This window comes from Amycolatopsis sp. NPDC059027 (assembly GCF_042739735.1).
Taxonomy (GTDB): domain Bacteria; phylum Actinomycetota; class Actinomycetes; order Mycobacteriales; family Pseudonocardiaceae; genus Amycolatopsis.
In genome coordinates this window covers 1-102,524 of record NZ_JBHYIK010000006.1, presented here as the reverse complement: position 1 = coordinate 102,524, position 102,524 = coordinate 1, and the positions used below count along the sequence as shown (strand labels likewise).

Sequence of the window (102,524 nt, the reverse complement as noted above, 5' to 3'; positions counted from 1 at the left end):
GCCGGGGGGCGCGTCTCGGGGGCCCGGCGCACCGCCGGAAGCGGGCGCCGCCGCCCCCGCCCCGCCCGCGACGCCGTCGACTCGCGCGGAGACGGGCTAGGGTCGAGCCGTGGTGATTACCGATCCGGACACCTACGTCAAAGGTGTGCCCCATGAGCTGCTCGCCCGGCTGCGCCGCGAATCGCCGGTGGTGTGGCTGGACGGGTTCTGGGCGGTGCTGCGGCACGCGGACGTCCGGCGGGTGCTGCGCGATCCGGCGGTGTTCTCCTCGCAACTCGGCGGCACGCAGATCCGTGACCCCGCGACGCCGGAGGATCTGAAGTACGTCCGCCGGATGATGCTCAACATGGACCCGCCGGAGCACGCGCGGCTGCGCGGGCTGCTGACGAAGGCGTTCACGCCGCGTGCCGTCGCCAAGCTGACCGACCGGATCCACGGGTGGGCCCGCGACCTCGTCGGCGCGGTCGCCGACGCGGGCGAGTGCGACTTCGCCAAGGTCGCCGCGGACCTGCCGCTGCTCACCCTCGCCGAGGTGTTCGGCGTGCCCGAGCAGGACCGGCGGCTGATGTACGACTGGAGCAACCGCGTGATCGGCTACCAGGACGCCGAATACGCGGTCAGCGCGACCGTGCGCGCCGACGAGGTCACAGAACTCGCGCGGACGGCTCTCGCCGTCCGGCCGGCGCCGGGGCCTGATGGCGTGATGCCCGACCCGCGCACCCGCGAGGGCATGCCGGACCTCTACGCCTACGCGACCGCGCTCGGCGAGTACAAGCGCGAAAATCCCGGCGACGACGTGATGAGCAACCTCATGCGGCACGTCGACGACGAGGGCGGCCGGGTCTCGATCGCCGAATTCGAAAACCTGTTCTGGCTGTTTTCCGTGGCAGGAAACGAAACCCTGCGCAACGGCCTGCCCGGCGGAATGCTCGCGCTGCTGTCCCACCGTTCGCAGTACCGCGCCTTGCTGGCCGACCGCTCGCTGCTGCCCGGCGCCGTGGAAGAGATGTTACGTTGGTGGACGCCCGTTATGCACTTTCGCCGCACCGCGACCCAGGACATCCGGCTGTCCGATGTGGACATTCGCGCCGGGGACAAGGTCGTGGTCTGGTTCTCCTCGGCGAACCGGGACGAGGCGCTGTTCCCCGATCCCGATCGCTTCGACATCACGCGCGCCCCGAATGATCACCTCACCTTCGGGCACGGACCGCATTTCTGCCTCGGCGCTCAGCTGGCGCGGGTCCAGATGCGGGCGATGTTCGAGGCGGTACTGGATCTGCTCGGCGAGGTCGAACTGGCGGGTGAGCCGGTGCGGTTGCGGTCGAACTTCCAGAACGGCCTGAAGAGCCTGCCGATCCGCTGGCGCCGCTAGCCGTCGGCTCGCCGGTCCAGCAGAACTCGGACCACAGCGGGGAACAGCCGGTGCACGGCCGGATCGTGATCGAGCGGGACGACGATCGGCCGGTAACCGCGCGCGGCCAGCGCGTCGACGAGGAACGGCACGTCGGACACGCTCGCCGTAGGGCCGCAGTGCGCGAGCAGGCCTTCGGCCACGGCCGACGTCCACTCGCGCCCGGCCGCCGCACCGACCGCTTCCGGCGCGGGAGCGGCGGCCAGCGCGGGGAACACCCGGTCCGCGCGGACCAGTACGGCGTCGCCGCTTTTCAAGGCATGGCCCCAAACGTAAGCGTCGTCGGCACGCAGTTCCCGTAACGCGGTGTCCGGGTCGGCATCGGCGGGCAACAGCGGGGCACCGGTATGATCCAGCAGCCGTCGCGGATCGACCATCGAGGTCCCGTAGCGCGCCAGCCGCGGCAAAACGGTACGGCGCGGTCCGTCGAGTTCGTCCAGCACACCGAAGCGAGGATCCACGAGCCGCGCGATCCGGGCGGTGAACTCCTCCTCCGGCGGCGGCTCGGCCGACGCCAGTCGCGCGACACGGGCCAGGAATTCGTCCGCGCTCTCGGCGAGGGCCGGTCGGGTGAACGGGTGTGCGAGCACGGCGTGCCGGGTTTCGTCGAGTGTGTCCAGCCGGATCCGGAGAAGCCCGGGCGACGGTTCACCTCCGCCGGTGCGATGACGGAGCACGGCCAGCATCGCCCGGCTGGTCAGGACGGCCGTCGTCGCGGCGTCCAGCTCTCCCGGCGGGTCGTCCGGCACTCCGCCGGTGATCGCGGTGTGGCGGCGCCAGGCGCCCGCGAGGGAAACCGCCGGCGAGCTGGGTACCGTCAGCCACGCCTCGTCCCGGTGCACCGCGAGCTGCACCAGCGGGACGCCCGCCTCGGCACACAGCCGTTCCAGCCGCGTGGCCTCGGCGAGCCGCGGTAGTTCGGGAACGTGGACCACGAACTCGGTGCCGCGCAACGCTTCCGCCAGCGCCGCCTCGTCCGCGGTGCCGACCGGGCGTACCGTGCGCAGGCCGGACCGCCGCGCCGCGTGGACGATCGCCGCGCACAGCGGGCCCCCGCCCGCGACGGTCAACGGCCCGTCCTGGTACCGCGCGGGTACCCGCGCGGGCGTGCTCAGGTAGTAGCCGAGGAACGAGACGATCCGCTCGCACACCGGTTCGCGGCTGATCTCCTGGACCGCGCCCGCCTCGACCAGTGTCCGCACCAGCTCGGCGAGGTACTCGCGACGCGGCGGCGTCAGCGGCGCGGCCAGGTCGGCGAAGGTACGGCTGCCGTCGAGCAGCGGCACGAGCCAGGCGAGCCACTCCCCCGCCTCCGCACCGTCGAGCCGGATGCCCCCGCCGCGGACGAGCACGTAGACGCCGTGCCCGGTCACCACGCGATGGGCGTCGTGGCGGAAGACCAGCCTCGGCGCCGCGTCGAATCCGAGCTCCGGCAGGCACATCTGAAGTCCGTCCCCTGTCGGGCGTCACCGTCTCGCTGCCCGAACACCGCTGGCCGGGCACGGACCGCGGCGGACGGAGGGCTGAGTGGACGTTAGCGGCTACCCCCGGAACGCACAACGGGCGGCACCCGGGTCCGCGGGTTCCCGCAGTCCCCGCGCGGACACCCCGTCGGCGTCCACTGTGGACTCTACGGTTCCTCCTCACGAGTGAGGGCCTCGCCGCGCCATCCCGCACGACAACACCGATATCGGTCACCTGAGTGGGTGACGCGCTGTCACACTAATGGCGCAACGGAACGCCTCGCGCGCGTATCGCTAAGCTCGGACACCCACAACATATGTCGAGGTGCTTCTTCGTGACACGACAGGACTGGGTACCGCAAGGCGTGGACATCACCGTGCCGAGCGTCGCGCGCCTGTACGACTACATCCTGGGCGGCGGGCACAACTTCGCGGTGGATCGCGCGATGGGAGAGCAGATCGAACGCGTCATGCCCGGCGCGCGCGAAGCGGCGCGAATCAACCGCGCGTTCCTCGGCCGCGTCGTGCGGTTCATGGTGGGTCAAGGCATCCGTCAGTTCCTCGACATCGGTTCCGGCATCCCGACCGTGGCCAATGTGCACGAAGTCGCCCGGGCGGCGGATCCGGAGTGCAGGGTGGTGTACGTCGATCGTGACGCGGTGGCCGTCGCGCACAGCGAGCTGATCCTCTCCGACGACGACCACGCCGCCGTCGTCCGCGCCGACATGCGCGAGCCGGAGGCGATCTTCACCAGTTCGCCGGTCCGGGAGCTACTGGACCTCGACGAGCCGGTCGGGTTGCTGATGCTGCTGATGCTGCACTGGATTCCGGACGACGCGGATCCACTCGGCCTGATGAGGCGGTACCACGACGCGCTGGCGAGCGGCAGCCACCTCGCGATCACCCACGTCAGCCACGACAACGAGGAAACCGGGCTCACCGAGGTCACCGACGTCATCAAGCGGAGCAAGAGCCCCGACCAGGTCAACGCGCGCCCGCGCGGCCGGATCGCCGAGCTGTTCGACGGATTCGACCTCGTCGAGCCGGGGCTCGTCGGCTGTGGTGAATGGCGTCCGAACGGACCCGCCGACATTTCCGGACAGCCCGCGATGAACACGCTGCTCTACGCCGGTGTTGGCGTCAAACCGTGAATTGATGCGGACAGTCACCGGCAATACGCTGAGTTTCCCCGAACGTGGCCCGTGGTCACCCCAGGGAACCTGTGCGGACGCACTTCGGGTAGCTAAACTTCCGCTCGGCCGGAAACCACAACAGGGTGAACCATGATGTCGGATCCAAGCCACCACCGCCCTTCCCCACCGCCGGACGACCGCCGTGACCGCGCACTCCTGGCGAGAAAATGGGCCTATCTGCTCAGCGGTGTCGTCGTCGTGCCGTTGAGCGCGGAGGACCTCGGCCGCGAACTGGGCGGGCGGCTCGACAGGCTGTGCACGGCGTTACGGGCGGAACCGTTCGCCACTGAGCCGTTCGAGCGAGCAGGCGAACAGCTGGTCGCGCTGGGCTACCTCGGCGAGCCGGGACTGCGCTGCACCATGGACGTGCTCGGGAAGGGTTTCCTGGCGCTGCCGGAGTTCGAGGCCACGGAGCGGTTCGCCGAGCGGATCGTGCTCGGGCTGGGCGCGCTCGCCTGCGGATTCCTCGCCGGGAGCCAGCGCGCCGTCCTCGAACAGCAGGAGACCATGCACCTGACGCTGCTCAAGGCGGTCCGCGACGCGAAGTGGAATCTCCGGGAGAGCGAAGCGCGCTTCGACGAGGTCGTCACCTCGTCGGCGAGCGGCGTCATGATCGTCGATCTCGACGGGCGGCTGTCCCGCGCCAACGCCGCGATCGGCGAGATGCTCGGCTACACCCAGGCGGAACTGACCGGCGCCGCGCTGCTCGACTTCGTGCACCCGGATTCCACGGAGGTCCTGCGCGAGGCGATCCGGTCACTGCGCGAAGGCGAACGGGACCGGATCCGCCAGTCGCAGCGCCTGCTGCGCAAGGACGGCGACGTCGCCCGCATCTCGCTGACCGTGTCGCTCCTGCGCGGCACCGACAACCAGCCCAGCCATTTCGTCACCGTGGTCGAGGACGGCACCGAGCTGATGCTGCTGCAGAGCGAGCTGAGCCGGCAGGCCCTGCACGACGTGCTGACCGGCCTGCCCAACCGGCAGTACTTCACCTCGAATCTCGAAAACGCGCTGCGGCGGGCGGATCCCGCCTACGGCACCACGCTGTTCCAGCTGCGCCCCGACGCGTTCGACATGGTGTGCAACAGCCTCGGCCGCCAGTCCGGCGAACGTCTGCTCGTCCACGTCGCGCAGCGGCTGAAGACCGTGCTGGCCCGCGAGAAGACCATGATCGCCCGGTTCGACGGCGACGAGTTCGCCGTCCTGATCGAGAACTCGGCGACCACTCCCGGCGTCGCCGCCCTCGTGGCCGCGATCAAGGACGAGCTCGCCGAACCGGCCTATGTGGACGGTCGCGGGCTCGCCGTGTCGGTGAGCGTCGGCGTGGTGCACCGGCCGCCGTCCACCATCGATCCGGCGGAACTGCTGCGCGCCGCCGATCTGACGCTGCGCCGCGCGGCGGCGGGACGCCGTGGCCAGTGGGAGCTGTACGACCCGGAACGGGACGCCGCCGAGCGCGACGAGCGGACGCTCGCCGTGAGCATGCCGGGCGCGTGGGAACACGGCGAGATCAGCGTGTGGTACCGGCCGGTGGCACGGCTGGCCGACGGCGGCACCGCGGGCGTCGAGGCACTGCTCCGCTGGGCGCCTCCCGAGCTCGACCCGTTGCCGCACAAGCGATGCGTCCGGCTGGCCGAGGAGACCGGGCTGAGCCTGCCGCTGGGCGATTGGCTTCTGCGGACCTCGGGCGGGCAGATCGCGTGGTGGCGGCAGCGGAGCGGGTTCGAGCACCCGTTGCTGCTCGGTCTCACCGCCCATCAGGCCTGCGACGGCGATCTGGTGTCCCGCGTGAACCAGGTGCTCACCGACGTCGGCCTGCGCCCGGAGCAGCTGCTGCTCGGCATGCCCGCCGGAGTGCTGCCGATCGACGAAGCCGTCGACAATCTCACCGTGCTGGCCGATCTCGGCGTCCGGATGCTGCTCGACGACTTCGACCTCGGGCCGGCGGGCCTGACCGCCGTCGAAGATCTTCCCCTGGCGGCCGTCCGGGTCCGGTCCTGCCTCACCACCCGGCTCGCCGCGGGTCCGCCCGCCACGGCCGCGCTCGTTCCGCTGGTCCGGCAGGCGGGCGCCACCGTCATCGTCGACGGGATCGCCGACGACGACCAGGCCCGATGGTGGCACGCGGCGGGCGCCGACCTCGCCACCGGCGACTTCTTCGGGGTCGCCGGACAGGCGGAAGAAACCGTCACCCACTTCAACTGAGCGTCCTCTCGTGCCATCGTGGGAGATCACCCATGATTGGTCTGGACCTTCGGTCCGTTGGCGAGAGGAGCCGGACGATGCGCGGTACCACGGTGTTGCCGGGGGCGTCCTGTCACGCGTCGAACGAGGGGGAACTGCCGATGCACCGGCTCGAGGTGCCGACGCCGAACGCGCTGCCGTTCGCCATCGGCACGTTCGAGACCATGGGCCCGAACTCCCGCGCGTCCTTCCCGCACCGCCACACGTTCCACGAGATCGTCCACGTCACCGGCGGCACGGGAACGCACGTCGTCGACCTCGCGCGATGGGAGCTGCGCCCGCCGCATCTGTGCGTGCTCGGGCCCGGCCAGGTGCACCACTGGGAGAACGCGCGCGGGCTGACCGGGATCGTCGTGCTGTTCACCGACGACTTCCTGCTGGATCACCCCGGGGACCGGGATGTGCTGCGGCAGTTGAGCGAACGGCCGTGGCTGACCCTCGACGAGGCCACGAACGCCGCCACGGCCCGGCTGCTCACCGAGATCCACGACGAATACCGGCACGCCGCGCCGGGTGCCGAGTCGGTGCTGCGTTCGCTGCTCCACATCCTCGTCGTGCGCGCTTCCCGGCTGCCCGAGAGCATCGGCACCGCGACACCGGCCCGCGCCGGCGCGGTGGTGGAGGAGTTCGTCCGGCTCACCGGCCGGACCGATCTCGCGCTCTGGTCCGTCCGCGCGTATGCCGAGCGCGTCGGGGTCACTCCCGGTTACCTCACCGAGGCGGTGAAGGCGGCGACGGGCCGGACGCCGTCGCAGCTCATCCGGGAAACCCGCGCCCGTGAGGCGAAACGGCTCCTGGCCAGGACGGATCTGACCGTGCGGCAGGTGGCCGGCCGGGTCGGTTTCGTGGACCCGGCGTACTTCTGCCGCTTCTTCCGCAGGGAGACGGGGATGAGCCCGGGCGATTTCCGCCGCGACGGCGACGTCCGGTTGCTCCCCGTGCCTTCATCGTGACCCCGTGAAATCACCACGACCAGCGGCGCCAGTCCATCGTCCACGCCGAACCGCCGACGTACGTTCATGGTTAATCTCCCACGCCCCCACAAGGAGCAGCCATGGACGGCGAGCACAACACGGCCGACGGACACCCGCACGACGACTCCGGTGACGAAGCCCAGCGGCAGTACAGCCGCAAAACGGTGCTGCGCGCGGCCCTCGCCGCGGGAGTCGCGGTCCCCGCCGCACTGATCGGCGCGCCCGCGCTGGCGCGCACCGCCAAAGCGTCCGGTGGCCCGCTCGAGCCGACGCCGTCCTGCCACGACGGCGACGAGCCCACCATCCCGCAGACCGAAGGTCCTTACTTCAAGCCGAACTCGCCGGAACGGACCTCGATACGAGAGCCCGGCTACCCCGGCACCAACCTGACCGTGTCCGGCTACGTGTTCGGCCTGGCCTGCCAGCCGCTGAACCGGGTGCTGCTGGACTTCTGGCAGGCCGACGACGACGGCGCGTACGACAACACCACGTATCGCTTCCGCGGGCACCAGTTCACCAACGCCCAGGGCCAGTTCTCCCTGACCACGATCGTGCCCGGCCTCTACCCCGGCCGTACCCGGCACATCCACGTCAAGCTGCAGGCACCGGGACGTCCGGTCCTCACCACGCAGCTCTACTTCCCCGGTGAACCCCGCAACAACACCGACACGATCTTCGACCCGCGCCTGCTGATGACGGTGCGCGACGCCCCTGGCGGCCGGGAGGCCTCGTACGACTTCGTCCTGCGCGTGCCGGGCAACAAGCCGACGACGACCCCGACCCAGCCGACCACCCCGACCACTCCGCCGGGCGGCACCACCTGGGCCGCGGGCACCTCGTACACCGCGGGCACCCGCGTCACCTACAACGGCCAGACCTATGTGTGCCTGCAGGGGCACACGGCCCAGCCCGGCTGGGAACCGCCGACGACGCCTTCGCTGTGGCAGACGGCGTAACCCGCATTCGCCCGGCCATCCGCTGACGCACACCGCACCCCGGATCGGGGTGCGGTGTGCGTTCTGTATGGGCTCCGTGTGGTGTCCCGCGACAGGATGACGCACCTGTCCCGTGAACGGGAATTTTCCCACCGTGCGAAAGGTTTTCGGTCCCCATCATGCGTCGCGTCCTCCTCCCCGGTCTGCTCGCCGTCCTGCTGTTCTCCGGGGCGTGTGCCACCTCCGCCCCCACCCCCGTCACCGCCGGCGGGAAGACGCCGGCCACCGGCGAAGCGTCGGGCGACCCGAAACCGGCCGCCCAGTCCGAGAAGAAGATCGGCAAGACCATCACGGTCACCGACGACGAGGACAGCGCGCTCGTCACCCTTGTCTCCGTCGCCACGGTCAAGGAGGGCACCACCCCCGGTATCCGGCCCCGCAGCGGCACCTTCGTCGTCTTCGACCTGAAGATCGAAGGCAAGACCGGCAAGTTCAGCACCAACTCGCTGTACGTGTGGATGAAGACCGCGGCCGGCAAGACGGTCAAGGCGACCGACGGCATGGCCCCGGCGACCGGCGCCGACCCGGAACTGCCGCTGAAGGACCTCGGCCCCGGCGAACGAGCGAGCGGGAAAGCCTTGGTCGACGCCACCCTGGAACCCGGCGCCCAGCTGCTCTGGGTGAACGCCATGGACAAACCTCTCGCCTCGTGGGACCTCTGACCGCCGCGGAATCCGCGCCTTGTCCGCGTCACGGCGGTTGGCTATGGTGGAACGGCGGCCGGAAAATCACCGGCGCGCTGGGGAAGAAGTCACTGGGGTATTCACGGTAGTCCGTCTCGATTCCGCGTATCCACCCGCTTTGTGAACCGTCGCCGACGACCGTCCACAAAGGATACTCGACGACGGTCGCCGGGCAGGGGGGATTCGCCGATGGGGCTCATGGACGTTCTGGGCAGGACGGCCCGCCGATCCGACAGCACGCTGCGCTACGGCGAGGGCGCCGAGCACGTCGTCGAGCTGTGGTGGCCCGATCCCGGTCCCACCGTGGCGACTGTGGTCGTCATCCACGGCGGTTTCTGGGCCGCGGAATACGATCGCACGCACATCCGTCCACTGTGCGCCGAACTGGCGCGGCACGGTTATCTCACCGCCGCGCTGGAATACCACCGCGCCGGTCAGGATCGCGGCGGCTGGCCGGGGACGTTCACCGACATCGCCGACGGGCTCGACGCGCTGCCCCGGCTCACCGGCGGTCTCGTCGAGGAAACGCGCACCGTGCTGCTCGGCCATTCCGCGGGCGGACATCTCGCGCTGTGGGCGGCGCTACGGCACCGGCTGCCGTCCGGCAGTCCCGGCGCCGGCGGGAAACCCTTGCGCGCCAAGGGAGTGGTCTCGCTCGCCGGGGTGTGCGACCTCGCGATGGCGCATCGGCTCGACCTGGACGACGGCGCCGTGCGACGGCTGCTCGGCGGGGAATCGGCGGACCTTCCCCGCCGGTACCACGCGGCGGATCCGGCCCGCCTGCTTCCCCTCGGCACGCGCTGCGTCCTGCTCCACGGTGACCAGGACGACCGCGTCCCGATCGAAGTCAGCGAGCGCTTCCACCGGCTGGCCATCGAGCACGGCGACGACGTCACGATGAACCGGCTCGCCGGTACCGACCACTTCGCGCTGATCGACCCGCACGCCCCGGAGTTCCAGTCGGTCCTCGACGCCGTCGGGACCGTCCTGGAACACCGGTAGCGGCCCGTTCAGGCGCCGTGCTCCGTCGCGAGCCGGTGCCGGACTTCCCACAGGAACGGGAAAAAACGCGAAGACAGCCGCCCCTGCAGGTACCGTGCCGAGGCACCGCCGGTGCCCCGGGTGTCGTACCCGATGATCCGCTCCACCAGGACCAGATGCTCGTGCCGCCAGCCCGCCCACAGCCGGTCGTAGTCGAGTAACGCCTCCCCCAGCAGGAAGAGCGCGCCCTGCGCGTCCGGGCGGGAGTACACCGCCCGCCAGTCCGCCGCCCCGCCCGCGATCTCGGCGAGACCAGGAGTGGCCAGCGCCTCGACGATCTCGGCGGGGAGGCTGCCGCCGTGCGCGGCCCGCAGGACGTTCAGGTAGCCGGAGTCCCGCAGTCCACTGAGGACCTCGATCACCCGGAACTGGACGGACTGGAAACCGCTCGCGGTACCGAGGAAACCCCGGAACTCCAAGAACGCCTGGGGATCCAGATGTCCCAGCGTGCCCAGCTGCGCCGTCTGCGCGGCGAGGATCGCGTTGATCCGGCCGAGCCTGGCCACCGCCCTTGTCCACTCGGCCCTGCCGAGTTCGGCCCTGACCCTGCCGAGCTCGTGGATGACCACCTTGAACCAGAGCTCCATCGCCTGGTGGGTGACGATGAAATGGAGCTCGTCGGGATGCTCCGGCACGCTGCGCGGTCGCTGCAGCCGCAGCAGCCCGTCGACGGCGAGGTAGCCGCCGTAGGTCGGCTCGGGCCGGTTCCGCTCCTGCTCGTCCGTCCTCAGTGGACTGTGGGTCGGCCGCATCGAACTTCTCCCCCTCATGGACCTCAGTACTTCCGGAACAACCCGAGCCGCCGCTCACCGATGCGGGCCCGCAGTTCGTGGTCCTCCACGCCGAGGCCGTCGCCGGGCGCCAGGCAGCGGATACCGACCTTGCCGACGTGCTTGCCGAGCTGGACGGCCCTGGTCGCCTCGCCGGCCTCGGTGAGCGGATAGGTCACCGACAGCGTCGGCACGATCATTCCCAGGCGCAGCAACCGGTTGGCCTCGTGCGCTTCGGCCATGTTCGCGCCGTGGCTGCCGACGATGCGCTTGACCTTCATCCACAGGTAGCGGTTGTCGTAGTCGTGCTGGTACCCGCTGCTGGAACCGCAGGTCACGACGCTGCCACCCCGCCGCGCGAGATAGACCGACGCCCCGAACGTCTCCTGGCCGGTGTGCTCGAACACGATGTGCGGGTCCTCCCCGACGAGCCGCCGGATCGCCTCGCCCATCCGCCGCAGCACCTTCGGGCTCTTCAGCCCGCCCGGCGCGTCCATGAACTCCTGCCGGTTGATCACCGCTTCGCAGCCCATCTCGCGCAGCAACGCGGCGCGCTCGTCGGACCCGGCCATCGCGACCGGGATCCCGCCGCCGTTCTTGACCATCTGCACCGCGTAGCCGCCCAGCCCGCCCGCGGCGCCCCAGATGAGCACGATGTCGCCCTGCTTCATCCGCGCGCCGTTGGGGCTGACCAGCATCCGGTACACCGTCATCCCGCACAGCATGTTGGCCGCGGACTCCTCCCACGTCAGGTGGGCGGGCTTGCGCAGGAGCTGGTTCGCCTTCACCACGGCGAAATCGGCCATCCCGCCGAAGTTCGTCTCGTAGCCCCAGGCGAGGATGTCGTCGGCGAGCATCCCGTCACCGGCGCCGGAGGTGACCTGGCCGCTGCTGTAGGTGGGCGACACGACCACGCGGTCGCCCGGAACCCAGTTCTCCACGGCCGAACCCGCCCGCACGACGACGCCCGAGGCGTCGGACCCGATCACCTGCTCGGGACGGTCGTGCCGGGCCGCGCGCGGACCCTGCCTGCCGAAGCGTTCGAGGAAGGCGAAGGTCGGGACCGGCCGGAACGTGGCCGACCAGACGGTGTTGAAGTTGACCGCCGAGGCCATCACCGCGACCAGCACCTCGTCGGGCGCCAGCTCGGGCATCGCCACCTCGCCGACGTGGATGGAGCGGCGGACGTCGGGCTCGGCCTCGTCGTCGCCGAACATGCCGACGTCCTGTTTCCGGATATACGCCGCCCGATAACGCTCCGGGAGCGGAAGACCGGCGAGACGCTCGCCGGGCGCGTCGGCCAGCACGGCCTCGATGAGTTCGGACATGGGGCATCCTCCTGGGAGTTTCGGTCAGCGGCTTTCGTCCATGGCGCGGATCAGGCTCGCCGGCCGCAGATCGGTCCAGTGCCGCTCGACGTAGTCCAGGCAGGCCGCACGGGTGTCGTCGCCGTGCGCCACCGTCCACCCGGCGGGCACGTCGGCGAAGGCGGGCCACAGCGAGTGCTGCCCCTCGTCGTTGACCAGCACCTTGAAGGTGCCGTCGGCGTCGTCGAACGGATTCGTCATGAGTTCCCTTCCCGTCGGTTCCGCGCCACGGCGCGCAGTTTCCGTTCCAGCACCGGGCCGATGACCGCCAGCGAGTCCGGCAGTGTCATGCCGATGTGGTCACAGGGCACCGGATGTACCTCGGCCGCCCGCTTCAGGTATTCGGCCCAGGCGTCGGCGGTGAGCACGTCCGGCTCGTCCTCGGCGACGAACAGCAGGGTGTCGACCGCGATCGGTTCGTGCCGGAGCCTGCCGATGATGTCGGCGTTGTTCCGCATCACCCGCATCAGCGCGGTGACGTGGTCCTCCTCCAGGCTCGCCAGCACGATGTTCCGCTCACGGGCGATCTCCTGGAACCGTTCGTGGGTCAGGGTTTCCCCGGCGAGCCCCTCGGCGCCGATCCCGAACGCGGCGAGCATCCGGGTGTAGGCGCCGGTGCGGTCCATGTCGCGGGCCACCGCGAGCTCCTCCGGCGTCCACGGTTTGGCAGGGCTCGCGTCGAGCAGCACGAGCAGCGCGACCTCCTCGCCGCGGCGTTGCAGCTCCGCGGCGATGGCGTGCGCCACCATCCCGCCGAACGACCAGCCCAGCAGGTGGTACGGGCCTTCCGGCTGGACGCGGGTGAGCTCGGCGATGTAGTCCCGCGCGACCTCCTCGACCGAACGCGGCAGCGCGGCCTCGTCGGCGAGGCCGCGTGACTGCAGCCCGTACACCGGGAACTCGGGGCTCAGATACCGCAGCAGCCCGGAATAGGTCCAGCTCAGCCCGCTGATCGGATGCACGCAGAACAGCGGCGGCCGGGTGCCGCCCCGCCGCAGCGGCAGGACGACGTCGAACGCGGTGTCCTCGCCGCCGCCCTGGATCCGCTGCGCCAGACTGTCCACTGTGGCCGCTTCGAAGAGCGCGCGGACCGGGAGGTCCGCCCCGAGCACCGCCTTGATCCGGCTGACCAGCCTGGTCGCGAGCAGCGAATGCCCGCCGAGGTCGAAGAAGCTCTCGTCGACACCGACGGTGGCCCGGCCGAGCATCTCCGCGAACAGTCCACAGAGGACTTCTTCGACGGGGGTCCTCGGCGCGCTGCCCGCGGTCGCGGGCAGCTGGTCCGGCAGGGCGTCCCGGTCCACCTTGCCGTTGGCGGTCAGCGGGATCTCGTCGATGGCGAGGATCGCCGACGGCACCAGGTAGGCGGGCAGGCGTTCGGCGAGCCGGTCGCGAAGGCCGGTCAGCAGCCTGCCGGTGGAGCGCGACCCGACGGGGTTGCTGGCCAGTGCCGTCAGCGGACGCCCTGCCGGTGCGCGGTGGACGCCGGTCAGCGGCCCGTCCTGATCGCCGGGGAGCACGATCGCCTCGTACGTGCCGGGGTCGTCGGGCGACCAGGTCGTCACGACGCGGTAGCCGCTCCGCTCACCCCAGGCGTGCAGTTCTTCCGGGTCGGCGCCGTGGCCGTTCTTCAGCCGCAGGCGGATTTCGTCGAGGGACAGGTGCCGGGTCAGTGCCCTGGCTGCGGCCAGTTCCCCGGTCAACCGGGGATTCGGGATGCCGACCAGCCGCACCGGCACTTCGACGTCGGACAGTTCGTCCAAGCCCGTGAACTCCAGCTCCGGCAGCTCCGCCACCGACAGCACATCGGCCGGATCGCGATGAATAACCACCTCGTATCGGTGCCGGGTCAGCTCGTTGTGCGCTGAACCGCGCTTGAGGCGGATATCGACACCCGCAGAATTCTCCTTGGCCCACAACGAGAAGAAACCCGGATCGAGCACGAGTTCCTTCTCCAGCAGCACAGCCTGGTCAACGGAGGCGCGCAACCGCTCGACGGAGTCCGCCCGCCCGGCCTGCACCGCCGTATGCAACGCCCGCACCGTCCGCTGATGCCGGACATCACCCACGAAAATCCGGCCGCCCGGTGCCAGCAATTGCAATGCCCCGTCCAGAACCCGCTTCAGGTAGGCGCCATCCGGGAAATACTGGACGATCGAGTTCAGCACCACCACATCGAAAAACCCCGTCGGCAACCCCGAAACATCATCCGCGGGCTGACACCGCAACTCCACATTCCCAGCGTCGACCTGCTGCCGGAGCCGCTCGATCACCGGAGCCGAGAAGTCCGTCGCCCAGTACTCGTCCACCTGCTCCAGCAGCGGCCCGAGCAACAGGCCGGAGCCGACGCCGATCTCCAGAATCCGGCGGGGCGCGGATTCACCGATCCGTTCGACGGCGGCGGCGCGCCAGGACTCCATCTCGTCCAGTGGAATCGGCTCGCCCGTGTAAGAACTGTTCCACCCCGTGAAGTCCGAACCCAGCTCCGTGCCGTGCTCGGCCCCGTACATCGTGTCGTAGACATCGCGCCACTCATCGACCTGCGCGTCTCCGGCGTCCGTGTCGGTTTTGGCTTCCGGGACGACATAGGCGACCAGCCGCTCGGACCTGGCGAGGACGAAGGCCCGCGAGACTTCGGGCTGATCGAGCAGCGCGGCCTCGACCTCTCCGGGCTCCACCCGGAAACCGCGCACCTTGACCTGGTCGTCCGCCCGGCCGACGAATTCCAGCTCGCCACGCCGGTTCCACCGCACCACGTCCCCGGTGCGGTACATCCGCGTGCCGGGCACGCCGAACGGATCGGGCAGGAACCGCACGGCGGTCTGCCCCGGACGGCCGAGGTAACCGCGGGCCACCCCGTCGCCGCTCACGTACAACTCACCGGCGACACCGGGCGGTACGAGACTCAGACGCTCGTCGAGGACGTAGACGCGCATGGCCTCCATCGGGACCCCGATCGGGACCGTCCCTTGTGGAGGGTTGTCCCGCGTCATCACGTGCCGCGTCGCGAACGTGGTCGTCTCCGTCGGACCGTAACCGTCGACGACCGTGAGCCCCGGGTGGGCGTCGAGCAGCTCGCGAACCGCGTCGGGCGACACGACGTCACCCCCGGCCCACACCTGCTCCAGGGCGGCGAAACAGGCCCGATGCTGCTCCACCATCAGGCTGAACAGCCCGGCGGTGAGCCACAACCCGGTGACACCGCCGTCGGTGATGGTCCGCGCCAGCACCGCGGCGTCGAATTCTCCCGACGGCGCGAGGACCAGCGTTCCGCCGTGTGCCAGCGGAACCCACAACTCGTACGTCGACGCGTCGAACACCTGCGGTGAATGCACCAGAACCCGCCGATGCGCCCCACCCCAGCAGCCGTCCAGAACGAGACCCGCGACATCGGCGTGAGTCACCGCCACGCCCTTCGGCACACCGGTGGACCCCGACGTGAACATCACATACGCCAGGTTCCGGGGATCGACGGCGATGCCCGGGTCACTGGCCGGAAGGCCGGTCACGTCGGGCAGTTCGCGCAACGTCAGCACTGGGGCCACGTCGTCGATCAGGTCGCTGATCCGCTCCGCGGGATACGACGGATCGACCGGCACGTAAGCACCACCGGATTTCACCACCGCGAGGATCGCGACGACCAGGTCAACCGACCGCTCCAGCACCAACGCGACCCGGGACTCCGGACCAACACCCCGGCCAACCAGCCAATGCGCCAACCGATTCGCCCGAACATCCACATCCCGATAGGACAGCGCAACCCCACCGGACACGACGGCGACCGCGTCCGGAGCACACTCGACACGCGCACGGAACAACTCCGGCAGGGTGGCACCGATCGGTTCCGGGGCGGGCGGGAGCAGCCGCACCCGTTCCGCCGGGAAGAGGATTTCGGCTTGGCTGATCGGTTTCTCCGGGTTCGCGGCGAGAGAGCGGAGCAGACCGACGAAGCGGCGTGACAGCTCTTCGACGGTTTCCCGGTCGAAAAGTTCCGTCGCGTATTCGACCATCCCCGTGATACCCGCGGGCGCACCGGATTCGTCGAATTTTTCGGTGAGGCTGAAGAAGAGGTCGAACCGGGAGGTGTAGGTGGGAGCCAGCTCCAGATCTGCCTGGAGGCCCGGGAAGTCGAAGCGGGCTTCTTCGTTGTTCTGCAGGGCGAGCGCGATCTGGAACAACGGATGATGCGCCGACGAACGACGAGGATTCAACCGCTCCACCAACAACTCGAACGGCACATCCTGATGCTCATACGCACCCAAACTCACCTCACGAACCCGACCCACCAACTCCACAAAAGACGGATCCCCCGACACATCCGAACGCAACACCCACGTATTCACAAAAAAACCCACCAAATCATCCAACCCACCATCAGTCCGCCCCGCAATCGGCGAACCAACAGCAACATCACCCCCACCACCCAACCGCGACACCAACACCGCCAACCCAGCCTGCAACACCATGAACAACGACGCACCCACACCCCGAGCCACCACCCCCAAACCACCCACCACACCCACATCCACCCCAAACCACACCGTGTCGCCCTCATACGAGGCGACGGCAGGGCGCGGCCGGTCCAGCGGCACGGTGGATTCGTCGGGCAGTCCGTCGAGCCGGTCCGTCCAGTACGCGACCTGCCGGTTGAACAGGCTGTCCACATCGGACTCATCGCCGAGCAGGGAACGCTGCCACAGCGTGTAGTCCGCGTACTGCACGGGCAGCGGCGCCCACCCGGGCACCACGCCGTCGCGGCGAGCGGTGTAGGCCGTCACGAGGTCCCGGGCCAGCGGGCCCATCGACCAGCCGTCACCGGCGATGTGATGCACCAGCACCAGCAGCACCGACGTCGACTCATCGACCTCGAACAACGTCGTCCGGATCGGGATCTCCCCCGCCAGATCGAACTCGTACCGCGCCGCCACGCTCAGCGTCTCCGTGAGCTCGGTCTCGGTGGTCCGGTCGAGCCGCAGGGACGGCCTGTCCTCGGTGACGAGCTGGCGTGGCTTGCCGTCGATCTCGGGGAACACGGTCCGCAGCGACTCGTGCCGTCCGACGACGTCACCGAGTGCCGCCTCCAGTGCCTCGCGGTCCAGCTCGCCGGTGAGCCGCAGGGCGAGCGCGATGTTGTAGGTCGCCGACGGCCCCTCCAGCTTGTGCAGGAACCACAACCGCTGCTGCGCGAACGACAGCGGCAGCACCTCGGGACGTTCCCGCGGTACCAGCGCGGGCCGCTCCGATCCGCCGTGCACCCGCTCGGCGAGCAGTGCCACGGTGTCCGCCTCGAAGAGCGCGCGCACCGGCAGGTCCACCCCGAACACCGCCCGGATCCGGCTGATCAGCCTGGTCGCGAGCAGCGAATGCCCGCCGAGGTCGAAGAAGCCGTCGTCGACACCGACCGTCGGTCGTCCGAGGATCTCCGCGAACAGTCCACACAGGACTTCCTCCTGCGGGGTGCGCGGGGCGCGGCCGGTGACGTGGTGCCTGCCGGGTTCAGGGAGGGCCGCCCGGTCCACCTTGCCGTTGCCGGTCAGCGGGATCTCGTCGATCGCGAGGATGGTGGCCGGGACGAGGTAGTCCGGCAACCGTTCGGCGAGCCGGTCCCGCAGCCGGGCCAGCAGGTGGCCGGTGGTCCGGGAGCCGAGCGGGTTGTTCACCAGCGCGGAGCGGGGCCGTCCGCCGTCGGGGTACCGGTACACGCCGGTCAGACGGTCGTCGTTCCCGGCGGGGAGGAGGACAGCCTCGTAGGCGGCGGAATCGTGCGGTGACCAGGTCGTCACGACGCGGTAGCCGCTCCGCTCGCCCCAGGCGTGCAGTGCTTCCGGGTCCAGCCCCGTCCTGGCGCGCAGGCGGGCCCGGACATCGTCGAGGGGCGCGTGCCGGGTCAGCGCCCTGGCTGCGGCCAGTTCCCCGGTCAACCGGGGATTCGGGATACCGACGACCCGCACCGGAACCTCGACGTCACCCAGTTCGTCCAAGCTCGTGAACTCCAGCTCCGGCAACTCCGCCACCGGCACCACATCGGCCGGATCGCGATGAACAACCACCTCATACCGATGCCGGGTCAACTCGTTGTGCGCCGCACCCCGCTTGAGCCGGATATCGACACCCGCAGAATTCTCCTTGGCCCACAACGAGAAGAACCCCGGATCGAGGACAAGCTCCTTCTCCAGCAACACAGCCTGCTCAACAGACGCGCGCAACCGCTCCACCGACTCCGCCCGGCCCGCCTGCACCACCGTATGCAGAGCACGCACCGTCCGCTGATACCGGACGTCACCCACGAAAATCCGGCCACCCGGCGCCAGCAACCGCAACGCCCCATCCAGAACACGCTTCAAGTAGGCACCGTCCGGGAAATACTGAACAATCGAGTTCAGCACCACCACATCGAAAAACCCGGCCGGCAACCCCGAAACATCATCCGCGGGCTGACACCGCAACTCCACATTCCCAGCGTCGACCTGCTGCCGGAGCCGCTCGATCACCGGCGCCGAAAAGTCCGTCGCCCAATAGGACTCGACATCATCCAGCAACGGCCCCAGCAGCAAACCAGAGCCGACACCGATCTCCAGAATCCGGCGGGGCGACGACTCCCGGATCCGCTCGACCGCGGCCGCCCGCCAGGACTCCATCTCGTCCAGTGGAATCGGCTCACCCGTGTAAGAACTGTTCCACCCCGTGAAGTCCGAACCCAGCTCCGCGACCCGCTCGGCCCCGTACATCGTGTCGTAGACATCGCGCCACTCATCAACCTGCGCGTCTCCCTCGCCCGTGTCGGTCTCGACTTCAGGGACGACGTAGGCAACGAGCCGGTCTTCCCGCGCGACGACCACGGCCTGCGCGACCTCGGGCTGATCGAACAACGCGGCCTCGACCTCTCCGGGCTCCACCCGGAAACCGCGCACCTTGACCTGATCATCGGCCCGGCCGACGAACTCCAGCTCGCCACGCCGATTCCACCGCACCACGTCCCCTGTGCGATACATCCGCGCACCAGGGACGCCGAACGGATCGGCCACGAACCGATCCGCCGTCAGGCCGGGGCGGCCGAGATAACCCCGTGCTACCCCGGCTCCGGAGACGTACAGCTCGCCGGGGACGCCCGGGGCCGTCAGGCGCAGGCGCTCGTCGAGGACGTAGACGCGCATGGCCTCCATCGGGGCCCCGATCGGGACCGTCCCTTGTGGAGGGTTGTCCCGGGTCATCACGTGCCGGGTCGCGAACGTGGTCGTCTCCGTCGGACCGTAGCCGTCCACCACGGAAATCCCGGGATACGTGTCGAACAACCGGCGGACCGCTTCGGGCGACACGACGTCGCCGCCGGTCCACACCTGCTCCACCGCCGCGAAACAGCTCGGGTGGTGCTCGGTCATCAGGGTGAAAAGCCCGGCCGTGAGCCACAACCCGGTGACGCCGTGCTCGACCACCGTCCGTTCCAGCACCGCCGCGTCGAATTCACCCGGAGGCGCGAGCACCAGCGCTCCACCGTGCACCAGCGGAACCCATAACTCGTACGTCGACGCGTCGAACACCTGCGGCGAATGCACCAGAACCCGCCGATGCGCCCCACCCCAGCACCCGTCCGACACCAGCCCCGCGACGTCCGCCTGGGTCACCGCCACGCCCTTCGGCACACCCGTCGACCCCGACGTGAACATCACATACGCCAGATTTTCCGGCAGTACCCGGACGTCCGGATCGCTGCCGGGGAAGCCGGACACGTCCGGCAGTTCGCGCAGTACCAACACCGGATCGGCGTCATCGAGCAGGGCGCTGATCCGCTCCGCGGGGTACGCCGGATCGACCGGCACATACGCACCACCCGCCTTCACCACCGCCAAAACCGCGACAACCAGATCAACCGACCGCTCCAGCACCAACGCGACCCGGCACTCCGGACCGACACCCCGGCCAATCAGCCAATGCGCCAACCGATTCGCCCGAACATCCAAATCCCGATAAGACAGCTCAACCCCACCAGCCACCACAGCAACCGCGTCCGGAGCACACCCGGCACGCGCACGAAACAACTCCGGCAGCGTGCGAACGGGAGCGGGCAGCACCGGGGTGGCGGTGAGACGCGCACTTTCCCCCGGCGTCAGGATTTCGACGTCGTTGATCGAGCGGTCCGGGTTTTCGGCCAAGGCCCGCAATACCCGGAGCCAGCGTTCGACGAAATCCTCGACGGTCTCCCGGTCGAACAGTTCGGTCGCGTACTCGACGGCGCCCGCGAGGCCGCCGTCCGGCGTTTCGGTCAGGTTCAGGAACAGGTCGAACCGCGCGGTACCCGGCAACGCCGTCTCCGGCCGGACGTCCAGTCCCTGCAGCGTGAACCGCGGTTCTTCGTTGTTCTGCAGGGCGAGCGCGATCTGGAACAACGGATGATGCGCCGACGAACGACGAGGATTCAACCGCTCCACCAACAACTCGAACGGCACATCCTGATGCTCATACGCACCCAAACTCACCTCACGAACCCGACCCACCAACTCCACAAAAGACGGATCCCCCGACACATCCGAACGCAACACCCACGTATTCACAAAAAAACCCACCAAATCATCCAACCCGCCATCAGTCCGCCCCGCAATCGGCGAACCAACAGCAACATCACCCCCACCACCCAACCGCGACACCAACACCGCCAACCCAGCCTGCAACACCATGAACAACGACGCACCCACACCCCGAGCCACCACCCCCAAACCACCCACCACACCCACATCCACCCCAAACCACACGACATCCCCGGAATACGAGGCCACCGCGGGCCGGGGACGGTCCAGCGGAATCGTCACCTCCTCCGGCAGACCGGCCAGTCGCTCGGTCCAGTAGGTGACCTGCTTGGCGAACAAACTGTCCACATCGGACTCGTCACCCAGCAGAGACCGCTGCCACAGCGTGTAATCCGCATACTGCACCGGTAGCGGCGCCCAGCTGGGAGCGGTCTTCACGCACCGCGCGGTGTAGGCGTTCACGAGATCCCGGGCCAGCGGGCCCAACGACCAGCCGTCACCGGCGATGTGATGCACCAGCACCAGCAACACCGACGTCGACTCATCCACCTCGAACAACGTCGTCCGGATCGGGATCTCCCCCGCCAGATCGAACTCGTACCGCGCCGCCACGGCCAGCGCCCCGGCGAGGTCGTCCTCGCCGACCCGCTCGGTCCGCAGCGACAGCCCGGTGTCCAGGATCCGCTGCCACGGACGCCCGTCCCGCTCGGGGAACACGGTCCGCAGCGATTCGTGGCGCGCGACGACGTCGTTGAGCGCCGCTTCGAGCGCGTCCCGGTCCAGCTCCCCGCTCAGGCGCAGCGCCAGCGGGATGTTGTAGGTCGGCGACGGCCCCTCGAACTTGTGCAGGAACCACAACCGCTGCTGCGCGAACGACAGCGGCAGCACCTCGGGCCGCTCCTGCCGCACCAATGCCGGGCGGGCGGCGTCCCCCGTCGACAGCCGTTCGGCGAGCCCAGCCGGTGTCGGCGTCTCGAACAGCGCCCGCACCGGCAGTTCGACCGCCAGCGCGCCGCGGATGCGGCTGATCAGCCGGGTCGCGAGCAGCGAATGCCCGCCCAGGTCGAAGAAGTCGTCGTCGACGCCCGCCGACGGCACGCCGAGCACCTCGGCGAACAACCCGGCCAGGATCTCCTCGTGCGGCGTCGACGGCGCCCGCCCCGCGGCCACCGGCGCTTCCGGCGACGGCAGCGCCGCGCGGTCCAGTTTCCCGTTGGCGGTCAGCGGAATCGCCGGGACGCGCAGCACCACCGACGGCACCAGGTGTTCCGGGAGCCGCTCCCGCGCGTACCGCCGCAGCGCGCCGACCTCCGATTCGCCGGAGACGACGTAGGCGGCCAACCGGTTGTCGGCCGCGATCACCACTGCCTGCGAGACGGCAGGATGCGTGCGCAGCACGGCTTCCACCTCGCCCGGTTCGATCCGGAAGCCGCGCACCTTGACCTGGTCGTCGGCCCGGCCGACGTACTCGAGCCCGCCGTGCCGGTCGCGCCGCACGACGTCACCCGTGCGGTACATCCGGGAACCCGGCGCCCCGAACGGATCCGCCACGAACCGGCTCGCCGTCAGGCCGGGACGGCCGAGATAGCCCCTGGCTACACCGGCCCCCGCCACGTACAGCTCGCCGGCGACACCGGGCGGTACCGGGCGCAGGCCCGCGTCGAGCACGTAGGCCGCCAGATCCGGCAGCGGCTCCCCGATCCTGCTGGCCGTCGCCGCCGCGGCCGAACCGCGGTCCAGCTCCAGGTAGCTGACGTGCACGGTGGTTTCGGTGATCCCGTACATGTTGACCAGCAACGGGGCCCGGTCCGGATGCCGCTCGTACCAGGCGGCGAGCCGGGACAGGTCCAGCGCCTCCCCGCCGAACACGATGGTCCGCAGGGACGACGGCAGCGGAGTCTCGCGCTCGGCCTCGGCCAGCTGGGAGAACGCCGACGGCGTCTGGTTGAGCACCGTTACCCGCTCGCGGGCCAGCAACCGCACGAACCGCTCCGGTGACCGGCTGACCTCGTGGGACACCACGACCACGGACCCGCCCCAGGCCAGCGCGCCCCACAGTTCCCACACGGAGAAGTCGAACGACGCCGAGTGGAACAACGTCCAGACGTCCTCGCGGCCGAACCGGAACCACAGCTGGGTGACCTCCAGCAACCGTGCGACATTGCGGTGCGGTACCACCACGCCTTTGGGCGCGCCGGTCGATCCCGACGTGTAGATCACGTACGCGGCTTGACCGGGGTCGCCCGGCACACCCGGGTCCGTGCCGGGATACGCCTCCAGTGCCGCCCGCACCTCCGGCGCGTCGAGCACGACGGCCCCGGGCACCGCCGTCGCCGAGATCGCCAGCACCCGGCTCGGGGCGGCGTCGTCGAGCAGGTACGTGATGCGCGCGGCGGGGTAGTCCGGGTCGACCGGGACATACGCGGCCCCGGCCTTGAGGACGCCCAGGATCGCGGCGACCAGTTCGGCCGACCGCGGCAGCAGCAGGGCCACCCGGTCTTCGCGACCGATCCCGCCGTCGAGCAGCAACCGGGCCACGCGGTTGGCCCGCGCGTTCAGCTCCGCGTACGTCCACCGGGTGTCCCCGGACACGATCGCGACGGCGTCCGGCCGCTCCCGCACGTGTTCCTCGAACAGTTCCGGCAGCAGGCGTCCGGCGGTGCCGGGCCCGGGCGGGGCGAGCAGGGCCGCCCGTTCCCGCGGGGCGAGGATGTCCGCGTCGCCGATCGCCGCGGCGGGGTCGGCGGCGACCGCGCGCAGCAACCGCTCCCAGCGGGCTACCAGCGTCGAGACCGTCTCGGCGTCGAAGATGTCGGTGGCGTACTCGACCAGGACCGACACCCCGTCGGGCTCGCCGTCCGCGCCGGTTTCCTCCGTGACGCTGAAGAACAGGTCGAACCGCGACGTCCGGGTCGACGCGACGTCGAGGCTCGCGGTGAGACCCGGCGGCCCGAACCGGCCGCGCTCGTTGTTCTGCAGCGCCAGCGCCACCTGGAACAGCGGGTGATGCGCGGTGGAGCGCTGCGGGTTGAGCAGCTCCACCAGGTACTCGAACGGGACGTCCTGGTGCGCGTAGGCCGCCAGGCTCGTCTCGCGGATCCTGGCCAGCAGCTCGGTGAACGACGGATCGCCCGAGGTGTCCGCGCGCAGTACCAGGGTGTTGACGAAGAAGCCGATCAGGTCGTCGAGCGCGTCGTCGGTCCGGCCGGCGACCGGCGCGCCGAGCGGGATGTCCGTCCCCGCGCCGAGCCGGGTGAACAGGGCGGCCAGCGCGGCCTGCAACACCATGAACACCGTCGCGTCACCCGAGCGCGCGAGGTCGACGAGCCGCCCGTGCAACCCGGCGTCGAGGGTGAACCGGGCCAGGTCGCCGGCATAGGACGACACCGCGGGCCGCGGCCGGTCGAGCGGGAGGTCGAGCTGTTCGGGGATCCCCGCCAGCCGATCCGTCCAGTACCCGACCTGATCGGCCAGCAGACTTCCGCGCTCGTCGAGCAGGTTCCGCTGCCACAGCGTGTAATCCGCGTACTGCACCGGCAAGGGTGTCCATTGTGGACGTTCGTCGGCTCGGCGGGCGGTGTACGCGGTGGTGAGGTCCCGCGCGAGCGGGCCGACGGACCAGCCGTCGCCCGCGATGTGGTGCAGCACCACGACCAGCACCGACCGGTCCGCGCCGAGTACGCAGAGCCGCGCCCGGAGCGGGATGTCGGTGGCCAGGTCGAACCCGCGGGTGGCCGCCCGCGCCACCGCGTCCTCGACGGTGTCTTCGGTGACTTCGACGACATCGAAATCGAGGGACACGCTTGCGGCGTCGAGGATCTCCTGGTGTGGTTCGCCGTCCACGTCCGGGAAGACCGTGCGCAGGCTTTCGTGCCGTCCGACGACGTCCTCCAGCGCCTGGCGGAGCACCCCGGCGTCCACTTCGCCGGTCAGCCGGAGCACGAGCGGGATGTTGTAGGTGGCGGACGGACCTTCCAGCGCGTAGAGGAACCAGAGCCGCTGCTGTGCGAACGACAGCGGCACGACCTCCGGCCGCGGCACCGGCACCAGCGCCGCGCGGTCGCGGCCCGGATCGCCGAACCGCCCGGCCAGCCCGGCCACGCTGGGCGTTTCGAACAGCGCGCGCACCGGGATCTCGGTGTCGAGCACGCTCCTGATCCGGCTCACCAGCCGGGTCGCGAGCAGGGAATGCCCGCCCAGATCGAAGAAACCGTCGTCGACGTTCACCGACGCGAGGCCGAGGAGCTCGGCGAACAGCCCGCACAACAGCTCTTCGCGCGCGGTGCCCGGCGGACGCTCCCCCACCGGAGCGTGTTCGGGGTCGGGAAGGCGGGTCGCGGCTGTCGTCACCACGGCGTCCGGCGTCAGGTAAGCGGGCAGCTCCGCGCGAAGCGCCTCGAGCGCGGCGTCACCTTCGACGACGACATAAGCCGCCATCCGCCCGTTTTCCCTTGGCACCACTACGGCCTGGGTGACGCCGGGGCGGCGGCGCACCCACTCGGCGGCCACGTCGAGCCGCTCCCGGCTGTCCCAGTCGCCGGTTCCGGCCTGCCGCACGACCGTCCGCCGGGGCCTGGGCACCAGACCCCGCAGCACCACCGGGAGCTCGCCGGACGCGGCACGGTCCCGCAGCGCGGCGAGGTCCACGTCGACCGGCGCGACCACCGTCTCGGCCACGCCCAGCGCGCGGTCGAACAACGCCAGCCCGTGCTCCTCGGTCATCGCGGTGATGCCGGACCTGTTCAGCTGCACCAGATCCGCCTCGGTGAGACCGCCGGCGGCCACCGTGCGCCAGAGCCCCCAGGCGAGGGAGACCGCGGGCAGGCCGAGTGCGCGGCGATGCGCCGCCAGCGCGTCGAGGAAGGTGTTCGCCGCCGCGTAACCCGCCTGGCCCGCGTTGCCGATGATCCCGGAGAACGAGGAGAAGAGCACGAACGCCGCGAGGTCCCGGTCCGCGGTGAGTTCGTGCAGCTGCCAGCCCGCGTCGACCTTGGGGCCGAACACGCCCGCGAGCCGGTCCGGCGTGATGTCGGCCAACGGCGCGTCGTCGATGAGGCCGGCCGTGTGGACGACGGCGGTCAGGTCGGGAATCGACGCCAGCACGCCGGCCAGCGCGGCCCGGTCGGACACGTCGCACGCGACGACCCGCACCCGCGCTCCCAGCGCGGCGAGTTCGTCTCGCAGCGTTTCCGCGCCCGCGGCCGCGAGGCCCCGCCTGCTCACCAGGACCAGGCCGCGCACCCCGTGCCGCTCCACGAGCCGGCGTGCCACCAGCGAGCCGAGCGCCCCGGTGCCGCCGGTGACCAGAACCGTTCCCGCCGAAGGGAAAGCGACGTCGTGCGCCTCGGCCGCCTTGGTCACGCGCGGGACGTACCGCCGCCCGGCACGGACGGCGAGCTGCGGCTCGTCCCGGTCCAGCGCGACCGCGACCGCCCGGCGGACGTCGTCGGCTCCGGCCCGCCGGTCGACGTCGACCAGCAGGAACCGGCCCGGATACTCCGAGGCCGCCGAGCGCACCAGCCCCCACAGCGGGGACATCGCGAGATCACCCACGACGCCGTCTCCGGCGGCGACGGCTTCCCGCGTCACCACGACGAGCCGTCCACGCTCGACGGCAAGGGTTTCCTGGGCCAGCCGCAGCACCCGCCGCGACACGTCATGTGCCTGACCGGTCACGTCGCCGTCCGGGTCGCCGAAGCACGGCAGGACCGTGACCGGCGAGTGCTCGTCCGAGCCGAGGCCCCACGGGTCGTCGCCGGGAACCCGCCACCGGCCGGGCTCGGGAGCCTCGCCGGACAACGGCATCCAGCCGGGCCGGTACAGCGAACCGCTGGCCGCGGGAAGCGCCGCGGGGCGCGGGACGACGGAGTCCACGGTCAGCACCGGGGTGCCGGACTCGTCGGTGACCAGCAGCGCCCCCGCTCCATCCACAGTGGACACATCGGTGGTGTGGACACGGACGACGGCGGCGCCCGCCGCGCGCAGGTCCACGCCGGTGAACGTGACGTGCCCGCCGAAACGCCGTAGCACGGGACCGAGCAGTGCCGGGTGGATGCCGAACGCGTCCGCGGACCGGTCCCCGGCCAGCTCGACGGCCTCCCCCTCGCCGTCCGGCTCGGGCACCCCGGCCCGGCCGGTGCCCGCGCTCAGCACACCGGAAGCGTGCCGGACCCAGTCCTCGCCGCGCCGGGCGTGCACGGCGATATTCCAACGGCCTTCGCCGTCCGGGTCCACCGCGATGTGCAGTTCGACCGGACCGCCCGCCTCGACGGCCAGTGGTGTCTCGACGGTCAGCTCGTCGATCCGGTCGCAACCCGCCCGGTCGCCGGCGGCGATCGCCAGCTCCAGCAGGACCGCCCCGCCGTCACAGCCTGCCAGCCAGGGCTGCTCGCCCGGCGAGAGCCGCCCGGTCATCGTCCAGCCTTCGCCGTCCGGGCGCGGGATGACGGTGTCCAGCAGCGGATGGCCGTCGGCGTACCGTCCGGTGGCCTTCGGCGCGGGCCGCGTCCAGAACGACCGGTGCTGGAAGGCGTAGGTCGGCAGGTCCACCGCACGCGCCCCCGGCACCAGCGCGGACCAGCCGACGGCGCCGCCCGCGACGTGCAGGCCCGCGGCGGCCGACAGGAACTGCCGCAGTGAACCGTGCCCCCGGCGCAGCGTGCCGGTGACGGTGGCCTCGGCACCCGCGGACGCGGCGATGTCGCGGACGGCGTTGCCCAGCACCAGATGCGCGGACGGCTCGACGAACACGTCGTAGCCGGCGCCGAGCAGCAGCCGGACGGCCGGATCGAACCGGACCGGCTGACGCATGTTGCGGTACCAGTACTCGGCGTCGAGCGCGGTGCCGTCCACGGCGGCCACGTCCACAGTGGAATAGAACGGGATTTCCGCCGGGCGCGGGGTGATGCCCGCCAGCGCCTCCATCAGCGGTTCGTACAACACCTCCACGCGCGGCGAGTGCGAAGCGTACGCGGCGGAGAAGGTACGGAAGTCGATCCCGTCGCGGGTGCACCGCGCGGCGAGTTCCTCCAGCGCCGGGACGTCACCGGTGATGACCGTCGAGTCCGGCCCGTTCACCACCGCGACCCACAGCCGGTCCGGCCACTGCCGGAGCATGGCCTCGACGCGGTCGGCGGGCAGCGGCAGCCAGAGCCCGCCGCCCGCGCCCGCCAGCCGCGAGGCGATCTTGCTGCGCAGCGCGACCACCTTCGCGCCGTCCTCGAGGCTGAGCGCGCCCGCGACGCACGCGGCGGCGATCTCGCCCTGGGAATGCCCGAGCACCGCGGCGGGCCGTACCCCGGCCGACATCCACAGCTCGGCGAGCCCGAGCATGACCGCCCACAGCACGGGCTGGACGACGTCCACCCGCTCCAGCGATTCGCCGTCGCCCGCCAGCACGTCGGTCAGCGACCAGTCCACATAGGACTCCAGCGCGGCGGCGCACTCCTCGATCCGCGCGGCGAACACCGGCGACGACGCGAGCAGTTCCTTCGCCATGCCCGCCCATTGCGCGCCCTGGCCGGGGAAGACGAAAACGGTCTTGCCGACGTCACGGGCGAGGCCTGTCACCACGTTCGCGCCCGCCTCGCCCCCGGCCAGCGAACGCAGCCCGGCGAGCAGTTCCCCGGTGTCCGCGCCGAGCACGACCGCACGGTGCTCGAACGACGACCGGTGCTCCGCGAGCGAGAAGGCCACGTCCCGCGCCGGCTGCGCCGCCACCGGCTCCGCGAGCCGATCCGCCTGTGCCCGCAAGGCTTCCGGCGTCTTCGCCGACACCGGCCACGCGAGCGCCACCGGCGGCGCGGCAGGCGCAACGGGCGCGGGCGCCTCGGCGGGAACCTCCTCCAGGATCACGTGGGCGTTGGTGCCGCTGATGCCGAAGGACGACACCGCGGCACGGCGCGGCCGGTCGGCCGCCGCCCACGCGCGGCCGGACTCCAGTACCCGCACACCGCCGGAGTCCCAGTCGACGTAGTCCGAGGGCGCGTCGACGTGCAGGGTCTTCGGCAGCCACCGGTTCCGCAGCGCCAGCACCATCTTGAGCACCCCGGCCACGCCGGCGGCGGCCTGGGTGTGCCCGAGGTTGGACTTGACCGACCCGAGCCACAACGGGTTTTCCGGCACCCGTTCCCGGCCGTACGTCGCCAGCAGCGCTTGCACCTCGATCGGGTCGCCCAGCCGGGTTCCGGTGCCGTGGCCCTCGACGACGTCGACGTCGCCGGTGCCCAGTTCCGCGTCGGCCAGCGCGGCGCGGATCACCCGCTCCTGCGCGGGACCGTGCGGCGCGGCGAGGCCGTTGCTGGCGCCGTCGGAGTTGATCGCGGTGCCCCGGATCACCGCCAGCACCGGGTGCCCGGCGGCGCGTGCCCGGGAAAGCGTTTCCAGCACCAGCATCCCGGCGCCCTCGGCGAATCCCGCGCCGTCCGCGGCGGCGGCGTAGGCCTTGCACCGGCCGTCGGCGGAGAGCACCTGCTGGCGGGACATCTCGATCAGGTTGTTCGGTGTCGACATGACCGTCGACCCGCCCGCGAGCGCGATCGAGCACTCGCCCCGGCGCAGCGCGCGGACCGCGAGGTGCAGGGCCACCAGCGAGGAGGAACACGCCGTGTCGACGGTGAGCGCGGGGCCCTCCAGCCCGAGCAGGTAGGACAGCCTGCCGGACACGACGCTCAGCGCGTTCCCGGTCAGCACCTGGCCTTCCAGCTCTTCCGGGATCTCGCGCGGCGCGTAGTCGCCGACGCTCGCACCGACGAACACCCCGGCGGGCGTGCCCCGCAGGTCGCCGGGCCGGATGCCCGCCGTTTCCAGTGCCTCCCAAGCGGTTTCCAGCACGAGCCGCTGCTGCGGGTCCATCGCCGCGGCCTCCAGCGGGCTGATCCCGAAGAACGCCGCGTCGAATTCGCCCGCGGCGTCGAGGAACCCGCCGCCCCGCGCGTGGCACCGGCCCGGCTCGTACGGGTCGGGGTGGTAGAGCTCGTCGAGATCCCAGCCACGCCCGGCGGGCATGCCGGTGATCACGTCCCGTTCCCCGGCGACGACCTCCCAGAGGTCCCGTGTGTTCGCGACGCCACCGGGATACCGGCAGCCGGTACCGACGATCGCGATCGGCTCGCGGGTCCCGGCGGTCAGCTCCCGGTTGCGCACGCGAAGTCGTTCGTTCTCCTTCAGCGCGGCCCGGAGGCCCTCGACCAGCTGGTCGGCAGACGCGGTCATGGGCGGCAAGCTCCTCAGTCGGAAAGTTCGGTGTCCAGCGCCATGCGCACCAGGCTCATGGCGTCCATCCCGTCGAGCGGGTCCCCGTCCCCTGCCGCGAGGGCTGGGGCGGGTTCCGGGGCGGCCAGCCGCCGCAGGTACCGCACCACCGCGGCCGGGGAAGGGTGGTCGAAAACGAGCGTGGCGGGCAGCGGGAACCCGGTCGCGGCGGTCAGCCTGCCCCGCAGCTGGACCGCGGCGAGCGAACCGAATCCGAGGTCCTTGAACGCCGCGTCGAGCGGGACACGGGCGGGCTCCTCGTGGCCGAGCACGACGGCGGTCTGCGCACGCACCATCCTGGTCAGCTCCCGCTCCAGCTCCTCGGCGGACAGGGAGGCCGGATCCACCGCCCACGCGGTGTCCACAGTGGACTCGACAGCGGGGCCGCCCGCGAGACCCCGCAACGGCGCGGGCAGCCCGTCCCCCGCCCGCAGGCGGCCGGGGTCGAGTGCGATCGGGGCCAGGACGGCCTCGCCCGAGGCCACCGCCGAGTCGAACAACGCGAGCGCGCGGGCCGGGGGCAGCGGGCTGATGCCCCAGCGGCCGAGCCGCTCCAGGTCGGCGCCGCCCAGATGCCCGGTCATCGCGCTTTCCGCGGCCCACAGGCCCCAGGCCAGCGACGTCGCGGGCAGGCCGAGGGCGCGGCGGTGCCAGGCCAGCGCGTCGAGGAACGCGTTGCCCGCCGCGTAGTTCGCCATGCCTTCGTGACCGAGCAGGCCCGCGGTCGAGGAGAACAGCACGAACGCGGCGAGGTCGAGCCCCGCGGTCAGTTCGTGCAGGTTCCAGGCGCCGTCGACCTTCGGGGCGAGCACCGGGCCCAGCCGGCCGGGTGCCAGGTCCGGCACCAGCGCGTTGTCCAGTACCCCCGCGGCGTGGACGACCGCGCTCAGCGGCCGGTCCGGCGGAATGGTGTCGAGGACCGCCGCCAGCCGGGCGCGGTCCGCGACGTCGCAGGCCTCGACGCGCACATCGGCGCCGAGCGCGGCGAGTTCGGCGCACAACGCGGCGGCGCCCTCGGCGTTCGCGCCCCGCCTGCCCGTCAGCAGCAGCCGCCGGACACCGTGTTCGGTGACGAGGTGACGAGCCAGCGTCGCGCCGAGCACGCCGGTACCGCCGGTGACGAGCACGGTGCCGGTCCCGAAGGACGGACGGCCGTTGTCGCCGGCCTCCGCTTCCGCCAGGCGGGGCACGAGAATCCGGCCGTCGCGCAGGGCGAGCTGCGGTTCGCCGGTGCCCAGCGCGCGGCCCAGCTCCGCGGACGTCACCTCGCTGTCGGCGTCGACGAGGACGAACCGGCCGGGGAACTCCGACTGGGCCGACCGCAACAGGCCCCAGACCGGTGCCTGCGCCGGATCGACGTCCTCGTCCGCGGTGGCGACGGCACCCCGGGTGACGACGACGAGGGGGCCCGGCCGGTCCCCGGCAAGCCGTTCCCGGACGAGTTCCAGCACCCGGCGGGCTTCCGCGTGCGCGGACTCGACCACCGCCGCGCCACCCTCGGCTACGCGGACCACGGAACCGGCCGCTCCGGACGCCGCCGGGGCGGGTACCTCGGCCCAGCCGAGCCGGAACAGCGATCCCGGGGCCCGCACCGGGCCCTCGCGCCAGAACCGGCGGCGCTGGAAGGCGTAGGTGGGCAGCTCCACCCGGCGCCCGCCGGGGAACACGGTCGCCGGGTCGAGCGCGGCGCCGCCGAGCAGCAGATGCCCGAGCGCCTCGGTCACCGCGGGCCGGTCGCGCCGCAGGACCGGCACGCACGCCAGGTCCGGCAGCATCGAGGTCAGCGTGCCGTCCGGGCCGAGTTCGAGGAACGTCGTGACGCCCCGCTCGCCGAGCGTCGCGACCGCGTCGGCGAAACGCACCGGCAGGCGGAGCTGATCGGCCCAGTAGTCCGGTGAGGACAGCTGCCCGGGTGTCGCCTCCCGCCCGGTCACCGTCGACACGATCGGGATTTCGGGCTCGTGGAAGGACATTCCCTCGAGGACGGCCAGCAGGCCGTCGCGCGCACTGTCCATATGGGACGAATGGAAGGCGTGGCTGACCCGGAGCCGCTTGAAGTCCCGGCCCTGCGCGGCGAAGTACCCGCCCAGCAGGCCGATCGCGTCCGCGTCGCCCGACACGACCACCGACGCGGGCCCGTTCACCGCCGCCAGGCACACCCGGCCGGGGACCACCGCGCCGATGACGGCCAGCACCTCGTCCTCGTCCGCGCGGACGGCGGCCATCGCGCCGCCGGACGGCGCCGCCTGCATCAGCCTGCCCCGCGCCGCGACCAGCGCGCAGGCGTCCGGCAGGGTGAACACCCCCGCCACGTGCGCGGCGGTGATCTCGCCGATCGAATGTCCCGCCAGCACGTCCGGCCTCGCGCCGTGGTGTTCGAGCAGCCGGAACAGCGCCGTCTCCAGCGCGAACAGCGCGGGCTGGGCGAACTCGGTGCGGTCGAGCAGCTCGGCGCCCGCCCCGAAGACCACCTCGCGCAGCGGTTTCGGCAGCTGCCCGTCCAGCTGCGCGCACACCTCGTCGAAGGCCGCCGCGAACACCGGGGAACCCGCCGCGAGCGCCCGGCCCATGTCCGGGTACTGCGCGCCCTGCCCGGCGAACAGGAACGCGCGGCCACCGTCCGCGCGCCGCCGCGGAGGTTCGTCGCCGGATTCCACAGCAGCGAGCGCCGCGAGCAGCTCGTCACGGTCCGCGCCCGTGACGACGGCCCGGCAGGCGAGCCGGGCCCTGGTCGTCGCGAGGGACAGCCCGACGTCGGCGGCACTCACGTCCGGGTTCCCCGCGACGAACTCGCGCAGCCGTTTCGCCTGCGCCCGCAGGGCTTCCGGCGTCGCGGCCGAAACCAGCCAGGGCACGGGACCCGCCTCACCGTTCGCCCGCCGCTCTTCGCCGTCGCCCTCTTCGAGGATCAGATGCGCGTTGGTCCCGCTGATCCCGAACGAGGAGACACCCGCGCGGCGCGGACGCCCGGACTCCCAGTCACGGGCCTCGGTCAGCAGGCGCAGCCCGCCGGATGTCCAGTCCACATGGGACGAAGGCGCGTCGATGTGCAGGCTCGCCGGGAGCTTCCGGTGCCGGAGCGCCTGGACCATCTTGATCACCCCGGCCACGCCCGCCGCGGCCTGGGCATGGCCGAGGTTGGACTTCAGCGACCCGAGCCACACCGGTTCCTCCCCGCGATGGGCCTGTCCGTAGGTCGCCAGCAGCGCCCTCGCCTCGACCGGGTCGCCGAGCGCGGTTCCGGTGCCATGCCCTTCGACGGCGCCGACCTCGGCGGCGGTGAGCCCGGCGTCGGCCAGCGCGCCGGTGATCACCCGCTGCTGGGCGAGCCCGCTGGGCGCGGTGAGGCCGTTGCTCGCGCCGTCGGAGTTGATCGCGGAGCCACGGATCACGGCGAGCACCCGGTGCCCGTGCCTTCGCGCGTCCGACAGCCGTTCGACCAGCAGCATCCCGGTGCCTTCGGCCCAGCTGGTGCCGTCCGCGGCCGCGGCGTAGGCCTTCGACCGGCCGTCCGGGGCCAGCCCGCGCTGCCTGCTGAACTCGACGAAGATCCCCGGCGTCGGCATCAGCGTCACCCCGCCCGCGAGCGCCAGATCGCAGTCCCCCGCCCGGAGCGCGCGCACGGCGAGGTGCGTCGCCACCAGCGACGAGGAACAGGCGGTGTCGACGGTGAGCGCGGGACCTTCGAGCCCGAAGGTGTAGGCCAGCCTGCCGGACAGGACACCGGCGGCGGTGCCGGTCAGCAGGTAGCCCGAATCGTCCTCCCCGCCTTCGTGCAGCCGCGGCCCGTAGTCCCCGGCCCCGCCACCGACGAACACCCCGACCGGCGCGCCGCGCAGCGCGTGCGGGTCGACACCGGCGTGTTCGAAGGCCTCCCATGCGGTTTCCAGCAGCACGCGCTGCTGGGGGTCCATCGCGAGCGCCTCGCGCGGGGCGATGCCGAAGAACTCCGGGTCGAACCCGGCGACGTCGTCGAGGAACCCGCCGGACCGCGTGTGGCTGCTGCCGGGCCGGTCGGGATCGGGATCGTGCAGCGCGGCGAGATCCCAGCCGCGGTCCCCGGGGAACGGGCCGATCACGTCGTCGCCCCGCGACACCAGGTCCCACAGCCGGTCCGGCGAGTCGGCCCCGCCCGGCAGGCGGCAGGCCATCCCGACGATCGCGACGGCCTCGCCGTCGGCGGGCCCGGTGCGCGCGGCCGCCACACGGGGCGGTTCGCCGAGTGACGCGGCGAGGAGTTCCGGGGTCGGATGGTCGAACACGGCCGCGGGCGACAGCGGTCTGCCGAGGGTGCCGCTCAGCCGGTTCGCGAGGTCGGCGACCGCGACCGAGTCGAAGCCGAGCGCCTTGAACGTCAGCGCCGGATCGACCGCCGCCGGGCCGGGATGGCCGAGCACGGCCGCCGCCGTGGCGCGGACCAGGCCCAGCGCGTCCGTACCGGGCGACGGCGACGGCGACGGCGCGGACGGCGCCGCGTCGGCGCCGAGCCAGTGCCGGCGGCGTTGGAAGGCATAGGCGGGCAAGGGAATCCGGCGGGCGCCGGCGAAATCCAGTCCGGCGGACCAGTCGACGTCGACCCCGCGGACGTGGAGTTCGGCGAGCGACGTCAGCAGCCTCCGCCGCCCACCCTCACCGCGCCGCAGGGTGCCGGCGACCGTGACCGGGGCGTCCCCGTGCGCCCCCTGGAGCGCCGTGGTCAGCACCGGATGCGCGCTGACCTCCACGAACGTGCGGAACCCGTGTGCGGCCAGCAGTTCGGTCGCCGGGCGCAGCAGCACCGGCCGCCGGAGGTTCCGGAACCAGTACTCCGCGTCCAGTCCCGCCGTGTCGAGCACCGTGCCGGTGACCGTGGAGTAGAACGGGATCTCCGACGACCGCGGCCGTACGTCGGCGAGTTCGCGCAGCAACGCCTCACGCAGGTCGTCGACGGCTTCGGTGTGCGACGCGTACCCGACCGGGATCAGCCGGGCACGGACACCGCGCTCGGTGCACGCCGCGACGAATCCGCGCACGTCACCGGGCGGGCCCGCGACCACGGTCGAGGACGGACCGTTCTCGGCGGCCACGGTGAGCGAACCGCCGATGGCGGCCCGTACCTCGGCCGCGGGCAGCTCGATCCCGGCCATCGCGCCGGTGCCGTCGATCGCGGTCAGCGCCCGCGACCGCAGGGCGACGATCTTCGCGGAGTCCTCCAGTGACAAGGCGCCCGCCACGTACGCCGCGGCGATTTCGCCCTGGGAGTGGCCGGCCACCGCCTCGGGACGCACCCCGAACGCGCGCCACTGTGCCGCCAGCCCGATCATCATCGCCCACAACGCGGGCTGGACGACCTCGACGCGGTCGAGCACGCTTTCGCCGTCCCGCAGCACCTCGACGAGCGACCAGTCCACATAGGACTCCAGGGCCGCGGCGCAGCGGGCGATCTCCGCGGCGAACACCGGCGAGGTGTCCAGCAGCCCGGCGGCCATCCCGGCCCACTGCGAGCCCTGGCCGGGGAAGACGAACGCGATCCGCCCGGCGTCCCCCGCCACCCCGCCGGCCACCGCGGGATGCGGCTCGCCCCGCTCGACGGCGTCGAGCGCGTCTTCGAACCCGGCCCGGTCCCCGGCGATCAGCACCGCGCGCACGGGCAACGGGGTACGGGTGGTGGCCAGCGAGAAAGCGACGTCACGCGGGTCCTCGCGCACGACCTCGCGCAGCCGGCCCGCCTGGGCTCGCAGCGCCCCGGCGGAGGCAGCGGACACCACCCAGGGCAGCACTCCGGCGGGTTCGCGCGCCGGGCTCACCGGTGCCGGAACGGGCGCCGCGTCGGACAGGACGACGTGACAGTTCGTGCCGCCGACGCCGAAGGAGCTGACCCCGGCGACGCGCTCGCCGTCGGTACCGTCCCATCCGGCCGTCTCGGTGCAGACCCGCAGGTTCAGCTCGTCGAGCGGGATCGCCGGGTTCGGGGTGGTGAAGTGGAGGCTGGGCACCAGCAGCCGGTTCTTCAGGCACAGCACGGTCTTCAGCAGCCCGGCGATCCCGGCCGCGGCCTCCAGGTGCCCGAGGTTGGTCTTGACGGAACCGACCCGCAGCGGCGGGCACCGGCGGCCGCGCACCCCGCCGAGCGCCGCGGCCTCGATCGGGTCGCCGACCCTCGTCCCGGTGCCGTGCAGTTCCACGTACCCCGCGAGGGCCGGGTCCAGTCCCGCCCGCTCGTACGCGAGCCGCAGGACCTCCTGCTGTGCCGCGCCGTCCGGCACGGCGAAGGCGTCGCCGCCGCCGTCGTTGTTGACCGCGCTGCCGCGCAGCAGGCAGTGGATCGGGTCGCCGTCGGCGAGCGCCCGCGAGCGCGGCTTGAGCAGCACCAGCCCGCCGCCCTCGCCCCGGACGAAGCCGTCGGCCGCCGCGTCGAAGGTGCGGCACCGGCCGCTGGGCGACAACGCGCCGAACCGGGCGGCGGCGAACGCGTTCTCCGGCAGGAGGTTCAGCTGGACCCCGCCGGCGAGCGCGAGCGCGCACTCCCCGCGCCGGAGGCTCTCGGCGGCCAGGTGGACGGCGACCAGCGAGGAGGACTGCCCGGCGTCCACGGCGTAGCTGGGGCCGGACAGGCCGAGGAAGTACGACAGCCGGTTGGCGATCGCGCCACGCTGGGTGCCGGTGAAGGTGTGCGCCGTCCTGGCCGCGGCGCCGAGCCGGTCGAGCAGCACGGCGTAGTCGCCGGAGGCGGCGCCGACGAAGACTCCGGTGCGCTCCCGCCGCGCGGCGGGACCGAGGCCCGCGTCCTCCAGCGCCTCCCAGCCCAGTTCGAGCGCGAGCCGCTGCTGCGGGTCCATCGCGGCGGCCTCCCGGGGGGAGATGCCGAAGAACCCGGCGTCGAACTCGTCGACCCGGTCGAGAAATGCGCCGTACCGGACCGCGCTCGCCTGTTCGGCGGTCAATCCGGCACCGGCGAGCGAACTCTCGGGAAACCGTTCCCCCGGCACTTCGGAAACCGCGTCCGCACCCGCGCGGAGCAAACGCCAGAATTCCGCCGGTCCGCGTGCGCCGGGAAATCGGCAGGAAATGCCGACAACGGCGATCGGATCGTCGTCGTCACCACTCGTCGACATCGGGATCAGCAACTCGCGAAACGCATTGATGACATTCCTTTCCCCCACGAGGTATGACAAAAAATGTCACACCGCGAACGGCGCGCCAGAGGAAGGACAACTTGTCACCAAACCCCCCAGCGATGCCACGACCCGGCACCGCCCGAGTGCCGCCCCACCTACGGCCTCAGCCGCACCATACCAGCCTCGTTGCCGGACAAGCAAACCCCGCCCACATGCGGGAAATTATCCACCCCCAGCACGATCACCCGACGATAGGCACCGGATGTGGATCAAGACAAGCCGCCCGGCCGGATTTCATCCGGACAGCCCAGCGACCGCTCCGGCACACACCGGACTTACCCGCCCGGCGGGCGGAAGACTTGACCGGGTAATGAATTAAGCGCTTTCCGAAACTCGACGACCCGCCGCGTCTTCGCTACACTCGCCGCCGTGTCAAATCCTTGATCGGAGGCGGTCGTGCGCGGGAAAGACCGCAATTACACACTGGATACCATTCCAGGCTCCTGGGGCGGCCTCGGGCATATCGTCCGGCTGTGGCGGGATCCGCTGGGCTTTCTGGAAAGCCTGCCGAAATACGGCGATCTCGTGCGGCTACGGCTGGGCACGGTGCGGGTGTGGATGCTGTGCGACCCCGAGCTGACCCACCACGTGCTGCAGGACGGCCGCACGTTCGACAAGGGCGGCACCTTCGACGAGGCGACCCGGCTGATCGTCCAGGACGGGCTGGTGGTCGCCCCGCACGAGCCGCACAAACGGCAGCGCAGGCTCGTCCAGCCGGTGTTCCACCATCAGCGCCTCGACCAGTACGCCGCGCTGATGGACACCGAGATCCGCGCGGTGTCGGAGTCCTGGTCCGAAGACCGGGTCCTCGACGGCGTCGGCGAGATGCAGCGGCTGGCGATGCGGGTCACCGCGCGCACGATGTTCAGCTCCTCGCTCGGCGAACGGACGGTCGCCCAGGTCCGCGAGGACCTCACGAACATCATGGACGGCGCACGGCACAAGCTGTTCGCGCGCATGTCCGGGCTCGGCTGGGTCCCGACCGCGGCCGGGCGGCGCTTCGACGCCTCGATCGCGCGGATGAACCGGACCGTCACCGACCTGATCGCCGACTACCGCCGCAGCGGCCGCGACCACGGCGACATGCTGTCCATGCTGCTGGAGAGCACCGACGAACACGGCGACGCGCTCACCGACGAGGAGGTGCACGCCCAGGTGCTGACGGTGTTCATGGCGGGCACCGAGACCACGGCCAGCCTGCTGGCCTGGGCGCTGCACCTGGTCTCGGGCGACGAGGACCTGCAGGACCGCATCCGCGAGGAGGCGCGTGCGCTGCCCGGCGAGAACATCGGCCTCGCCGACGTCGGCAAGCTCGCCCTGACCCGCCGCGTGCTCACCGAGGCCCTGCGCATGTACCCGCCGGTGTGGATCTTCCACCGGCGGCTGCGCACCGAGTCCAAGGTGCTTGGCCAGCGGCTTCCCGAAGGGTCGAACCTCTTCTACAGCCCGTACGTCATCCACCACCGGCCCGACCTCTACCCCGAACCGCACGAGTTCCGGCCGGACCGCTGGCTGCCCGGCGCGTCCGACCATCTGCCCAAGGGCGGCTACGTGCCCTTCGGCGGCGGCAGCCGCAAGTGCATCGGCGACGAGTTCGCGCACACCGAGTCGGCCATCGCGCTGGCCCGCATCCTCGGCACCTGGCGGCTGCGCCCCGAGCCCGGCGCCGTGGTGCGGCCCGCGGTCAAGGCGTCCCTGCGCCCGGACGCGGTCCGGCTGCGGCTGGGCCGCCACGCGCGCCAAGAGACATGAACCCCGCGCGGGAACCGGAGACGGAGAGCACCATGACCACCACGCCGGAGTCCACCTTTTCCTTGCTGGGGCCGGAATTTCAAGCCGACCCGTACGCCACGACGGCGCGGCTGCGCGAGGCGGGGCCCGCGGTGAAGGGCACCTTTCTCGACGGCGAGCCGTGCTGGATGTTCGTCCGGGACGCCGAGGTCCGCACCATCCTCGACGACCCGCGGTTCGTGGTGAACCCGGCGTCGGTGCCCGGCGGCGCGGTCCCCGACCGCCGTGTCGAGGGCATGGTGGCGATCGGCATCGACGAGGAGATCGTCCGCCCGTACCTGAGCGCCAGCATGGCCGAGCTCGACTCGCCGGGCCATCCCCGGCTGCGGAAGCTGGCGTCGCGTGCGTTCACCGCGCGGCGCATCGCGGAACTGCGGCCCCGGATCGAGAAAGCCACCGAGGAACTGCTCGACGCGCTCCCGGAACACGCCGAGAACGGCGTAGTCGACCTCATCGAGCACTTCGCGCACCCGCTGCCGCTGACGGTGATCTGCGACCTGATCGGCGTCCCGGAGGCCGACCGTCCACTGTGGCTCGAATGGAGCCACGCGGCGATGTGGCACGTGAAGCCCGGCGCTATGACGCTCGCCGAGGCGATGCGCGCGATGGTCGGGCAGATCGGGGAGCTCGTCGCGCGGCGCCGGGCCGAGCCCGGCGACGACCTGATCGACGCGCTGATCCGCGCCCAGGACGAGGACGGCGACCGGCTCAGCGACACCGAGCTGGTCATGCTGCTGCTCGACCTCGGTGTCGCCGGGCACGAGACGACGTCGTACCTGATCGGCACCGGCACCGCCGCGCTGCTCACCCATCCCGACCAGCTTTCCCTGCTGCGCTCGGACCTCTCGCTGCTGCCGAAGGCGATCCACGAGCTGATGCGGTGGTGCACGCCGGTCATGCTGACCCGGCCGCGGCACGCCACGGTCGACCTCGACCTCGGCGGGGTGCCGATCGCCGCGGGCGAGCGGGTGATGGCGATCCTGCCCGGCGCCAACCGGGATCCGCGGCGGTTCCCCGAACCGGACCGGCTGGACATCACCCGCACCTACGAGTTCCGCGGCGAGCAGCACGTCGGCTTCAGCCACGGGCCGCACTACTGCCTCGGTGCCGGGCTGGCCAGGGAAGAGGGCGAGGTCGCGTTCGGCGCGCTGCTGCGGAAGTACCCGGACCTCGCGCTCGCCGTCGAGGAGTCCGAACTCGTATGGCAGCAACCACATCCGGGCATGCGCAGGCTGGCCGCGCTGCCGCTGCGCCTGTAACAGCTTGACGAGGGGGGATCTCGTTGACCACACCTGTACCGCTTTCGGCCGCCCAGCGGGAGATCTGGCACGCGAGCCGGGCCGACCCCGGCAACCCGGCCTACCATCTGGGGCTCTACCTCGACCTCGGCGGCGCGGTGGACCACGACGTCCTGCGCCGGGCGCTGAACCGTACGCTCGCCGAGGCCGACGGCCTGCGTGTCACCTTCACCGAAACCGGGGACGACGTCCGCCAGGCCGTCCACGAACCGGCGGAGGTCGCGCTGCCGCTCGTCGAATTCGGCGACACGCCCGACCCGGACGCCGCTGCCGACGCGTGGATCAGGGCGCGGCTGGCCGAGCCGTGGAACCTCCACAGTGGACCGTTGGCCGATTTCGCGCTGCTCGCCCTTTCCCCGCACCGGTTCCGCTGTTACCTCGGGTTCCACCACATCGTCATCGACGGCTTCGGGCTGAACCTGTTCAGCGAACGGCTCGCCCAGCTGTACACCCGGTTTCTCGCCGGGGAGCCCGCCGGCGAAAGCCCGTTCGGCTCCTTCGGCGATTACCTCGCCGAGGACGCCGCCTACCGGGAGTCGGCCGAGTTCGCCGAGGCCGGGAAGTACTGGGCGGACCGGCTGGCCGGCATCTCCGGGCCGACGTACCTCTCCGCGGGCGGCAGGCTGGCCCACGACGTCGTGCGCCGGACCACGTCGCTGCCGCCGTCGGTGTTCGCGGGGCTGGAGCGGGCCGCGTCGGACGCGGGTACCCGCTGGTTCCGGCTCGTCCTGGCGGTGACCGCGGCCTACCTGGCGCGGATGCGCGGAGACGACGACGTGCTGCTGAGCATGGCGGTGGCCGGGCGCGCCACTCCGCTCGGCAGGACGGTGCCCACGATGGCCTCCACCGTGGTGCCGATCCGCGTCGCCGTCGACCCCGGCCGGACCTGGGCCGAGCTCGCCGGCGCGGTGTCGGCCGAGGTGCGCGCCGCCATCGCGGTCCAGCGGTACCGAGGCGAGGACGTCCGCCGTGACCTCGTCCGGCACGGCGGCGGGCCGTTCTTCGGGCCGATCGTCAACTCCGTGCCGTTCCAGGCGCGGTACTCCTTCGCCGGGATCACGGCGGACCTGCGCAACAGCTCGCTGATGCCGGTCGACGACCTGTCGGTGCTCTGCTATCCCACCGCGGACGGCGGCTTGCGGTTCGACACCGACGCCCACCCCGGCCGCTATTCGCGGCACGAACTCGACCGCCACCACGAGCGGCTGCTGCGCACGCTGACCGCCATCGCCGAGCACGGCGCCGGCGGCCGGGTCGGCGACCTGCGCCTGGTCGACGACGCCGACCGCGCGCTGCTGGCAGCACGGCACGGCGCGACCCGGCCCGTGCCGCCGTCGAGCCTGCCAGACCTGTTCGCCGCGCAGGCGGCCGCGACCCCGGGGGAAACCGCCGTCGAGTCGGATCGGACAACGTTGTCCTACGCGGAACTCGACGCGCGGGCCACCCGGCTCGCCCTGCGGCTCGTGGCCGCGGGAGTGCGGCCGGAGACGCCGGTCGCGGTGCTGATGCGGCGGTCGGCCGAGCTGATCGTCGCGGTGCTCGCGGTGGCGAAGGCGGGCGGCACGTACGTCCCGCTCGACCTGCGTTATCCCTTGCCGCGCCTGCGGAGCGTGCTGGCCGACGCACGGACGCCGCTGCTGCTCGTCGACCGGACGACCGCCACACACGAGGTCGTGGCCGAGCACCGCGCGCTGGCCGCGGACACCGACGAGCCGCCTGAGCCGGGAGTCGCCCTCCCGCAAAAGATCGATCCGGACTCGCTGCTCTACGTCATGTACACCTCGGGCTCGTCCGGCGCGCCGAAGGGCGTAGAGGTCACCCACCGCGCCGTGGCCGAGTTCGCCGCGGACAGCACGTGGACCGGGCAGGCGCACCGGCGGATCCTGGTGCACTCCCCGCACGCGTTCGACGCCTCCACCTACGAGATGTGGGTGCCGCTGCTGTCCGGCGGCCGCGCCGTGCTCGCGCCCGGCGACGTCGACGCCGCCCTGCTGCGCCGCTACGCGGGCGGCGGCCGGATCACCGCGGTCTTCCTGACCACCGGGCTGTTCCGGATGCTCGCCGAGGACGACCCCGGCTGCTTCGCCGGGCTCGCCGAGGTGTGGACCGGCGGTGAGGCAGGCTCACCACGCGCGTTCCGCCGGGTGCTCGACAGCTGTCCCGGCACGTCGGTGATCAGCGTGTACGGCCCGACCGAGACCACCACCTTCGCCACCTTTCACCGGCTCGGCCGCGACTACCGGCCGGAGGACGGGGTGCCGATCGGGAAGCCGATGGAGAACACCCGCGGCTACGTACTCGACGAGCGGCTCCGCCTCCTGCCGCCCGGCGCGGTCGGGCAGCTGTATCTCGCGGGCGGCGGGCTCGCGCGCGGCTACACCCGCTCCCCCGGGCTGACCGCCACCCGGTTCGTGCCCGATCCGTCCGGCCCGCCGGGACAACGGATGTACGCCACCGGCGATCTCGTGCGCTGGCGGCCCGACGGCGCGCTGGAGTTCGTCGGCCGGGTGGACCAGCAGGTGAAACTCCGCGGGTTCCGGATCGAACCCGGCGACATCGAGGCCGCGCTGACCGGGCATCCGGAGGTGGCGCAGGCGGCGGTCGTGGTGCGGGAGGACGGCGCCGCGGGCAAGCGGCTGGTGGCCTACGTCGTCCCGCGCGACCGGGAGGCCCCCGCCGCGCTGCCCGGGCACCAGGTCGCCGAATGGCGGGAGATCTACACCTCCGTCTACCGGGACGCGGACCGCGTCCCGCTCGGGGAGAACTTCTCCGGCTGGAACTCCAGCTACGACGGCGCGCCCATCCCGCTCGGCGAGATGACCGAATGGCGGGACACCACGGTGGCCGAAATCGCCGCGCTCGCCCCGCGGCGGGTCCTCGAAATCGGCGTCGGCTCGGGACTGCTGCTGGCGAAACTCGCGCCGCGCTGCGAGGAGTACTGGGGGACGGACTTCTCGGCGGAGGCGATCGACGCGCTGCGCACCCGGCTCGAAACGGAACCGGCGGGCCGGGTCACCCTGCGGCACCAGGCCGCCGACGACTGGACCGGGATCCCGGCGGGTTTCTTCGACACGATCGTCCTCAACTCGGTCGTCCAGTACTTCCCGAACGCGGGCTACCTGACCGAGGTCCTCCGCGCGGCCGTCCGCGTGCTCGCGCCCGGCGGCTCGGTGTACGTCGGCGACGTCCGGGTGCGCGCGCTGAACCGGGTGTTCCGCACCGCGGTGGAACTGCGGTCGGCGCGGGGCCGCGACCGGGTCGCGCTGCGGCGCACCATCGAGCAGAGCCTGTTGCTGGAGAAGGAACTCCTCGTCGATCCGGAGTTCTTCGCCGCGCTCGGCGCCCGGCTCGGCGACGTCGGCGGTTACCGGATCCGGCTCAAGCGGGGCCGCGCGCACAACGAGCTTACGCGCTACCGCTACGCGGCGGTCCTGCACAAGATCCCGCCGGTCGCGCCACCGGCCGAAACCGTGCTGCGCTGGGGCGCCGATGTGTCCACTCTGGACGAACTGAGGCCACCGGAGCACGAACGGCGGGTGCGGCTGGAAGGCGTCCCCGACCGTCGCGTGTGGACGGAGATGCGGGCCGAACGGGCCTGGGCGTCGGCCGACGAAACCGGTGCGCTGGACGCGCTGAACACCTCGCCCGGGCCCGAAGTCCCCGATCCGGAGGACGTGTTCGAACACGGTGAACGGCTCGGCTGGCACGTCACGGCGCGCTGGTCGGCAGGCGCGAACGGCCGGACCGACTACGTCTTCACCCGGGGCCCTGCCGCCCCGGACCTCCCGCCGCCCGCGCTCGCGGACGTCCCCCTCTCCTCGTACGCGAACGATCCGGCGCGCTCCCACCAGCTCGGCGAGCTGACCGGGCACCTCGGCCGCTACCTCGCCGAGCGGCTGCCGGACTACATGGTCCCCTCGGCGTTCGTCGTCCTCGACCGGCTCCCGATGGGCGCGCACGGCAAGCTCGACCGGCGGGCGCTGCCCGCCCCCGTCCAGGACGCCGCGGGCGGTTCGCGGCAGCCCGCCACTCCCCGCGAGGAACTGCTCTGCGGGCTGTTCGCCGAGGTGCTCGGCCTGTCCAGGGTCGGCGCCGACGACGGGTTCTTCGACCTGGGCGGGCATTCCCTGCTCGCCACCCGCCTGGTCAGCCGGATCCGCACGGTGCTGGGCGCGGAGATCTCCGTGCGCGATCTGTTCGATCACCCGACCGTGGCGGGCCTCGCCCCCCACCTCGGCGACGAGGTCGCCCGGCCACCGCTGAAGCCGGTCCCCCGCGACGAAACCGTGCCACTGTCCTTCGCACAGCGGCGGCTGTGGTTCCTGTCGCAGCTGGAAGGCCCATCGGCGACGTACAACGTCCCGCTCGCCGTCCGGCTGACCGGCCCGCTCGACCGCCAGGCGCTGCGTGCCGCGCTGGCCGACGTCGCGGAGCGGCACGAAAGCCTCCGCACGGTCTTCGCGGAGACGTCGGGCGAAGCGACGCAACGGGTCGTACCGGCAGTCCCGGTGCTCACGGTGCGCGAGGTCGAGGACGTCGCCTCCGCGATCACCGCCGCCGCGAGCCGCGGCTTCGCGCTCGCCACCGAGCTGCCGATCCGCGCCGAACTGCTGGTACGCGGCGAGGAACAGGTACTGGTACTGGTGCTGCACCACATCGCCGCCGACGGCTGGTCGCTGACGCCGCTGGCCCGTGACCTCGGCACGGCCTACCGCGCCCGCCTCGACGGCGTCGCGCCGGGCTGGCCGCCGCTGCCCGTGCAGTACGCGGACTACACGCTGTGGCAACGAGAAGTCCTCGGGTCCGAAAAGGACCCCGGCAGCGTTCTCCACCACCAGCTGGCGTACTGGACGGACCGGCTCGCCGGTCTCCCCGACCACATCGACCTGCCGGCCGACCGGCCGCGGCAGGCCACCGCGTCGTATGCGGGCGACACCGTCCACTTCGGACTCGACGCCGAGCTGCACCGCGCGCTGCGTACCCTCGCCCGCCGCCACGACGCGACGCTGTTCATGGTGCTGCAAGCGGGGTTCGCCGCGCTGCTGACCCGTCTCGGCGCTGGCACCGACATCCCGATCGGCACGCCGGTCGCCGGCCGCACCGACGACGCGCTCGACGCGCTGGTCGGGTTCTTCGTCAACACCCTCGTCCTGCGGACGGACACCTCGGGCGACCCGTCGTTCACCGAGCTGCTGGCCAGGGCAAGGGAAACCGGCCTCGCCGCCTACGCCCACCAGGACCTCCCGTTCGAGTACCTGGTGGAGAAGCTCAACCCGCGGCGCTCACCCGCGCACCACCCGCTGTTCCAGGTTTCGCTCGCGCTGCAGAACAACGAGGAAGCCCGCTTCGACTTCCCCGGAACGGAAAGCAGCGCCGCGTTCGCCCCCGCCGCCGTGTCGCGGTTCGACCTGTTCGTCAACCTCACCGAGACGTTCGACGCGGCGGGCGCGCCGGCCGGGATCTCCGGCTTCGCCGAATACGCGACCGCCCTGTTCGACCGCGAAACCGTCGAGGGGCTCACCGCCCGCTGGCACCGGCTGCTGCGTGACCTCGCGGACCATCCCGACCGCCCGATCGGCCGGGCCGCGCTCCTCACCCGCGCCGAACACCACCGGCTGCTGACCAGCCCCGCGACGTCGCCAGGCAGCCTTTCGCTGGCCGAGGTGTTCGAGGAGCACGCACAGCGCACTCCGGACGCCGACGCCGTCGTGTCCGAAGACGGCACCCTGTCCTACCGCGCGCTCGACGCGCGGGCGAACCACGTCGCGCGGGAACTGGCCGCGCTCGGAGTCGGCCCGGAACACCGTGTCGGCGTCCTGATGCCCCTCTCGGCCGACCTGGTCGCCGTCGTGCTCGGGGTGCTGAAGGCGGGCGGCGCGTACGTCCCGGTCGCCCCGGAACATCCCGACGCGCGGCTGCGGCACCTCCTCGCGGACTCCGGGGTCTCGGCGATCGTCGCCCCGGCGGGGGAAACCGGCCGGGCACGGCGGCTGGCCCCGTCCGCCGCGGTGTGGGCCCTCGAAATCCCCGACCGGCCCACCGCGGCGGGACTCCCGTCGCGGGTCACCGGCGACAACACGGCCTACGTGCTCTACACCTCCGGCTCCACCGGCGTGCCCAAGGGCGTCGTCGTGCCTCAGCGCGCCGTCACGAGCCTCGCGCGGGACACGTGCTGGGGCGACGCGCATCGCCGGGTCCTCCTGCACTCACCGCAGATGTTCGACGCGACGACGTACGAACTGTGGGTGCCGCTGCTCCGCGGTGGCACGGTTGTCGTCGGCAGGCGGGGGCCGCTGGACACCACCGTGCTCGCCGAGGACATCGCCGGGCACGGGGTGACCGCGCTGTGGCTGACCGCGGGCCTGTTCGGCCTGATGAGCGAGGAACGGCCGGGCTGCTTCGCGAACGTCGCTCAGGTGTGGACCGGTGGCGACGTCGTCCCGGCGGCGGCCGTGCGCCGGGTGCTCGCGGCGCATCCCGGGCTGACCGTCGTCAACGGGTACGGACCCACCGAGACGACGGTGTTCGCGACGCGGCATTTCGTGCGCCGCCCACCGGAACACGGCGTCCCGATCGGCGGCCCGATGGACGACACCGGCCTGCGGGTGCTCGACGCCCGGCTGGAGCCGGTGCCACCGGGGGCACCCGGGGAGCTGTACGTCAGCGGTCACGGCCTCGCCCGCGGATACGCCGGGCAGCCGGGAATGAGCGCGTCGCGGTTCGTCGCGGATCCCTTCGGGCCGCCCGGTTCCCGCATGTACCGGACCGGCGACGTGGTGCGCTGGAACCGGGCGGGCGAGCTGGAGTTCGCGGGCCGGGCCGACGATCAGGTCAAGATCCGCGGGTTCCGCGTCGAACCCGGCGAGGCGGAAGCGGTGCTGGCCACCGCGCCCGGGGTGGCCCAGGCCGCCGTCGTGGTGCGCGAGGACACGACCGGACGGCGTCTCGCCGGCTACCTGGTGCCCGAAGCCGGCCACGCCGCCGACCTCGCGAGCCTGCGTTCCCACCTGGCCGACCGGCTGCCCGAGTACCTCGTGCCCTCGGCGCTGGTCGTGCTGGACCGGCTGCCGCTCACCGCCAACGGGAAGCTCGACCGGCCAGCGCTGCCCGCCCCGGAGTCCACTTCGGACAGTGGGCACGGGCCGGACGGCGAGCGCGAGGCACTGCTGTGCGGGCTGTTCGCCGAGGTACTCGACCGGCCGCGGGTCGGCGTCGACGAGGATTTCTTCGACCTGGGCGGGCATTCGCTGCTCGCCACCCGCCTGGTCGGCCGGATCCGCGCTGCGCTGGACGTCGAACTGCCCGTCCGCGCGCTGTTCGACGCCCCGACGGTGGCGGGTCTCGTCCGGCATCTCGACCACGACCGGCCCGCCCGGCCGCCGCTGGCCCCGCGACACCGGCCCGAACCGCTCCCGCTGTCGTTCGCCCAGCGCCGCCTGTGGTTCCTCACCCGGTTGGAAGGGCCTTCGGCGACGTACAACATCCCGCTCGCGGTCCGGTTGCTCGGGCCGCTCGACGTCCCGGCCCTGCGGCGGGCCGTGGCCGACGTCGCCGGGCGCCACGAGGCGCTCCGCACGATGTTCCCCGAGGTAGACGGGGAACCACGGCAGCTGATCGCCGACGCCGTCCCGGTCCTGACGGTCCGGGACGCCACCGGGTCCGCTCCGGGCACCGTGGAAGCACTGGTCGAGTCGGCCGCGCACCACGAGTTCGACCTCGCGAACCAGCTGCCGGTCCGCGCCGAACTCCTGGCGAGCGGCCCCGGGGAGCACATCCTCGTCCTGGTGCTGCACCACATCGCCGCCGACGGCTGGTCGCTGGCCCCGCTCGCTCGTGACCTCGGCACCGCCTACGCGGCCCGCCGCGACGGCGACGCTCCCGGCTGGGCACCGCTGCCGGTCCAGTACGCCGACTACACGCTCTGGCACCAGGAAGCCCTCGGCTCCGGCGACGATCCGGAAAGCCCGCTGTACCGGCAACTCGAGTACTGGACGGGGCAGCTGGCGGGTCTCCCCGACCGGATCGGCCTGCCTGCCGACCGGCCGCGCCCGGCCATCGCCTCGTACGCCGGCGACACCGTCCACTTCGGACTCGACGCCGAGCTGCACCGCGCACTGCTCGCTCTCGCGCGAAGGCATGACGTGACGTTGTTCATGGTGCTGCACGCGAGCCTCGCCGCACTGCTCACCCGCCTCGGCGCGGGCACCGACATCGCCGTCGGCTCCCCCGTCGCCGGTCGCGTCGAGCACCGGCTCGACGACCTCGTCGGCCTGTTCGTCAACACACTGGTGATCCGCACCGACACCAGCGGCGACCCCAGTTTCGCCGAACTGCTCGCGCAAGTGCGAGAGACCAGCCTCGCCGCGTACGCACACCAGGACGTCCCGTTCGAATACCTCGTCGAGCGGCTGAACCCGCAACGGTCGACGGCGCACCATCCGGTGTTCCAGATCGCGTTCGCGTTGCAGAACACCGAGGGCGCGCGGTTCGCGTTCCCCGGGCTGGAAAGCCGTCTCGACTTCACCACGCCCGCCGTCGCCCGGCTCGACCTGTTCCTGAGCCTGACCGAGACCCACGACGAATCCGGTGTGCCGGCAGGCATGACCGGCCTGATCGAGTACGCCACCGACCTGTTCGACCCGGCGACCGTCAGCGCGCTGGCAACCCGCTGGACGGCCGTTCTCCGTGCCATGACGGAGAATCCCGCCCAGCCGATCGCCGTTGACCTGCTGACGCCGGAGGACAGGGAAGCCATGGCGGCCCGCTGGCGTGAACGCGCTTCGCACGCCACGCCGTCGACGGTGCCCGAGCTGTTCGAGGCACAGGTGGCCCGCACCCCCGACGGGATCGCGCTGGTCGACGGCGCGGTGGAGTGGACTTACGCCGAGCTCGACGCGCGGGCGGAACGCCTGGCGGAACGGCTCGCGGCGCGCGGCGTCGGCCCGGAGCGGATCGCCGGGATCGCGCTGCCCCGCTCGGCCGAGCTGATCGCCGCGTTCCTCGGCACGGTCAAGGCGGGCGGGGCGTACCTGCCGATCGATCCGTCCTATCCGGACGAACGGCTGGCCTACCTGCTCGCCGACGCGGCCCCGGCGCTGGTCGTGACCACCACGGATCTCGCCGGCCGCCTGCCTGACGACGTTCCCGTCCTCCTGCTGGACGCCGAGGACGGCGAACCCGGTGCGCCACCCCAGCGTCCGTCGCCGCTCAACCTCGCGTACGTCGTGTACACCTCCGGCTCCACCGGCCGCCCCAAAGGCGTGCCGCTGAGCTACGAAGGCATCCCGGACCTGCTCGCGGAACTCCGGGAAACCCTCGCCGTCGAGCCGGGGCACCGGGTCCTGCAACTCGTTTCGCCGAGCTTCGACGCCTCACTGTGGGACATCCTCGGCGCGCTGCTGTGCGGCGGGACGCTCGTGCTCGCCCCGCCGCGGGCGATCACCGGCGACGAGCTGGCGCGGTTCGCGGAACGGCATCGCCTGACCCACCTGACGCTGCCGCCCGCGGTGCTGTCCGGGCTGCGGCCGGGCAGCCTGCCCGAAGGCACGACGCTGACGGTGAGCGGCGACGTCTGCACGCCCCGACTGGCGGCGGACTGGTCCGGCGGCCACCGGTTCTTCAACGGGTACGGGCCGACGGAGGTCACCATCGGCGCCACCACGTTCCGCTGTCATCCGGACGACGCGCGCGGCGTCGTCCCGATCGGGCGGCCGTTCCGCGGCCAGCGCGTCCACGTGCTCGACGAGCGGCTGCGTCCGGTCCCGCCCGGCGTGATCGGCGAACTGTACGTCGCGGGCAGCGGCCTCGCGCGTGGCTACCTCGGCAGGCCGGCGGCCAGCGCGTCGCGGTTCGTGGCGGACCCCTTCGGCGAGCCCGGCACGCGGATGTACCGCACCGGTGACCTCGGCCGCTGGACCGCCCGCGGCCTGCTGGAGTTCGCCGGGCGCGCCGACAACCAGGTCAAGTTCCGGGGATTCCGGGTCGAACTCGGCGAGATCGAGTCCGTGCTGTCCGGGCATCCCGGCGTCACGCAGACGGCCGTGGTGGTCCGCGAGGACACCCCGGGCGCGGCCCGCCTCGTCGCGTACTTCGTACCGTCGGGCCCGGACAGCGCCGTGGACGGTGCCGCGCTGCGCGAACTGGCCGCCACACGGCTGCCGGAATACATGATCCCGGCGGCGTTCGTCGCGCTCGACCGGCTGCCGCTGACGACGAACGGCAAGCTCGACCACCGGGCGCTGCCCGTCCCCACCGTGTCCGTCACCGGCCGGGCGCCGCGAACGCCGCGCGAAGATGTCCTTTGTGGACTGTTCGCCGAGGTTCTCGGTGTCGGCGGCGTCGGCGCCGACGACAGTTTCTTCGACCTCGGTGGCCATTCGCTGCTGGTGACGAAGCTGGCGGAGCGGATCCGCGCGGTGCTCGGCGTCGAACTCCCGGTGCAGGCTCTCTTCGAGGCGCCGACCGTCGCCGCGCTGGCCGAGCGGCTCGACGGCGGCGATTTCAGCGCCGGCGCGCTCGGCACGCTGCTACCGCTGCGCACCGCCGGGCAGCACGCGCCGTTGTTCTGCGTTCCCCCGGTGACCGGGCTGAGCTGGACCTACGCCGGGCTGCTCCGGTATCTCGGCCCGGACTTCCCGGTGTACGGGCTGCAGACACGCGGCCTGACCGACTCCGCGGAACTCCCGGCCTCGGTCGAGCAGCTCGTCGGCCAGTACGCCGACGAGGTCACCAGGGTCCAGCCCGATGGCGCGTTCCAGCTCCTCGGCTGGTCGTTCGGCGGCATGATCGCGCACGCGCTGGCCGCCGAGCTGCGGCGCCGCGGCCGCGAGGTCGCGCTGCTCGTCCTGCTCGACACGACCCCGGCGGAACCGGCGCTGTGGGCGGCGGCAGGGCAGAGCGCCGAGGTACCGGACGAACTCGCCCACGTCCAGCTGCTCGAGGCGCTCGGCGTCGCCGTCCCGCCCGGGGAACGGAACGGGCTCACCCGCGAGCGGTTCCTGGAGCTGGCCGAGACCAGCGGCACCGTGCTCGCGAGCCTGGACGGGGACCAGCTGCTGCGGATGATCCGCGTGATGCGTGCCAACCGGCGGATCATCACCGACTTCACCCACGAACGGGTGAATGTCACCACGCTGCACTTCCTCGCCGCCGACGAGCCGTCCGGAACGCTCGACCCCGGTGTCTGGCGGCCCTATCTCGAGGAAGACGCCGAATCGTACGAGGTCGCGGCGGATCACCTGGGGATGACCTCGCCGGCGGCGCTGCGCGAGATCGGCCCGGTGCTGGAACGCGCGCTGCGCGAGATCGCCGCCGCTCCCGGGAAGACCCGCATGCCCACTTCACAGCGATTGTGAATAATTCCGGTGAGATGCCGTCGGGGCGAAGGGGAATCGGGGAGTGTTCGCTTACCTTTCCGGGGTGGTGCTGTTCGCGCTGGGAGTTTGTGTCTCGGTGGCGTTGCATGAGGCGGGGCATATGGTGTCGGCGCGGGTGTTCGGGATGCGGGTGCGCCGGTTTTTCGTGGGGTATGGGCCGACGGTGTTTTCGTTCCGGCGGGGTGGGACGGAGTATGGGCTGAAGTGGATTCCGCTGGGTGGGTTTTGTGACATCGCGGGGATGACGGCGTTGGATGAGGTGACGCCGGAGGAGTCGCCGAGGGCGATGTGGCGGTTCAAGACCTGGAAGCGCACGGTGGTGATGTCGGCCGGGTCGATCACGCACTTCATCCTGGGTTTCGTGGTGCTGTACCTGATGGCCGTCACCATGGGCCTGCCCAACCTCACCGGGAAACCGGAGATCACGGCCGTGGCCCCCTGCGTGCGGGACGCCACCACCGCCGAGGCGGTGAGCAACCCGGTCTGCAGGCCCGGTGACGCGGCCCCGGCCAGGGCGGCCGGGCTGCGCGAGGGAGACGTCGTCCGGTCGGTCGGCGGGGCTACCACCACGACCTACCCCGAGGTCATCGCCGCACTCCAGCGGTCGGCGGGCCCGACGGCCATCGAGGTCGAGCGCGACGGCAGGCTGCTGCCGCTCGTCGTGGACGTCCCCCGCGTCGAGCGCCCGGTCGTCGCGGCGAAGGCGCCGAAGAACGCGCCGCCGGAGATCGTCAAGACCGGCTCGATCGGCGTGACCTTCCCGAAGATGCTCCACTACGGCGCGGGCGCCGGCGTCGGCGGCGCGCTCTCGTTCACCGGCGAGATGTTCGCGCAGACCTGGCAGCGGATCGTCGAGTTCCCGCAGCGGCTGCCCGCCGTGTTCACCTCGATCTTCGGCGGCGAGCGCGATCCGAACACCCCGGTCAGCGTCGTCGGTGCGAGCAGGCTCGGCGGCGAGGCTGTCGAGCAGGGCCTGTGGCCGGTGTTCCTGTTGCTGCTGGCCAGCCTCAACTTCTTCATGGGCATGTTCAACCTGCTGCCGCTGCTGCCGATGGACGGCGGGCACATCGCGGTGGTCTGGTACGAACACCTCCGCGATCGGGTGCGGAAACTGCGCGGCCGGGCCGCGGGAGGACCGGTGGACTACGGGAAACTCTCCGCGGTCACCGTCGTGCTCGTGCTGCTCGGCGGCGCGGTGCTGCTGCTGACCGTGACAGCCGACATCGTGAACCCCGTCCGGCTCTCCTAGCACCGCTCCGCGAGGCGTGGGAACAACACTTCCGCGCTGCCGCGGTCGATCGCTGCGGCCTGGCCATCGGCGAAATCGGCGTAGGTCTCCAGGAAGTGGTTGTAGTAGCCGCCCGCTTCCTCCGGAGCGAAGGGCCAGTCACTGCCGTAGAGGACGTGCCCGGGTTCGGCGAAGGCGAGCAGCGCGGGCAGCGCGCTGGGACTCGCCGACAGCGCGGTGTCGAAGTAGAACCGCTTGAGATCACGGAGAATGTCGTCGGCGTCGCGATCCGGATCGACGACCGTGGCGGTCAGGCCAGAGAACCGGTATGCCGCGTAAGGCAGGAATCCCCCGCCGTGGGACAGGATCACCTTGACGTCCGGGTACCTGCGCGGCACGCCGGCCAGCACCAGGTTCACCGCGGTGCGCGTCGTGTCGAAGGCGTAGTCGACCAACGGTGCCGGGGTTCCGGGCAACAGATCCATCGGAGACTGCGCGGGGTGGACGAACACGACGGCCGCGCGCCGGTCGAATTCCGCCCACAACGGTTCGAAGTCCGGGTCACCGAGATAACGCCCGTGGGCGTTGGACATCAGCACCACGCCGTCGGCACCCAGGACGTCCAGCGCGTAGGCGGCCTCTTCGAGAGCGCCGTCGACATCCGGCAGCGGCACGGAGGCAAAGGAGCCGAACCGGCCGGGGCGGTCCTTCACCATTTCGGCGCCGTATTCGTTGACGGCCCTTGCCAGGTCCCGTGCCCCGCGGTCGTGCTCTCGATCGAGGTGGACGCCCGGCGCGGTGACCGAGAGGACACCGGTGGCGATGTGCTGCCGGTCCATCATCGCGATCGCTTCGCCCGCGTGCCAAGGCGGAATGGCCCAGCCGCCGGACGTCAGGCCGCGCGAGTCCAGAACGCGTGCCCAGGCCGGGGGAACGATGTGCTGATGGACGTCGATGCGCGACGACATGATCCTTGCCTACCCAAAAGTTAGCTTGCCAAATATTGCACATGCTAGGCTAACACTCATGCGAACCACGGGCATCGAGGAACTGGCGCAGGCCGCCGACCGGCTGTTCTACGCGATGCGGCGATCCAGGGCCTCGACCGTCGGCCAAGCCGGCGACGGGCTGTCCCTGGCCCAGCTGGCCCTGCTCGACCCGCTGACCGAAGCACCGGACGAGCTGGGCCTGCCGGTCGGCAGGCTCGCCTCCGCCGCCGAAGTCAGCGTGTCGACCGCCACCCGCATGCTCAAACAGCTCGAAACCAAGGGCGTGGTCGCCCGGCGCCGCTCCCCCGACGACGAACGTCAGGTGCTGATCAGCCTCACCGAGAACGGCGCCCGCCGCCTCGGCGCGATGCGCGACAGCCTGCGTGAACGGCAAGGCCGCGCGCTGAGCCAGTTCACCGCAGCGGAACGGCGCGAACTCACCGCGCAACTGCACCGGCTGGCCGATGTCATTCAGTCGAACCGCCCCTGAAGGTCCCGCTCACCGTCGTCTACCGTGACGAACGGACCGGGCGCGGCGATACGTCGAACGACCGAACGCAGGTCGACGGCGATCGGACAGTGGACAGATCGCCACGGTCGGAGACGAAAGCGGGGTGACCGGTGAAGGAACGCGAGTTGCGGCGCCGCTGCAGGAAGCTGCTGAACGAACTGGATATCCAGCCACCGCTCGACGTCCTCGAACTGTGCCGCAAGGTCGGCGACCAGCGAGGCCGCCCGATCCGCCTGATCGCGCACCGGATCCCGGTACCGGGACCGTTCGGCGCCTGGATCGCCACCGGCAAGGCCGACTACATCGTGTACCAGCAGGACACGAGCAAGGCCCACCAGTGCCACATCATCCTGCACGAACTGGGCCACATGCTGGCCGGGCACAGCACCACCGCGGAGGACGACAGCCTGGTCGCCGAGCTGACCCCGGACGTCGCCCCGCCCGGTGACCTGCGCGAACGCTACCCGGACCTGGAACCGGAGTCGGTCCGGCGTGCCCTGCGGCGCACCTCCTACGACACCGACCACGAGCGGGAGGCCGAGACGGTCGCCACGATCATCCTCGAGTGGGCGTCCGTGCTGGACCGCGTCGCGCCGAAGTCCTCGGACGAGACCACCGCGCAGCGGATGGAGACCGCTCTGGGCGAAAGGCTGGGCTGGCTGTGAACGCCCACATCACGCTGACCGTGATCCAAGGGGTGATTCTCTACCCCGCCCTGCTGTGGAAGATCTACCAGCTCACCCGGGCGCCGAAGGACGTAGCGCGCTGGATGGTCACCGCCTGCCTGGCCTGCTTCGCTGCCTCCTACCCGTTCGGGCTCATGGCGGGCAACGTGAACCAGCCGGATCCCGGGCCGATCGTGCCGCTGCTGTTCCAGCACATCCTGCTCTGCGGACTGGTCTACACCCTGGCCTGTTTTTTCCTGTTCTCGGCGCGTCCGGCCGCCCAGGCGAAGCGGCGAGCCTGGCTGGAGGCGATCCCGCTGGGCGCCGCGATCCTGGTGATGGCGGCCGTCACGCTGCTCATGCCCGACGTCCCGCCGGGGCAATACCCTCTCGCCGGGGTTTCGGTCTTCTACCTCGCCGCCGATCTGTACCTCACCTACGGCATCGCGAGCGCGTGCTTCTTCGCACGACGTTACGCGCGGGGCGCTTCGCCCCGGCTGGCCCGCGGCCTGCTGGTGGCGTCCGTGGGTTTCGCCATCGGCGCGCTGGGCGGGGCGACGCTGATCGCGGTGGTGCTCGTGCACTGGGCGGGTGCGACGATCCCCTGGCTGCTGGTGCAGGCCACGGTCTTCCTGGTGTTCCCGAGCGCGATCCTGCTCGTCGTCGGGCTGTCCTACCCCGGTGTCGCCACCCGGGTGGCCGCGGCCAGGGTGTGGTGGCAGCACCTGCGGATGTACCATCGCCTTGGTCCACTGTGGACACGACTGCACGAGGCGTTCCCGGAGGACGCGCTGAGCCGGGTGCGAGTCGCCCCGTGGCGGGATGCGCTGAGCCTTCGCGGCGTGCATCGCCGGTACTACCGGCGGGTCATCGAATGCCGGGACGGGCTGGTCCGGGTCAGCCCGTACCTCGCCCCTCTCGGCGACGACGGCTCACTGGCCAACAGGCTCACCGAAGCGCTGCGCGCCCACGCCCGCCGCGAAGCGGTGCCGCAGGAGGGAATGCCCGTCGCCTTGCCCGACGGCGACGGCCTGGACGACGACGTCCGCGAACTGGTCACACTCTCCGAGTCGCTGAAGGCCGTTCCCGCCTGAGCGGGAGGTGTCAGAGTCCTTTCATCCAACGAACGATGGCTACGCACAGGGATTCCAAAGTCGGGCCTGTCGCAGCTACGCCGGCCCTGAGCCGTCCGGCGCGGATTCAGCCTTCGAACGAACCCCAGTCCGTGAGCCGCAAGGCGTCCTGCCAATCCGCCTCGACGACTGTGCCGTCCGAGAACACGCCAGGCTCGCGGTTGATGCAGCAAGGTGCGCACGTCCTCACCCAGCCCACTGATCTCTCTCCCTGCTCCGCACCCCTGAGACGGTCAGCAAGCGAGCGCGGCAACCGAACCTGGCCGAGCTGAACGCACCATCGACTTCTCGTCCACCAAGTTCCACAGCCCTCAAGAACGGAAGGTAATAAGCCAGAACGACGCGATCGCGGGTCACGGAAAATTCAACCGGCTCGTCGCCGTCCACCTCCGGGTCGAAGGCATCCAGTCTCATCGATCCCGCACGACGAGGAAATGAAGCGACACAACCCAACGCCGGCCAAGGACCCTCACCGGCAATGAGCGCCACCGACCGTTTCTGCTGCTCAAGTTTTTGCCTCAGGCCGTGAGACGCCGCACCGGACCGCCCCTTTGCTTCCGCGACAACCCAGCCATTCGGAGCCCGGCCGAACAGATCCGAACGTTGCCGCGTCCCGCCGAATGTCGGCCGGAATGAGCGAAGTTCGGTGCAGCCACTCGTACACCGACGCAGCGCCACGAGCCAAGCGGTCACCCGGCGCTCGACCGGTCGTGAACAGCGCATGCGCGAGATCGTCTACCGTAAACCTCAACTCACCATGCGGCGAAACAGCACTTTCCGGAAACGCGAAGGCGCTATAGGGGACGACGAATTCAGGCGGGATGGAGCGCACGACAAGGTACTCCGTTCGTCGATGCCCGATTTTGACGATATCCACCGTATCGCAGAGGCATCGGCGATGTACGAACCTCGCTCAGCGTTCGACTGCGAGCGGATGGCACGCCGTGGCAGTCTCCAGCCGGACGGGGGTCTGTGGTCAACGCTCAAGCCACGGACCGAGCACCTTCTCCAGATCAGCGTCCGACAACGCTCGCGGCCCACCGTGGAACTCATGCCACCGCGCCGCGTCGCACGCCGCCGCGTACTCCACCTCGAAGGCACGCATCAACACGTACACGAACGTCACTGAGCTAAACCGGTCACCCAGCAGCGTCCGCGCTTCGCGAACGACTTCTGTAGCTCCGCGACCGCACACGTCCGCGAGCCGGAGCTCCTCCGCAGCCGGGTCCAGCAGGCTGGGGGCATACATCACGACGAACTCTCCACAGCGAAACGCATAACTCAGCCTTCGGCTGCCAGCTGGCCGCAGGCGGCCGCGATCTCCTGGCCACGGGTGTCCCGCACCGTGCACGCCACTCCCCCGGCGTTGACCAGCCGCACGAACTCCCGCTCCACCGGCTTCGGCGACGCGTCCCACTTCGAACCCGGCGTCGGGTTCAACGGAATGACGTTGACGTGGACCAGCTGGCCGAGGTGCTTCCGCAGCCGCTTCGCCAGAAGCTCGGCGCGCCAAGGCTGATCGTTGATGTCCCGGATCAACGCGTACTCGATCGACACCCGCCGACCCGACGTGTCCGCGTAGTACCGCGCGGCCGAAAGAACCTCGTCCACCGACCACCGGTTGTTCACCGGCACCAGCGTGTCCCGCAGCTCGTCATCCGGAGTGTGCAACGAAACCGCCAGCCGCACCTGCATCTTCTCGTCCGCCAGCTTCCGGATCGCCGGAGCAAGGCCCACCGTCGACACCGTCACCGAACGCTGCGAGATCCCCAAACCCGACGGCGCGGGGTCCGTGATCCGGCGCACCGCGGCCACCACCCGCTTGTAGTTGGCGAGGGGCTCGCCCATGCCCATGAAGACGATGTTCGACAGGCGGCCGGGGCCGCCGGGCATGAGGCCGTCGCGCATGACCGCTGCCGCGGAGCGGACCTGGTCGACGATCTCCGCCGTCGACAGGTTGCGATCGAGACCGCCCTGGCCGGTCGCGCAGAAGGGGCAGGCCATGCCACAGCCGGCCTGGCTCGAGATGCACAGCGTCGCGCGGTCCGGGTAGCGCATCAGGACGCTCTCCAGCAGCGTGCCGTCGTGCGCGCGCCACAGGGTCTTGCGCGTGGTGCCCTCGTCCGTGGTGAGCGCGCGGACCTCGGTCAGCAGCGGCGGCATGAGCTCGCCGACGAGCCGTTGCCGGGCCGCGGCCGGGATGTCGGTCATCGCCTCGGGGTCGACGGTGAGGCGGGCGAAGTAGTGGTTGGAGAGCTGCTTGGCGCGGAACGGCTTCTCACCGAGCGCGGCCACGGCCTCGGCGCGTTCGGTGGCCGAGAGGTCGGCGAGGTGGCGCGGCGGGAGGCCGCGCTTGGGCGCGTCGAAGACGAGGGGGAGGGCAGTCATAGCACGTCCAGTGTCCCATGCCGGGCGTTGCGGGCCACGTCACACCATCGATGTTGCCAAACGACAGGTTCCGATATATCGTGAACGTGTCGGAATACTTCGAGAAAGGACTCAGATCATGAGACGACACCAACGATTCCCTCGCGAACGTGGCCGGGCGGACTTCGGGCCGTGGGCCCGTGGCGGCTTCGGCGACTTCCCCCCGGGGCGCGGGCACGGCTCGCGTGGACGGCGGGGAGGCGGACGGCGCAGCAGGCGCGGCGACGTCCGGGCCGCGATCCTGGCGCTGCTCGCGGAGCAGCCCCGGCACGGCTACGAGATCATCCGGGAAATCGGCGAACGCAGCGGCGGCTTCTGGAAGCCGAGCCCCGGCTCGGTCTATCCGACGCTGCAGATGCTGGCCGACGAAGGACTCGTCCTCAGCAAGGACGAGCACGGCAAGAAGCTCTTCGAGCTGACCGACGAGGGCCGCGCCGCCGCCGAGCGGCAGGACTCCACGCCGCCGTGGGAGCACATCGCCCACGACGTCGACCCGAACGAGGTCGGGCTCCGCAAGGCGGGCGCCGGACTGGCCGCCGCGGTCGTCCAGGTGATGCGCGCCGGTTCCGAGAGCCAGCAGGCCCGCGCGGCGGACGTGCTGAACGAAGCGCGTCGCTCGATCTACGCCATTTTGGGTGAGGTCGAAGAGGACGCACCCGAGTCCCCGGCGGCGGCCGAGTGACCGGGCAAGGCGAGGCCGGTGGGCTTGACGCGCACATGGACGCGATAGCCCACCGGCAGCGTCATTTCCGCGCTCCCGGCGTGGAATTCCCTGGCGTTGCGGCGATGCACCTCGGCGATCGCCCGCGCCGCGACCTTCGCGCTGAACTCGATCTTCAGCACTGACTCCATCGCGGCGGCGTCTTCGAACCGCCAGCGCGTCGCCACCCGGCGGCACCGGAACCCCGCCCGGTCGAAGAACCGCTCGACGGCGGGCGGGTCGTAGGCCGGCAGATCCTCACGCATCCAGCTCCCGTACGGATCGCTGGTGACGTCGAGGTCCACGATCAGGATCGCGCCACCCGGCCGCAGCACGCGTTCGGCTTCGCGGAGCCCCGGCTCGCAGCCCGGCCCGAAGAAGTACGCGGTGCGCGCGTGCACCACGTCCACGCAGGCGTCGCCGACGGGAAGCCGTTGCGCCCGGCCCTGCCGGACCTCGGCGTTCGCCAGGTCCCGCACCCGTTCGGCGGCGTCGCGGGCGAGCGGTTCGTGGGGCTCGACACCGAGCACGGAACGAGCGTCGCGGGCGAAGTACGGCAAATGGAAACCGTCGCCGCAGCCCACGTCGAGCACGTCACGGCCGGCCCAGTCGTACTCCTCGCGCAGCACCCGCCAGATCTCGCCGTCGATGTCCTGCGCACGGTTCTCCACCTCGTAAGCCCGCTGGTAGTACCAGATGTTCGGGCTCGGCACGACCTCGGACCGCCGGGCCTGCGCCACGGACCGGGGCAACCACCGCACTTCGGATCTCCCTTTCCGGTAGTCGGCAGGAGGATCCTCGATCTTCCGGCATCGAAACTTGGCGAAAAACTTATGCGACCCCTCTAGACTCCACCGAAGCCCGGAGGGAGACCCAGTATGCCGTCAGGTCCGCCCAGCCCACCATCCCCGGTCGCCACCGGGCTTCCCTGCTGGATCGAGCTCGGCTGCCAGGACGAGGCCGCGGCGCAACGGTTCTACAGCGGGCTCTTCGGCTGGCAGTACACGACCAAACGGGACCCGGCGACGCCGGACCGGCGCTACTCCATCGCGACCTCCGGCGGGATCCAGGCCAGCGGTCTGTACCGCGCGAGCGCCCAGAGCCCGCAAGGCTGGGTCCCGCATCTGGCGGTGCCGCACACCGCGAGCGCCGCGGAGTGGGTCGTCCACCTCGGCGGCCGGGTGACGCTCGGGCCGCTCCCGATTCCCCATCGCGGCGCGATCCTGCACGTGATCGACGCCTGCGGCGCACCGCTGGTGCTGTGGGAGGTTCCGCCGGACTGGCAGTTCGCGACCGGACGCCCCAACACCTTCAGCGGCGCCGACCTCAACACCCACGACGGCGCGTCCGCCGATCACTTCTACTGCAAGCTGTTCACGTACTCGAGCCATCAGATCGGCGACGGCGAGTCGATGGACTACGCGGAATGGATGGTAGAGCACGAGCCCGTGCTCTACCGCTACGTCATGGGCCCGGAATACCGCCGCGACACTCCCCCGCACTGGCTCGTCTACTTCGACGTCGACCCGGTCCGCGGCAGTGACGCCGCGGCCGCCGACGCACTCGCCCTCGGCGGCGCCGTCGTCATCGAGCCCTACGACACCCCGTTCGGCCGAGTGGCGATCCTCGCCGACCCGGACGGTTCGGTGTTCGCGGTGATCGACCACTCGCGCGCGGCCGAGACCTGGGGCAGCGCCGAGGTCGACGACCCCTACGACGACTGATCCCGCGCGGCGGGAGCAAGGGACCTTTGCTATCGCCGGACGCCGAGAGCGAGCAACGCGATCACGACGTACCCGGCCGCGACCAGCCACATGGCCGTGCCGGGAAGCAGGCCTCCGACGAGCGCGACACCGACAGCACCGCCGGTCTGCCGTGACGCGTTGAGTACCCCGGCGGCGAGTCCTGCCTTGTCCGGCAACGCGTTCATCGCCACCGACGTCATCGCGGGCATCGCCAGCGAGCAGCAGCCGTAGATCGCCGAGAAGACGATCAGCACGAGCACCGACCGGCCGGCGGGCAGCAGCGCGAACCCGATCGAACCGGCGAGCCCGGCCAGCGCACCGGCGACGATCGGGAGGCGCGCGCCGAACCGGCTGGTGAGCCTGCCGGAGAAGAACGCGTTGATCCCGACCACTGCGGTCAGCGGCACCAGCGCCAGCCCCGCGGGCAGCGCGCCCAGTGTCCACACCCGTTGCAGGAACAGCGCGAGGCAGAACAATGCGCCGTACATGCCGAAGTTGAACAGACCGCCGTTCGGGGTCGCGACCGCGAAGTTCCGTACGCGCAGCGCACCCGGCGGAAGCACCGGCGCGGGCACGATCCGTTCCACGACAACGAAAAGCGCACCGCATACCACCCCGGCCCCCAGCAGCACGAGCGTCGGGGCGGCAAGCCACCCGGCATGGCCCGACTCGATGAACCCGGCCACGAGGCACGCCAGCGCGGCCGTGCCGAAAACCTGGCCCATACCGTCGATGCGTGTGCGCGCCCGCAACGGCGTCTCGGTCACCGCGCGGCGCGTCAGCACGATCGCGAGCAACCCGACCGGGACGTTGACCGCGAACACCAGCCGCCAGTCGGCCAGCCCCACCGCGAGCCCGCCCAGCAGCGGCCCCGCGGCGAGCCCGATCCCGCTCATCCCGCCCCATACGCCCAGTGCTCGTGCCCGCGCGCCGGCGTCGGGAAACTGATGCGCGATGAGCGCCAGCGACGAGGGCAGCAACGCCGCGGCCCCGGCACCCTGCACCGCGCGGGCGGCGATCAGCCAGGGCAGTGAACCCGCTGCGGCACAAGCGATCGAGGCGAGGACGAACACGGCGACGCCCGCCTCGAACACCCGCCGCGCACCCCAGCGGTCCCCCGCCGCGCCCCAGGTGAGCAGGAACGCCGCGAGCGTCACCGTGTAGGCGTCGACGACCCATTGCAGCGCGGCCGTGGACGGTTCGGCGTAGTCGGCGCTGATCGCCGGGAGCGCGAGGTTCACGATCGTCGCGTCCAGCGTGATCATGAAGAAGCCGAGGCAGACCGCGGTGAGCGCGAGCCGGGCCGGTGCCTGCGGTGTGGTCTCGGTGATCATGCCTTCAGTGAACCGCCGGAACGGTTCGGCGATCGCCGAAAAATCCCCTTCCCTGCCCGCGGAACGGGCTCAGGGAGTGGGGACGAACGCCGAAAGCAGCAGCCAGGAAACGACCGCCGAGGGCAGCAAGGAGTCCAGGCGGTCCATCAGCCCGCCGTGGCCGGGCAGCATCGTGCCCATGTCCTTGATCCCGAGGTCACGCTTGATGAGCGACTCGACGAGGTCGCCGAGCGTCGCGGTCAGCACGACCGCCACGCCGAACAGCATGCCCTGCCAGGCGTGGCCGTTCAGCAGCAGGCTGAGCGACAGCGCGCCGGCGACCAGGCCCGCGACCATCGACCCGGCGAAGCCCTCCCAGGTCTTCTTCGGGCTGATGGACGGTGCCATCGGGTGTTTCCCGCCGAGGACACCGGCGATGTAGCCGCCGGTGTCGGAGGCGACGACGCAGATCATGAAGGTGAGTACCCGGCCGACGCCGTCGCCGGGGTCGACGAGCATCGCCGCGAACGCGCCGAACAGCGGGAGGTACGCGGCGGCGAACACCGAGGCACCGATGTCCCGCAGGTAGCCCTGCGCACCGCCGGGCAGCCGCCACAACAGACACGCCAGCACCGTCAGCACGAACGCGGTGATCATGCCCTCGCGGCCGAACGGCCAGGCGAGCCAGATCATCGCCTGCCCGCCGACGAGCACCGGGACGAGCGCGACCCGGATGTCCGCGGCCCGGCGCAGTGCCCCGGCGAGCTCGACGGTGCCGACGCCGATCGCGATGGCCACGATGCCGATGAACAGATGACGGACGGTGAGCAAGGAAACGATGATCGCCGCGCCCAGCACCACGCCGACGGCGATGGCCGCGGGGAGATTGCGGCCTGCTTTGGAAACCTTCTTCGGCGGTTCCGGCTGCTCCACCGGATCCGGCTCGGGTTCCGGGGTGTCCACCCGGTCCTCGCGCTCCTCGCTCACCTGTGCCATCAGACCTCGAGCAGCTCGGCTTCCTTGTGTTTCACCAGGTCGTCGACCTGGTGCACGTAGGTGTCGGTGAGGTTCTGCAGCTCCTTCTCCGCGTGCACGACCTCGTCCTCACCCGCCTCGCCGTCCTTCTTGATACGGTCCAGCTCTTCCTTCGCCTTACGACGGATGCTGCGGATGGAGACGCGGGCGTCCTCACCCTTGCCCTTGGCGACCTTCACCATCTCCTTGCGCCGCTCCTCGGTGAGCTGCGGGATGACGATGCGGATCACGTTGCCGTCGTTGCTCGGGTTGACACCGAGGTCGGACTCGCGGATCGCCTTCTCGATCGCGGCCAGCTGGGTCGTGTCGTAAGGCTTGATCAGCGCCATCCGGGCCTCGGGGACGTTCACGCTGGCGAGCTGGTTCAGCGGGGTCGGCGCACCGTAGTACTCGACGACGATGCGCGAGAACATCGACGGGGTGGCCCGGCCGGTGCGTACCGACGTCAGGTCCTCCTTCGCGACGGACACCGCTTTTTCCATCTTCTCCTCGGCGTCGAGGAGGGTCTCGTCGATCACGGCTACTCCCGGTGGTTGTGATGGTGGGCGCTGCGATAGATCCCAGCAGGTCTAGGCCGATACCCCGTCAGCGGGGGTACTGACCAGGGTGCCGATCCTCTCACCACTGACCGCACGGGCGATGTTCCCCTCGGTGAGCAGGTTGAACACGATGATCGGCATGTTGTTGTCCATGCAGAGGCTGAACGCGGTGGCGTCGGCGACCTTGAGATCCCGCTCGAGCACCTCGCGGTGGCTGATCTCGTGGAACATCTTGGCACTCGGGTCGCTCTTCGGGTCGGCGGTGTAGACCCCGTCGACGGCCTTGGCCATCAGGACCGCCTCGCAGCCGAGCTCGAGCGCGCGCTGGGCGGCCGCCGTGTCGGTGGAGAAGTAGGGCATGCCGACCCCGGCGCCGAAGATGACGACGCGGCCCTTCTCCAGGTGCCGCTCGGCACGGCGCGGGATGTAGGGCTCGGCGACCTGGCCCATGGTGATCGCGGTCTGCACGCGGGTGGGCAGGCCCTCCTTCTCGAGGAAGTCCTGCAGCGCCAAGCAGTTCATCACGGTGCCGAGCATCGCCATGTAGTCGGCGCGATCGCGGTCCATGCCACGCTGGGACAGCTCGGCGCCGCGGAAGTAGTTGCCGCCGCCGATGACCACGGCGATCTGGACCCCGGTCCGCGCGACCGCGGCGATCTGCCGGGCGACCGAGTGCACCACATCCGGGTCGACGCCGATGGAACCACCACCGAACATCTCGCCGCCCAGCTTCAGCAGCACCCGCCGATAGCCGCCCTCGACCCGGTCACCCATTCTCACGCGCCTCCTGTTGTGTGCTCATGGACCCGCTTCGCGAATCCCGCCAGACCCACCTGTGCCCCGTCCCCGATGAGCGGAGACGGGGCACAGTGGTGTCGAACTCCGCAGACGTACTCTCTCCCGCGGAGGCGGCGTCAACCCTAGCCGTACGGCTTCGATCAGGCCTGGCCGACCTCGAACCGGGCGAACCGGGTCAGGGTCACGCCCGCCTCGTCCAGCAAGGCCTTCACGGTCTTCTTGTTGTCCTTGACCGACGGCTGCTCGAGCAGGACGTTGTCCTTGTAGTAGGCGTTGACCTTGCCCTCGACGATCTTCGGCAGCGCCTGCTCCGGCTTGCCTTCCTCGCGGGCGGTCTGGTCGGCGATGCGGCGCTCGTTCTCGATGATCTCGGCCGGCACCTCCTCGCGGGTCAGGTACTTCGCGCGCAGCGCGGCGACCTGCATGGCGGCGCCGCGGGCGGCGTCGACGTCGTCACCGGTGAACTCGACCAGCACGCCCACGGCGGGGGGCAGGTCCGAGCCGCGGCGGTGCAGGTAGGTCGCGGTCTTGCCCTCGAAGGCCACGACCCTGCGCAGCTCCAGCTTCTCGCCGATGCGGGCCGACAGCTCCTGCACGACCTCGTTGACCGGCTTGCCGTCCAGGTCGGCCGCCTTCAGCGCCTCGACGTCGCTGGTCTTGAGGCCCTTGGCGACCTCGACGATCCGGGCGGCCAGCTGCTGGAAGTCGTCGTTCTTGGCGACGAAGTCGGTCTCGGAGTCCAGCTCGATCAGCACGCCACCGTCACCGGTGACGAGGCCCTCGGCGGTGGCGCGCTCGGCGCGCTTGCCGACGTCCTTGGCACCCTTGATGCGCAGGAACTCGACAGCCTTGTCGAAGTCGCCCTCGTTCTCCTCGAGCGCCTTCTTGCAGTCCATCATGCCGGCGCCGGTCATCTCGCGCAGGCGCTTCACGTCAGCGGCGGTGTAGTTCGCCATCGTGCGTAATCCGTCCTTTTTCAGGTACGTGAAATCTTTGTGCGGGGGTCGAAACCCGTGCGGCCGGGGCGGCCGGCCGCACGGGCACGGAGCGTCAGGAGGAGGCGGTGGCCTGCTCGGCCTCGGCCTTGGCGGCCTCGGTCGTGTCCGCGGCGGCGGCAGCGTTGTCCGCGCCGGCGTTCTCGGCGCCGGCGAGCAGCTCCTTCTCCCACTCGGCCAGCGGCTCGTCCGAGGCGACACCCGGCTCCGGCTTCGCGTCGGCCGAAGCGCCGTTGCGGCTGGAACGGGCCATCAGACCGGCGGCGGCGGCCTCGGCGACGACCTTGGTCAGCAGCGCGGCGGACCGGATCGCGTCGTCGTTGCCCGGGATCGGGTAGTCGACCTCGTCCGGGTCGCAGTTGGTGTCGAGGATCGCGACGACCGGGATGTTGAGCTTGCGAGCCTCGCCGACGGCGATGTGCTCCTTCTTGGTGTCGACGATCCACACCGCGCTCGGCACCTTGGCCATGTCACGGATACCGCCGAGGGTCTTCTCCAGCTTTTCCTTCTCGCGGGTCAGCGTCAGGATCTCGCGCTTGGTGAGACCGGCGAAGCCACCGGTCTGCTCCTGGGCCTCGAGCTCCTTGAGGCGCAGGAGACGCTTGTGCACGGTCTGGAAGTTGGTCAGCATGCCGCCGAGCCAGCGCTGGTTCACGTACGGCATGCCGACGCGGGTGGCCTCGTTGGCGATGGCCTCCTGCGCCTGCTTCTTCGTGCCGACGAACATGATCGTGCCGCCGTGCGCGACGGTCTCCTTGATGAACTCGAAGGCACGGTCGATGTAGCTCAGCGTCTGCTGCAGGTCGATGATGTAGATGCCGTTGCGCTCGGTGAAGATGTAGCGCTTCATCTTCGGGTTCCACCGACGGGTCTGGTGCCCGAAGTGCACGCCGCTGTCGAGCAGCTGCTTCATGGTGACGACGGCCATTGCCGGAATCACACCTCTTCTGTGTCGTGCGCGCCGGTGGTCGTGCCGGCACGCTGCTCGGTTTTGTCGCGATCGGCCGGGTGGCCGCTCGCCCTGGTGCAGTGCCGGAACCCGGACCCCGTGGTGAAAACCCCAGGGACCGCCGGGCGCCGTGCGTCCTCATTCGTCCGGCTGAAGAGACTGCCGGTGGACGCGCACGTGCACGCGAAGTCAGTCCGCTCACGCGAACCGCTGAATTGATTCTACCCCCTGCCACCAGCCCTATCCCCACCGGCGGCCCGATCCGGCCCGGTTGTCCACAACGGGTCCGGTTGTCCACAGATTTCCGGCGCCGCCTCCCTGCCCGCCACGTACCCGACACCCTGGGAGCCATGACCGCATCCACCTGCCCCCGCATCCGGCTGCGGCCGATGTTCGCCCTGCTCGTGGCCCTGTTCCTCGGGTTCGCCGGGCTCGTCGCGCCCCCTGCCACCGCCGCGTCGAAAGCCGGGCCACGGCTGTCCTGGCCGCTGTCCCCGGTCCCGAAGGTGACCAGATACTTCGACGCGCCCGGCACCCCGTTCGGCCCGGGCCACCGCGGTGTCGATCTCGCCGCCGCACCCGGCCAGCAAGTACTCACCGCTGCCGAGGGCGTCGTCGTCTTCGCCGGTGTGCTCGCCGGGCGGGGTGTCGTCTCCGTCGACCACGACGGCGGCCTCCGCACCACCTACGAACCCGTCACCCCATCGGTGTCGGCGGGTGAGCAGGTCTATCGCGGCCAGCCGCTGGGCACCGTCGTCGCCGGGCATCCCGGTTGCACAGTGGCCGCGTGCCTGCACTGGGGCGTCCGCCGGGGCCACGAGTATCTGGACCCGCTCGCGCTCACCGGTGAACAGGGCGAAATCCGGCTGAAGCCGTACTTTTCGCGGGAAGACGCTCTTTCCCCCGAGGACGCTAGGGATTCGACTGTTCGACGAGTTTGGCCCGCAGGCGCATGACGGCCCGGGTGTGCAGCTGGCTGACCCGCGACTCGGTCACCCCCAGCACCTTGCCGATCTCCGCGAGCGTCAGGCTCTCGAAGTAGTAGAGGCTCACGACGATCTTGTCCCGCTCGGTCAGCTGCGCGATCGCCTGCGCGAGCTGCCGCCGGTTGTCCTGGTCCACGAGGACCGCCACCGGGTCGACCGCGTCGTCGTCGGGCAGCGAGTCGACGAGCGAGCCGCTGTCCTTGCCCGCCGCGACGAGGTCTTCGAGCGCGACGACGCTGGTGAGCTGGAGCTGGCCGTAGAAATCACGCAGATCGTCGACGGTGATGCCGAGTTCCGTGGCGAGTTCGGCGTCGGTCGGGGTGCGGTGCAGCCGCGCACCGAGCCGTTCGAGGGCCCGCTCGGCCTCCTTCGCCTTGCTGCGCACCGCGCGGGGCACCCAGTCCTGGGACCGCAGATCGTCCAGGATCGCACCGCGGATCCGTTGCATCGCATACGTCTCGAACCGCAGGCCCCGGTCGGGATCGAACTTCTCGATCGCGTCGACGAGCCCGAAGATGCCCGACTGGACCAGATCACCGACGTCGACGTGGGTGGGCAGCCCGGTGCCGACCCGGCCCGCGACGTACTTGACCAGCGGCGCGTAGTGCAGCACCAGCCTGTCCCGCGACGCCTGGTCCGGGGTGTCGGCGAACTGCCGCCACAGAGCCTGGATGCCCGCGTCCACGTCATAGCCGGGACGGCCGTCTGCGACGACGTCCCCGGCGCCGTGAGCGGTCACCCCGGCGGCTTCGGTGACATGAGATCCCGCGGTCATTGCACCGTCGTTCTCGACATGCGGCTCAGTATGGTCTCCGTGCTCGTGCGGATGCGCGTGCGCCGCCGGTTCCGGCGCCGACGGTCCGACCGAACCCCCGCCGGCCTTCTCAGGCCCGCGGATGTGCTCGATCATGGATCGCCTTCAACCGGTCGACGGTCACATGAGTGTAGAGCTGCGTCGTGGCAAGCGTAGCGTGACCGAGCAGTTCCTGAACGCTCCTGAGATCGGCGCCGCCTTCCAGCAGATGGGTGGCCGCCGAATGCCGCAGGCCGTGGGGGCCCATATCGAGGGCTCCCGGTACCGACCCGACGGCGTCGTGCACCACCCGCCGGGCGGTCCGAGGGTCCAGCCGCTTGCCCCGCACGCCCAGGAAGAGCGCCTCCTCCCCCGCCGTGGCGACGAGCTCGGGCCGTCCCTCGTCCAGCCAGGCGCGGACGGCTTCGGCCGCGGGTACCCCGAACGGCACCACGCGTTCCTTCCCGCCCTTGCCCAGCACCGTCACGACACGACGGGAGAAGTCGGCCGAGGCGACGTCGAGACCGCACAGCTCGGAAACCCGGATCCCGGTGGCGTAGAGCAGCTCCAGCACCGCGCGATCCCGCAACGCCACCGGATCCCGTTCGGCGGCGCCCGCCTCCGACGCCCGCATCACCTCGCCCGCCTGCTCGGCACGGAGAACTCCGGGCAGGGTGCGATGCGCGCGCGGGGCCGCGAGCCGTCCGCCGGGATCGGCACCCAGATCGCCACGCCGGTGTGCCCACGCCGTGAACGTCCGTGCGGAGGCCGCACGACGGGCCAGCGTCGTCCGGCTGGCTCCCTCGGTGTGCTGCCGGGCCAGCCACCCCCGCAGCGCACCGATGTCCAACGCCGCGAGTTCCCGATCCGGCGCCTTCTCGTCGCCCGCACCGGTGACGAAACCCAGCAGGGACACCGCATCGCCGACGTACGCGCGCACCGTGTGCGCGGAGAGGCCCCGCTCGAGGCTCAGATGCCGCTCGTAGGCGGTGACGACCTCCTGGACCGGCTCGGGCAGCGCGGCACGCAGCGCGCGCAGATCCGGCCGGCGGGCACGGCGGCGGTTCCCGGCGGGATTCGCGGACGGCATGGTGATCACGCTGCGCGATCAGCCGCGGCTGGTCAAGCATCGCCACACCCGATCGCCCCAGGTTCTGTTTCAGGAGCGCGAAGCCGCTCTCTAAGAACGTCGCGGGCATCGCCGCCACCCCACTTCCCCACGCGCCGCGAAACCGTCGATCTCCAGTGCGGGCAGCAGCGCCCGCACCTTGCCCACGGGGACACCGGAGTCGGCCGCGACCTGTTCCGCCGAGCGGCCCGCACGGGGCGTGAGCGCGTCGTACACCCGCAACGCGTCCGGGGCGAGCCCGTCGGTGGCCCGCCGCGGGCGCTCTGGTTCGGCCTCGGCACTCCCGAACCGGCCGACCGTTTCGACGATGTCGTCGACCGAAGCGATCAGGGTCGCGTACGACTCGCGGATCAAGGTGTGGCAGCCCACCGACATCGCCGAGCTGACCGGCCCGGGCAGCGCCATCACGACCTTCCCGAGTGCTCCGGCCGTCCCCGCCGTGTTCCGGGCACCGCTGCGCCGCCCTGCCTCGATCACCACCGTGCCCTCGGTCAGGGCCGCGATAAGCCTGTTCCTGACCAGGAAGCGATGTCGCGCAGGCGGGGTACCCGGCGGGTACTCGCTGACGACGGCGCCGCCGTTGGCGGTGATCCGGTTCAGCAGGCTCACGTGCCCGGCCGGGTATCCGGCGTCGAGGGCACAGCCCAGCACCGCCACGGTCGGCCCGCCCGCTGTCAGCGCCCCACGGTGGGCGGCACCGTCGACGCCATACGCAGCGCCCGAGAACACCGCCATGCCCCGGGTCGCCAAGCCGTATGCGAGTTCCGTCGCCCAGTGCTCGCCGTACGACGTGGCCGCACGCGCCCCCACGATGGCGACGGCTCCGCCGGCGACGTCAGCGAGGGACAGATCCCCGCGTACCCACAACGCGAGTGGCGGGGAACTGCCTTGGACCCCACGCCCCGCCGCGACCGACAAGGAGTGCAACGGCCACGCGGGCCATTCCTCGTCCTCGGGAATGACCAGCCGGGCGCCGGTTCCGGCCGCCCACGCCAGATCGCGTTCGACGAGGTCGTGCTCGCGCCGGGCGCTGGTCTCCTCCCGGATCTTCGGCGGGCAGTCGCCACGGCGGACACGCTCGGCCGCCACCACCGGTCCGTGCGCGCCGACGAACTCGACCAGGCCGGGCGCCGGGGGTTCGGCTACCCGGAGCAGGTACGCCCTGGCTGCCCGCTCGGGCTCGACCGCACTCATGTCGCCTCCCGGTTTCCGGCCGCCGACGCGTGGAACGGCTTCTCCCGCAATGCGAATGTCAGACGTGCTCTGTCCTCAAGGGACAGTCCGCCTGGCTCGGCCACCACCCGGGCACGTGCTTCCGGGCCGGGTGCCGGAGGCCGTTCGTGGTGACGTTCGGGGGCACGCGTCCCGGTATGGGGCCGGTCGCGGGCGTCGTACCCTGGCTCGGGCCGGCAGCACGCTTCGAGCCTGAAGGCCATCCCGGCTCGCCTGCGCCGTGCCGAACCACGGGAAAACCGGCGGAACTTCCTCATGCCGCGCTCCGTTCCCGGAAGCCGAGTGCCGCGGCCACGTGATCGCCGCCGGGCCGGGCCACGCCGTCCAGATCGGCGAGAGTCCAAGCGATCCGCAAGCACCTGTCGGCACCGCGTGCGGTGATGACGCCCCTGTCGAGCGCGCGATCGAGGACGGCGGTGGTGCCGCGGGGAAGACCGAACTCCCGGCGCAAGGCCGGGCCCGGTACCTCGGAGTTCACCCGCCAGCCGTGTTCCCGCCACCGCCTCTCCGCCCGTTCCCTGGCGGAGAGGACCCGCTTCCGCACCGCCGCCGACCCCTCCGGGGTCTCGACCTCGTGGGCGCTGATAGCCGTCAGTGGACGGAGCCGCACCCGGAGGTCGACCCGGTCCAGCAGCGGGCCGGAGAGCCTGCCGAGATAACGCCGCCGCGCGGTGGCGGAGCAGGTGCAGTCGGTCTCCTTCGGCGGTGCGCAAGGACACGGATTCGTCGCCAGAATCAGCTGGAACCGCGCGGGGTAGGAGACCGCGCCCTTGACCCGCGCGATGCGCACCTCCCCCTCTTCCAGCACCGTGCGCAGGGACTCCAGGCGTTGACCACCGAACTCGCACACTTCGTCGAGGAAGAGCACCCCGCGGTGCGCGCGGCTGATCGCGCCGGGTGAGGCCAGCCCGCTGCCGCCGCCGATAAGCGCGGCGACGGTGATCGAATGATGCGGTGCCACGAACGGCGGCACGGTGACCAGCGGCGCCGTCCGGGACAGCGAGCCGTCGACCGAGTGCACGGCCGTCACCTGGAGGGACTCCTCCGGTGACAACCGGGGCAGCAGACCGGGCAGCCGCTTCGCGAGCAGGGTCTTGCCGACCCCGGGCGGCCCGGTGAGCAGCAGATGATGCCCGCCGGCGGCGGCGACTTCCAGCGCCCACCGGGCCTCGGGCTGCCCGACGACATCGGCCAGATCCGGGACGGAGGACGGCGCGGCCACGGGTTCGGGCGGAGCGGTCGGCTGGAGCTCGGCCTCGCCCTTCAGCCAGGCCACCAGATCGGCCAGCCGGGACGCGCCCGCGACCTCGACCCCGTCGACGAGCGCCGCCTCGAACAGCGATTCCACCGGGACGACGGCTCGGGCGAACCCCGCCGCGCGAGCGGCCAGCAGCCCGGGCAGGACACCGCGCACCGGGCGGATCCGGCCGTCGAGGGCCAGTTCGCCGAGCAGTACCGTGCCGAGCAGACGTGTCGCCGGAACCGCGCCCAGTGCGGCCAGTACCGCGGCCGCGATCCCGAGGTCGTACCCGGAGCCGACCTTGGGCAGATTCGCCGGCGAGAGCCCGAGCGTCACCTTCCCGTCCGGCCACGGCTGACCGGAGTTCCGGACCGCGGACCGCACCCGGTCCTTGGCCTCGCGCAGCCCGGCGTCGGGCAGCCCGACCAGGGTCACGCGGCTCAGCCCGCCGCCGAGATCCGCCTCGATCTCGATCATCTTGCCGTCGATCCCGAGCACCGCGACCGACCAGGCCTTCGCGATCGGCATCTAGAACGCCGCCTTGAGATGCCGGACGCTCGGGCGCTCCCCGGGACTCGCGAGCACGGTGACGACGTCGTAGCGCGTCCGGCACCAGCCGAGATGGAAGGTGCGCAGCCACTGCGCGGCGGCCCGCCGGACCCGCTCGGTCTTCTCCGGGGTCACGGTCTCCGACGGCAGGCCGTACTCGGTGCTCGATCGGGTCTTGACCTCGCAGAACACGACTCTGGACCGGTCGGTGAGAACGAGGTCCAGCTCGCCCTCGCGACAGCTCCAGTTCCGGCTGAGCAGGACCAGCCCGGCGCGTTGCAGATAGTCCGCTGCCAGCTGTTCGCCCCATCGGCCGAAGTCGCGGCGCCAGTGCGCCCCGGCTTCGTACCCGGGATGGCGTGCCAAACCCGTCATCGTGCCCCCTCGGCTTTCCGTGATCCCGGACGACCGGCGGGTAGCCGGACCGTCACGGTGCGTGTGTGATCAACGGTGCCAGGGTGATCGGGGCGAGCACCAGGCTCGATCGTCCGCCCTGTGGACAACCGGGGTGCTGTGGATGAACAGGCCCGTCACGGTGCCCGTGACGGCGAAACTGTCGGTGGGAGGTGCTAGGGGGCTCAGCCCGAGAAGGGGCCGTCCTCGGGCAGCCGGAGGTCGGGTTTGTCGAGCTCCTCGACGTTGACGTCCTTGAAGGTGATGACCCGGACGTGCTTGACGAACCGGGCCGGGCGGTACATGTCCCACACCCAGGCGTCCGACATCCGGACCTCGAAGTACACTTCGCCGCCGCCGTCCCTGACCTGCACGTCCACCGCGTTGGCCAGGTAGAACCGCCGCTCGGTCTCCACCACGTACGAGAACTGGCCGACGATGTCGCGGTACTCGCGGTACAGCGAGAGCTCCATCTCGGTCTCGTACTTCTCGAGATCCTCAGCGCTCATGAAACCCGCGCCCCTCCTCGCGATCGTCCTGCCGCGCGTGCGGCGGAGCGTTCATTGTTACCCACCTGGCGGGCCAGGGCACGGACCGGCACGCTCGGGTTTTCCAGCGCGGCGTAGGTGAGCACCACCCGGTGCGGCGGGGTGAGGCCGTGCGCGGCGGCCGCGGTGGCGACATTCGTGTAGGACCAGCGGTGTGCCGCACTCGGCCCGTGCTCGGTCAGCGCGGCGATGTGGTCGGCCGTGCTGTAGCCCTTGTGCACGTCGAAGCCGTAGTGCGGCAGGTCCTCGTGCAGGCCCGCCATGATGCGGTCCCTGGTCACCTTCGCCAGCACGGACGCCGCGGCGATGCTGGCCACGGACCGGTCGCCCTTGATCACCGCCACGCTCGGCGCGGGCATACCCGGCACGGGAAAGCCGTCGATCAGCACATACCCCGGGTTCTCGCGCAAGCCCACCACCGCGCGCCGCATCGCCTCGAGGTTCATCACCCGGATCCCGTACAGGTCGACCTCGGTGGACGGGACGACGACGACCCGGTAGTCCAGTGCCCTGGCCAGCACCCGGTCGTAGACCCGGTCCCGCGCCTTGGCGGTGAGCATCTTCGAGTCGGTCAGCTCGGGAAGACGGGCCGCGTCGCCCGGTTTCAGGACACAGGACGCGACGACGAGCGGGCCCGCGCATGCACCCGCCCCCGCCTCGTCGACTCCGGCGACCGGGCCGAGGCCCCGGCGTTCGAGGGCGCCCTGGAGGCCCCAGAAGAGCTCGCCGCGCACCACGGCGCGGGGTGGCCGCAGCGGCTCGGCCGCGGCGCGGGGAACGGGAACTGTCAAGGCTGGATTACCCCGTCCGGGAAGTCAGGTCCGGCGTTTCCGTCCGGCGGCCGCCTTGCGGACGCCCGCGGTCAGCTTCCTGCCCACGAACAGCGTGGGCCACGCGGCCGCGACGCCGACGCCGAGCGGGAGACCGCTCTGCCACGCCGGGGCGCCCAGTGCGACCGCCTGCGCGTTCTCCTGCGGGTTGTGGTCGGTGATGCCGCCCCAGCGGTTCGGCGGGAGCACGATGATCCGCGCCTTGCCGATGACGTCGGCCACCGGAACCGCCCCCGCCGGCCCGCCGCCACCCTGGAACCGCGAGTCGTTGGAGTTGTTCCGGTTGTCGCCCATCACCCACAGGCTGCCGTCCGGCACCTTCACCGGCGGGAACGACGACTGGGTCTGCTGGCTCGGGTCGTCCCAGTGGATGTAGGGCTCGTCGAGCGCCTTGCCGTCCACGATGACGCGGTTCTGCGTGTCGCAGCACTGCACGGTCTGGCCGCCGGTCGCGATCACCCGCTTGACGAAATCGCGTTCGTCCGGCGGGGCGAACCCGACCAGCGAGCCGAGCCCGCGCAGCGCGCGCACCACGAAGTTGCTCGGCTCCTGCGGCGGGATCTCGTTCTGCGTCCAGGCGGGCGGGCCCTTGAAGACCACCACGTCACCCGGGGAGGGATCGGTGAAGTCGTAGGTCACCCTGTCGACCAGGATGCGGTCGCCGGTGCAGCCGGTGCACCCGTGCAGCGTGGCCTCCATCGATCCCGAGGGGATCATGAACACCTTCGCGAGGAACGTCTGGATCAGGATCGTGAGCACCAGGGCGATCACGAGCAGGATCGGCAGTTCCTTCCAGAACGACCGCTTCTTCTTCGAACGGGGCTTCGCCCGCCGATGTGCCCCGTGGCGCTCCTCGGAGCGGGAACGCCACGGACGCTCCTGTTCCGGGCGTTCGGGCTCATCCTCGGGCGCGTTCTGGGACACGGGTTCGACCACGGAGCCAGGCTACCGGTAACCGAGCTGAGGCTCAGGAAGCCGAGGTGGTCTCGCGGCTCTCGCGGCGCTCCTTGATCTTCGCGGCCTTGCCGCGCAGGTCGCGCAGGTAGTACAGCTTGGCCCGGCGGACGTCACCGCGCTTGAAGACCTCGACCTTGGCGAGGTTCGGCGAGTGCACCGGGAAGGTGCGCTCGACGCCGACGCCGAAGGAGACCTTGCGGACGGTGAAGGTCTCGCGGATGCCCGCGCCCTGGCGGCGGATGACGACGCCCTGGAAGATCTGGTTCCGCTCGCGGTTGCCCTCGATGACGCGGACGTGGACCTTCAGCGTGTCGCCCGGGCGGAAAGCCGGGATGTCGGAACGCAGTGACTGCGCGTCCAGCGCGTCCAGGGTGTTCATCGGTGGTCCGTCCTCGTCGATTCGTATGGCTGGTGTTCACGGGTCCCGGGCGCGCGCGGTAGTACGACTGCGGCCGTTCCCGGGAGCTGTCGGCGGGCTCGTGGACGACGGGGTCCACTCACACCAACCGGTCAAGTATGACAGAGCCGTCGGCTCGCACTCGCCAGGGGGCGACCTAGTCCCCCGCCAGCCCGTCGAGCACGGCACGATCGTGCTGGTCCAGGCTGTCTTCCGGCAGCGCCGCGAGCAGATCGGGGCGGCGCCGGGCGGTCCGCTCCAGTGCCTGGTCGCGCCGCCAGCGGTCGATCAGCGCGTGGTTTCCCGAGCGCAGGACCTCCGGGACGGCGAGGTCGCGCCACACCTCCGGCCGGGTGTAGCTGGGGCCTTCCAGCAGACCGTCGGAGAACGAGTCCTCGGCGGCCGAGCGCACGTTGCCGAGGACCCCCGGCAGCAGGCGGACGACGGCCTCGACCATGACCAGCACCGCGGCCTCGCCGCCGACGAGCACGTAGTCGCCGATGGACACCTCGTCCACCGGCATGCGGCGCGCGGCGTCGTCGACGACCCGCTGGTCGATGCCCTCGTAGCGGCCGCACGCGAACACCAGGTGCTCCTCGGCCGCGTACGCGTGCGCGAGTTCCTGGGTGAACGGCCTGCCGGCCGGGGTCGGCACGACGAGCCTGCTCTTTTCGCCGCAGACCTCGTCCAGCGCGGGGCCCCAGATCTGCGGTTTCATCACCATGCCGGGACCACCGCCGTACGGCGCGTCGTCGACGGCACGGTGCACGTCGTGCGTCCAGTTCCGCAGGTCGTGGACGCCGATCTCGATGAGCCCGCGGTCGATCGCCCTGCCGAGCAGCGCGGCCCGCAGCGGGTCGAGGTACTCGGGGAAGATCGTGACGACGTCGATGCGCACGCGGGTCACCAGTTCCAGTACTGCGTCGCCTCGGCGTGCCACGGCGACGGGACCTGCTGGTCGATCTGGAAGGCCATGCCGAGTCCCTGCGCGATCTTGATGTCGCGGCGGAGCGTCTCGCGGACCGGGGAACCCGCGGGCAGGCCGTTGTTGTCCGACCACGCCTCGCTCTGCGTCACGCAGGTCCGCGTGCCGAACCGGGCCGACGAGCACGGCGCGGGAGCGCCCCAGGTCTGGGTGTGCGTGAACTGGAAGGTCTTGCCCGAGCTTTCCTCGGTGATCGTGCCCTCGGCACGCAGCTGGTAGTTCGCCGCGGGGACGTTCCAGAGCACGTAGTGCTGGCGGTCGCCGTCGGAAGGGATGGCGACGCAGTTGGTGCCCGCGGCGTCGCACCGCGATTCGCTGGTGACGCGCTGGCGGTAGTACGTCCCGTTGCCGCCCCAGCCGTCGAGGAGCACCCAGTCGCCGGAGCGGACGAAGTGCTCGGCGTAGGACGGCGGCCAGGTCTTCGGGTCACCCCACGAGATGTGCGACTCGTTCGCCGACTGCGGGGACCACGCCCACTGGAACGCCTGCTCCCCCGGCGGCGCGTACTGCCCGGCGCTGCGCTGGAACATCATCGAGAAGTCGCCGTAGACCGGACCCGCGGCCTGCGCTGCCGGGGTCAGCAGCGCGGCGAACGCCAGCAGGACGGCACCGATAACGGCAGCTCGCATGGTTCCCCTCACCATCTTGCGGGACACCCGCACCCGATCGGTACTCGTGAGCGGGCTCCGCGATTGTCGTTCACGATGCCTCAATCGGCGTCCAGCAGGCCCTCGGGCGGGTCGAGCACGACGCGCCCGCCCGCGACGTCGACCAGCGGCACGATGGCCTTGACGAACGGCACCAGCACGGAGTCCCCGTCGCGGTCGAGTTCGAGCAGCTCGCCGCCGGGCGAGTGCACCACCTCGACGACCTTCCCGACCAGCGATCCGTCGGTCAGCTCGGCGCGGAGACCGGCCAGCTCGTGGTCGTAGAACTCGTCGGGGTCCTCGATCGGCGGCAGCGCGTCGGTGTCGGCGAACAGCATCGCGCCCCGCAGCGTCTCGGCGACATCGCGGGTGAGGACCTCCTCGAAACGCACCAGCAGCCGCCCGCTGTGTTCGCGGGCGGCTGCCACGGTGAGTGCCCTGCTGCTGCCGTCACGCAGCTTCGTCGTCACGACCGCGCCGATCGCGAAACGCCTCTCCGGCGAGTCGGTGCGCACGTCCACGGCGAGTTCGCCCCGGATGCCGTGCGCCTTGGCGACGCGGCCGACCACGACGTCCATGTCGATCTTCCCGTGCTGGTCAGCGGTCGGTGTCGACGACGTCCACGCGGACGCCCCGGCCACCGATGCCGCCCATCACGGTGCGCAGAGCGGTCGCGGTGCGACCACCCCGGCCAATCACCTTGCCCAGGTCGTCAGGGTGCACGTGCACCTCGAGCGTGCGGCCACGACGCGTGGTCAGCAGCTCGACCCGGACCTCGTCCGGGTTGTCGACGATGCCCCGGACCAGGTGCTCGAGGGAGTCGGCCAGGAAGCTCACGCCTCGCTCTTCTCGCCCTCAGCCTCGGCCTTGTCGGCGTCGGCCTTCTTCGACGACTTCTTCTTGGCGGTGATGGCCTCGGTGGCGGGCTCCTCACCGGCCGCGGCGAGCGCCGCGTTGAACAGGTCCTGCTTGGACGGCTTCGGCTCCTTGACCTTCAGGGTGCCCTCGGCGCCCGGCAGGCCCTTGAACTTCTGCCAGTCGCCGGTGATCTCCAGGATGCGCTGCACCGGCTCGGTCGGCTGCGCGCCGACACCCAGCCAGTACTGGGCGCGCTCGGAGTCGACCTCGATGAAGCTGGGCTCTTCCTTCGGGTGGTACTTGCCGATCGTCTCGATGGCCTTGCCGTCCCGGCGGGTACGCGCGTCGGCGATGATGATGCGGTAGTACGGCGCACGGATCTTGCCGAGGCGCTGCAGCTTGATCTTGACGGCCACGGGTGTGGGTACTCCTCAGTTCTCTCGATGCAAGGGCGGGCACACACGAACCGAGTGGGGATACGGACGCGGGCACCCAAAGGTCGACAGCTCCCGCGCGGTGAGAGGGTCCGGCGGAAGCGGGCAAGCGAACATTCTGCCAGATCGACCCCCCGGCCCGTGCAGCCGGGCTCAGAACGAGGCCAGTCCGAGCGCCGAGACCAGGATCGCCACCGCGGGCAGGAAGTTGTTCATCTGGTGCGCCACGACACTGCCGAGCAGCCGCCCGGTGCACAGCCTCGCCAGGCCGATCGGCACCGAGATGAGCAGCAGCAACGTGGTCCGCAGCGGTTCGAGGTGGCTGACCGCGAACACCGCGGTGGACAACAGGAACGCCGCGACCCTGCCCCAGCGCTCGCTGCGCCACTGCAGCCGCTCGACCGCGCCCCAGAGCAGGCCGCGGTAGATGACCTCCTCGCAGATCGGGCCGATCAGCCAGAGGTAGACGAACATCACGATGGCGGCGGACACCGACATCTTCCGGTTCTCGACCAGCGCGCTGATCGCCGACGACGCGTTCGCGTTGCCGACGATCTGGGTCCAGACGTAGGCCCCCAGCGTCGTGCAGACCAGCCCGACGCAGCCGAACTTGAGCCCGACGCGCACGTCCGAGAGGTTCCACGAAAGCCGCAGGTCCACGCGCGGGCCGTTGCCGCGGACGTAGGTGATCAGCACCGCGGCGCCCGCCGCGATCATGGTCGGCAGCATCGTGCCGAGCAGGACGACCCGCATGGGCAGCGGCTGGCCCGGTGCCTCGCCGACGATGGCGCTGATGAAGGCCGCCGAGGCGATCAGCACGGCTTCCACGAGCAGGAAGGCGCCGAATCCCCAGCGGTGGGACGGGGGCGGGGCGGCGCTCAGTACGTCCTCCGATAACGGCGCGGTACCCGGAAGGGATTCCCCGGATTGGGAAGTCGTCACGCCGGTCCTCCGGTGTTCTGTTCGGCTGCCGCGACGAGCCTAACCGTCTCCACGATCCCGTACAGTGCCGACCACGTTACCCACAGCTGATCAATTCGGCCACGCGTTCACGCTACGTCGCATCAGGTGACGTGCATGTCTCAAATGACACATGATCAGTGGAGCGCCAGCGGGAGACCACCCGTTCCGACGAACAGGAACACCGCGGGCGGCAGGTTGTTCGCCGCGTGCGCGACGACCGCGGCGCCGACGCGGCCGCTGAGGTACCGGGCCAGCCCGATCGCCAGCCCCTGTCCGAACAGCGCGAGCACGCGGGCCGGCTCGCCGTGCAGCTGGGCGAACACCAGCGCGGTCAGCACCAGCACCACCCACCGCGGGATCCGGTAGCAGGACAAGCCGTTCCACAGCGTGCCGCGCACGAGCAGCTCCTCGGTGACCGGTGCCCCCGCGACCACGATCACCGCGGCCAGCACCAGCCACACGGTGTCGCCGCGGTAGGTGTCGGCGAGGTCGGTGAGCGGGCTGTCGCTCACGTCGGTGCTGTCCCCGGTGCCGTACACCGCGATCGAGAGCAGGTTCAACCCGAACCCGGCGACGAGCGCGAGCACCCCGCAGGCGAGGCCGATCCGGACGTCGCGCCAGGTGGGCAGCAGCCCGAAGTCCTCGCGCAGCCCCGCGCCCCAGATCCGCGAACCCGCGACGGGGCCGAGGCCGAGCAGCAGGTTCGGCAGGAACGCCAGCAGCAGCAACGGGCCGATGTCGTGCAGCTCCAGCGGATCGAACTCGCCGAGGTGGCGGTTCATGACCACGGTGATCGCCAGGTTGACCACGTGGTAACCGGCGATGCCCGCGAAGAACGCGAGGAACCCCCAGTGGGCGCCGAGGACGAGACCCGCGCGCCGCCGCGCTCCCTCCGGACCATCCACGGACGTCACGCTAAAGGTGCTTGCCCCGCAAGGAAAACAGGGGGTCAGGCGAAAACCGTGCCGCCCAGCACGATGTGTGTGGGATGCCGCAGCACGCCGAGGTCCTCGCGCGGATCGGCCGGGTAGACGAGCAAGTCGGCTGGAGCGCCGTCGGCGATGCCCGGATGGCCGAGCCAGTCCCTCGCCGCCCACGACGCCTGGCCCAGCGCCTGTTCGGCGGGCATCCCGGCCTTGTGCAGCGCCTCGATCTCGTCGACGAGCCTGCCGTGTTCGACCATGCCGCCCGCGTCGCTGCCCGCGAAGACGCGTACACCCGCCTCGACGGCCGAGGCGACCATCTCGCCGACACCGGCGTGGAGCGCGCGCATGTGCGCCGCGTACGCCGGGTACTTGCCCGCCTTGTCCGCGATGCCGGGGAAGTTCTCGATCTGGATCAGCGTCGGCACGAGCGCGATGTCCCGGCGCGCCAGCTCGTCGAGCTGCTCCGGGCTCAGCTCGGTGCCGTGTTCGAGGCAGTCGATCCCGGCCGCGATCAGGCCCGGCAGCGCTTCCTGGCCGAACACGTGCGCGGTGACGCGAGCGCCCTCGGCGTGCGCGGCCGCGATCGCCTCGGCCAGCACGTCGTCCGGCCACAGCGGCGCGAGGTCGCCGGCGCCGCGGTCGATCCAGTCCCCGACCAGCTTGACCCAGCCGTCGCCGTCGCGGGCCTGCTCGACCACCGCGGCGGGCAGCTGCGCCGGATCGTCCAGTTCGAGGCCGAACCCGGGGATGTACCGCTTGCGCAGCGCGAGATGCTGCCCGGCGCGGATGATCGTCGGCAGGTCGGCGCGGGCCTGCAAGGGCCGGACGTCCAGTGGGAGACCGCAGTCGCGGATCAGCAACGTCCCCGCGTCCCGGTCCGCGGCGGCCTGCTCTGCGGCTTCCGCCAGCGTCGCGGGGCCGTGCGCGGCGAGCCCCGGATGGCAGTGCGCGTCGACCAGGCCCGGCACGAGAAAGCCTTCCCGCGTCAGGGTTTCCGCGCCCGGCACGCGAGTGAACGAGATCCGCCCGCCGTCGATCCACAGCTCACCCGGTTCGCCGCCGGGCAGGATCACCCCGGCCAGGTGCAGTGCGGTCACTTACTTCTGCTTGGGCAGCTTGAACTTCGACGGGTCGAAGCCCGGGACGTCGTTCATGCCGCCGAGCTGCGAGAGATCGGGCGCACCGCCGGGCATGCCTCCACCGGGCGGCAGCATCGGCATGCCGCCGGGGAAGCCACCGCGGACCTTGGGCTGCGTCGGGCCGCGGCCCTTGCCCTTCTTCCCCTTCTTGCCCTTGCGCGACTTGCTGCCGCCACCACCGCCGAAGCCGAACTTCCCGGCCATCTGCGCCATCATCTTGCGGGCCTCGAAGAACCGGTTGACCAGGTCGTTGACCTCGCGCACGGTGACGCCGGAGCCGTTCGCGATGCGCAGCCGCCGGGACCCGTTGATCAGCTTCGGATCGTCCCGCTCGGCCGGGGTCATGCCGCGGATGATCGCCTGGAGCTTGTCGAGGTGCTTGTCGTCGACCTGCGCGAGCTGGTCCTTCATCTGCCCGGCACCGGGCAGCATGCCGAGCAGGTTGCCGATCGGGCCCATCTTGCGGACCGCGAGCATCTGCTCGAGGAAGTCCTCCAGGGTCAGCTGGCCGCTGGTCAGCTTCTGCGCCGCCTGCTCGGCCTGCTCCTGGTCGAAGGCCTGCTCGGCCTGCTCGATCAGGGTGAGCATGTCGCCCATGCCGAGGATCCGCGACGCCATCCTGTCCGGGTGGAAGGTGTCGAAGTCCTCGAGCTTCTCGCCGTTGGAGGCGAAGAGGATCGGCTGGCCGGTGACCTCGCGGACGGACAGCGCCGCGCCACCGCGGGCGTCGCCGTCGAGCTTGGTGAGCACGACGCCGGTGAAGCCGACGCCGTCGCGGAACGCCTCCGCGGTGGTGACCGCGTCCTGGCCGATCATCGCGTCGACGACGAACAGGACCTCGTCCGGCTCGACCGCGTCGCGGATGTCCGCGGCCTGCTTCATCAGCTCCTCGTCGACACCGAGACGACCGGCGGTGTCGACCACGACGACGTCGTGCTGGGCGTGGCGGGCCTCGGCGATCGCGCGGCGGGCAACGTCGACCGGGTCGCCGACACCGTTCCCGGGCTCGGGCGCGAACGTGACGACCCCGGCACGCTCACCGACGACCTGGAGCTGGGTGACGGCGTTGGGGCGCTGGAGGTCACAGGCGACGAGCATCGGCGCGTGGCCCTGCTTCTTCAGCCACAGCGCGAGCTTCCCGGCGAGCGTGGTCTTACCGGCACCCTGCAGACCCGCCAGCATGATCACCGTCGGCGGGGTCTTCGCGAGGTTCAGCCGCCGCGTCTCGCCGCCGAGGATCCCGACGAGCTCCTCGTTGACGATCTTGATGACCTGCTGCGCCGGGTTCAGCGCGCCATGGACCTCGGCACCCTTGGCCCGTTCCTTGACCTTCGCGATGAACGCCTTGACCACGGGCAGCGCGACGTCGGCCTCGAGCAGGGCGATGCGGATCTCGCGCGCGGTGGCGTCGATGTCGGCGTCGGACAGCCTGCCCTTGCGCGACAGGGTCTGCAGGGCCGCTGTGAGGCGGTCGGAGAGGGTGTCGAACACGGGTGTGCACGCTCCAGCTGAGTCGTCGTTGCGCGCCGGACCTGGCCCGGCATCTTCCGAGGGTAGTCGTTCCACGGATGTGGCCTCCGGGGTACCGCGACCTCGGCCCAATCACTTCCTCCGCACTCGTTAAGTATTTGACTGTCATTTTTCCTGGCAGACCACGAAAATCAGTAGCCAAGGCCCCTCAATTTAGTAAACATACATGTATGACTTCTGCGACGAGCACCCGCGCGATGCTCACGGAACCGGCCGAAGACGCCACCGAGCACGTCCCGTTCCGGCGCATCGCGGGCCTGTTCGGGCCGCACCGGCGGGCGATGGCGGGGCTGCTGGTGCTGCTCGTGCTGCAGGCGGGCCTGGGCATCGTTTCGCCGTTCCTGCTTCGCGAGATCCTCGACGACGCCCTGCCGCACCGGGACACGCTGCTGCTGAGCCTGCTCGCGGCCGGGATGATCCTGGCCTCGCTCGGCAGCGGGTCGCTCGGCGTCGCGACGACCGGGCTGGCCAACACCATCGGCCAGCGGGTCATGAACGAACTGCGGGTCTCGGTCTACGGCCACCTGCAGCGGATGTCGCTGGCGTTCTTCACGCGGACGAAGACCGGCGAAGTGCTCTCGCGCGTCTTCAACGACATCGGCGGCGTGGACAACGTGATCACCACGACGGCCGGTTCGGTGGTGCAGAACGGCACCACGACGCTCGCGATCGCCGGCGCCCTGCTCCTGCTCGACTGGCAGCTCGCGCTGCTGTCGCTGGTCGTGGTGCCGTTGTTCCTGCTGTTCACGCTGCGGCTCGGCAAGAAGCGCCGCACGCTCGCCCGCGGCCGGACGCGCCGGATGGCACGGCTGACCACCATGGTCGAGGAGTCGCTGTCGGTCGCCGGGGTGCTGCTCGGCAAGACGATGGGCAACGAGCGGGCACTGCGTGAGCGGTTCGCCGCCGAATCCCGCGAGATCGCGTCGCTGGAGCGCAACGCCGCGCTGGCCGGACGCTGGCAGGTCGCCGCGCGCACGATGAGCCTGACGATCATCCCGGCGCTGGTGTACTGGATCGCCGGGCTCGCGCTCGCCGGCGGCGCGACGCCGTTTTCGCTGGGCACCGTGGTCGCGTTCACGAGCCTGCTCAACCGGCTCGTCGCGCCGGCGACGGCGATGCAGTCGATCGGGCAGAACGTGGCGACGTCCAAGGCGTTGTTCGCGCGGATCTTCGAAGTCCTGGACCTGCCGGTCGAAATCGCCGACAAATCCGACGCGAAGAAGCTGGAGCTGCGCCGGGGCGACGTCTCGATGCGCGGGGTCTCGTTCCGGTACGAAGAAGGTGCCGCGTGGACCCTGCGCGACATCGATCTCGACGTCCCGGCGGGGACCACGACCGCGCTCGTCGGTTCCACCGGCTCGGGGAAGACGACGCTCGCGTACCTCGTGGCACGGCTGTACGACGTCACCGAGGGGCGAGTGAGCATCGACGGCGCCGACGTCCGCGACGTCACCCTCGCCTCGCTCGCGAACGGAATCGGTCTCGTGTCGCAGGAGACGTACCTGTTCCACGCGTCGGTACGCGAGAACCTGCGGTTCGCCAAACCCGGCGCCACCGACCACGAGATCGAGCGCGCCGCGAAGGCCGCGCACATCCACGACACGCTCGCCGCGCTGCCCGAGGGATACGACACGGTCGTCGGGCAGCGCGGATACCGGTTCTCCGGCGGGGAGAAACAGCGGATGGCGATCGCGCGCATCCTGCTGCGCAACCCGCCCGTGCTCATCCTCGACGAGGCGACGAGCGCGCTCGACAACCGCACGGAACGGTCGGTGCAGGCGGAGCTGGACCGGCTAGCGACCGGCCGCACGACGATCACCATCGCGCATCGTCTGTCCACTGTGGAGCACGCGGACCAGATCGTGGTGCTCGACGCCGGGCGGATCGTGGAGCGCGGCACCCACGACGAGCTGCTGCGGCTCGACGGCCGGTACGCCCGTTTGCTCCGCGAGCCGTCCGCCTAACCTGGGGGTCATGCAGAGCGAAGCCGTCGCGGACCACGAGCTGGCCGAGCTGGCGCGGCACGTCCGGGAGAGCGTCGGCAGGCTCAACTGGCGCATGCGGGCCGAACGCGACAAGGGCGGCCCCGGCCCGGTGGTGCTCGCGGTGCTGAGCAGGCTCTATCGCGCCGGCACGCACAGCCCGAAGGAGCTGGCCGACGCGGAACGGATCCAGCCGCAGTCGCTCACCCGCGTGCTCGCTTCGCTGGCCGAACGCGGCCTCGTCACCCGGACCCCGGATCCGGCGGACGGCAGGCGGTCGCTCATCGACATCACCCCGGCAGGGCGGGTGGAGCTGCGCGAGTACAGCATCGGCCGCGAACGCTGGCTGGCCGACGCGATGGCGCGGACGCTGTCCCCGACCGAACAACAGCTACTGCGGCTGGCCTCGGAGCTGCTGGTGCGGGTCGCCGACTGCTGAGCGGCACCGGCGTTACCAATCCGGCCAAAAGCAGGCCGCCCCCTGCGCGGCAGGTAACCGTTGCTACGAAGTCATTCGGCCGTGACTGTGGTCGGATTGGTCACGAACGGCACAGTATTCGGGTCGTCGCCGTGCGGGCGGCTGGCTAGGCTGCGTCCTGGATCAAGGGGGTAACAGCCGAAATGAAGATCATGTTCTGCGCGGCGCCGGGCTACGGGCTCATGCTGCCGCTCGTCCCGCTCGTCTGGGCCGCCCGCGCGGCGGGTCACGAAATCCTGCTCGCGACGACCTCGGAGATGACCGAGGCCGGTGCCCGGGCCGGCCTCCCGGCCGTCGACGTCTTCCCGGACCGCGACGTCTGGGCCGAACTGATGGCGAGGGTCGGCCCCGGCAGCACACCCCCCGCCGAGGAGGATCTCTCCGAGGAGGAGAAGCTGGTCGCCGCCACCGGGAACCCGTTCGGGGTCTTCACCCTGACGATGACCGAGGGCACGGTCGCCGCGGCCAGGGCGTTCGGTGCCGAGCTGATCGTCACCACGTCCGACCACGCCGCGGGCGCGCTGGCCGCCACCGCGCTCGGTCTCCCGGTGCTCGAAGTCGGCAACCGCGTCTCGTGGTCCATGCGGGACGAGGAATGGCGGCGGGAGCACTCGACTTTCGCCACCGACGACCCGCTTTCGCAGCACCTGGCCGAAAAGCTGGGCTTCGAGGCCGGACCGGCGAAGGTGCTCGCGCGGATCGACCCGCGTGCCCCGAGCATGGGCGGGATGACCGGCGACGAAGCCGATCCCCGTGACGGCGCGCCGTGGTGGCCGATGCGGTACGTGCCGTTCAACGGCGGCGCCGTCGCCCCGCCGTGGGTCTTCGAGCACACCGAACGGCCGCGGGTGTGCGTCACGCTGGGCACCGTCGTGCCGTTCCTGTCCGGCACCAGCAACCTGACCGTCGTGGTCGAGGCGCTCGGGGAGCTGGACGTCGAGGTCGTCCTCGCGGCGGGGTCGGCGGATCTCTCCTCGCTCGGCACCCTGCCCGCCAACGTGCGGCCCGCCGGGTTCGTGCCGCTGTCGATGTTCCTGCCGACGTGCTCGCTGATCGTGCACCACGGCGGTTCCGGCACCACCGCCGCGCCGCTGTACTACGGCGTCCCGCAGCTCGTACTCCCGTCGTTCGCGGACAACTTCCTCTCCGCCGACCGGGTCGCCGAACGCGGGGTCGGGCTGCGCTGCGACGCCGCCACGACCGACGTCGCGACGATGCGGGGCCTGGTGGAGCGGCTGCTCACCGAACCGGCGTTCGCCCAGGCCGCCGCGGAGGTCCGGGACGAGATGGCGAACCAGCCGAGCCCGGCGGCAGTCCTCCAGAAAGCCGTCGCCCTGGTCTGAGCGAGCGTGCGCTGAAGGACGCCTTCGGTGCACCGAGCGCGCTGAAGGACGCTTTCAGTGCACTAGATGCGCTGAAGGCGTCCTTCAGCACCTTCCGGGCCGAACTCCGGAGCCGGGCCGCTCCCCCGCGGACCGGGCCCCGGAGCCCTGAGGGCGGAAGGCTCACCTCCCCGGGAACCGTCCGCGCGAGAAGGAGTCTGCCGGGCGCACCGGCGCCGGGGGCAGCGTGAACTCCCCTATTCCGGGATGAGTAGTCCTACTCAGAACGCGCTCAGCGCGCGGACTTCGCCCGGCCCCGGACCTTCGCCGACGCCTTTTTCGCACGCCCCTTGGCTTTCGCGGCCTTCTCCGCGGCGGCCTTCGCCCGCCCGACGGCGGCTTCCGGCGCCCGCGTGGACTCGACGACGTTCTGCTGCAACGCCGCCAGCAACCGCGTGACGCCCTCGGCCTGCTCGGCGGCGGTCGGCTGGACGACGTCGGAGCCGTCGATCTTCGCCTGGATCAAGGCTTCCAGCGCTTCACGATAGCGATCGGCGTAGCGGCCGGGGTCGAAATCGCCGGTCAGCTCCTCGATCAGGTTCACCGCGCGCCGCAGTTCCCCTTCGCGCAGCTCGACGTCCTCGTGCAGGAACGGGAAATCGGGCGTGCGGATCTCGTCGGGCCAGAACATGGTTTCGAGCACGATCACCTGGTCACGCACCCGCAGCGCGCCGAGCGTCTCGCGCTGCCGCAGGGCCACCTTGACCACCGCGGCCCGGCCTGACTGCTGCAAAGCCTCGCTGAGCAGCACATACGGCTTCGTGCCCGCCGGTTCCGGCTCCAGGTAGTAGCTCTTCGCGAAGTACACCGGGTCGATCGCCTCCAGCGGCGCGAACCCGCAGACGTCGATCGACTGAGCCGTCGGCAGCGGCAGCCCGGCGAGTTCCTGTTCGGTCAGCAGGACGACGTCGCCACCGGGGACCGGGAAACCCTTGACCATCTCCCCTGCCGGAACCTCGGCGCCGTCGACCTCGCAGACCCGCCGCACCCGGACCCGTCCGCCGTCCGGCTCGTGCACCTGGTGCAGCGCGACGCCGCGTTCCTCGGTGGCCCCGTAGGCCTTCACCGGAATGGCGTAACTGCCGAAGCCGATCGTGCCTTTCCACACCGCCCGCATGGCGCCCACCTCCGCAGCTCCAGGCTAGACACGGGGACGCGGCGGCGGACAGCTACAAACGGGTGTCAGGGCCCACGGATTCGCTCAGACATTCGAATGACGGGACCGCTTCACCGAGCGCGTCGGCCGAACAGCCGACCGCGGTGGCCGCCGCACGGAGTACCTCGGTGACCACCTCGACGTCCACCGGCGGTGCCGCCGCGAGGACGCCCGACCCGGCGTCGACCCGGCCCGCCAGCCCCGCCAGAGCGCTCGCGAGAGCCTGCTGCCCGGCGACCAGCTGGGTGACGACCTCGGCGAGTTCGGCGGCGGTGGCCGCGGAACCGGTGGCGCGCAGGGAATCCGCGAGTTCTTCGGCGCAGGAGCGCAGGTGGGAGGCGACGACGGTCGGGGGCAGCGAAAGCCGCGGGGGATTGTGCTCCAGCACCACTCACCGCCCTTCGCGCCGAAACCCGTCCGAGCCGATCGGTCCGTCATCTTGCCATCGACGCTCCCGGCGGCCCGGCCGACACCCCGAAGCGCGCTCAGCCGGGCGGGAGGACACGGTTCAGCAGGGTGACCAACTGGCGCAGCTCGCCGTCGGCTAGCGCCGCCAGCGGTGTCCCCGCCAGGGCGGCGCGGACCACCTCGTCGCGGACCCGGCGGCCCTTGGCGGTCAGGACCAGCACGCGGGAGCGGCGGTCGGCCGGGTCCACGGCGCGCTCCACCAGGCCCCGGTCGGCGAGCTGGTTGCTCACGAAGGTCAGATTCGGGGCGTTGCAGTGGAGGCGTTCGGCCAGCGCCTTCATCGAGGGCGGCCGCTCGTCCGGGTCGATCGCCCACAACGCCTGGAACGTCGCCGGGGTCAGGCGGTGCTCCGCCAGCACCGGCCCGATCTGCGTGACGGTCCGCATCCAGATGTCGTAGGTCGCGGCGATCGCGGTGACGAGATCGGGCGCGGACATGCCCCCATCCTACCTATGTTTCGAGCCTCGAAGGATTCTGCTACCTCGATACTTCAAGGCTCGAACTAGTGGAGGATCCTGTGAAAGACGGCTATCGCGGCCTCACCGCGCTCGTCACCGGTGCGTCCAGGGGGCTGGGGCGGGCGTACGCCGAGGAGCTGGTTCGCCGGAGCGCGGGTGATCCTGCTGGCCCGCTCGGAACCGGACCTGCGGGAACTCGCCGAACACCTGGCTGAGCGGCACGGCGGCCCGGTGGCCGAGGTGATCGCCGCCGACCTCACCGCCGAGGACGGTCCGGAGCGGGTCCTCGCGGAGCTGCGCGACCGCGGCCTGATCGTCGACCTGTTGCTCAACAACGCCGGCGCGGGCCCGTTCCTCGACCGCCCGCTCGCACCGCAGCTGCGCTCGGTCGGGCTCAACGTCGGCGGCCTGCTCGCGCTCACCCACGCACTCGGGGCCGAAATGGTCGCGCGCGGCCGCGGCGGCGTCATCAACGTGTCCTCCACCGCCGCTTTCCAGCCCATGCCCTACCAGGCAAGTTATGCCGCGACCAAGGCGTTCGTGCTCTCCTTCACCGAGGCGCTGGCCGTGGAACTGCGCGGCACCGGTGTCCATGTCATGGCCGCGCACCCCGGCCCGATCGCGACCGGCTTCCTCCACGGCACCTCGGCCACGATCAACGCGGCCGTCGCCGCCCGCACGCTCGACGACTACGCCCGGCGGCGCGCGGTGTCCTATCCGGGCCGGGCCGTGAGCCGGGTGCTGAACCGGACCATGGCCTGGTTCCCCCGGCTGCTGCCGCGCGCCGTCGTCACCCGGGCGACCGGAGCACTCAACCGCAAGCTGGGCCTGCACGAGGTCGTCGACCTCGGCTAGCGTCCCGGAGCGTCAGCCGAGGCGGGCCGCGAGTTTCGCTTGTCCTGGCCCGGAAAGCTCGCCCGTGACACCACGACGTCCGGCGAGGGCCATCAGACAGGCTTCGGCGGGCCCTTGGACCACGGGCCCGGAACCGGCGGACCAGTCGAGGTCGGTGGCGACCAGCCGGACACCCCTGATCCGCCAGAACCCCCGGATGACCGGGGCTACCAGCGCCAGCCGCAGTGCGGGCAGCAGCCGCTCCCCCGGGACCTGCCTCGGCAGGCCGAGCGGGCGGCGGATGTCCTGCTGGTGGATGAGGCAGTCGGTCAGCGCGATCCCGCCGCCGAACCCCGCGGTCAACCCGCGCGGTTCGGCGTACTTCCGCAGCAACGCCACCAGCTCGTCCGGGCCGCGCCGCACATACTCGGTCACGCCGACGCTGTTCACCTTGCCGGGCGTGAACCGGCCCTTGGCGAAGCGGCGGACCAGGTCGCGCGGGGTCAGTTCGTCGTAGCTGATCACGTGCGCGACGACGTCGCGGACGCTCCAGCCCTCGCACAGCGTCGGCGCGTCCCATTGCTCCGGTGTCAGCGTTTCGAGGAATGCCGCGAAGTCCAGCCGCTCGTCCCGCGCGAGGCGCTTGATGTCCATGGCAGTTGCCTAGTCTCTCGAAGCGCCCCGCGCAAGACACCGATCACGATGCCGCGGCCAGCACCGCCTGTTCCACTTTCGCGCGCCACTCCGGGTCGATCCGGCCGGTGCGCGGGGTGACGGCGAACGAGTCGACCACCGCGCCGCCCAGTGTCGCGGCCTTGGCCCAGCGGACCTCGGCCTCGCACCGGCGCAGCGCCCCGGCGATCCGGAACAGCAGGCCGATCCGGTCGGTCGCCCGCAGTTCCAGCACGACGGTGTCCGGCCCGCTCGTCTCGTCGTCGAACCACAGCACCTTCGGTTCGGCGACGGCGACCACCGCGCCGTAGTCACGTTCCTTCGCCGCGAGCCGCTGGGTGAGCGGCAAAGTGCCCGCCACCGCCCGCGCGAACTGCTCACGCAGCAACGTGACGTCGGGCAGCGAGCCGAACTTCGGCGACGCCGTGAACACACCCGCGCGTCCGCCTTCGTGCGCCCGCAGCAACGCCGAGTGCACTTCCAGCGAATTCAGCGCGAGGACCCCGGCCGCGGGCGCGAGCAGTTCGGCCCGCGCGGGGACGGCGAGAACCACGGTGACGATCTTGCCGTGGGCGCTGATGTGGACCTCACCGCGCCCCGAAGCCGCCGCCGCGGCGACCAGCTCCCGCTGTTCGTCGTCCATCGGCCCGGGTTCCGAGAAACCCTTGCCCCGCAAGACTTCCTCACAGCCGGACACGAGTTCGGCGAGCAGCCTGGCCTTCCAGTCGGTCCACACGCCCGGTCCGGTCGCGAGCGAATCGGCCTTGGTCAGGGCGTGCAGCAGCTCGATGAGCAGGGTGTCATTTTCCAACGTCTTGACCACGCGAGAAACCGTCGCCGGGTCGCCGATGTCCCGCCGCGTCGCGGTGTGCGGCAGGAGCAGATGGTGCCGCACCATCGCGGACACCGTCGCGGCGTCCTTTTCGGACAGTCCGAGCCTGGTCGCGACCTGTGCCGAGATCGCCGCGCCCAGCTCGGAGTGGTCCGCATCGCGGCCCTTCCCGATGTCGTGCAGCAACGCGCCGATGAGCAGCAGGTCCGGCCGCGCCACCGTGGTGGTCAGCTTCGCCGCCTCGACACACGCCCGCACCAGGTGCCGGTCGACAGTCCAGGCGTGCACCGGCGATCGCGGCGGCAGGTCGCGCACCGCGCCCCATTCCGGGAACAGCCGCGCCCAGAGGCCGGTCCGGTCCAGCGCCTCGACGGCGTCGACCATCCCCTCCCCCGCGCCCAGCAGCTCCACCAGCGCGTTCAGCGCGTCCTCCGGCCACGGCGCCCGCAGTTCCGGCGCCGACTCCGCGAGCGCCCGCAACGTCCCGTGGGCAATCGGTTTCCCGGTCCGCGCGGAAGCCGCGGCGACCCGCAGCAGCAACGCCGGATCGCGCGCGGGAACAGCGTCCCGCGCGAGCGAGACCTCGTTCCCGTGCAGCACGACACCTTCCGCCAACGGCGTTCGCACCGGACGTCGCCCGAACCGTGACTTCGGTGGATCCACAGTGGATCGCAGCGCGACGTCGACCGCATACGCGATCGTCCGGCCCGCCCCGGAAAGCTTACGCGCCAAGGTGAATCGATCGCCGAAGCCGAGTTCGGCGGCCACCAGTTCGGCCTCCGGCGCGGCCAGCACGTCCCGCTCACGACGCAGCTCGCGCCGCAGCTCGGTGCGGACGTCCAGCAGAAGTTCCTTCGCCGCAAGGAGTTCTTCGCCGGGGCGCGCGGTCAACTGGGCCGCCGCCAGCGCTTCGAGCACCGCGAAGTCCCGCAGTCCGCCCCTGCCATGTTTGAGATCCGGCTCCGCGGACTGCGCGATTTCGCCGCTACGCCGCCAACGCAGCCGCACCGCCTCGGCCAGTTCGCCAAGCCGTTTGCGCGCGGTCCGCCGCCACTGGTCCCGCGCCGCCGACGCGAGCCGCTGCGTCAGGTCGGCGTCTCCGGCGATGTGCCGGGCGTCGAGCAGGCCCATCGCGGTGCGCAGATCCTCCGAGGCGACCTTGACCGCCTCGCCGGGTGTGCGCACCGAATGGTCGAGCCCGACCTTCGCGTCCCAGAGCGGGTACCACAGCGCGTCCGCGATCTTCCCGACGTCGGGATTCCCGTTGTGCACCAGCACGAGATCGAGATCGGAGAACGGCACCAGCTCGCGGCGGCCGAGGCCGCCGACGGCGACCAGCGCGACACCGGGATCGGCGGTGTCGACACCGGCCGCCGTGGCGCCCTTGCCGAGCCAGAATTCGTAGAGGTCGACCAGTGCGGCGCGCAACGCCGCCGCGCCCAGCCGTCCATGCCTGCCCTCGAGCAGCCGCTCGGTGGCCTTGACCAGCTCACCCCCGTCGGTCATCCGAATCGCCTATAGGGCGTCCGAGCCGCGTTCGCCGGTCCGTACCCGGATCACCGTGTCGACCGGGGTGACCCACACCTTGCCGTCGCCGATCTTGCCGGTGTGCGCGGCGGTGGTGATCGCCGTGAGCACCTTCTCGACGTTCGAATCGTCGGTGACGACCTCGATCTTCAGCTTGGCCACGAAGTCCACCGAGTACTCCGCGCCGCGGTAGACCTCGGTGTGTCCCTTCTGGCGGCCGTAACCCTGCACCTCGCTGACCGTCATGCCGAGCACGCCCAGCTGCTCCAGCGCGGATCGGACGTCGTCGAGCGTGAACGGCTTGACAATCGCGGTGATCAGCTTCATGCCTTGCTCTCCTCGAGTTTCGTGGCGGTCGCGGACTTCGCCGGGAAGGGGCTCGGGTGGCCGAAGCCGCCGCCCATGCCCGTGAAGTCGTACGCGCTCTCCGCGTGCTGGGCCTCATCGATACCACTGACCTCGTCCTCGGCGCTGACGCGGAAGCCGCCCGCCTTCTTGATCACCCAGCCGATGACGAAGGTCAGCACGAACGAGTACCCGAGCACCACACCCGCGGCGAGTGCCTGCTTGCCCAGCTGGCCGAGACCGCCGCCGTAGAACAGGCCGTCGGCGCCCGCGGAGTTGACGCTCTTGGTGGCGAAGAACCCGATCAGCAGCGTGCCGACGAGACCGCCGACGAGGTGGACGCCGACGACGTCGAGCGAGTCGTCGAACCCGAAGCGGTACTTGAGGCTGACGGCCAGCGCGCACAGCACGCCGGCGATGACGCCGATCGCGATCGCGCCCAGCGGGCTGACGAACCCGGCGGCCGGGGTGATCGCGACCAGGCCCGCGACGGCGCCCGAAGCGGCGCCCAGCGTGGTGGGCTTGCCGAACTTGAGCTGCTCGACCAGCAGCCAGCCGAGGACGGCGGCCGCGGTGGCGACGGTCGTGTTGGTGAACGCGACGGCCGCGACGTCGTTGGCGGCCAGCGCCGAACCGGCGTTGAAGCCGTACCAGCCGAACCACAGCAGGCTCGCGCCGAGCAGCACGAACGGCACGTTGTGCGGGCGTCCGGTGTCCTTCGGCCAGCCCTTGCGGCGGCCGAGCACGATGGCGAGCGCGAGGCCCGCTGCACCAGCGTTGATGTGGACCGCGGTACCACCGGCGAAGTCGAGTGCCTTGAGCTTGTTGGCGATCCAGCCACCGGCGTTCTCCGCGCCCATGAAGCCGTCGAACGAGAACACCCAGTGCGCGACCGGGAAGTACACGACGGTCACCCAGATCGCGACGAACAGCGTCCAGCCCCAGAACTTGGCGCGGTCGGCGATGGCGCCGGAAATCAGCGCGGGGGTGATGACCGCGAACATCAGCTGGAACATCACGAACGCGAGCACCGGCAGCGCGTCCGGCCCCGGCCACGCGACGGCGGGCGCGGTGTCGGTCGCCGCGACGGCGAGACCGGCCAGCTTGCCGACCGTGTTGGACAGTCCCGCGAGGTCGAAGTTACCGAGCAGGCCCCCGAACGCGTCGTTGCCGAAGGCCATCGAGAAGCCGTACAGCACCCACAGCACTCCGACGACGGCGAGTGCGATGAAGTTCATCATCAGCATGTTCAGGACGCTCTTCGCGCGGACCATGCCGCCGTAGAAGAACGCCAGTCCTGGGGTCATGAGCATGACCAGCGCGGCGCTGACCAGTACCCACGCTGTATCTCCTGCGTTCAGCACAATCTTCCTCCCGTGCCGTGGGTGTCTGACGGGGAAGTTTTGGTGCGCGGTGTTTCACCGGGCGCCGAATCAGGTTTCACGTGGGTGAACTGTGGTCGCCCTCTTGTTACGTCCAGGTTTCCCGTCACCTGTGGTGTCCTGTCCGATTGCGAAACGTCGTGGTCGAATATCCCCATGACTCACCCCGCGCAGGCCAATGACCCACTGCCACCTCGCGTCGTGGACGCCCTGCGCTGCTCGGTGTGCGGGGACCCGGTCGGGTTAGCCGATCGCACGCTGCGTTGCGCCGAGCGTCACTCGTTCGACTTAGCGAAGCAGGGTTACGTGAACCTGTTGCACGCGCGAATCCCGGCCGGGACGGCCGACACCGCGCCGATGGTCGCGGCGCGCGCGGCGTTCCTGGAATCCGGCGTCTACCAGCCGCTCGCCGAGGTCATCGCGAAGCTCGCGGCGAGGCACGCCGGCGACGGCCTGATCGTCGACGCTGGCGCGGGCACCGGTTATTACCTCGCCCACGCGCTCGACGCCGCGCCGAAGGCCGCCGGCCTCGCACTCGACGTCTCCGCGATCGCGCTGCGCCGCGCCGCCCGCGCGCACGAACGCGCCGGAGCGGCGGTGTGGAACCTGTGGGAGCCGTGGCCGGTGGCCGACGAGGTGGCGTCGATGGTGCTCAACGTCTTCGCGCCGCGTAACGCCCAGCAGTTCCACCGCGTGCTGGCGCCCGGCGGCCTGCTGGTGGTCGCGACGCCCACGGCGGGACATCTGCGCGAACTCGGCGATCTCGTGCTCGATGTGGACGAACGGAAGGACGAACGGCTGGAGCGCAGCCTGCGCGAATACTTCACCCGGACGAGTCGGATCGAGGTCACCAATCGGGTGGAATTCTCGCCGGAACTGGTGCGCGAGGTCGTCGACATGGGCCCGACCGCGCATCACTTGACCGACGACCGGCGCGCCCGCCTCGAAGCGCTCTCCTCCCCGCTCGACGTCACGACGTCCTTCGCGGTGTCGGTCTACCGCGCGGTGACGGAATGACCCCGGACCTGACCGAGCCCGCCACCCTGCTCGCCGATCCCGCGTGGGTCCGCGCGCGGATCGGCGGCGCGGCGAAACTCTACGGCTGCGCGCGGCCGGAAGTGCTCGGGACGATCTGGTGGTACTCGCTGTCGTCGGTGCTGGTGGCGCCGTCGCTGGAGTCACTGATCGCGACCGGTGTCGCGATGGATCCTTCGCTGGACGCCGTTTCGCTGGACATGGTTTCGGACGGCCGATTCCTCGGCGCGCGTTCGTCCCGCCCGTTGTCCGCGGATCTGGCTGAACTGGGCGCCGCGTTCTCGGCCACTTTGGGGACCGCGATCCGTACCATCGCTTCCGTCTCGGGAGCGAATCCCCGGGCGCTGGGGGCGATCGCCACGGATTCCATCGGCAACCGTCTACTGTGGACGTCCGATCCGGAACGCGCGATGGGTTTGGCTGCCCCGCTGGTGTCCGCGATCGGGCTCGGGATGCCGTCGCCACGCTTCATCCGCGTGGGCCGTTCGCCGGTCGTGCGGCGGGCTTCGTGCTGTCTGATCTACGAAGCCGGGAACCCGAAGTGCACCAGCTGTCCGCGCCAGACCCCCGCCGAACGCGACCGACGGTTACGCGCCGCCCTGGGCTGAGGCCCACGTCCGTTCCCCGGTCGGGCGACTTCCCACGGTCACCACCGCACGGTAGGCAGAGAGTGAACCTGTCACCACTGTGAGGAGTGTCCGTCGATGCGTGCGCGTGTGCTGGTCCCAGCGGTCCTGCTCGCCACCATGTCGTTCTCCGGCACGGCCTCGGCCGATCCGCCGTATCAGCTCAAGCACGCCCACACCGGCTACTGCCTCGGCGAGGACGGCGGCCTCGTCGACACCTACCGCTGCGACCCGAGGCACCAATGGCGCGTCTCGGGCAGCATGGTGTTCGAGGACGTCGCCTCGAAACACTGTCTCGAAGTGGGCCGCAACGGCAGGTCGGTGTACACCAGCGCCTGCGACGGCGCGCCCGCGCAGCGCTGGACATTGCGCGGCGAGGGCCGTTCGAAGGGACTTCTCGAGAACGCGAGCAGCCACACCTGTTTGTCCTACGACTTCAAGAAGGTCACCGCCGAACCCTGCGACGCCGCGAAGGGCCAGGAGCAGACCTGGGACGTCGACGACTAGACATAATGTCGGACGAGGGGCAGGAAGATCTCATCGAGGATCGACCGGATGCGTGCGGGCTTCACGGGTTTGAGGTCCATGAGCAGGTCGTGACGCACGAGGTCGAACGGCAGGGCGAGCACCGCGGCGGGGATCCGTTCCAGGTCGATCTCGCCGCGGTCATGGGCACGCTGGTAGATGGTCCGGACGCGCACCAGCCGTTGGTCGCCGATGATCCGGTCGCGCACCTTGGTGGGAGTGAGCCCGGCTCCGGCCAGTAGTCCCGAGACGACCGCGGCCACGGCGATGGCGAAGAAGGCGGCGCGAGCCTGACCCATGCCGGTCAGTGCTTCGAGGAGGTCGCCGCGCAGGGAGCCGGTGTCGGGGACGTCGACCGGGTGACTGTCCCGGTAGTGCTCCAGCGCGGCGAGCACGAGCTCGTCCTTGTTGGCCCAGCGGCGGTACAGCACGGCGACGCCGGTGCCGGCACGGGAGGCGACGGACTCCATGGTCAGCTTTGCGAAGCCGGCTTCGACCAGCTCGTCCCAGGCCGCGTCCAGCAGCGCGGCCTCGAGTTCGGGTCCGCGACGGCGTTGGCGGGAGGGCGCGTCGTCAGGTGGGGTCATGGTCCCATCATAAGGAAGGTTTGCATTCCTTATCGACCCCCTCTACTGTCATAAGAGATGGATTCAACTCTTACAGAGGGGGACGAGAAGATGCCAGAGACCACGGTGTTGATCGTCGGCGCCGGTCCGACCGGGCTGACGCTGGCCTGCGAACTCGCCCGCGGCGGCGTCCCGTTCCGGCTGATCGAGGCCGCGCCCGGCCCGCGACCCGGGTCGCGCGGCAAGGGCGTCCAGCCACGCACCCTTGAGGTGTTCGACGATCTCGGCATCGTCGATCGCGTGCTCGCCCACGGCCGGATGGCGATGCCGATCCGGTCGACCGCTCCCGATGGCCAGGTGACGACGAGCGGCGGCGAGACGCTGGAGCATCGCCCCGACATTCCTTATGCGGCAAGCCTGATCACACCCGAGTGGCGGATCGAGGAAGCGCTGAGGCTGCGGCTGGCGGAGTTCGGCGGAGCGGTGGAGTTCGGCAGTGCGTTCGAGAGCTTCGAGCAGTCGGACGAGGGTGTGTCGGCGGTGATCGTCAAGGGCGGCGAGACGGAGACGGTCACCGCGCGCTGGCTGGTCGGCTGCGACGGCGGCCACAGCATCGTCCGCAAGCAGGCCGGTATCGCTTTCGAGGGCGAGACCCGCGAGGAGGTGCGGATGATCGTCGCCGACGTCGAGGTCGACGGCCTCGATCGCGACGCCTGGCACATGTGGCTGTGCGACGAGGGCCTCATCACCCTCTGCCCGCTGCCCTCGACCAACGCCTTCCAGTACCAGGCCAGCATCGGGCCGGGACAGAACCCCGAACTCACCCTCGCGAACATGCAGACGATCTTCGATCGGCGGAGCGGCCGCACCGGCATCCGCCTCCACGAGCCGGAGTGGTCGTCGTTGTGGCGCGCCAACGTCCGCCTCGTCGACCGTTATCGCGAGGGTCGCGTGTTCCTCGCCGGCGACGCGGCGCACATCCACTCCCCCGCCGGCGGACAGGGGATGAACACCGGCATCCAGGACTCGCACAACCTCGGCTGGAAGTTCGCGGCGGTCGCCAGCGGCGCCTCGCCGACGTTGCTCGACAGCTACGAAGCCGAGCGGCGGCCAGTCGCGGCGGGCGTGCTCGCGCTCTCGGACGCCCGCCTGAGGCAGACGATCGAGAAGAAGGCCATCCCCGTCCGCCGCGATGCGAACACGATGCAGCTCCGCGTGAATTATCGCGGCTCTGCCCTGGCGCGCGACGACCGCGACGAGACTGCCTCGCTCCGCGCCGGTGACCGCGCCCCCGATGCGACCAAGCTGACGACAGTGGACGGCGAACACCGGCTGTTCGAGATGACGCGCGGCGGGCGCTTCACCTTGCTGAGCTTCGGGGCCACACCTGCGGTCGAAGCCTCTTCGTTCGACCTCAAGACCCTCCAGGTCGTCGGGCAACCGACCGGTCCCGGCGACATCGCCGACACCGAAGGCCACCTCGCCGACGCCTACGGCGCGACCGACCGCACCCTCGTGTTGATCCGTCCCGACGGCTATGTCGCGCTGATCTCCGATGCCGGTGACGACTCGGCGGTGCCGGACTATCTCGCCGCGGTCCACCGGCTGGGAATCGATGGCCACGACCTGGAACGCTGAGTACCGTGGCGCTCGATGAGCGAACGTACGTGGGGCTTCCGGACCCGCGCGCTGCACGCGGGCGGCACCCCTGATCCGGCGACCGGTGCCCGCGCCGTGCCGATCTACCAGACGACCAGTTTCGTGTTCGAGGACGCCACGGACGCGGCGAATCTGTTCGCGTTGCAGAAGTACGGCAATGTCTACAGCCGCATCGGCAATCCGACCGTGGCCGCGTTCGAGGAGCGGATCGCCAGCCTCGAAGGCGCGATCGGCGGCGTCGCGACCGGCAGCGGGCAGGCCGCGGAGTTCCTGACGTTCTCCGCGCTCGCCGAGGCCGGTGACCACATCGTGTCCGCGAGCGGGCTCTACGGCGGGACGGTCACGCAGCTCACCGGGACGTTGGCACGCTTCGGCGTCGAGACGACATTCGTGAGCGGTGACCGCGTCGAGGACTACGCGGCGGCGATCACCGACAGGACGCGGCTGCTCTACACCGAGGTCGTCGGTAATCCGAGCGGTGCGATCGCCGACATCGCCGGGCTGGCCGATCTCGCGCACTCACACGACATTCCGCTCGTGGTGGACGCGACACTCGCGACGCCGTACCTGTGCCGTCCGATCGAACACGGCGCCGACATCGTGCTGCACTCGGCGACGAAGTTCCTCGGCGGGCACGGCACCACGCTCGGCGGGATCGTCGTGGAATCCGGGAAGTTCAACTGGGGCAACGGAAAGTTCCCCCGGATGACCGAGGTCGTCGACAGCTACGGCGGTCTGAAGTACTGGGAGAACTTCGGCGAATACGCTTTCTGCACGCGGCTGCGAGCGGAGCAGTTGCGCGATATCGGAGCAGTGCTCTCGCCGCATTCGGCTTTCCTTCTGCTGCAAGGCGTCGAGACCCTGCCGCAGCGGATGGACGCGCACGTGGCCAACGCCCGCGCGGTCGCCGAATACCTGGAACTCGACGACCGCGTCGAGTGGGTCGGCTATGCCGGGCTGCCCGGACATCCGCACCACTCGCTCGCCCAGCGATACCTGCCGCTCGGGCCCGGCGCGGTGTTCTCCTTCGGGGTCCGGGGCGGGCGCGCGGCGGGCGAGAAGTTCGTCGAGTCGGTCGAGCTGCTTTCCCATCTGGCCAACGTCGGCGACGCGCGGACGCTGGTGATCCATCCGGCGTCGACCACGCACGCACAGCTGTCGGACGAGCAGCTCCGGGCCGCGGGGGTCAGGCCGGACCTGATCCGGTTGTCGATCGGGCTGGAGGACGTCGAAGACATCCTCTGGGATCTCGACCAGGCGCTGGACAAGGCGGTGGCCGGATGACGTACGACGTCTCGGCCGTCGAACGGCGGCGCATCCTGGGGCGGACCAAGTCGGTGACTCTGGTCGGAGCGTCCGCGAATCCGGCCAGGCCGAGCTACTTCGTCGCGACGTACCTGCTGTCCTCGACGCGCTACGAGGTCAACTTCGTGAACCCGCGGCTGGACACGCTGCTCGGACGGCCGGTGTACCCGTCGCTGAAGGACGTGCCGGGCGAAGTGGACCTGGTCAGCGTGTTCCGCAAGCACGACGATCTGCCGCAGGTGGCCGAAGAAGTCATCGACGTCGGCGCGCGGACGTTGTGGCTCCAGCTCGGGCTGTGGCACGAGGACGTCGCAGCGCGAGGCCGTGAGTCCGGTTTGGACGTTGTGATGAACAGGTGTGTGAAGATCGAGCACGCTCGCTTCGCCGGTGGACTGCACCTGGCCGGGTTCAACACCGGGGTGATCAGCTCGCGACGGCAGTCGGCGCCCTAGGGTTACCGGATGATCGAGATTCGGGAGGCCGGACCGGACGACGGCGACGTGCTCGGTGAGATCCACACTGCGGCGTGGAAGGTGGCGTACGCGCCGTCCTTCGATCCGGAGTTCGCCGAGCAAGCCCTCCGGAGCAGGCGAGGTCGCTGGCACGCGCGGATCGCCGAAGGCGCGGGAACGCTGTTGCTCGGCGCACTCGACGGACGTCCGATGGCGTTGTCCTATTCGCTCCCGTCTTCGGAACGGCCGGGTTTCGCCGAGATCTCCAGCTTCTACGGCCACCCCGACGGCTGGGGCAGTGGCATCGCCGCCGCGTTGATGACCGAGACGCTGCGGCGCTTGTCCGATGACGGCTTCGCCCAGGTGCATCTGTGGACGTGGCGCGACACTCCGCAGTCTCGCCGCTTCTACCGTAAGTGCGGCTTCAGCGAGTCCGGGGAGACACGTCTCTTCGACTACGGCGCGGGCAACCTGATCGACCAGGTCGAATACTCGCGGGCGTGCTGAGCGGGTCTCGTCGCCGGGAAGTTCTCCGGCGCTCGCGGTGTTGTCGCTGCACGTGACCTTTGCTGTGACCTTCGTCGGCGGGCCGACCGCCGTTCTCGAGCTGGGCGGCGCCCGGTTCCTCACCGATCCGACGTTCAGCGGCCCCGGCGTGCAGGGCGGTGCGCCCGGCCGTCCGCTGACCAAGACCGAAGAGCCCGCGCTCGGCGCGTCCGAGGTGGGCCGCATCGACGCGGTGCTGCTCTCGCACGACGAGCATGCCGACAACCTCGACCCGGCAGGCCGGGAGTTCCTGGCTTCCGTGCCGGTGACCTTCACGACCACCGGCGGGGCGTCGCGACTGGGCGGCGCCGCGCGCGGCCTGAAGCCGTGGGAATCCGCGCGGGTCGACGCGGTCGAGGTCGTCGCCGTCCCGGCGTTGCACGGCCCGCCCGGCGCGGAGCCGGTGACCGGCCAGGTGATCGGCTTCCTGCTGCGCGGCGAGGATCTGCCGACGGTGTACGTGAGCGGCGACAACGCGTCACTGGACGTCGTGCGCGAGATCGCGGGCATCGCCGGGCCGGTGGAGTTCGCCGTGCTCTTCGGCGGCGCGGCGCGGACAGCGTTGTTCGACGGCGCTCCCCTGACGCTGACCAGTCTCGACGCCGTCGAAGCCACCCGGATCCTGGCGGCCGACGTGGTGGTCCCGCTGCATCTGCGTGGGTGGGAACACTTCAGCGAAGGCCCCTCGGACATGGCTTCCGCGTTCGCGGCGGCGGGGTTGGCGGACCGGCTGCGGCTGCTCGACCCCGGCGAACGCGCCGTGTGGTAACCGGCCGCGCTGGGCTCGGTGCCCGCGCCGCATGGTCGCGGGCAGCCCAGCGCGTGGTGACGGCGGCCCGGCGCGTAGAAACTCTAACCGCCGAGCGCGCCGCGTGGTGATCAGCCGTCCCGACGCGTGTGAGAGGCTCGGGACATGGCGAAACCGAGCGGGCTGCAGGTCCGGAACATCATCGCGGCCGTGCTGATGGCGGCAGCGTTCGTGTGGAACCTCGTGATCGGCGGCCCGTGGTGGGTCAGCGCGATCGTCGGCGTCGCCTTCGTCCTCTCCATCGCCTCGGCCTACCTCAACCGCCCCGGCGCCCGCTGACCTGCTTTCCCCCGCGCGGCGTGTGCTGCCCCGGCTTGTGCTGAAGGACGCCTTCGGTGCGTTCGGCGCGCTGAAGGGCGCTTTCAGTGCGCTGGATGCACTGAAAG

At 71.0% G+C, this 102,524-nt stretch carries 72 protein-coding genes; 30 read left to right on the top strand and 42 right to left on the bottom strand.

All coding sequences use genetic code 11. The annotated features are described in order from the left end of the window. Positions 1-109 precede the first annotated feature (109 nt). Complete coding sequence (locus ACFWY9_RS06150; protein ID WP_378338283.1) at positions 110-1,372, top strand: cytochrome P450; 1,263 nt, start codon at positions 110-112, stop codon at positions 1,370-1,372. On the opposite strand, the gene ACFWY9_RS06145 is transcribed toward ACFWY9_RS06150, so the two are convergent. Then, on the bottom strand, positions 1,369-2,853 hold the full coding sequence (locus tag ACFWY9_RS06145; RefSeq protein ID WP_378338282.1) for a hypothetical protein: 1,485 nt from the start codon (positions 2,851-2,853) through the stop codon (positions 1,369-1,371). The genes ACFWY9_RS06150 and ACFWY9_RS06145 overlap by 4 nt on opposite strands. A 338-nt stretch (positions 2,854-3,191) precedes the next feature. On the opposite strand from ACFWY9_RS06145, the gene ACFWY9_RS06140 reads away from it, so the two are divergent. The 6 genes from ACFWY9_RS06140 (at position 3,192) to ACFWY9_RS06115 (ending at position 9,965) form a co-directional block, all read left to right on the top strand. Beyond that, a complete protein-coding gene (locus tag ACFWY9_RS06140; protein WP_378338281.1) occupies positions 3,192-4,025 on the top strand; it encodes an SAM-dependent methyltransferase in 834 nt (277 codons plus the stop codon). 135 nt (positions 4,026-4,160) lie between these two features. Further along, positions 4,161-6,272: a putative bifunctional diguanylate cyclase/phosphodiesterase gene (locus tag ACFWY9_RS06135; RefSeq protein ID WP_378327287.1), complete on the top strand. Its 2,112-nt coding sequence runs from the start codon at positions 4,161-4,163 to the stop codon at positions 6,270-6,272. 77 nt (positions 6,273-6,349) lie between these two features. Continuing rightward, complete coding sequence (locus ACFWY9_RS06130; RefSeq protein ID WP_378327288.1) at positions 6,350-7,264, top strand: AraC family transcriptional regulator; 915 nt, start codon at positions 6,350-6,352, stop codon at positions 7,262-7,264. Between the two features lie 101 nt (positions 7,265-7,365). Beyond that, entirely contained in the window at positions 7,366-8,241 is an 876-nt protein-coding gene (locus ACFWY9_RS06125; RefSeq protein WP_378327289.1) for a carbohydrate-binding protein, read from the top strand. Between the two features lie 158 nt (positions 8,242-8,399). Next, a complete protein-coding gene (locus tag ACFWY9_RS06120) occupies positions 8,400-8,942 on the top strand; it encodes a hypothetical protein (RefSeq protein ID WP_378327290.1) in 543 nt (180 codons plus the stop codon). A 210-nt stretch (positions 8,943-9,152) separates the two neighbouring features. Further along, positions 9,153-9,965 (top strand): alpha/beta hydrolase family protein, encoded by an 813-nt coding sequence (locus ACFWY9_RS06115; RefSeq protein WP_378327291.1) that lies wholly within the window; start codon positions 9,153-9,155, stop codon positions 9,963-9,965. An 8-nt stretch (positions 9,966-9,973) separates the two neighbouring features. Here ACFWY9_RS06115 and ACFWY9_RS06110 read toward each other — a convergent pair whose 3' ends face one another. The 5 genes from ACFWY9_RS06110 to ACFWY9_RS06090 are packed head-to-tail and all read right to left on the bottom strand — an operon-like array spanning position 9,974 to position 37,009. Beyond that, the gene (locus ACFWY9_RS06110; protein ID WP_378338280.1) at positions 9,974-10,756 is read right to left on the bottom strand and encodes a tryptophan 2,3-dioxygenase family protein; all 783 of its coding nucleotides are present in this window, start codon (positions 10,754-10,756) and stop codon (positions 9,974-9,976) included. Between the two features lie 23 nt (positions 10,757-10,779). Beyond that, on the bottom strand, positions 10,780-12,102 hold the full coding sequence (gene ccrA, locus ACFWY9_RS06105; protein ID WP_378327293.1) for a crotonyl-CoA carboxylase/reductase: 1,323 nt from the start codon (positions 12,100-12,102) through the stop codon (positions 10,780-10,782). 24 nt (positions 12,103-12,126) lie between these two features. Then, positions 12,127-12,342, bottom strand: a complete 216-nt coding sequence (locus tag ACFWY9_RS06100; protein WP_378327294.1) for an MbtH family protein — start codon at positions 12,340-12,342, stop codon at positions 12,127-12,129. Then, positions 12,339-29,876 carry an amino acid adenylation domain-containing protein gene (locus tag ACFWY9_RS06095; protein WP_378338279.1) on the bottom strand — a complete coding sequence of 5,846 codons (17,538 nt, stop codon included), beginning with the start codon at positions 29,874-29,876 and terminating at the stop codon, positions 12,339-12,341. Before ACFWY9_RS06095 ends, ACFWY9_RS06100 begins: the two co-directional genes overlap by 4 nt. Positions 29,877-29,890: 14 nt before the next feature. Then, positions 29,891-37,009: a type I polyketide synthase gene (locus ACFWY9_RS06090; protein ID WP_378338278.1), complete on the bottom strand. Its 7,119-nt coding sequence runs from the start codon at positions 37,007-37,009 to the stop codon at positions 29,891-29,893. 459 nt (positions 37,010-37,468) lie between these two features. On the opposite strand from ACFWY9_RS06090, the gene ACFWY9_RS06085 reads away from it, so the two are divergent. From ACFWY9_RS06085 to ACFWY9_RS06070, 4 genes are read left to right on the top strand one after another with little or no spacing between them, the layout of a single operon-like run. Continuing rightward, positions 37,469-38,824 (top strand): cytochrome P450, encoded by a 1,356-nt coding sequence (locus ACFWY9_RS06085; protein WP_378338277.1) that lies wholly within the window; start codon positions 37,469-37,471, stop codon positions 38,822-38,824. A gap of 32 nt (positions 38,825-38,856) precedes the next feature. Beyond that, complete coding sequence (locus ACFWY9_RS06080) at positions 38,857-40,122, top strand: cytochrome P450 (protein ID WP_378338276.1); 1,266 nt, start codon at positions 38,857-38,859, stop codon at positions 40,120-40,122. Between the two features lie 23 nt (positions 40,123-40,145). After that, positions 40,146-51,515 carry an amino acid adenylation domain-containing protein gene (locus ACFWY9_RS06075; RefSeq protein WP_378338275.1) on the top strand — a complete coding sequence of 3,790 codons (11,370 nt, stop codon included), beginning with the start codon at positions 40,146-40,148 and terminating at the stop codon, positions 51,513-51,515. Positions 51,516-51,558: 43 nt separating this feature from the next. Continuing rightward, positions 51,559-52,785 (top strand): M50 family metallopeptidase, encoded by a 1,227-nt coding sequence (locus tag ACFWY9_RS06070; RefSeq protein ID WP_378338274.1) that lies wholly within the window; start codon positions 51,559-51,561, stop codon positions 52,783-52,785. Here the strand turns inward: ACFWY9_RS06070 and ACFWY9_RS06065 are convergent. Beyond that, the gene (locus tag ACFWY9_RS06065) at positions 52,782-53,732 is read right to left on the bottom strand and encodes an amidohydrolase family protein (protein WP_378338273.1); all 951 of its coding nucleotides are present in this window, start codon (positions 53,730-53,732) and stop codon (positions 52,782-52,784) included. The two genes, ACFWY9_RS06070 and ACFWY9_RS06065, sit on opposite strands and share 4 nt — an antisense overlap. Before the next feature lie 58 nt (positions 53,733-53,790). On the opposite strand from ACFWY9_RS06065, the gene ACFWY9_RS06060 reads away from it, so the two are divergent. The 3 genes from ACFWY9_RS06060 to ACFWY9_RS06050 all read left to right on the top strand — a co-directional run bounded on the left by ACFWY9_RS06060 (position 53,791) and on the right by ACFWY9_RS06050 (position 56,023). Then, a complete protein-coding gene (locus ACFWY9_RS06060) occupies positions 53,791-54,243 on the top strand; it encodes a MarR family winged helix-turn-helix transcriptional regulator (RefSeq protein ID WP_378327302.1) in 453 nt (150 codons plus the stop codon). A 131-nt stretch (positions 54,244-54,374) separates the two neighbouring features. After that, entirely contained in the window at positions 54,375-54,929 is a 555-nt protein-coding gene (locus tag ACFWY9_RS06055; protein WP_378327303.1) for a hypothetical protein, read from the top strand. Then, on the top strand, positions 54,926-56,023 hold the full coding sequence (locus ACFWY9_RS06050) for an MAB_1171c family putative transporter (protein ID WP_378338272.1): 1,098 nt from the start codon (positions 54,926-54,928) through the stop codon (positions 56,021-56,023). Before ACFWY9_RS06055 ends, ACFWY9_RS06050 begins: the two co-directional genes overlap by 4 nt. A gap of 1,015 nt (positions 56,024-57,038) precedes the next feature. Here the strand turns inward: ACFWY9_RS06050 and ACFWY9_RS06045 are convergent. Further along, the gene (locus ACFWY9_RS06045) at positions 57,039-57,314 is read right to left on the bottom strand and encodes a hypothetical protein (RefSeq protein ID WP_378327306.1); all 276 of its coding nucleotides are present in this window, start codon (positions 57,312-57,314) and stop codon (positions 57,039-57,041) included. Positions 57,315-57,343: 29 nt separating this feature from the next. Next, entirely contained in the window at positions 57,344-58,450 is a 1,107-nt protein-coding gene (rlmN, locus tag ACFWY9_RS06040; RefSeq protein ID WP_378338271.1) for a 23S rRNA (adenine(2503)-C(2))-methyltransferase RlmN, read from the bottom strand. A gap of 118 nt (positions 58,451-58,568) precedes the next feature. On the opposite strand from rlmN, the gene ACFWY9_RS06035 reads away from it, so the two are divergent. Then, the gene (locus ACFWY9_RS06035; protein ID WP_378327308.1) at positions 58,569-59,171 is read left to right on the top strand and encodes a PadR family transcriptional regulator; all 603 of its coding nucleotides are present in this window, start codon (positions 58,569-58,571) and stop codon (positions 59,169-59,171) included. Here ACFWY9_RS06035 and ACFWY9_RS06030 read toward each other — a convergent pair. After that, positions 59,111-59,950 carry a class I SAM-dependent methyltransferase gene (locus ACFWY9_RS06030; protein WP_378327309.1) on the bottom strand — a complete coding sequence of 280 codons (840 nt, stop codon included), beginning with the start codon at positions 59,948-59,950 and terminating at the stop codon, positions 59,111-59,113. The genes ACFWY9_RS06035 and ACFWY9_RS06030 overlap by 61 nt on opposite strands. A 117-nt stretch (positions 59,951-60,067) precedes the next feature. Between ACFWY9_RS06030 and ACFWY9_RS06025 the strand changes: the two genes are divergently transcribed. Further along, positions 60,068-60,913 carry a VOC family protein gene (locus ACFWY9_RS06025; protein ID WP_378327310.1) on the top strand — a complete coding sequence of 282 codons (846 nt, stop codon included), beginning with the start codon at positions 60,068-60,070 and terminating at the stop codon, positions 60,911-60,913. Positions 60,914-60,942: 29 nt separating this feature from the next. On the opposite strand, the gene ACFWY9_RS06020 is transcribed toward ACFWY9_RS06025, so the two are convergent. The 6 genes from ACFWY9_RS06020 to rpsB form a co-directional block, all read right to left on the bottom strand. After that, on the bottom strand, positions 60,943-62,268 hold the full coding sequence (locus tag ACFWY9_RS06020; RefSeq protein WP_378338270.1) for an MFS transporter: 1,326 nt from the start codon (positions 62,266-62,268) through the stop codon (positions 60,943-60,945). 69 nt (positions 62,269-62,337) lie between these two features. Continuing rightward, positions 62,338-63,243 (bottom strand): phosphatidate cytidylyltransferase, encoded by a 906-nt coding sequence (locus ACFWY9_RS06015; protein WP_378327312.1) that lies wholly within the window; start codon positions 63,241-63,243, stop codon positions 62,338-62,340. Next, positions 63,243-63,800: a ribosome recycling factor gene (frr, locus tag ACFWY9_RS06010; RefSeq protein ID WP_378327313.1), complete on the bottom strand. Its 558-nt coding sequence runs from the start codon at positions 63,798-63,800 to the stop codon at positions 63,243-63,245. Before frr ends, ACFWY9_RS06015 begins: the two co-directional genes overlap by 1 nt. A gap of 51 nt (positions 63,801-63,851) precedes the next feature. After that, a complete protein-coding gene (gene pyrH, locus ACFWY9_RS06005) occupies positions 63,852-64,595 on the bottom strand; it encodes a UMP kinase (RefSeq protein WP_378327367.1) in 744 nt (247 codons plus the stop codon). 164 nt (positions 64,596-64,759) lie between these two features. Beyond that, positions 64,760-65,575 (bottom strand): translation elongation factor Ts, encoded by an 816-nt coding sequence (gene tsf / locus ACFWY9_RS06000; RefSeq protein WP_378327314.1) that lies wholly within the window; start codon positions 65,573-65,575, stop codon positions 64,760-64,762. Positions 65,576-65,669: 94 nt separating this feature from the next. After that, positions 65,670-66,542 (bottom strand): 30S ribosomal protein S2, encoded by an 873-nt coding sequence (gene rpsB / locus ACFWY9_RS05995; RefSeq protein ID WP_378338269.1) that lies wholly within the window; start codon positions 66,540-66,542, stop codon positions 65,670-65,672. Between the two features lie 371 nt (positions 66,543-66,913). Between rpsB and ACFWY9_RS05990 the strand changes: the two genes are divergently transcribed. Beyond that, positions 66,914-67,519, top strand: coding sequence for a murein hydrolase activator EnvC family protein (locus ACFWY9_RS05990; RefSeq protein ID WP_378327316.1), 606 nt, complete (start codon positions 66,914-66,916; stop codon positions 67,517-67,519). Here the strand turns inward: ACFWY9_RS05990 and ACFWY9_RS05985 are convergent. The 18 genes from ACFWY9_RS05985 to ffh all read right to left on the bottom strand — a co-directional run bounded on the left by ACFWY9_RS05985 (position 67,476) and on the right by ffh (position 83,061). After that, positions 67,476-68,324, bottom strand: coding sequence for a FliA/WhiG family RNA polymerase sigma factor (locus ACFWY9_RS05985; RefSeq protein WP_378327317.1), 849 nt, complete (start codon positions 68,322-68,324; stop codon positions 67,476-67,478). The genes ACFWY9_RS05990 and ACFWY9_RS05985 overlap by 44 nt on opposite strands. 109 nt (positions 68,325-68,433) lie before the next feature. Continuing rightward, a complete protein-coding gene (locus tag ACFWY9_RS05980) occupies positions 68,434-69,432 on the bottom strand; it encodes a tyrosine recombinase XerC (protein ID WP_378327318.1) in 999 nt (332 codons plus the stop codon). 90 nt (positions 69,433-69,522) lie between these two features. Continuing rightward, the gene (gene dprA, locus ACFWY9_RS05975; protein WP_378338268.1) at positions 69,523-70,665 is read right to left on the bottom strand and encodes a DNA-processing protein DprA; all 1,143 of its coding nucleotides are present in this window, start codon (positions 70,663-70,665) and stop codon (positions 69,523-69,525) included. 292 nt (positions 70,666-70,957) lie between these two features. Then, positions 70,958-72,472 (bottom strand): YifB family Mg chelatase-like AAA ATPase, encoded by a 1,515-nt coding sequence (locus ACFWY9_RS05970; protein ID WP_378338267.1) that lies wholly within the window; start codon positions 72,470-72,472, stop codon positions 70,958-70,960. After that, a complete protein-coding gene (locus tag ACFWY9_RS05965; RefSeq protein WP_378327321.1) occupies positions 72,473-72,868 on the bottom strand; it encodes a YraN family protein in 396 nt (131 codons plus the stop codon). It abuts the gene before it with no gap. A 203-nt stretch (positions 72,869-73,071) separates the two neighbouring features. Continuing rightward, complete coding sequence (locus tag ACFWY9_RS05960; RefSeq protein ID WP_003096226.1) at positions 73,072-73,395, bottom strand: DUF2469 domain-containing protein; 324 nt, start codon at positions 73,393-73,395, stop codon at positions 73,072-73,074. Continuing rightward, entirely contained in the window at positions 73,392-74,171 is a 780-nt protein-coding gene (locus tag ACFWY9_RS05955; protein ID WP_378327368.1) for a ribonuclease HII, read from the bottom strand. Before ACFWY9_RS05955 ends, ACFWY9_RS05960 begins: the two co-directional genes overlap by 4 nt. 78 nt (positions 74,172-74,249) lie before the next feature. Then, a complete protein-coding gene (lepB, locus tag ACFWY9_RS05950) occupies positions 74,250-75,200 on the bottom strand; it encodes a signal peptidase I (RefSeq protein WP_378327322.1) in 951 nt (316 codons plus the stop codon). A gap of 31 nt (positions 75,201-75,231) precedes the next feature. Further along, the gene (gene rplS / locus ACFWY9_RS05945) at positions 75,232-75,600 is read right to left on the bottom strand and encodes a 50S ribosomal protein L19 (protein WP_378327323.1); all 369 of its coding nucleotides are present in this window, start codon (positions 75,598-75,600) and stop codon (positions 75,232-75,234) included. Between the two features lie 175 nt (positions 75,601-75,775). Further along, positions 75,776-76,516 (bottom strand): tRNA (guanosine(37)-N1)-methyltransferase TrmD, encoded by a 741-nt coding sequence (gene trmD, locus ACFWY9_RS05940; protein WP_378338343.1) that lies wholly within the window; start codon positions 76,514-76,516, stop codon positions 75,776-75,778. A 5-nt stretch (positions 76,517-76,521) separates the two neighbouring features. After that, on the bottom strand, positions 76,522-77,232 hold the full coding sequence (locus ACFWY9_RS05935) for a hypothetical protein (RefSeq protein WP_378338266.1): 711 nt from the start codon (positions 77,230-77,232) through the stop codon (positions 76,522-76,524). Positions 77,233-77,312: 80 nt separating this feature from the next. Next, complete coding sequence (gene rimM / locus ACFWY9_RS05930) at positions 77,313-77,828, bottom strand: ribosome maturation factor RimM (protein ID WP_378338265.1); 516 nt, start codon at positions 77,826-77,828, stop codon at positions 77,313-77,315. A gap of 19 nt (positions 77,829-77,847) precedes the next feature. Continuing rightward, positions 77,848-78,087: an RNA-binding protein gene (locus tag ACFWY9_RS05925; RefSeq protein WP_003103110.1), complete on the bottom strand. Its 240-nt coding sequence runs from the start codon at positions 78,085-78,087 to the stop codon at positions 77,848-77,850. Then, positions 78,084-78,524, bottom strand: a complete 441-nt coding sequence (gene rpsP / locus ACFWY9_RS05920; RefSeq protein WP_378327326.1) for a 30S ribosomal protein S16 — start codon at positions 78,522-78,524, stop codon at positions 78,084-78,086. Before rpsP ends, ACFWY9_RS05925 begins: the two co-directional genes overlap by 4 nt. 171 nt (positions 78,525-78,695) lie before the next feature. Continuing rightward, positions 78,696-79,484, bottom strand: coding sequence for a CPBP family intramembrane glutamic endopeptidase (locus tag ACFWY9_RS05915; RefSeq protein ID WP_378327327.1), 789 nt, complete (start codon positions 79,482-79,484; stop codon positions 78,696-78,698). Between the two features lie 155 nt (positions 79,485-79,639). After that, a complete protein-coding gene (locus ACFWY9_RS05910) occupies positions 79,640-80,410 on the bottom strand; it encodes a CPBP family intramembrane glutamic endopeptidase (protein WP_378327328.1) in 771 nt (256 codons plus the stop codon). A 44-nt stretch (positions 80,411-80,454) separates the two neighbouring features. After that, positions 80,455-81,528 carry an amidohydrolase family protein gene (locus ACFWY9_RS05905; protein WP_378338264.1) on the bottom strand — a complete coding sequence of 358 codons (1,074 nt, stop codon included), beginning with the start codon at positions 81,526-81,528 and terminating at the stop codon, positions 80,455-80,457. After that, positions 81,529-83,061, bottom strand: coding sequence for a signal recognition particle protein (ffh, locus tag ACFWY9_RS05900; RefSeq protein WP_378327330.1), 1,533 nt, complete (start codon positions 83,059-83,061; stop codon positions 81,529-81,531). Between the two features lie 209 nt (positions 83,062-83,270). Between ffh and ACFWY9_RS05895 the strand changes: the two genes are divergently transcribed. From ACFWY9_RS05895 to ACFWY9_RS05885, 3 genes are all read left to right on the top strand, one after another. Then, positions 83,271-85,064 (top strand): ABC transporter ATP-binding protein, encoded by a 1,794-nt coding sequence (locus tag ACFWY9_RS05895; RefSeq protein ID WP_378338263.1) that lies wholly within the window; start codon positions 83,271-83,273, stop codon positions 85,062-85,064. A gap of 10 nt (positions 85,065-85,074) precedes the next feature. Further along, positions 85,075-85,521: a MarR family winged helix-turn-helix transcriptional regulator gene (locus ACFWY9_RS05890; protein WP_378327332.1), complete on the top strand. Its 447-nt coding sequence runs from the start codon at positions 85,075-85,077 to the stop codon at positions 85,519-85,521. Between the two features lie 182 nt (positions 85,522-85,703). Continuing rightward, the gene (locus ACFWY9_RS05885; RefSeq protein WP_378338262.1) at positions 85,704-86,903 is read left to right on the top strand and encodes a nucleotide disphospho-sugar-binding domain-containing protein; all 1,200 of its coding nucleotides are present in this window, start codon (positions 85,704-85,706) and stop codon (positions 86,901-86,903) included. 271 nt (positions 86,904-87,174) lie between these two features. On the opposite strand, the gene ACFWY9_RS05880 is transcribed toward ACFWY9_RS05885, so the two are convergent. The 3 genes from ACFWY9_RS05880 to ACFWY9_RS05870 all read right to left on the bottom strand — a co-directional run bounded on the left by ACFWY9_RS05880 (position 87,175) and on the right by ACFWY9_RS05870 (position 89,003). After that, the gene (locus tag ACFWY9_RS05880; RefSeq protein WP_378338261.1) at positions 87,175-88,059 is read right to left on the bottom strand and encodes a Ku protein; all 885 of its coding nucleotides are present in this window, start codon (positions 88,057-88,059) and stop codon (positions 87,175-87,177) included. Between the two features lie 52 nt (positions 88,060-88,111). Continuing rightward, positions 88,112-88,489, bottom strand: a complete 378-nt coding sequence (locus ACFWY9_RS05875) for a hypothetical protein (RefSeq protein WP_378327335.1) — start codon at positions 88,487-88,489, stop codon at positions 88,112-88,114. A 94-nt stretch (positions 88,490-88,583) separates the two neighbouring features. Beyond that, entirely contained in the window at positions 88,584-89,003 is a 420-nt protein-coding gene (locus ACFWY9_RS05870) for a MarR family winged helix-turn-helix transcriptional regulator (protein WP_378327336.1), read from the bottom strand. Positions 89,004-89,180: 177 nt separating this feature from the next. On the opposite strand from ACFWY9_RS05870, the gene ACFWY9_RS05865 reads away from it, so the two are divergent. After that, positions 89,181-89,879, top strand: coding sequence for an SDR family NAD(P)-dependent oxidoreductase (locus ACFWY9_RS05865; RefSeq protein ID WP_378327337.1), 699 nt, complete (start codon positions 89,181-89,183; stop codon positions 89,877-89,879). Positions 89,880-89,891: 12 nt separating this feature from the next. Here the strand turns inward: ACFWY9_RS05865 and ACFWY9_RS05860 are convergent, their stop codons facing one another. Genes ACFWY9_RS05860 through ACFWY9_RS05845 form a run of 4 tightly spaced genes read right to left on the bottom strand, consistent with a single transcriptional unit; the run spans position 89,892 to position 94,598 of the window. Continuing rightward, the gene (locus tag ACFWY9_RS05860) at positions 89,892-90,512 is read right to left on the bottom strand and encodes a maleylpyruvate isomerase family mycothiol-dependent enzyme (protein WP_378327338.1); all 621 of its coding nucleotides are present in this window, start codon (positions 90,510-90,512) and stop codon (positions 89,892-89,894) included. Between the two features lie 43 nt (positions 90,513-90,555). Continuing rightward, a complete protein-coding gene (locus ACFWY9_RS05855) occupies positions 90,556-92,868 on the bottom strand; it encodes a [protein-PII] uridylyltransferase (RefSeq protein WP_378338260.1) in 2,313 nt (770 codons plus the stop codon). 9 nt (positions 92,869-92,877) lie between these two features. Continuing rightward, entirely contained in the window at positions 92,878-93,216 is a 339-nt protein-coding gene (locus tag ACFWY9_RS05850; RefSeq protein WP_378327340.1) for a P-II family nitrogen regulator, read from the bottom strand. Continuing rightward, a complete protein-coding gene (locus ACFWY9_RS05845; RefSeq protein ID WP_378338259.1) occupies positions 93,213-94,598 on the bottom strand; it encodes an ammonium transporter in 1,386 nt (461 codons plus the stop codon). The genes ACFWY9_RS05850 and ACFWY9_RS05845 overlap by 4 nt, the downstream gene beginning before the upstream one ends. Before the next feature lie 174 nt (positions 94,599-94,772). Here ACFWY9_RS05845 and ACFWY9_RS05840 point away from each other — a divergent pair, with 174 nt between their 5' ends. The 3 genes from ACFWY9_RS05840 (at position 94,773) to ACFWY9_RS05830 (ending at position 96,784) form a co-directional block, all read left to right on the top strand. Then, complete coding sequence (locus ACFWY9_RS05840) at positions 94,773-95,633, top strand: putative RNA methyltransferase (RefSeq protein ID WP_378327342.1); 861 nt, start codon at positions 94,773-94,775, stop codon at positions 95,631-95,633. Beyond that, positions 95,630-96,259 (top strand): (2Fe-2S)-binding protein, encoded by a 630-nt coding sequence (locus ACFWY9_RS05835; RefSeq protein ID WP_378327343.1) that lies wholly within the window; start codon positions 95,630-95,632, stop codon positions 96,257-96,259. Before ACFWY9_RS05840 ends, ACFWY9_RS05835 begins: the two co-directional genes overlap by 4 nt. A gap of 96 nt (positions 96,260-96,355) precedes the next feature. Further along, on the top strand, positions 96,356-96,784 hold the full coding sequence (locus ACFWY9_RS05830; RefSeq protein ID WP_378338258.1) for a ricin-type beta-trefoil lectin domain protein: 429 nt from the start codon (positions 96,356-96,358) through the stop codon (positions 96,782-96,784). Here ACFWY9_RS05830 and ACFWY9_RS05825 read toward each other — a convergent pair. Then, positions 96,781-97,389, bottom strand: a complete 609-nt coding sequence (locus tag ACFWY9_RS05825; RefSeq protein WP_378327345.1) for a TetR/AcrR family transcriptional regulator — start codon at positions 97,387-97,389, stop codon at positions 96,781-96,783. The two genes, ACFWY9_RS05830 and ACFWY9_RS05825, sit on opposite strands and share 4 nt — an antisense overlap. Before the next feature lie 57 nt (positions 97,390-97,446). On the opposite strand from ACFWY9_RS05825, the gene ACFWY9_RS05820 reads away from it, so the two are divergent. From ACFWY9_RS05820 to ACFWY9_RS05795, 6 genes are all read left to right on the top strand, one after another. Further along, entirely contained in the window at positions 97,447-99,006 is a 1,560-nt protein-coding gene (locus ACFWY9_RS05820; protein ID WP_378338257.1) for an FAD-dependent oxidoreductase, read from the top strand. Between the two features lie 15 nt (positions 99,007-99,021). Continuing rightward, positions 99,022-100,311, top strand: a complete 1,290-nt coding sequence (locus ACFWY9_RS05815; protein ID WP_378338256.1) for an O-acetylhomoserine aminocarboxypropyltransferase/cysteine synthase family protein — start codon at positions 99,022-99,024, stop codon at positions 100,309-100,311. Beyond that, positions 100,308-100,784, top strand: a complete 477-nt coding sequence (locus ACFWY9_RS05810) for a CoA-binding protein (RefSeq protein ID WP_378327348.1) — start codon at positions 100,308-100,310, stop codon at positions 100,782-100,784. Before ACFWY9_RS05815 ends, ACFWY9_RS05810 begins: the two co-directional genes overlap by 4 nt. 9 nt (positions 100,785-100,793) lie before the next feature. Beyond that, entirely contained in the window at positions 100,794-101,291 is a 498-nt protein-coding gene (locus ACFWY9_RS05805) for a GNAT family N-acetyltransferase (protein WP_378338255.1), read from the top strand. Between the two features lie 52 nt (positions 101,292-101,343). Further along, positions 101,344-102,099, top strand: a complete 756-nt coding sequence (locus ACFWY9_RS05800) for an MBL fold metallo-hydrolase (protein WP_378338254.1) — start codon at positions 101,344-101,346, stop codon at positions 102,097-102,099. Between the two features lie 144 nt (positions 102,100-102,243). After that, positions 102,244-102,417 carry a hypothetical protein gene (locus ACFWY9_RS05795; RefSeq protein WP_378327351.1) on the top strand — a complete coding sequence of 58 codons (174 nt, stop codon included), beginning with the start codon at positions 102,244-102,246 and terminating at the stop codon, positions 102,415-102,417. Positions 102,418-102,524 lie beyond the last annotated feature (107 nt).

What these genes read in the sequence shown, in the direction of transcription:
- ACFWY9_RS06035 (WP_378327308.1), top strand. Translation starts at nt 58,569, where the DNA reads ATGAGACGACACCAACGATTCCCTCGCGAACGTGGCCGGGCGGACTTC.
- ACFWY9_RS06135 (WP_378327287.1), top strand. Translation starts at nt 4,161, where the DNA reads ATGTCGGATCCAAGCCACCACCGCCCTTCCCCACCGCCGGACGACCGC.
- ACFWY9_RS05960 (WP_003096226.1), bottom strand. Translation starts at nt 73,395, where the DNA reads ATGAGCGCTGAGGATCTCGAGAAGTACGAGACCGAGATGGAGCTCTCG.
- ACFWY9_RS05895 (WP_378338263.1), top strand. Translation starts at nt 83,271, where the DNA reads ATGACTTCTGCGACGAGCACCCGCGCGATGCTCACGGAACCGGCCGAA.
- ACFWY9_RS06020 (WP_378338270.1), bottom strand. Translation starts at nt 62,268, where the DNA reads ATGATCACCGAGACCACACCGCAGGCACCGGCCCGGCTCGCGCTCACC.
- ACFWY9_RS06130 (WP_378327288.1), top strand. Translation starts at nt 6,350, where the DNA reads ATGCGCGGTACCACGGTGTTGCCGGGGGCGTCCTGTCACGCGTCGAAC.
- ACFWY9_RS05820 (WP_378338257.1), top strand. Translation starts at nt 97,447, where the DNA reads ATGGATTCAACTCTTACAGAGGGGGACGAGAAGATGCCAGAGACCACG.
- ACFWY9_RS05795 (WP_378327351.1), top strand. Translation starts at nt 102,244, where the DNA reads ATGGCGAAACCGAGCGGGCTGCAGGTCCGGAACATCATCGCGGCCGTG.
- ACFWY9_RS06080 (WP_378338276.1), top strand. Translation starts at nt 38,857, where the DNA reads ATGACCACCACGCCGGAGTCCACCTTTTCCTTGCTGGGGCCGGAATTT.
- ACFWY9_RS06100 (WP_378327294.1), bottom strand. Translation starts at nt 12,342, where the DNA reads ATGACGAATCCGTTCGACGACGCCGACGGCACCTTCAAGGTGCTGGTC.
- ACFWY9_RS05965 (WP_378327321.1), bottom strand. Translation starts at nt 72,868, where the DNA reads ATGACGGGTTTGGCACGCCATCCCGGGTACGAAGCCGGGGCGCACTGG.
- ACFWY9_RS05840 (WP_378327342.1), top strand. Translation starts at nt 94,773, where the DNA reads ATGACTCACCCCGCGCAGGCCAATGACCCACTGCCACCTCGCGTCGTG.
- ACFWY9_RS06140 (WP_378338281.1), top strand. Translation starts at nt 3,192, where the DNA reads ATGTCGAGGTGCTTCTTCGTGACACGACAGGACTGGGTACCGCAAGGC.
- ACFWY9_RS05825 (WP_378327345.1), bottom strand. Translation starts at nt 97,389, where the DNA reads ATGACCCCACCTGACGACGCGCCCTCCCGCCAACGCCGTCGCGGACCC.
- ACFWY9_RS05880 (WP_378338261.1), bottom strand. Translation starts at nt 88,059, where the DNA reads ATGCGGGCGGTGTGGAAAGGCACGATCGGCTTCGGCAGTTACGCCATT.
- ACFWY9_RS05810 (WP_378327348.1), top strand. Translation starts at nt 100,308, where the DNA reads ATGACGTACGACGTCTCGGCCGTCGAACGGCGGCGCATCCTGGGGCGG.
- ACFWY9_RS05850 (WP_378327340.1), bottom strand. Translation starts at nt 93,216, where the DNA reads ATGAAGCTGATCACCGCGATTGTCAAGCCGTTCACGCTCGACGACGTC.
- ACFWY9_RS05990 (WP_378327316.1), top strand. Translation starts at nt 66,914, where the DNA reads ATGACCGCATCCACCTGCCCCCGCATCCGGCTGCGGCCGATGTTCGCC.
- ACFWY9_RS05855 (WP_378338260.1), bottom strand. Translation starts at nt 92,868, where the DNA reads ATGACCGACGGGGGTGAGCTGGTCAAGGCCACCGAGCGGCTGCTCGAG.
- ACFWY9_RS06125 (WP_378327289.1), top strand. Translation starts at nt 7,366, where the DNA reads ATGGACGGCGAGCACAACACGGCCGACGGACACCCGCACGACGACTCC.
- ACFWY9_RS06095 (WP_378338279.1), bottom strand. Translation starts at nt 29,876, where the DNA reads ATGACCGCGTCTGCCGACCAGCTGGTCGAGGGCCTCCGGGCCGCGCTG.
- ACFWY9_RS05830 (WP_378338258.1), top strand. Translation starts at nt 96,356, where the DNA reads ATGCGTGCGCGTGTGCTGGTCCCAGCGGTCCTGCTCGCCACCATGTCG.
- ACFWY9_RS05985 (WP_378327317.1), bottom strand. Translation starts at nt 68,324, where the DNA reads ATGACCGCGGGATCTCATGTCACCGAAGCCGCCGGGGTGACCGCTCAC.
- ACFWY9_RS06120 (WP_378327290.1), top strand. Translation starts at nt 8,400, where the DNA reads ATGCGTCGCGTCCTCCTCCCCGGTCTGCTCGCCGTCCTGCTGTTCTCC.
- ACFWY9_RS05860 (WP_378327338.1), bottom strand. Translation starts at nt 90,512, where the DNA reads ATGGACATCAAGCGCCTCGCGCGGGACGAGCGGCTGGACTTCGCGGCA.
- pyrH (WP_378327367.1), bottom strand. Translation starts at nt 64,595, where the DNA reads ATGGGTGACCGGGTCGAGGGCGGCTATCGGCGGGTGCTGCTGAAGCTG.
- ACFWY9_RS05805 (WP_378338255.1), top strand. Translation starts at nt 100,794, where the DNA reads ATGATCGAGATTCGGGAGGCCGGACCGGACGACGGCGACGTGCTCGGT.
- ACFWY9_RS06145 (WP_378338282.1), bottom strand. Translation starts at nt 2,853, where the DNA reads ATGTGCCTGCCGGAGCTCGGATTCGACGCGGCGCCGAGGCTGGTCTTC.
- ACFWY9_RS05815 (WP_378338256.1), top strand. Translation starts at nt 99,022, where the DNA reads ATGAGCGAACGTACGTGGGGCTTCCGGACCCGCGCGCTGCACGCGGGC.
- ACFWY9_RS06025 (WP_378327310.1), top strand. Translation starts at nt 60,068, where the DNA reads ATGCCGTCAGGTCCGCCCAGCCCACCATCCCCGGTCGCCACCGGGCTT.
- tsf (WP_378327314.1), bottom strand. Translation starts at nt 65,575, where the DNA reads ATGGCGAACTACACCGCCGCTGACGTGAAGCGCCTGCGCGAGATGACC.
- ACFWY9_RS05890 (WP_378327332.1), top strand. Translation starts at nt 85,075, where the DNA reads ATGCAGAGCGAAGCCGTCGCGGACCACGAGCTGGCCGAGCTGGCGCGG.
- rpsB (WP_378338269.1), bottom strand. Translation starts at nt 66,542, where the DNA reads ATGGCCGTCGTCACCATGAAGCAGCTGCTCGACAGCGGCGTGCACTTC.
- rplS (WP_378327323.1), bottom strand. Translation starts at nt 75,600, where the DNA reads ATGAACACCCTGGACGCGCTGGACGCGCAGTCACTGCGTTCCGACATC.
- ACFWY9_RS06060 (WP_378327302.1), top strand. Translation starts at nt 53,791, where the DNA reads ATGCGAACCACGGGCATCGAGGAACTGGCGCAGGCCGCCGACCGGCTG.
- ACFWY9_RS05980 (WP_378327318.1), bottom strand. Translation starts at nt 69,432, where the DNA reads ATGCCGTCCGCGAATCCCGCCGGGAACCGCCGCCGTGCCCGCCGGCCG.
- ACFWY9_RS06110 (WP_378338280.1), bottom strand. Translation starts at nt 10,756, where the DNA reads ATGCGGCCGACCCACAGTCCACTGAGGACGGACGAGCAGGAGCGGAAC.
- ACFWY9_RS06115 (WP_378327291.1), top strand. Translation starts at nt 9,153, where the DNA reads ATGGGGCTCATGGACGTTCTGGGCAGGACGGCCCGCCGATCCGACAGC.
- dprA (WP_378338268.1), bottom strand. Translation starts at nt 70,665, where the DNA reads ATGAGTGCGGTCGAGCCCGAGCGGGCAGCCAGGGCGTACCTGCTCCGG.
- ACFWY9_RS05835 (WP_378327343.1), top strand. Translation starts at nt 95,630, where the DNA reads ATGACCCCGGACCTGACCGAGCCCGCCACCCTGCTCGCCGATCCCGCG.
- ACFWY9_RS06065 (WP_378338273.1), bottom strand. Translation starts at nt 53,732, where the DNA reads ATGTCGTCGCGCATCGACGTCCATCAGCACATCGTTCCCCCGGCCTGG.
- ACFWY9_RS05970 (WP_378338267.1), bottom strand. Translation starts at nt 72,472, where the DNA reads ATGCCGATCGCGAAGGCCTGGTCGGTCGCGGTGCTCGGGATCGACGGC.
- rlmN (WP_378338271.1), bottom strand. Translation starts at nt 58,450, where the DNA reads ATGACTGCCCTCCCCCTCGTCTTCGACGCGCCCAAGCGCGGCCTCCCG.
- ACFWY9_RS06015 (WP_378327312.1), bottom strand. Translation starts at nt 63,243, where the DNA reads ATGGCACAGGTGAGCGAGGAGCGCGAGGACCGGGTGGACACCCCGGAA.
- ACFWY9_RS05885 (WP_378338262.1), top strand. Translation starts at nt 85,704, where the DNA reads ATGAAGATCATGTTCTGCGCGGCGCCGGGCTACGGGCTCATGCTGCCG.
- ACFWY9_RS05935 (WP_378338266.1), bottom strand. Translation starts at nt 77,232, where the DNA reads ATGCGAGCTGCCGTTATCGGTGCCGTCCTGCTGGCGTTCGCCGCGCTG.
- rimM (WP_378338265.1), bottom strand. Translation starts at nt 77,828, where the DNA reads ATGGACGTCGTGGTCGGCCGCGTCGCCAAGGCGCACGGCATCCGGGGC.
- ccrA (WP_378327293.1), bottom strand. Translation starts at nt 12,102, where the DNA reads ATGTCCGAACTCATCGAGGCCGTGCTGGCCGACGCGCCCGGCGAGCGT.
- ACFWY9_RS05870 (WP_378327336.1), bottom strand. Translation starts at nt 89,003, where the DNA reads ATGTCCGCGCCCGATCTCGTCACCGCGATCGCCGCGACCTACGACATC.
- ACFWY9_RS06090 (WP_378338278.1), bottom strand. Translation starts at nt 37,009, where the DNA reads ATGTCGACGAGTGGTGACGACGACGATCCGATCGCCGTTGTCGGCATT.